The sequence below is a fragment of the Planktothrix sp. PCC 11201 genome (genome assembly GCF_900009135.1).
GTDB lineage: Bacteria > Cyanobacteriota > Cyanobacteriia > Cyanobacteriales > Microcoleaceae > Planktothrix.
Genome location: NZ_LT797701.1, coordinates 135275 through 216542, shown reverse-complemented (window position 1 = coordinate 216542; position 81268 = coordinate 135275). Strand labels below are relative to the sequence as shown.

The 81268-nt window shown below is 41.4% G+C and carries 62 protein-coding genes, 2 pseudogenes and 1 CRISPR repeat array; of the genes and pseudogenes, 28 read left to right on the top strand and 36 right to left on the bottom strand.

The window, feature by feature from the left end; all coding sequences use genetic code 11:
• Positions 1-66: 66 nt before the first annotated feature.
• Both PL11201_RS11240 and btpA read right to left on the bottom strand, forming a co-directional pair.
• A complete protein-coding gene (locus PL11201_RS11240) occupies positions 67-987 on the bottom strand; it encodes a vitamin K epoxide reductase family protein (protein ID WP_079678732.1) in 921 nt (306 codons plus the stop codon).
• Between the two features lie 86 nt (positions 988-1073).
• Positions 1074-1928: a photosystem I biogenesis protein BtpA gene (gene btpA / locus PL11201_RS11235; RefSeq protein ID WP_079678731.1), complete on the bottom strand. Its 855-nt coding sequence runs from the start codon at positions 1926-1928 to the stop codon at positions 1074-1076.
• Positions 1929-2261: 333 nt separating this feature from the next.
• On the opposite strand from btpA, the gene PL11201_RS11230 reads away from it, so the two are divergent.
• The 7 genes from PL11201_RS11230 (at position 2262) to PL11201_RS11200 (ending at position 12378) form a co-directional block, all read left to right on the top strand.
• Positions 2262-3203 (top strand): SGNH/GDSL hydrolase family protein, encoded by a 942-nt coding sequence (locus PL11201_RS11230; RefSeq protein WP_079678729.1) that lies wholly within the window; start codon positions 2262-2264, stop codon positions 3201-3203.
• A gap of 34 nt (positions 3204-3237) precedes the next feature.
• Positions 3238-3777 (top strand): thioredoxin family protein, encoded by a 540-nt coding sequence (locus PL11201_RS11225; RefSeq protein ID WP_079678727.1) that lies wholly within the window; start codon positions 3238-3240, stop codon positions 3775-3777.
• 226 nt (positions 3778-4003) lie between these two features.
• Entirely contained in the window at positions 4004-4732 is a 729-nt protein-coding gene (gene pyrH, locus PL11201_RS11220) for a UMP kinase (RefSeq protein ID WP_079678726.1), read from the top strand.
• A complete protein-coding gene (gene frr, locus PL11201_RS11215; RefSeq protein WP_079678724.1) occupies positions 4719-5267 on the top strand; it encodes a ribosome recycling factor in 549 nt (182 codons plus the stop codon). Before pyrH ends, frr begins: the two co-directional genes overlap by 14 nt.
• Before the next feature lie 189 nt (positions 5268-5456).
• Entirely contained in the window at positions 5457-6545 is a 1089-nt protein-coding gene (locus PL11201_RS11210; RefSeq protein ID WP_079679562.1) for a geranylgeranyl reductase family protein, read from the top strand.
• 197 nt (positions 6546-6742) lie between these two features.
• Positions 6743-9559, top strand: coding sequence for a GAF domain-containing sensor histidine kinase (locus tag PL11201_RS11205; protein WP_079678722.1), 2817 nt, complete (start codon positions 6743-6745; stop codon positions 9557-9559).
• 83 nt (positions 9560-9642) lie between these two features.
• Positions 9643-12378 carry a GAF domain-containing sensor histidine kinase gene (locus tag PL11201_RS11200; protein WP_079678720.1) on the top strand — a complete coding sequence of 912 codons (2736 nt, stop codon included), beginning with the start codon at positions 9643-9645 and terminating at the stop codon, positions 12376-12378.
• A 124-nt stretch (positions 12379-12502) separates the two neighbouring features.
• Here the strand turns inward: PL11201_RS11200 and PL11201_RS11195 are convergent, their stop codons facing one another.
• Positions 12503-14296, bottom strand: coding sequence for an N-acetylmuramoyl-L-alanine amidase (locus tag PL11201_RS11195; protein WP_079679561.1), 1794 nt, complete (start codon positions 14294-14296; stop codon positions 12503-12505).
• Between the two features lie 191 nt (positions 14297-14487).
• On the opposite strand from PL11201_RS11195, the gene PL11201_RS11190 reads away from it, so the two are divergent.
• Positions 14488-14940: a KGK domain-containing protein gene (locus PL11201_RS11190; RefSeq protein WP_079678719.1), complete on the top strand. Its 453-nt coding sequence runs from the start codon at positions 14488-14490 to the stop codon at positions 14938-14940.
• Between the two features lie 110 nt (positions 14941-15050).
• Here the strand turns inward: PL11201_RS11190 and PL11201_RS11185 are convergent, their stop codons facing one another.
• The 7 genes from PL11201_RS11185 to hetZ form a co-directional block, all read right to left on the bottom strand.
• On the bottom strand, positions 15051-15461 hold the full coding sequence (locus PL11201_RS11185; RefSeq protein WP_079678717.1) for an Npun_F0494 family protein: 411 nt from the start codon (positions 15459-15461) through the stop codon (positions 15051-15053).
• Positions 15462-15513: 52 nt separating this feature from the next.
• Entirely contained in the window at positions 15514-15747 is a 234-nt protein-coding gene (locus tag PL11201_RS11180) for a hypothetical protein (protein WP_079678715.1), read from the bottom strand.
• 817 nt (positions 15748-16564) lie between these two features.
• Positions 16565-18277, bottom strand: a complete 1713-nt coding sequence (nadB, locus tag PL11201_RS11165) for an L-aspartate oxidase (protein WP_079678712.1) — start codon at positions 18275-18277, stop codon at positions 16565-16567.
• Between the two features lie 231 nt (positions 18278-18508).
• Positions 18509-18940, bottom strand: coding sequence for a photosystem II complex extrinsic protein PsbU (gene psbU / locus PL11201_RS11160; RefSeq protein ID WP_079678711.1), 432 nt, complete (start codon positions 18938-18940; stop codon positions 18509-18511).
• Positions 18941-19539: 599 nt separating this feature from the next.
• On the bottom strand, positions 19540-21885 hold the full coding sequence (locus PL11201_RS11155) for a transglutaminase TgpA family protein (protein WP_079678709.1): 2346 nt from the start codon (positions 21883-21885) through the stop codon (positions 19540-19542).
• Positions 21886-21945: 60 nt separating this feature from the next.
• Positions 21946-22995 (bottom strand): hypothetical protein, encoded by a 1050-nt coding sequence (locus tag PL11201_RS11150; RefSeq protein WP_079678707.1) that lies wholly within the window; start codon positions 22993-22995, stop codon positions 21946-21948.
• Positions 22988-24148, bottom strand: a complete 1161-nt coding sequence (gene hetZ / locus PL11201_RS11145; RefSeq protein ID WP_079678705.1) for a heterocyst differentiation protein HetZ — start codon at positions 24146-24148, stop codon at positions 22988-22990. The genes PL11201_RS11150 and hetZ overlap by 8 nt, the downstream gene beginning before the upstream one ends.
• 170 nt (positions 24149-24318) lie before the next feature.
• Here hetZ and PL11201_RS11140 point away from each other — a divergent pair, with 170 nt between their 5' ends.
• On the top strand, positions 24319-24807 hold the full coding sequence (locus PL11201_RS11140; RefSeq protein ID WP_079678703.1) for a hypothetical protein: 489 nt from the start codon (positions 24319-24321) through the stop codon (positions 24805-24807).
• Positions 24808-24868: 61 nt separating this feature from the next.
• Positions 24869-30196: direct repeats of the CRISPR family, unit length 37 nt; unit sequence GTTTCAATCCCTGAAAGGGATTATAAGGCATTTCAAC.
• A gap of 262 nt (positions 30197-30458) precedes the next feature.
• Here the strand turns inward: PL11201_RS11140 and PL11201_RS11135 are convergent.
• Positions 30459-32381, bottom strand: coding sequence for a PP2C family protein-serine/threonine phosphatase (locus tag PL11201_RS11135; RefSeq protein ID WP_079678702.1), 1923 nt, complete (start codon positions 32379-32381; stop codon positions 30459-30461).
• 180 nt (positions 32382-32561) lie between these two features.
• Between PL11201_RS11135 and PL11201_RS11130 the strand changes: the two genes are divergently transcribed.
• On the top strand, positions 32562-33239 hold the full coding sequence (locus tag PL11201_RS11130; protein WP_079678700.1) for an SDR family oxidoreductase: 678 nt from the start codon (positions 32562-32564) through the stop codon (positions 33237-33239).
• A gap of 132 nt (positions 33240-33371) precedes the next feature.
• Here PL11201_RS11130 and PL11201_RS11125 read toward each other — a convergent pair whose 3' ends face one another.
• Genes PL11201_RS11125 through PL11201_RS27330 form a run of 4 tightly spaced genes read right to left on the bottom strand, consistent with a single transcriptional unit; the run spans position 33372 to position 34640 of the window.
• Entirely contained in the window at positions 33372-33620 is a 249-nt protein-coding gene (locus PL11201_RS11125; RefSeq protein WP_079678698.1) for a hypothetical protein, read from the bottom strand.
• A 48-nt stretch (positions 33621-33668) separates the two neighbouring features.
• On the bottom strand, positions 33669-34304 hold the full coding sequence (locus PL11201_RS11120; protein ID WP_079678696.1) for a hypothetical protein: 636 nt from the start codon (positions 34302-34304) through the stop codon (positions 33669-33671).
• Complete coding sequence (locus PL11201_RS11115; protein WP_079678695.1) at positions 34291-34539, bottom strand: TIGR02450 family Trp-rich protein; 249 nt, start codon at positions 34537-34539, stop codon at positions 34291-34293. The genes PL11201_RS11120 and PL11201_RS11115 overlap by 14 nt, the downstream gene beginning before the upstream one ends.
• Positions 34506-34640 carry a hypothetical protein gene (locus PL11201_RS27330; protein WP_255377616.1) on the bottom strand — a complete coding sequence of 45 codons (135 nt, stop codon included), beginning with the start codon at positions 34638-34640 and terminating at the stop codon, positions 34506-34508. Before PL11201_RS27330 ends, PL11201_RS11115 begins: the two co-directional genes overlap by 34 nt.
• A gap of 66 nt (positions 34641-34706) precedes the next feature.
• Between PL11201_RS27330 and petE the strand changes: the two genes are divergently transcribed.
• On the top strand, positions 34707-35111 hold the full coding sequence (petE, locus tag PL11201_RS11110; protein ID WP_255377615.1) for a plastocyanin: 405 nt from the start codon (positions 34707-34709) through the stop codon (positions 35109-35111).
• A 485-nt stretch (positions 35112-35596) separates the two neighbouring features.
• Here petE and psbV read toward each other — a convergent pair whose 3' ends face one another.
• The gene (psbV, locus tag PL11201_RS11105) at positions 35597-36088 is read right to left on the bottom strand and encodes a photosystem II cytochrome c-550 (protein WP_079678691.1); all 492 of its coding nucleotides are present in this window, start codon (positions 36086-36088) and stop codon (positions 35597-35599) included.
• A 208-nt stretch (positions 36089-36296) separates the two neighbouring features.
• A complete protein-coding gene (locus PL11201_RS11100; protein WP_079678689.1) occupies positions 36297-36485 on the bottom strand; it encodes a translation initiation factor IF-2 in 189 nt (62 codons plus the stop codon).
• Between the two features lie 129 nt (positions 36486-36614).
• Here PL11201_RS11100 and PL11201_RS11095 point away from each other — a divergent pair, with 129 nt between their 5' ends.
• Positions 36615-37850, top strand: coding sequence for an RNA-guided endonuclease InsQ/TnpB family protein (locus PL11201_RS11095; RefSeq protein ID WP_234996666.1), 1236 nt, complete (start codon positions 36615-36617; stop codon positions 37848-37850).
• A gap of 157 nt (positions 37851-38007) precedes the next feature.
• On the opposite strand, the gene accD is transcribed toward PL11201_RS11095, so the two are convergent.
• The 4 genes from accD to PL11201_RS11075 all read right to left on the bottom strand — a co-directional run bounded on the left by accD (position 38008) and on the right by PL11201_RS11075 (position 40429).
• The gene (gene accD, locus PL11201_RS11090; protein WP_079678687.1) at positions 38008-38970 is read right to left on the bottom strand and encodes an acetyl-CoA carboxylase, carboxyltransferase subunit beta; all 963 of its coding nucleotides are present in this window, start codon (positions 38968-38970) and stop codon (positions 38008-38010) included.
• A gap of 135 nt (positions 38971-39105) precedes the next feature.
• A complete protein-coding gene (locus PL11201_RS11085) occupies positions 39106-39327 on the bottom strand; it encodes a hypothetical protein (protein ID WP_079678686.1) in 222 nt (73 codons plus the stop codon).
• 6 nt (positions 39328-39333) lie between these two features.
• A complete protein-coding gene (locus PL11201_RS11080; protein WP_079678684.1) occupies positions 39334-40137 on the bottom strand; it encodes a prepilin peptidase in 804 nt (267 codons plus the stop codon).
• A 28-nt stretch (positions 40138-40165) separates the two neighbouring features.
• Positions 40166-40429, bottom strand: coding sequence for a hypothetical protein (locus tag PL11201_RS11075; protein WP_079678682.1), 264 nt, complete (start codon positions 40427-40429; stop codon positions 40166-40168).
• Positions 40430-40581: 152 nt separating this feature from the next.
• Here PL11201_RS11075 and PL11201_RS11070 point away from each other — a divergent pair, with 152 nt between their 5' ends.
• Entirely contained in the window at positions 40582-41373 is a 792-nt protein-coding gene (locus PL11201_RS11070) for an HAD family hydrolase (protein ID WP_079678680.1), read from the top strand.
• An 87-nt stretch (positions 41374-41460) separates the two neighbouring features.
• On the opposite strand, the gene PL11201_RS11065 is transcribed toward PL11201_RS11070, so the two are convergent.
• On the bottom strand, positions 41461-42285 hold the full coding sequence (locus PL11201_RS11065; protein WP_079679560.1) for a spherulation-specific family 4 protein: 825 nt from the start codon (positions 42283-42285) through the stop codon (positions 41461-41463).
• A 204-nt stretch (positions 42286-42489) separates the two neighbouring features.
• Between PL11201_RS11065 and PL11201_RS11060 the strand changes: the two genes are divergently transcribed.
• Positions 42490-42807, top strand: a complete 318-nt coding sequence (locus PL11201_RS11060; RefSeq protein ID WP_079678678.1) for a DMT family transporter — start codon at positions 42490-42492, stop codon at positions 42805-42807.
• Positions 42808-42818: 11 nt separating this feature from the next.
• On the opposite strand, the gene PL11201_RS11055 is transcribed toward PL11201_RS11060, so the two are convergent.
• A complete protein-coding gene (locus PL11201_RS11055) occupies positions 42819-44093 on the bottom strand; it encodes a pentapeptide repeat-containing protein (protein ID WP_079678677.1) in 1275 nt (424 codons plus the stop codon).
• 199 nt (positions 44094-44292) lie between these two features.
• Here PL11201_RS11055 and PL11201_RS11050 point away from each other — a divergent pair, with 199 nt between their 5' ends.
• Complete coding sequence (locus tag PL11201_RS11050; RefSeq protein WP_079678675.1) at positions 44293-46878, top strand: carbamoyltransferase HypF; 2586 nt, start codon at positions 44293-44295, stop codon at positions 46876-46878.
• Here the strand turns inward: PL11201_RS11050 and PL11201_RS11045 are convergent.
• Positions 46826-47389: a hypothetical protein gene (locus PL11201_RS11045; RefSeq protein ID WP_079678673.1), complete on the bottom strand. Its 564-nt coding sequence runs from the start codon at positions 47387-47389 to the stop codon at positions 46826-46828. The two genes, PL11201_RS11050 and PL11201_RS11045, sit on opposite strands and share 53 nt — an antisense overlap.
• A gap of 704 nt (positions 47390-48093) precedes the next feature.
• Between PL11201_RS11045 and PL11201_RS11040 the strand changes: the two genes are divergently transcribed.
• From PL11201_RS11040 to PL11201_RS11030, 3 genes are all read left to right on the top strand, one after another.
• The gene (locus tag PL11201_RS11040) at positions 48094-49209 is read left to right on the top strand and encodes an acyltransferase family protein (protein WP_079678672.1); all 1116 of its coding nucleotides are present in this window, start codon (positions 48094-48096) and stop codon (positions 49207-49209) included.
• Between the two features lie 50 nt (positions 49210-49259).
• On the top strand, positions 49260-49862 hold the full coding sequence (gene clpP, locus PL11201_RS11035) for an ATP-dependent Clp endopeptidase proteolytic subunit ClpP (protein ID WP_079678670.1): 603 nt from the start codon (positions 49260-49262) through the stop codon (positions 49860-49862).
• A gap of 278 nt (positions 49863-50140) precedes the next feature.
• Positions 50141-50803 (top strand): Uma2 family endonuclease, encoded by a 663-nt coding sequence (locus tag PL11201_RS11030; protein ID WP_079678668.1) that lies wholly within the window; start codon positions 50141-50143, stop codon positions 50801-50803.
• Between the two features lie 19 nt (positions 50804-50822).
• Here the strand turns inward: PL11201_RS11030 and PL11201_RS11025 are convergent, their stop codons facing one another.
• The 3 genes from PL11201_RS11025 to PL11201_RS11015 form a co-directional block, all read right to left on the bottom strand.
• Positions 50823-52328, bottom strand: a complete 1506-nt coding sequence (locus PL11201_RS11025) for a helicase C-terminal domain-containing protein (protein WP_079678667.1) — start codon at positions 52326-52328, stop codon at positions 50823-50825.
• 124 nt (positions 52329-52452) lie between these two features.
• On the bottom strand, positions 52453-54012 hold the full coding sequence (locus tag PL11201_RS11020; protein ID WP_079678665.1) for a pentapeptide repeat-containing protein: 1560 nt from the start codon (positions 54010-54012) through the stop codon (positions 52453-52455).
• Positions 54013-54225: 213 nt separating this feature from the next.
• Positions 54226-55776 (bottom strand): pentapeptide repeat-containing protein, encoded by a 1551-nt coding sequence (locus PL11201_RS11015; protein ID WP_079678663.1) that lies wholly within the window; start codon positions 55774-55776, stop codon positions 54226-54228.
• A 268-nt stretch (positions 55777-56044) separates the two neighbouring features.
• Between PL11201_RS11015 and PL11201_RS11010 the strand changes: the two genes are divergently transcribed.
• Positions 56045-56941, top strand: a complete 897-nt coding sequence (locus PL11201_RS11010) for a prephenate/arogenate dehydrogenase (RefSeq protein WP_079678662.1) — start codon at positions 56045-56047, stop codon at positions 56939-56941.
• Between the two features lie 38 nt (positions 56942-56979).
• Here the strand turns inward: PL11201_RS11010 and PL11201_RS11005 are convergent, their stop codons facing one another.
• The 7 genes and pseudogenes from PL11201_RS11005 to PL11201_RS10975 form a co-directional block, all read right to left on the bottom strand.
• Positions 56980-57201: a hypothetical protein gene (locus PL11201_RS11005; protein ID WP_339394360.1), complete on the bottom strand. Its 222-nt coding sequence runs from the start codon at positions 57199-57201 to the stop codon at positions 56980-56982.
• 476 nt (positions 57202-57677) lie between these two features.
• Positions 57678-58292 (bottom strand): annotated as a pseudogene (locus PL11201_RS11000) (formylglycine-generating enzyme family protein); the annotation flags it as partial.
• Positions 58293-58640: 348 nt separating this feature from the next.
• Positions 58641-59759, bottom strand: a pseudogene (locus PL11201_RS10995) (ISAs1 family transposase).
• Positions 59760-59777: 18 nt separating this feature from the next.
• Entirely contained in the window at positions 59778-60938 is a 1161-nt protein-coding gene (locus PL11201_RS10990) for a hypothetical protein (RefSeq protein WP_079678658.1), read from the bottom strand.
• Positions 60939-61247: 309 nt separating this feature from the next.
• Positions 61248-62249 (bottom strand): AAA family ATPase, encoded by a 1002-nt coding sequence (locus PL11201_RS10985; protein WP_079678656.1) that lies wholly within the window; start codon positions 62247-62249, stop codon positions 61248-61250.
• On the bottom strand, positions 62225-62599 hold the full coding sequence (locus PL11201_RS10980) for a hypothetical protein (RefSeq protein WP_079678655.1): 375 nt from the start codon (positions 62597-62599) through the stop codon (positions 62225-62227). Before PL11201_RS10980 ends, PL11201_RS10985 begins: the two co-directional genes overlap by 25 nt.
• A gap of 126 nt (positions 62600-62725) precedes the next feature.
• Positions 62726-63520 (bottom strand): hypothetical protein, encoded by a 795-nt coding sequence (locus PL11201_RS10975; protein ID WP_079678653.1) that lies wholly within the window; start codon positions 63518-63520, stop codon positions 62726-62728.
• A 356-nt stretch (positions 63521-63876) separates the two neighbouring features.
• Between PL11201_RS10975 and PL11201_RS10970 the strand changes: the two genes are divergently transcribed.
• From PL11201_RS10970 to PL11201_RS26440, 3 genes are all read left to right on the top strand, one after another.
• Complete coding sequence (locus PL11201_RS10970; RefSeq protein ID WP_234996665.1) at positions 63877-64248, top strand: cysteine dioxygenase; 372 nt, start codon at positions 63877-63879, stop codon at positions 64246-64248.
• 244 nt (positions 64249-64492) lie between these two features.
• On the top strand, positions 64493-65242 hold the full coding sequence (locus tag PL11201_RS10965; RefSeq protein ID WP_079678650.1) for a hypothetical protein: 750 nt from the start codon (positions 64493-64495) through the stop codon (positions 65240-65242).
• Between the two features lie 4 nt (positions 65243-65246).
• Positions 65247-65423: a hypothetical protein gene (locus PL11201_RS26440; RefSeq protein ID WP_159451530.1), complete on the top strand. Its 177-nt coding sequence runs from the start codon at positions 65247-65249 to the stop codon at positions 65421-65423.
• 35 nt (positions 65424-65458) lie between these two features.
• Here PL11201_RS26440 and PL11201_RS10960 read toward each other — a convergent pair whose 3' ends face one another.
• Entirely contained in the window at positions 65459-66679 is a 1221-nt protein-coding gene (locus tag PL11201_RS10960; RefSeq protein ID WP_079678648.1) for a DNA double-strand break repair nuclease NurA, read from the bottom strand.
• 92 nt (positions 66680-66771) lie between these two features.
• A complete protein-coding gene (locus tag PL11201_RS10955) occupies positions 66772-68565 on the bottom strand; it encodes a hypothetical protein (RefSeq protein WP_079678646.1) in 1794 nt (597 codons plus the stop codon).
• A 336-nt stretch (positions 68566-68901) separates the two neighbouring features.
• Here PL11201_RS10955 and galE point away from each other — a divergent pair, with 336 nt between their 5' ends.
• The 6 genes from galE to PL11201_RS10920 all read left to right on the top strand — a co-directional run bounded on the left by galE (position 68902) and on the right by PL11201_RS10920 (position 81044).
• Positions 68902-70128: a UDP-glucose 4-epimerase GalE gene (galE, locus tag PL11201_RS10950; RefSeq protein WP_079678644.1), complete on the top strand. Its 1227-nt coding sequence runs from the start codon at positions 68902-68904 to the stop codon at positions 70126-70128.
• A gap of 539 nt (positions 70129-70667) precedes the next feature.
• A complete protein-coding gene (locus tag PL11201_RS10940) occupies positions 70668-74621 on the top strand; it encodes a polysaccharide deacetylase family protein (protein WP_079678640.1) in 3954 nt (1317 codons plus the stop codon).
• Between the two features lie 162 nt (positions 74622-74783).
• Positions 74784-76202: a phosphoglucosamine mutase gene (glmM, locus tag PL11201_RS10935; RefSeq protein WP_079678639.1), complete on the top strand. Its 1419-nt coding sequence runs from the start codon at positions 74784-74786 to the stop codon at positions 76200-76202.
• Positions 76203-76370: 168 nt separating this feature from the next.
• Entirely contained in the window at positions 76371-77909 is a 1539-nt protein-coding gene (locus PL11201_RS10930; protein WP_079678637.1) for an HlyD family secretion protein, read from the top strand.
• Positions 77910-77998: 89 nt separating this feature from the next.
• Positions 77999-79498, top strand: a complete 1500-nt coding sequence (pelF, locus tag PL11201_RS10925; protein ID WP_200816752.1) for a GT4 family glycosyltransferase PelF — start codon at positions 77999-78001, stop codon at positions 79496-79498.
• Positions 79499-79502: 4 nt separating this feature from the next.
• Positions 79503-81044: a hypothetical protein gene (locus tag PL11201_RS10920; RefSeq protein ID WP_079678633.1), complete on the top strand. Its 1542-nt coding sequence runs from the start codon at positions 79503-79505 to the stop codon at positions 81042-81044.
• Positions 81045-81268 lie beyond the last annotated feature (224 nt).

The window sequence follows — 81268 nt, the reverse complement described above, 5'->3', positions numbered from 1 at the left end:
CCCCTGCTCCCCCTGCTTCCCCTGCTTCCCCTGCCTCCCCTGCTTCCCCTGCTCCCCCTGCTCTCTTTACTTCCCCTGCTCCCGTTGCCCCTGATAGTCGGATAATTCAGCTAATTTTTCTAAAGGTTGGATTCCCGGGTATAATTTACCCCCTATTTCCCAAGTCGGGAAACCCTGAATACCAGCTTTTTTGCAAAGTTGGGTTTGAGAATTTTTGCCGTCAGTAGTGCACTCAATATAATTAATTATAGCAAACGCCTCTTTCCCAAAGAGTTGTTTTTGATCGTAACAGTGAGGACACCAATAGGCTCCATATTCCTTGGCTCCAATTTGGGTCAAGTGACGAGCTAAAGCGATTTCTGCTGGCCCGGATGTGGTAGTAATCGCTAACCCCGTGTTACCACCACTACTATCACTGAAAGAGTTGGGAGTATTGATGTCGCCAACGCTATTGTATAAACCCAGAGCTACAATTGCGGTAATCATCCCGACCCCAAGACCCGATAACCAAAGTTGACCCCGATCTTCCCAATGGGTGCCTATTAAAGTTATAACAAATAGACTCACACAGAAAAAAGCCGAGGCAATACAGTAGGGGCATATTGCCTGAATTCTGAAAAATAGCAGAAACATTAAGTAACTACTGAAACAGACCATGGCAGTAGTTACAAGAAATAGAAGAAACCTCGTCTGAGTTTCCACCGCTTGGCGACGGGCTTTTTGGGTCGTAGGGTTAAAAACCAAAGGAGCAATAGCTAACAGCAAAACCGTCGTATAGGCCAAAAACCCAAATAGAGTTAAGGGTAAACCCAAGACCGTCGCATAAGGACTATTGAGAACTTCTTCACAGCCAGAAGTGGGACAAACCGCCGTCCCACCCAGGAGTTTAATACTGGTTAAATAGACATTTTCGATCACACCGATTAGAGCGATCGCCACAATAATCGGCCGTGACCAGTGATGAATCCAAGGGGTAGAACGTCCCATAAATCAGTTATCGGTAAACAGTTATCAGTTATCAGTGTAAGAGTGAACAGTTAGGAGTCAAGACAATCAACTCGCTATTTCACTGATTATTTCTTGCTTTGACTAATCACCGATAACTGATGACTGATCACTGATAACTGATTCAAGTTCCGGCGGGTTGTTTCTACAAACTGACTGACCCGACTGGGATCAATCGGTTGATGAATCTGTCCATGGCGTTTTAGGGAACTGGACACAATCACCCCATCGGCTGCTTGGATTAAGGTTCCCACATTTTCCCAACTGGCACCACTGCCGATAAAGACAGGAGTTCCCATCGCCGCCGCCCGGGCTAGTTCTAAATCTTCTAAACTGGGGGGACTGCCCGTAGACCAACCGGACAGAATTACCCCATCGGCCAAGGCCCGCTCAATCGTTTCTTGGACAGCCGTTGTCAGGTTAGGAGATCCCAAGGGACGACCATGTTTGACCAAAACATCGGCTAGAATTTTGACATCACTGCCTAATTCTCGCCGATAGCGCAGGATCTCATGGGCGTGACCTTCGATAATCCCTTGATCTGTGGCCATAACGCCATTCAAGACATTAACGCGGATAAATTTAGCCCCCGTACAGGCGGCAATGGCTAAGGAACTGTGAGCGTCGTTACGCAGTACATTAATCCCAATTGGCAGTGTCACTAAGTTCATAATCCGCTGCACAATCAGGGTCATGGCGCTGACAACGGCCGGATCAACTTGATCCTTAGCAAAGGGAGCATCAAAAAAATTCTCGACGATGATGCCGTTGACCCCGCCCGAAGCCAGGGCTGTTGCCTCTTGTTCAGCGCGGTCAATAACCGTTTTGAGATTTCCTCCCCAACGGGGAGAAGTCGGTAGGGGCAACAGATGTACAACACCGATAATAGGATTGGGAGTTTTAAAGATTTGATCTAAGTCCACAGATTTACCTACGACCACCAAAGTTTTACAGCCTCACCTCTATGCCCAAGGCTAAGGCAGAGCATGGGTAGTCTGAAAATGAATAAAGACATTACATTATACAGTTATCAGTTATCAGTTATCAGTTATCAGTGCAAGAATTAACAGTCTTCTGTTGTACTGATTAGGTGTTTACTGATTAGGTGATAGACTATAATCAGCAGTCTATCATATTACCAGTTACCAGTAATCAGTTATCAGTTATCAGTAAAGAATTGAATAGTCGATTAACTTTTAACTCGTACAGACGCGCTCAGGTAAATCTCTACACTGATAACTGATCACTGATTACTGATGAAAATTGTTCTAGTCCTGTTGGAAATATTGCTCGTTGTTTTGATGGTGGTGGAGATTGGGTTGCGTCTGCGTTTTGGGCTGGGCTCTCCCGTCTTGTATTTGGGGGACTCGGACATCGGTTATTTATTAGCCCCAAACCAGAAAACCCGTCGTTATGGCAACCAGATTGAAATTAATCAATATTCAATGCGAAGTGCCTCTATTACTCCCCTTCCCATTTCTGGAACGCGGCGGGTGATGTTGTTAGGGGATTCTTTGGTGAATGGGGGATGGTGGACAGACCAATCTCAAACTCTGTCGGCGTTGATTGGCCAACAGCTAGGTCGTCAGGGGCAGGGGGAAGTCCTGAATGTGTCGGCTAATTCCTGGGGGCCACCGAACCAACTGGCCTATTTACAACGGTTTGGACTGTTTGGGTCAGAGGTGATTGTGTTATTGATCAATACCGATGATTTATTCACTGGGCCGCCGAATCCCGGCGTTGTAGGACGCGATCGCAACTACCCTAATACATCACCTCGTTTAGCGTTAGTGGAGGTGTTTAATCGCCGTTTAAAACCCTCTGAACCGATTCCGACCGCCCAACAACCCCAACCTTCTGACCCGGTGGGATATAATTTGGAGAAGATCCAAGGGATTGAAGCGATCGCTCGGCAAAATAATGCTAACTTTATATTAGCCATGACCCCCTTATTGCGAGAAGTCGGTGAACCCGGATCCCGGGATTATGAAATTAAAGCCCGTCAACGATTGACGGAATTCACCCAGGCTCAAAATTGGATTTATATTGATTTTTTGCCGATCTTTAAAGCCACTTCTCAACCCGAAACTCTGTATCGAGATCATATTCATTTGAGTCCCTCTGGGAATCAATTGGTCAGTGAAAAGATTAGTCAAAGGTTAGAAGAAGAATTGAGGGTTAAAAATAAAAATAAATGAAATAGACAGGTTGAATCAGGTGAAAATATTAACTATGCAAGGTACTTTAATTAATCGATATGCTCCAGATTTTGAATTACCAGGAATTGATGATGAAGTTCACCATTTGGCTCGTTATTTAGAAGAATATAGAGCCGTTGTCGTGATTTTTATGTGTAACCATTGTCCCTATGTTCATTCATACTTACATCGCCTGAAACAGTTACAACAAGACTATCAGGAACAGGGTGTAATTTTAGTTGGTATTAATGCCAATGATGCCACTCAATACCCCGATGATAGTTTTGAGAATATGAAAATCTTTGCTAGAGAACAGGGATTGAATTTTCCTTATATTCGAGATATTACCCAGGATGTAGCCCATTGTTTTGGGGCAACTAACACCCCGGAAACGTTTTTATTAGATCGGTCAGGAATTGTGCGCTATCAGGGCTTAATTGATGATAGTCCCCAACTGGCTGAAAATGTCACTGTTCCCTATTTAAAAAATGCGATCGCCCAACTCCTGAACCACGAACCGATTACGACCGAATGCACCGATGCGATCGGTTGCTCGATTAAATGGAGACATTGATAGCTCGGAAAACCATAGACAAATATCTCAGGTCTTAATTGGATCTAAATCCAAAAAACTGAAACAATAGAGGTAAATTTATAACTGATAATGCGGATACTTGATGACTGATGACTGAATATATCCTGATATGATAACCCCGAGGTCTAAGCGACGGGTAACGATAAACCTAATCCGTTCACGAAAATTGGCGATCTTGATGAATACAAAGGCTATGGGGGTATAGATGGGAACAGCGTACAAACGCATTTTACTCAAATTAAGTGGCGAAGCCCTGATGGGAGATTTGGGCTATGGCATTGATCCATCGGTGGTTCAAGAGATCGCTCAAGAAGTCGCCGAAGTGGTAAATCAAGGAGTACAAGTCGCCATTGTGGTCGGGGGCGGTAACATTTTTCGGGGGGTGAAGGCCGCCGCCGGGGGCATGGATCGAGCCACAGCCGATTATGTCGGTATGATTGCTACGGTGATGAATTCCATTACCTTACAAGATGCCTTAGAACAAATTGGGGTTCCAACCCGGGTACAAACGGCGATCGCCATGCAGGAAATCGCTGAACCCTATATTAGACGCAAAGCCATTCGCCACCTAGAACTCAATCGGGTGGTGATTTTTGGGGCGGGTTCGGGAAATCCTTTTTTCACCACGGACACCACCGCAGCGTTAAGGGCGGCGGAGATTGATGCGGAAGTGATTTTCAAAGCGACCAAGGTAGACGGCATCTATGATAGCGATCCGAAACATAACCCGGACGCCAAACGCTACCAAACATTGACATACAGCTACGTTCTCACCCATGATTTACGGGTGATGGATAGTACAGCGATCGCGCTGTGCAAAGAAAATAATATCCCGATTATTGTATTTGATCTCACTGTGCGGGGAAATATCAGCCGGGCGGTGAGTGGTGAACCTGTTGGAACCTTAGTTGGAGGTTTGTGTGAAGTTAGCTGAAGTTGAAGATCACATGGTTAAAGCATTGGAGGCGGCTCAGCGCTCCTTCAATACTATTCGGACTGGACGAGCAAATACCAGTTTATTAGATCGAATCATCGTGGAATATTACGGGAGTCAAATGCACTTAAAAGCATTGGCGAACATTAGCACCCCCGACTCCACCACCATTGCCATTCAGCCGTTTGATCGCAACACCCTGAATATTATTGAGAAAGCGATTTTGATGTCGGATATTGGGTTAACACCGAATAATGACGGTTCTGTGATCCGTCTGAATATCCCCCCTTTAACCAGCGATCGCCGAAAAGAATTAGTCAAACAAGTGGCTAAATTGGCCGAAGATGGCAAAGTCGCCGTCAGAAATATTCGTCGGGATGCAATTGATTCGATTCGGAAACAGGAAAAAAGTAGTGAATTCTCAAAAGATGAATCTGCTGATTTACAAGATTCCGTTCAGAAACTAACAGACAAGTACATCGCTAAAATCGATGAAGCCTTGGCGGTCAAAGAAAAAGACATCACCACTGTTTAACACCAGGGTGAGAGTTGAAGTTGGGGATTTGTTATTAACAGTTAATCCCCGCTTCATCCTTAAGCGAAAAAACCATCAAAAATAGGCAATAGTCAACAATTATCAGTACAAGAGTTCATAGGTGAATCAATACACTCTTGGCTGATAACTCTGATAACTGATAACTAATTAGTAGTTCTTATGACAACAATATTTGACTGTATTATTGTTGGTGCTGGCCCAGCCGGAGGAGCAGCAGCCTATCATTTAGCCAAACGCGGACGTTCGGTTTTAATTCTGGAAAGAGAAACTTTTCCCCGCTTAAAACCCTGTGGAGGGGGAGTTTCTCCGGCGATCGCCCAATGGTTTGATTTTGATTTTAGCCCGGCAATTTCGACAACGGTGGAACGAATTCGCTATACCTGGCAATTAAATGATGCGGTAGAATCCGATATTCCCGTTCCGATGTGGATGGTGCGACGGGATGTATTTGATCAATTTCTCATCCAACAGGCTAAGGGTCAGGGGGCGCAACTCCAGGACAATACAGAAGTTACCGGGATTGAATTTAAAAGCGATCGTTGGCAAGTGAATACCACCACTGAACCCCTAACCGCTAAATATTTAATTGGGGCTGATGGGGCTAAAGGTTCAATGGCAAAATGGTTAGGACTGAAACAGTCTAAACTGCGTCAAAGTCAATTTATGGAAGTGGTAACGGATCAACCGTTATTACCCAGTTTTGAATTTGGCATGGTAAAAAATGGTAGTATTTGGGGATTCCCCAAGGCCGATGGTTACTCCTTGAGTATTGCTACTTTTATCGGGGGAGAACCTAAAAATCTGAAGCAGGACTTACTGGATTATGCCAGTAAAGCGAGTTTAGGCAGTGCAACTATTTATGACCATCCTCTGTGTCTCTGGGATGGAGATAAAACTTTACATACCCAAAATGCTCTAATTGCCGGAGAAGCAGCCAGTTTAGTTGATCCATTATCAGCCGAGGGCATTCGTCCTTCAATCCTGAGTGGAGTTAAAGCCGCAGAGGCGATTGATCAAGCCTTAGGCGGTGTCGGTAATGCTTTAGAAGGCTACACCCAAGTCATGAAAGATGAATGGGGCGCAGATATGGTCTGGGCCGGACGTCTAGGCGGTGCATTCTATCGTTTTCCGAAAGTTGCTTATAAGGCTGGAGTAAAAATGCCCGCCGCCACAAAGATTATGAGTAAAATTTTCTGTGGTCAACTGCGCTACGGAGATATTGCCAGTAAAGCCATTAAACAATTAATGCCCTTTTAATCAGTTATCAGTTATCATTTATCAGTTATCATTTATCAGCTATTAGTCATTGGTTATCATTTATCAAAGAAGAAAATAAGTAGGGACGAGATCTCCTCCATCAGTGTCAACTTAACGCCAAAAGCTCGGAAATAAATTTCGGGCTAAGATAACTAATAACTGATAACTGATAACTAATAACTGATTAGGATATTATTATGAATCGGTTGGATAATACACAACAACTTCAATCTAAATTGGATCAACAGGTCTTACTACATCGGATGACGAACCGTATTCGTCAATCCCTGGAATTACCGGGAATTTTAACCGCCACCGTTGCCGAAATTCGTTCATTTTTGGGAACGGATCGGATTATGATTTATCAATTTAGTCCCGATGGTAGTGGGGAAGTGGTGGCCGAATCTCGCGATCGCGATCGCGATCGCCTTCCCTCCTTGTTGGGATTACATTTTCCCGTCGATGATATTCCCCCCCATGCTCGGGAAATGTTTTGTTCCCTGCGTCAACGCACCATTATCAATGTCGGTGAGGGAAAATTTGGGATTAGCAACGACTCGGGAGAAGCCCAAACCCCATCAGGGATAGACTATCGCAGCCTTGATCCTTGCCACCAAGCCTATTTAACCGCGATGGGGGTAGAGTCTTCCCTGGCGATTCCGATTTTGCTCAACTCCCCCAATAACCTAGTCGGTGAAACTCCGCTACTCTGGGGATTATTAGTTTCTCACCACGCCGAACCCCAAACCCTTGCTGAAACAGATATCCAAGTGATCCAGTTATTAGTGGATCAATTGGCAATTGCGATCACCCAGACTAATTTATTAAGCCAAACTCAACAAAAAGCCCAACAGGAAGCCACCATCAATAGTATTGCTTCTCTACTCCATGAACGCCCGACGATTGAACTACAAGAGGCATTAGAAGCCACCGTTAAAGCCCTGGCTGGAGTGGGGGGACGGCTCTATGTTCCGGCCTATTCCCTGAGTCCGGTGGAGGTGTTCACGGCGGGTAAACAGCCCCATGCTCCTATGGGTAGTGCTTCAGGTATTTTAGAGGAACATCCCCTGTGGCAACATTGGTTAAGTCAAGGTTATGAAACGCCCTCCCATCATTCAGGTATACCGAATCAATCCTTATCTCCTTGGGTGATCACCGATGTTTATAAGGAATATCAATGGCGGGTTTTAATCTCAGCCTTTCAGTCCACATTAATCCGAGGATTATTAGTTTTACCGATTCAATCTCGTCAGCAATTATTAGGGGTACTGACCATTTTTCGGGAAGAAATTGATACAGAAACTTTGTGGGCGGGAGAATTTGATCCGAGTATTAAACAGATGATGCCCCGGCAGTCTTTTGAAATTTGGCGAGAGTCTAAACAGGGACAAGCTCAACCTTGGACAGAAGAGGAGTTAACTTTAGCCACAGCATTAAGTCGTAAATTTGCGATGGCGATTCAACAATATCGATTATATCAAGAAGTTCAAATTTTAAATATTAATTTAGAGCAGCAAATTGCGGAAAGAACCTCTCAACTTCAACGCTCCTTAGATTTTGCTAAAACCCTAGAACGAATTACCGATCAAATTCGTCGGACGCTGGATTTAAACGCCACTTTATCTTGTTTAGTGCGGGAAGTTAGAGTTTTATTAGATACGGATCGGGTGGTGATTTATCAACTGATTAGTGGACAGGCGGGAGAAGTTGTATTTGAAGATCGACGGAAATCAATTGGCTCGATTTTGGGGATTAAAACACCCGATGATTGTTTTCCCAAGGAGATGGCGGATCTTTATCGAGAAGGAAGAATGCGGGCTATTTCCGATGTTTATAAGGAAAATTTAGCCCTTTGTCATCAAGAATTTTTAGAAAGTTTGTGCGTGAAGGCAAATTTAATTGTGCCGATTAATCAAGAGTCTAAATTGTGGGGATTATTAATTGCCCATGAATGTACCCAGACTCGCAATTGGGAAGTTGAGGAATTAGATATTTTACAACAATTAGCAGATCAAGCAGCGATCGCCATTTATCAAACGGAATTGTATCAACAAAGTCTAAAATCCGCCCAAAATGAACAGGCGAAAGCGGAACAACTCACCCAAACTTTAAATGAGTTACAAAAAACCCAAAGTCAACTAATTCAAACGGAAAAAATGTTAAGTTTGGGGCGGTTAGTCGCGGGAGTTGCCCATGAAATCAATAATCCGATTAATTTTATCTTTGGCAACTTAATCTATGCCAGTGAATATAGCCAAAATTTATTAACTCTAATTCAACTTTATCAACACCATTATCCCTGTCCTCAACCGGAAATTGTTAAATATATTAGCACCATTGAGTTGGATTTTATTACCCAAGATTTACCTAAAATTGTGGAATCGATGCAAAGTGGGGCCGATCGCATTCGTCAATTAGTTCTCTCTTTACGCAATTTTGCCCGACTAGATCAAGCGGATTTAAAATTTGTTGATATTCATGAAGGAATTGAAAGTACATTATTGCTGTTACAACATCGCCTGAATATTGATTCAGACACGACCTCTCCATCCATTCAAGTGAAACGACAGTATGGCGACCTTCCCCCCGTGGAATGTTACGCCAGCTTACTCAATCAAGTATTTATGAATCTTCTTAGTAATGCCCTAGATGCGTTAGGATTACAAGTGCAGGGAGCAAATCAGTCGCCGTCCTATCCAGAACAGACACAACCCTCTTTAGAAATCCGTACAGCCTTGAGGGATGAAATTACAGCAGCACCTAAAATTGTGATCTCGATCATTGACAATGGTACGGGTGTTCCTAATGCCTTACTTCCCCATATCTTTGATCCGTTTTTTACCACAAAACCTGTGGGTCAGGGGACGGGATTAGGGTTATCAATTAGTTATCAAATCATTGTTGAAAAACATCAGGGATCGCTCCAATGCCTCTCTCACTGGGGAATAGGAACGGAATTTAGAATAGAAATTCCTTTGAGACAATCTTTACCTGATGTGGCTCTCGATTCGTAAACGGTAAAATTCATATCCAAGATTATAAGTGATGTTTTATACTGTAGATAGGTTGGCAAACTGATAGTATTAGGCACTTGTATATGATCGTAAATCAGCATCAATGGGAGCAATTACGAAAATGCTGTCTAAATGACAGTACCTTTGCCCAATTGCAGGGAATTTTAAACCTGAAACTCTTACCTTATGAACTAGAATTATCTAGTTTGACGAGTTGGGAAGATTTACAGGATCTTGCTGACAATAGCGAGGATATTTTTGTCGAAGATGTTACCCATTTAAGGCAACTACAAGACACTTCAAATTCTCTCTTAATTCAAGCTCAATTGCAATCTCAGCGTTACAAATCCATATCAAAAATAATTGGGCAAATCAATCAATGTTTAGACCTGGAAACCCTGTTAAAAAATACGACGGAACAACTCCAGCAATATCTCAAAGTTGATCGGGTGGCAATTGTAAAATGGTATAGGGATACTGAAAATATCAAAGGAAAATATATTGCTGAAACAGTATTACCTGAGTTTAGATCCTTGTTGAATTTTGAGATCAAAACAGAAGAATTATTGGGTTTTAATCCCACCGCACAAAATCATCAACCCCTAGTAATCTCAGATATTTATTATAGCGGATTTAATCCCTTAATGTTCCAATGGATGAGGGATTATCAAGTTAGAGCAAAATTAGGGGTTTGTTTATATAAAAATCAACAATTATGGGGATGTTTATGGGTGTATGATTGTCACCAACGCCGAGATTGGCAACCCGATGAAATTGAATTTGTTACAGAAATTGCTCAACATCTAGGAACCGCAATTGGGCAACGGGAGTTAGGTCAAGCAATATCCCAAGAATTAGAACAACGAAAAACATTAACCAGGGTGATTAGTCGAATTCGAGAAACATTAAATCTTAATCAGCTTTTTCAAGCTACTGTAACAGAGGTTAGACAGCTTTTAAATGCGGATCGAGTAGGTGTTTTTCGCTTTAATCCCAATTCGGGATATGGGGAAGGAGAATTTATCTCCGAAGATGTAGTTGCGGGATTTAATTCGGCTTTAGCTCAAAAAGTAGAAGATCATTGTTTTTCGGATCAGTTTTATAATCTGTATCAACAGGGTAAAATTAATGCGATTCCTGACATTTATCAGGCTAATTTACAAGAGTGTCATCATCAAATTTTAGCCCAGTTTCAAATTCGAGCTAACTTAGTTGTTCCTCTGCTTAAATCCCAAAATCTTTGGGGTTTACTGTGTATTCATCAATGTGATTATCCTCGCCATTGGCAACCCGAAGAAATAGAATTTGTCAGTCAAATTGCTCAAAATTTAGAAGTTGCTTTACAACAAATTGATTATATTGAACAGGTACAAGAACAGGCAAAAACAGTAGCGCAGTTAACTGAAAGACAAAAAGCCAATGAACAGCAAAAATTGTTATATCAAGTTATTGAAAAAATTAGAAATTCTTTAGATATTTCTACTGTTTTTAATACTACTGCCGCCGAAGTTAGAGCGTTTTTAAATGCCGAGCGAGTTGTGGTTTATCGCTTTAGTTCCGATTGGTCGGGTTATTTTGTGGCTGAGTCTGTGACGGAAGGATGGAACTCGTTACTAGATACGGTTCCCATGATTCAAGATACCTATTTACAAGAAACTTTAGGAGGACGGTATCGAGATAATAAAACCTATGCCGTTGATGATATTTATACCGCCGGACATAATCCTTGTCATATTCAATTACTTGAACAATTACAGGCTAGATCCTATATCATTGTTCCAATTTTACAAGGACAATCCCTTTGGGGATTACTCGCAGCTTATCAAAATTCCTATCCCCGTCATTGGCAAGAGGAAGAAATTAAGTTACTAGCTCAAATTGGGACTCAATTCGGAGTCGCTTTACTCCAAGCAGAACTCTATGCAGGGATTCAAAAAAAAGCGGAGGAATTAGCTCAAGATTTACAACAAACCCAAAGTCAGTTGGTACAAAGTGAAAAGATGTCGAGTTTAGGGCAGCTAGTGGCTGGAGTCGCGCATGAAATTAATAACCCTGTTAATTTTATTTATGGAAATCTGAGTTATGCTACGGACTACACCAGAGATTTATTAGAGTTAGTTCAATTATATCAAAAACAGTATCCTGATATTTCTGAGGAGATTGAAGATAAAATTGAAGAAATAGAATTTGAGTTTATTCAAGAGGATCTCCCCAAGATTTTATCTTCGATGAAAGTTGGTGCTGACCGGATTCGGCAGTTAGTTTTATCTTTAAGAAATTTCTCCCGTTTAGATGAGTCTGAGGTGAAAGCGGTTGATATTCATGAGGGGATTGATAGCACCCTATTAATTCTACAACATCGCTTAAAATCTAAACCCGATCGTCCGACGATTGAGATTATTAAGAAATATGGGAAACTTCCTAAAGTGGAGTGCTATGCAGCCCAATTGAATCAAGTGTTTATGAATATTATTAGTAATGCTATTGATGAATTGGAATCCTTGTCTAAGGAGTCTTTAGACACTAGATATTTAGCCATTTCAATTCAAACCCAGTTAGTGCCACCGAGCCAAGAACAACCGATAGAAAGGGTTAGAATTATTATTCAAGATAATGGTCATGGCATTCCTGAATCAGTTAAAAATCGGGTTTTTGACCCATTTTTTACCACTAAACCTGCGGGTAAAGGCACGGGATTAGGGTTATCGATCAGTTATCAAATTGTAGTGGAAAAACATAAGGGAATGATTGAATGTCAGCCTTTACCCGAAGAAGGGACAGAATTTATTGTGGAAATTCCGGTTCATCAAATCGGATAAATTACGTTCCAAATCTCACCCCAATAGAGTAAAGTTTCTTTGCACCCACCTACTACCCATTCCCCATTCCCCATTCCCCATTCCCCATTCCCCATTCCCCATTCCCCATTCCCCATTCCCTATTCTATTGAGTTTTACTAACCCATTCTACGATGCCATCGGCTAAGGTTATTGCTAGTTTTTGTTGTTCTTGGGGATTAACAATCCATTCAAATTCTTCGGGATTAATCATAAATCCCAATTCTAATAACAAAGATGGGGCAACCGTAGGACGAGTCAATGCCAAATTATTCCAAAATACGCCATAGGAAGGACGGTTAAGTTTATTCACTAAATATTCATGTAAAAAGACGGCTAAATCGTGGGCTTGAGGGTTATACCAAAAGGTACTTACTCCTTTGGTTTTGATGGCATCTCCATTATCGGGTAAGGCATTATAATGAATAGAAAGGGATAAATCCGGTTCCTGTTGATTAATCATTTTTACCCGATCTTGAGGGTACAAATCTTCATCGCCGTTGCGGGTCATAAATACCGATGCACCGCGTTTAATTAGTTCGGTTTCTAATAGTTTAGAAACTACTAAATTGACATCTTTTTCAGGATATCCTGTCGGCCCTTTTGACCCTAAATCATTGGGGCTGCCATGACCGGGATCAATTAAAATTTTTAACCCCGATAAGGGTAAATTTGATTGGAGGTGTGGGGGATTTTTCAGAGATAAAACTAAAGTTGTGCCATCATAACGGAGTTTATAACCCCATTGTTGTTTGGTTTTAAAATGAAATGTATATTGCACCGCATTTTGTGATTCTCCCAGGGGAGATAAAATCGGTTGCCAATCCATACGCGAAATTAAAGGATTATCATTAAACCGAATCGTATCGGTTTTTGCCGTTGTGTTATGGAGGGTTAAGGTTAAACTCTGATCTTCTTGTTTAACGGTGATGGGAACTGCCACTTGTAGAGGAAAAGAAACCTCTAACCAATCCCCAACTTGACGAGAACTAGCACTTCTAATTAAGGAATTCGGCGGGACTGACTCGGTGGTTATCCGGGTTTCATTGGCTTTAATCCAGCCCCCATAATCAAGACGTAAATAATCTCCTTGTCGTCCGATAATGGTGGCACGGGTTCCCTTGGGTAAAGGAGTTAAACGGGAATGATCGCTACTCGGGCCAGTGCGGGCTACGCCTTCATCGACGATGACTTCAGCCACTTCAAATTGAGTCGGAGAGAGAATAGAAATTTTCCCCGTTGCCCGTTGGGTAATGGTTTGATTATTCAGGGTTAATTGATATTTTGCTTGACCTAAATCTAAGGATTTTTGGGGATCGGAAAATGGCAAATTCTCGGCGATTTTCCCACATCCTTGATATTTTACTGTATCAGATTTTATCGGTTGATTGGTTCCAGTTAAAACCGCTTTGTTATCGGGTAATTCTAAGCTCTGGGACTGGGGGGATAAAGATAGGATTTGTCCGGCTAATTCAACAGAAACCGTTGATTTTTCTGGGGCGATCGCACTAAAACAAATTAACTCCCCGGGGAGGATAGCCAGATTCTCAGAGGGAGTCAATGAATCCTTTAAAAAGCTGACATTATTCCCAGGGCTCGCTTCAGTGGAAATTCGAGTAATATTAAGTTTGATTTTTTGATCTTTGTAGCGTAAAATGAAATTGTTTTCCCCAAGTTGCAATGGAAATGTGGGTGCAAAGTGACCAGCTTGGCTTCGGGGAACCACTTGACCATTAATCGAAACTTCTCCATCGGGTGTTGCTGTTCCAATCAAAAAAATACGGTCAGAGGTGGTTTTGTGATCTGGCGGCGGATAGGCAACATATAAAGGTTGTTCGGCCGATGTTGAGGATACCAAGACCATACTGATTAGCGTTGTTAGTCCCAGAATTCGTTTCATGAGTGTCATTTGAATTGGTGTTAAACCCATTGTATCGATTTAGGGAGTATGGGTATTACCCCCCATGTTTTCCGGGTTTTAGCTACGATTAATTTTTATTGCCATTAGACAATAGGAATTGATTGCCACTGAGTTTTTGAATTAGGGTATTAGGGTGCAGCCAGTACCAATAGCCACAAGGAATCCATACTATGAACCGTGAGTTTTTTAGCTTAACCGAAAATGATTATATTGTTAAGTTAGGTAAAGATGCCTTCACCATTTCACGATTAAAAGAATTAATTGCCCTACAGTTGGAGGAGCATATCATTAATTATGGAGACTTTTTTAATTTGACTTTTTCTCCTGCTAAACATAATGATTTTTGCTTTGATATGCGTAGTGTTCAATTAATGTTTCCCTTCGAGGGGATGAGCGGTTATTTACTTCCCCTGGGTTCTAAGGATTGGATTCCGGGTCAGGTTAGAATTCAAGCCAATTTAAAACTAGATCCTGAAACTTTGGAACAAAGTTTTTCCGTTGATATTCAGTTTGCTACGGATGAACCTCGATTAATGGATATTTTTCACTATCCCAGCAATTTTAAGGAAGATCAAATTACTAATCACGGGCTTTCTTCCTGCCATTTGCTCCATCAATCTTAAATTTTGATCAATTTAGAGGCTCTAATTTTTGGACACCCCACAGTCAGATAGGATTCACTTCTATCTGACTGTGGAGTGCTGTTTTAAAGCATACCCCGGTTTTTGTTTTTTTAAAAGGCAAATCGCAACCAACGATTGAGGGTATTGATAGAGCGATCGCACACAGAAGGTTGGGGTATGCCCTGATTTTGACTTTCCCATTGGTCGATTAATTGTCGCCCCAGGGGAGTGAGGCGAAAACTATCCGTAATCCCCTGACCATCAACTTCTCGACGCAGTACCCCCACCTGAATCAGCCATAACAGGGTATTTTCTGCGGCTAGTTCCGTTAGAGCCACACGGGTATAGGCACAACTGACCCCAGACTCCCCTGCAATTACAGTCAGACTGACACTGTTAAACCGGATCGTTTGGAACAGTAGCAGTTGAAAGGGAGAACACCGGATTGCCCGTTCTGCCCGTTTTAAAGTGCGTTCAGAATATTGAATTGAAGACTTACCGGGAGATTCCAAAACGGTCATAACGCTCTTAATGGGATAACGTTCTTTTTTGTACTGTATCCCAGATCAAGGGTTAAGAGCGAAAGAATTGATGGCAATATAATACCATCTCACCGTGGTCAGGAACCCAAGCCACCCACTCATCCTCAGTCACTTGGCATAGGAGCAACGCTTGATCATGGCTATAGGGATTGGGTTTTTCCCGCATCTGTACCCAGGTAGAGGGATTAAATTCCGAGGTATACCCAACAATAGGTTGCCATTGGGGTTGAATCCCTGTATCCGCTTGTTTGAGATTAAGTTTCATAATTTTTTGTCCCTTGTCAACCGTTGATGCTCAAGTTCTAGGAGTCTGAACCTGATCAATAAAATTATTTCTGTATTCAGAGTTACATAATTATCAATACAATCCAAGATTCTGTTGCAGAACTTAACGGTTGCGATGTATTATCAGGGCTGAATTTAACAACATGAACGCCGAGGATTCCAATATCGGGATGAAACTTCCCCAAGTTGACGGGCTAACTTTCTTTAGCAAACACAAAAAACAATCAATTTGTTATCCCGAAAGTTGCTCAATCAAAGAAAACGGCGTAAAACTTCCCAAGCTAGGGGTTGTTAAAGCCAGAATCCTAAAAACAATTAGCAGTAAAATTAAATCTGTTACTGGTGCGGGTCTTCTGACTCCCACTTTTGATAAAAATATTTTTTCCAAAACATAACGATTATTAATTATAGACCAGACTGCAAGTCATCAAGAGGATCAGAGAAGTTGTCAATAATTTTTCCTGAGAACTCAGTGTAATTACGGAATATAGTTGATATACTTGAACTACAAAGGCAGTTTTGTTATCGTTGGCTGCCCTGGTTGAAGAATTCGAGGTTTAATTAGGGGGTAAAACGATTATGGTTTCTAGCCTAACATTAAAAAAAACAATCCCATGGGTCAACTGTTTGCCCTTAAGTATAGCCCTAATTTTCACCTTGGGGGTAAGGTTCGAGGCAGCTGTCCAGGTCAGTTTCACTCAGCTGTATAAACAGCTTGACACCTCGCATTTAATCTGTGAATATGTTCCTCCCGACACGGGAAAACCCCCGGCTGGAGACGGTTCAGGTTCTCGAACCTAATCTAAAACAGGCGGAGATTTCCAGATGCGGTTTTCTTGAATTAAGGTATGAACTTGCCAGTTTGGGTCTGACTGTGGGTAGTCTTGTCGAAAATGCCCCCCACGACTTTCGAGACGAAACGCTGCACTCTTCAAAATCAACTCCCCAATACTCAGTAAGTTATGGGTTTCTCCCCACTGTTTCAAGTCGCTGTGGGCGATTTTTTGTATTTCCAGTTCAGCCGAAAAATTGGGATGTAGAGTCGATAAAAATTGGCTGATAGGTAGGGCTAAAAATTCTTCAGACCATGCTCTTACTTGCATTAATCCCTCCTGCAAATGATCGGACTGGCGACAGATACCCGCACTACGCCAAAGAACATCGGGTAACTGTGATCGAATTGTTTTAATGGTAGCATATTGTTCTTCCCATTGGGTGGCGGGTGATACTGAGTTAGGTACGGGAGCAGACCCCACCCCACCCGATTCAGTTTCAGTAAAACCGAGATCTTCAATCGATGCCATTTGGGCGCCGAATACTAAACATTCTAGCAAAGAATTACTCGCTAAACGGTTTGCCCCGTGAACTCCCGTACTTGCAGTTTCACCGACGGCATAAAGTCCAGGGATAGACGTTTGACTTTGGGTATTGGTAACAATACCTCCCATCCAATAATGGGCGGCGGGAGTGACAGGAATGGGCTCATGGAGAATATCAACCCCCCATTGTTGGCAAACCTGAATAATATTCGGAAACCGATACTGGATTTTCTCGGCTGGAATTGAGCGTAAATCTAACCAAACCCGTTCACTATTGGCTCCTGCAATTTGCCGTAATTTTTGTAAATGGCTAAAAATCGCCCGACTTACAATATCTCTGGGGGCTAATTCTCCCCGCTCGTCATAATCAAATACAAATCTGTGTCCCTGGGAATCAATTAGGTGGGCTCCTTCTCCTCGCACCGCCTCACTAATTAAAAATCGAGGAGCCCCGGGTTGGGTTAGGGCCGTGGGGTGAAATTGGAAAAACTCTAAATCTCGGAGTAATGCTCCCGCTCTCCAAGCCATCGCCACCCCGTCCCCCGTACTCACACCGGGGTTGGTCGTGTGAGCAAAGACTTGACCTCCTCCCCCCGTTGCCAGGACAACGGCCTTGGCTTTCACCCAACAAATATGGCTGTTATGAATTAGGCTGACTCCCTGACACCGTTGACCCGAGGCATCCATCCATAAATCCAGGGCAAAGGCGGGGGAAATAATTTTAATATTCGGTCTTTCTAAAACTCGTTCTGTCAGGGTTGTGATCACTGCCCGTCCGGTTGTGTCGGCGGCGTGTAGAACGCGGTGACGGGAGTGGGCGGCTTCTAAGGTTAGGGCTAACTGGCTTTGATGGCGGTCAAAGGCCACGCCTAATTCTACTAAACGCTGAATACACTCGGGGGCGTGATTAACCAAAAATTCTACCGCCGACCGTTCACATAATCCGGCTCCCGCTTTTAAGGTATCTTCCAAATGCAGACTGGGAGAGTCATCGGTTGAAATCGCTGCCGCAATGCCTCCCTGGGCCCAATCACTCGCGGACAGGGGCAAAACATCTTTACTGACTAAGCCAATGCTCAAATGTTCGGGTAAACAAAGGGCGGTATATAATCCAGCGGCTCCGGTTCCCACTACCAATACATCAAAGGTTAGGGGAAACTCGGACGGGAGGGAAAGATCAATGGAGGTCATGGGTCAGTGCCAGAATCAAGGGTTGGTTTCAAGTCCAGACGGATTTCAACAGATTAGACTAACTTTAAGGATTATGTTAGATTTTTAAGTCTATTGGCATAATCCTAGCATTCTGACCTGAGAATCAAAGGATGCAAGCCCTAAATTCATTCATGGGGCAGGGACGCGCCAATCGCCTAAGGGCATCGCTTCGCACTTGGCACGTCTCTACACTAAATCCCACCAAATGGTCTAGTCGTAAGCCCCAACATTTAACCGTTGGTCGCCTTCAATAAATACGGATTCTGGAGGCGTTACGGTAAAGTTATCTAAATTCTTTTGCAGAATTTCCTTTTGTTTTTCTGTCAAACCAGAAATTTTCAATACATCTTCCACGGAATTATAGGGAGCATTCTTAATAATGACTGACCCTAATTTCGGAAACATTCCTTTATATTGACGAAAATCTCGCAGGTCGCTATTATTTAAGTCCAATTTATTGCGAACGGTGGCCATTTTCTCGTCAACCCGATTTTTCCGAGGGGCTTCCGTTGCTAAGATCGGGGAAATCAACCCATACTGCATTACATTGACGTTTGCAGCTAAAACATTTTGATCTCCAGTCCATGCGAAGCAACCGACTATCAAAACCAACAAAGCCAACAGGCGACTTAATCGTTTCATCAACGCTTTTCTCCCAACTGACATAAACAGCATTTACAAGAATTTGATATTTTCAGGCGAATCGACTAGCAGACTGTATTTTACCATCTTAAGAACTTCTACTTCAGTCCCCTAGCTCAATGGAAAAACGGGCTACTCCCCTAGCCAAAAACCCCAGATTTGCAATCACAGTTCAGTTTATGCTGTTGTCAACCTTTTCCGATTTAATGTAAATTTTCTTAAAATTTGTTAACAGTTGGGGGGCGCAATTAAAATTCAGCCGTCCATCTCTACAAAATAGCTAATTATAAGTTTAAATTATCCTTAATTGGTTATAGTTTTAAATTTTAAAATTAAAATCATTTTTTTCGGCTAATTTTGTCAAGAGGTTATTGACTTCCATTCGCAACTATTGACGAAATTCCGGGGTTTGGTGCTATAATACAAAAAAAATAGTCTGGGGAAGTTTGGCTTATTCAAAAAATAGGGGTGAAAAAACCCTATCTTTCGTGTAATCCTAATACTACAGCCCTGAATCTTACCCAATCTGTTGTACAAATTTTTCAGAGGCTAGATCCAGAACCCCAGAGTCGAGCTTGACAAAAATACAGTTTTGTGTATTATGTCCATTTTCGCTGTTTCAAGCGTTTCCAATGGGATGATTTTAAATTGATTAATAATTGTCGCATTTGTTTGAGATTCACCGACTTTCCGCCATAGCGCCAACTGATATAAGCCTGGGAGATTTCATCAATTACTTCAACTTCGGAAATCGAGTGATATTGGTGTAACCAAGACACATATTCTAAAGGGGTTTGGGTAGGAGATTTGGGGTATCCTTTACTCGCTAAAACCTGTAAAAGTTGTTGATAGAGACTTTCTTCCGGGGGTAACTTGGCTAACCAGCGACGATAGCGCCAACCTCGCCAAATATCCCAACTTAACCAGCCGAAAAATGCCATAATTGTTGTGACAATTAATCCGCTAAAAATCCCTAACCATCCTTGGGTAAAGAGACTAAAAAACCAGCGAATTACTTGGAATATCCCTAAAATTAAACGGCCTAAAATCGCTTGTAATCCATTGGCAAGTGGAGAAGGGAGCCAACCCGCCACCCAATCCCAAAAGGCTTTTAAGGCACTAAAGGTTTGATCTTCTTCCACTGAGGGAGGAATTAAATCCATCCCCGGAATGGGGTTAAAGGCAAACCAGCCATATTCGGGAAAATATACCTCCGTCATCGCAAAAGCATCGGTATTTTTAACCACATATAATCCTGTAAAGGGATTAAATTCCCCGGGGTTAAACCCGGCCACCAGACGGGCCGGAATCCCAATTGAACGTAACATCATAGTTAAAACCGTAGAAAAATGATCGGGGTAGCCTCCGGTAATTTTTTTTCCGGCGGGACTGTCTTGATACCCAAAGAGAAAGGCTTCTACTAAGTCTTCATTTTTTCTTAAAAACGGCGGTTCTTCTTGTAGTTTATAATTGGGGTTTTGTTTGAGATACTGGGCTAAATATAAGGCTTTTTCATAATCGGAATCTAAGGGTTTTTTGTTCTGGGCGACCTGATGCACACTGGCAAGAATTTCTTCGGTTTTTTTTCTGACTTTTTCTTGAATTTGATCGGGAACTTGTAAATAGTATTTTTTGATTCCTTCAGGATAGTTTTTAGAAGCGGCTTGTAACTGCGCCCGATTGCGCAGGGGAACTTGAGAAACCACCGTATAGGTCATCCCCTCTCGTAATTCTAAAGGCGATCGCAAATTCCCATCGGGATCAATAGCAATTTCCTCCGTCGGGAAATAGACTTCTTTCGGTTTATTCATCGCCGGAATTAAACTCGGAAGTTGTTGAAGTACGGTATAACTTTGAATCACTTCCTGAGTTTTTGCATTAGTGATGGGCGGAAAAAGATTAAATTCATACGACCAACGGGGACGTCTTAAAGTCATGGTTCTATTATTTCGAGAAATTTCCCATCCCTGTCCGGTATATTGGTCAAAAGCTACCACCCGCCAAAATCCCCTGGCTTGCGATCGCACCCTTAATACTTCTTGGGGTTTTAAATTTCCCCGTAAATTCTGATTAATTTTGGTATTAAATCCATAATAGAAGGTATCATTGAGAGTCCCTGCCCCCGTTTCCTGATTTAATCCGGTGCCACCTGCACCCGAATTATTATTATTATTATTTCCCGAAGACACATAACCCGGATTTAAAATTCGTTGTCCATCAAATTGTCCGGGGGGCATATCAATCGGAGAACTGACCGGAAAAGTTCTTAACTGATAGCTGGGAAACCGAGGGAGAACCATAAAAATAGTTAATCCCAACCCAACAACCACTAAAAAAATAATTCCTAAAGACTTAAAATTGACCCCGCTTCCTGGAGCTTGGGGCGTTTTTTTGGCGTTAAATTGAATCTCCCCCAATCCCAAACGAGAGCGATAATCTAAAATTAATGTTGGTAAAGCTAAAGCCAAAAATACTAAAACCACAGGCCCAAAAGCCAGGGTTTGACTGAGAGTTCCCGCTACTCCCATCAAAATTAATCCAATCACCATCGAATAGCCTAAATCTTTCCGCCGGGGTAAATCAAAACTGTGTAAAACCTGTAATTCTATTAATAATCTCGCTAACGCCAACCGTGTATCATTCATTTCCCCAAACAGTCGCCCAAAAAATGCAGCGAGGGCAACTAACATCCCAATAGCAATACAAAATTTAACAGGCACATTGCGATGGTAACGACGAAACCAACTCCAAGTTGCGCCAACCATGCTGACCGGAATTGCCCATAAATTCAGGGGTTCTTCAATAGCAACGTCCGTGGCAATAATCCCGGCAATCACTAATAACTGTACCAATACCCGCAACCCAAGGGAATCTTCTGGTATGGGCTTGGGCATGGCTTCAATCCGTCGCCATAATTGACTAATCACAGGGATTGAATTTGTCATCGTTTCGGCTTGCTCGGCTAGGGGGGTTCAAAGTTCCACCCTACTCTAACTCAATCTAACCTAAACTTCCAACCCAACCCGCGGTTGGGGACAAATAGCAAAACAGAGGGGATTCTGCTCCTCACTATCCAATAAAACGTGAAGTTGATAAATCTGGTTCGGTTCAGGGTTAATCAATTCCAGGGGTAAACATCCGGGGGAATTACGTTTTTTCGTTACTGATCTGTCATTTCCTAAGAGTTGTAACCGTCCGCCATCGGGAAGTCTGCCCCAGATTTTTAAGATTGTACCAGACTCAGTTTCCACATAGTCTACATCAACGGTAAATGGCCCTAAAGTTGTTAACCATTCCTGATGAACCGTCGATTGATTCAAATGACAATTGAGGGTTAAAGTATGCAGAAGTTCCTGAGTGGCTAACAATAACAACACCATTTGTTGTTCGAGGGTAGCCGTTTCATAACGGGGTTGGGACTCCCTTAAATCTAAAGATCCCCTTAAAGATCCTCGAATTACTAAACCCGCTAATTCATTTAAGGGTTGGGACTCGTTGGGAAATAAAGTTTCCACCGCCTGAACTAATTTAGCTCCTTCTTGTAGGCCAGATTTTAGCAGGGTAAATACAGGAGCCAGTAACTGGGCAAAAACCTGATCGGGTAGGGGCATCGACCATCTCAATTGTTGTCGGTGAGCCATCCACAAATGAGTAGCAGGAACCTGTTCTTCTCTAAATACGTCGGGGTACTCATTCAGTAAGTCAGTGCCGATCGGTTCCCACGGAAACAGGGGTGGGTTCATTTCAATCCTGGCTCTAAGTTTTTCTCTTAACACGGTCTCAAATCGGTTTTTCACAATTTCTATCTCTCCTACGGGTGAATATTGAATTTCCGGGCGGAAAACCTGCTCCTGGGGAGCGAGGGGAGCGAATTCATCCCATTCTAGGTTTTCCACCTCAGAAATCTGATCGGGCTGTGTATGGGGGTTTAATCCCTCCTCAGCCGAATCAGAGGTATGGACGGGGGTGTCCCGCCCATACCAGTGTTGTTGTAACAACCTGTCAAAAAATCGGCGTTCAAACCCTTGCTCGTCTTGGTTTGTTTCGTTATTCATCACTAGATGCCCCTGCTCCGGATACCGAATGATTCCTGATTTCCCAAGCCAATTCTAACAACTTAAACCAGCGTTTTTGAATCTGAGCAGTTTTGCAATTTAAAATCTTAGCAATTTCGACCTCGGGTAATCCCTGCTGTTTTAAACTTAATAAACGCTGCTGATTTGCACCGATTTGATTTAAGAATTCTTGCCATTGATGGGGTAATAACCCTAAATCCCGTTCTAAATCTGCTTCTAACCATTGGTGAACTAATTCCCAACGGTGGCTTAAAGCAAATCGCAGTAGATGGTACTTAAATCGTTGCTGTAAATAATCGCGCTGACGAGGCGTTAATCCGAGAATTTCCTCAATTTCACGGGTTGGTAAATCCTGTAACCGCAAGACAAAATAGTCAGCACAATCTTTTTGTTTGTGTTCTTCTAAATAAGCAATCAGTTCTCCTACTACAGTTTCCCTGAGAGAGTCGGACTCTGATTCGTTGGACTCGATGACCATAGCAGCCCGAACTTGTCCGAGGGAGGAATCATGATTACTCGTGTCTGATTCACTCCCTCCGCCCTGGGCGGCTAATTCTAAATCGACAAAACTTTCTTTAGGCTGTTGTTGAGAGAAGGTTTGCGCTCTTAAAATAATCAATTGTTGACTCCGACCTCGGGCTAAAGGAATTCGCCGTTTACCGTAGCGTTCCGTAAATGCCAGATATTCCGCTAGTTCTAACAGGGTTCGAGGACGGTAAGTCGCAGGTAACTGTGCTTCTTTGCGAAAGGCATTGAGGGTTTCTAAATAAAAGGCTTGTAAAAAATCCCTGATTAATTCCAATCGAGCTTGATAACTGGATTGGACTTGAGGAGGAGTAATATATCGATAAACAATCGCGCTCAAGGTACTATGTAATTCTAAAGACCCTTGTTTTGACCCTAGCTGATAATATTGAATACATTGCTGTAAACGATGTTGGGCTAGTGTCATTGCCCAGGTTTCTACATCCCCGGAATCTTGAATCCGTTTGCTTTCTGTACAAATGCGGGTGGCTTCTTCGGTAATTCGTTCGGCGACATCCCGACAATTTTGTTCAGATGCACGGGTGGATAGACTCAGTTCTCTCAATAGCTTTTGGAAAATGGTTTCGCCCCAGCAGATTTCCCCCATGATGTCTAGTTACTACAATGACCCTAACACAGTGATTCTGTGAGTTAGCTTGGATTTCCGGATCATTTTTTGTAGGGGCGGGTTCATCGAGATTGAGGTGATTCACAAAGATCTAAAAGAACCCGCCCGTACCCCTGTTAATATTCTTGATATTTATTTTTTTTAAACCTATGAATTTAGACCCACAAATTCAGTCTTTAATTGATCACGCGCCTCAAGATGGAACCACTCCTCAAATTGTGGAAGCGATCGCTCCAGCGTTAAAATTATTAGCGGAACAATTAGAACATCCCGAATATTATATTTTACAAACTTTAGACCAAAGTTGGGTGGTGCAACCGTTTATTAATGTAGATCAACCGCAGATTAAAAAACGAGTGATTTATGCTTTTTCTACCTTAGAAGATGCTTTGAGTTATACGAATCCTGATGCGGATTCTCGGGTTTTAGCGATTCCTTTACCTGTGACCCATATTTTATTTCAAATGGTTGTTTTAGAAATGCCGGATAGTTTATGCTTTTTTGAAACGCCGAATAATTTTCAGTCGGCTACGGAAATTAAACGTAGTGAAATCCAAGAGTTAATTCAGGTTTATTTACAGGACTATCAACAACGGCGTCAGTTAAAATCGCGTAAAATTCCGCCTAATATTGCTTAAGGAGGGAACAGGGAACAGGGCACAGGGGTAATACTTCTGGCTGTTTCCTAAACCTGGAAATGTTTCAATCCCTGAAAGGGATTATAAGGCATTTCAACACCCACGCCCCCGGCTGGGAATGGGAAGTTAATTGCGATTATGTTTCAATCCCTGAAAGGGATTATAAGGCATTTCAACCATTAATGACTATATTACTACAAAAGAATACTGCTCGTTTCAATCCCTGAAAGGGATTATAAGGCATTTCAACGTCTTATTGTATGTTCAATATTCAACAAATGGAGTTTCAATCCCTGAAAGGGATTATAAGGCATTTCAACAATCACTTCCTGATTAGCGGGCAGGGTGGTATCTACCGTTTCAATCCCTGAAAGGGATTATAAGGCATTTCAACCTCCAAAAGGTCGATCATCGCCATAATCATCCTGTTTCAATCCCTGAAAGGGATTATAAGGCATTTCAACTCCTGCTGTATTTCGGCATTGATGCCAGTCAAATCGAGGTTTCAATCCCTGAAAGGGATTATAAGGCATTTCAACACCAGTTCAGCCACGTTTGTAAATCAATTTCCGCCTACGTTTCAATCCCTGAAAGGGATTATAAGGCATTTCAACGATTTTTTCAGGAATCGAATTATTATCCCAATTCGTTTCAATCCCTGAAAGGGATTATAAGGCATTTCAACTCAATTAACAACAATTAGGAGACAAATCAAATGTGTTTCAATCCCTGAAAGGGATTATAAGGCATTTCAACCATTCGTTGTTGACGGATTTTGACGCACTTTTTCATTGTTTCAATCCCTGAAAGGGATTATAAGGCATTTCAACATCCTAGACCACAATTTGATCCCTCTAAAAATGGGTTTCAATCCCTGAAAGGGATTATAAGGCATTTCAACTAGAACAGTTCAGATCGTCTTACCGCTTAAGATGGTTTCAATCCCTGAAAGGGATTATAAGGCATTTCAACATATTTTTCTCTACAGGGGATTTATCAAATTGAATGTTTCAATCCCTGAAAGGGATTATAAGGCATTTCAACGAAGGGAAACTCGTAGATCCCAATACTGGAGATTTATTGCGTTTCAATCCCTGAAAGGGATTATAAGGCATTTCAACAAGGAATTGGGAAAAAACGCAGTTATGGCTATGGAGTTTCAATCCCTGAAAGGGATTATAAGGCATTTCAACCATCGTTTGTGGCGATCGCTCCCTTGAAAAGCCCAGTTTCAATCCCTGAAAGGGATTATAAGGCATTTCAACATCAGGATGTTGTTGCTTAGAGAATCTAGTTTTGCGTTGTTTCAATCCCTGAAAGGGATTATAAGGCATTTCAACCTCTTGATATTCTTCAAGACATCTATAATATTCTTGTTTCAATCCCTGAAAGGGATTATAAGGCATTTCAACACAATATAGGAAACTTCCATCGGGAGTAGGTTTATAGTTTCAATCCCTGAAAGGGATTATAAGGCATTTCAACGGGATTACCGTTGGCATCTTTCTTGGTTGAAAAGAATGTTTCAATCCCTGAAAGGGATTATAAGGCATTTCAACGATAAGCGGTTCGTTTTTCCATCCTGGATTTTTTCGTTTCAATCCCTGAAAGGGATTATAAGGCATTTCAACCTGTTTGTGTCATCTTGATTAATAAGTTGTTAATGTTTCAATCCCTGAAAGGGATTATAAGGCATTTCAACGAAGATATTTTAGCGGGAATTATTGAGAGTTCGTTTCAATCCCTGAAAGGGATTATAAGGCATTTCAACCTATTTGAAGGGGCTGATTCAAAATCTTCTAGGATGTTTCAATCCCTGAAAGGGATTATAAGGCATTTCAACAATCTTATCACCTTGAGGTCTGACAGGCTTGCATCTAGTTTCAATCCCTGAAAGGGATTATAAGGCATTTCAACTAATAGTTTTTGAAGGAATTGATCGCAGTGGGAAGTTTCAATCCCTGAAAGGGATTATAAGGCATTTCAACAAATCCGAGGGGGTGAAAATCCCCCTCAAGATAACTGTTTCAATCCCTGAAAGGGATTATAAGGCATTTCAACACACAGGCACTATAAAGTTTGATGTCAGGAAGATGGTTTCAATCCCTGAAAGGGATTATAAGGCATTTCAACTCATAGCTTTTGGAAGTAATCAAGGAGAAAATAATGTTTCAATCCCTGAAAGGGATTATAAGGCATTTCAACGACAATATCAATCAAGAATCCTTTTGCCTACACCCGTTTCAATCCCTGAAAGGGATTATAAGGCATTTCAACGAAACTGTGAGTTCATTGAAGTAAGCCTCTTCGCTTAATGTTGGTTTCAATCCCTGAAAGGGATTATAAGGCATTTCAACCAAACAAACAGCATTAAAACAAATTTAATCAAGTGTTTCAATCCCTGAAAGGGATTATAAGGCATTTCAACGCAGAGTTCTTCCTTTAGCTGATCGTCAGGAGGTGTTTCAATCCCTGAAAGGGATTATAAGGCATTTCAACACATATTCCTTGGCTAAAGATTCGTGAACTGAGAGCCGTTTCAATCCCTGAAAGGGATTATAAGGCATTTCAACCGTTGCTGTTCAGGGTTTTTTCTATTATGACCATGTTTCAATCCCTGAAAGGGATTATAAGGCATTTCAACAAATGACAGCAGAAGCGGTTGATGAATTTTTTGCCGATGAGTTTCAATCCCTGAAAGGGATTATAAGGCATTTCAACGAGAACTCCAAGCCGCCCTCAAACCCTACAAACAAGTTTCAATCCCTGAAAGGGATTATAAGGCATTTCAACAAACCAGTAAAAAGAGAATGGTTTATGGACTTAAACGTTTCAATCCCTGAAAGGGATTATAAGGCATTTCAACAAGCCCCGACAATTCCTGTTCTAATCCAAAGTCCGTTTCAATCCCTGAAAGGGATTATAAGGCATTTCAACCCTTGCGAGTGGATATTGATATAAGATTGTTAATGTTTCAATCCCTGAAAGGGATTATAAGGCATTTCAACCAGAAAACCGGGCGGGGTGATTTGGCTCCGCAATTATGGCAAGTTTCAATCCCTGAAAGGGATTATAAGGCATTTCAACAGTTCAGGATTTGAGTTTTGCTTCTGTTAAAGAGGTTTCAATCCCTGAAAGGGATTATAAGGCATTTCAACCCTGTTCGGGTTTGGCTCGAAAACTCCAAAGCACGTTTCAATCCCTGAAAGGGATTATAAGGCATTTCAACAATTTGATTAGCTTGTTCACAGCTAAAAGGATCTGTTTCAATCCCTGAAAGGGATTATAAGGCATTTCAACAAAGAGCAAATCAAAGCGATGGGCTGCAAATGGGTTTCAATCCCTGAAAGGGATTATAAGGCATTTCAACAGTTACCTGTTACCTCACCGGGGCAGTGGCCGGTTTCAATCCCTGAAAGGGATTATAAGGCATTTCAACTCCGAAATGAAGAAAAAGGCTCAAAAATTGCAAGCCGGTTTCAATCCCTGAAAGGGATTATAAGGCATTTCAACCTAAATCAGTAAGCTGGACAGTTTGGGGTATTGGTTTCAATCCCTGAAAGGGATTATAAGGCATTTCAACCTGTATAAGGAAAGGAACGCGATCCACCCCCCTGGGGTTTCAATCCCTGAAAGGGATTATAAGGCATTTCAACTCCAATTAATTTTGTCGGCTGAACTCGGATTTTTTTGGTTTCAATCCCTGAAAGGGATTATAAGGCATTTCAACAAGATAAGTTATTTTCTCCCCTAAATCGTACTGATTAGTTTCAATCCCTGAAAGGGATTATAAGGCATTTCAACGTTTTGATGGTAGCGCTAATGTTTCGGCTGCAATGTTTCAATCCCTGAAAGGGATTATAAGGCATTTCAACTAGATATCCTATCATTGCAGCTATGGTATGCAGCAATGTTTCAATCCCTGAAAGGGATTATAAGGCATTTCAACTCACGATTACAAGGTTCTCTGGTGATATAAAACCCGTTTCAATCCCTGAAAGGGATTATAAGGCATTTCAACGGAACAAGCCAGACAGGAATTTGAATTAGTAACGTTTCAATCCCTGAAAGGGATTATAAGGCATTTCAACTACTCCAATCACAGCGATCACATATTTTGTCAGATGTTTCAATCCCTGAAAGGGATTATAAGGCATTTCAACCTCATAATTGATATATTCATTTGTTGCATAAAGTAGTTTCAATCCCTGAAAGGGATTATAAGGCATTTCAACTTTTGGGATCTTGGCATTTGAATCCAAGGTAGCGTTTCAATCCCTGAAAGGGATTATAAGGCATTTCAACCAAAAAGGCGATCGCCAAATGATTATTGGGGAGTGTTTCAATCCCTGAAAGGGATTATAAGGCATTTCAACTGAGTTATTAGAATATACTTCCCCTGTTCGTTCATGGCGTTTCAATCCCTGAAAGGGATTATAAGGCATTTCAACCCCTGATTCTTTTCGGGAACTTTGTCACCAAACTGAATGTTTCAATCCCTGAAAGGGATTATAAGGCATTTCAACGTCCGGTCTTTAATCCGGAAGTGGGGTTTTGAGCTGTTTCAATCCCTGAAAGGGATTATAAGGCATTTCAACCAGAAATTCTGACCAGTTATTGCGGGGATTGGTTGTTTCAATCCCTGAAAGGGATTATAAGGCATTTCAACCTAAATCCCTTCCCTGCTGTGAAGGTTGGGACTCTGTTTCAATCCCTGAAAGGGATTATAAGGCATTTCAACCTCTGAACCCGACCATTTTGCCTTGCGCTTTCCCCGTTTCAATCCCTGAAAGGGATTATAAGGCATTTCAACGCCAATCAAGGAATCCAAACTCACTTCGGTTGGCACGTTTCAATCCCTGAAAGGGATTATAAGGCATTTCAACTAAGGAGAGGGTTTGTAATCTGACTGAATTTGCTGGTTTCAATCCCTGAAAGGGATTATAAGGCATTTCAACTTTATATTCCCTGTATGTTAGTTGTCTGCATTCCGTTTCAATCCCTGAAAGGGATTATAAGGCATTTCAACAATGCAGCAATGCTTGGATCTTCTTTGAGATTAAGTTTCAATCCCTGAAAGGGATTATAAGGCATTTCAACAGATATAGCAGTTCCCTTACCTGGTAGCCAAGGGGTGTTTCAATCCCTGAAAGGGATTATAAGGCATTTCAACTTTTTGCCAAATTTCCCGCCATCTATAATGTTGGTTTCAATCCCTGAAAGGGATTATAAGGCATTTCAACCGGATTCTGGAAGGAGTTGGAGGCGATCGCAGCTGTTTCAATCCCTGAAAGGGATTATAAGGCATTTCAACTTTAATTTCTGCTTATCATTTACCCCCGTCTGTATTTGGTTTCAATCCCTGAAAGGGATTATAAGGCATTTCAACAGCGGGCTTCTGGAACCCTTGATATATTTAGTTTTCGAGGTACGATTCCGACAACCTGAATCGAATATATCATTTCAGCCATCAACTTGTCAACGGGCAAAAACAAAAAAAGGCTGAAACCCTCTTCCCATAAAGCATTCAGGAATTCTGACAACCTCCTTACCGCCTTAAGACATCTCAAACCCATAACAGATAAACCTTTCAGACCCAAAATTTCCCCTTCTATTTTGAACAGCTATAGGTTGTCGGAAATTGGGCCCCATCAGCGTGTCTGAGTGGGTTGACTGGGAATGGATTGCAGTTGAGACTGACGAATTTGCCACCAAATCGCAAAACCCCCGGCAATAAATATCACAAATAAACTCAAAATAAAAACTACCTCCTTCCACTTAGACATTGACTTGGAGGGGGGCTGAACCTCTGGCTCAGGAATAGATTCATCATATAATAAAACCTTAGATGCTGCCGTAGGTTCAGACTCCAAAGATTCCATTTTTGTCGGTAGATGAGGCGTTTCTAGTAATACTAATTTTTGCGGAGATACCCCACAATAGGTGAGTACAACCGAGATATTATCATGACCATTCTTATCATTGGCAATGTCAATCCATCCCTGTACCGCCGATTCTAAAGATTGTTCTCCATTTAACACTGAAGCCGAAAAATCTTGCCAACATTGTTCCACCCGTTGATTATCACTTAATCCGTCGGAACATAATAATAATAATCCATCTTCCTCAATAATAAATCGTTGTACCGTTGGTCGTAAAAACTCCGCTTCCCGGGTTCCTAAAGCCTGGGTTAAAGCTCCCGAACCTGACCGTTGAGCAGCATCCCAATATAAGCTCCGACCGTGACAAACCTCCCGATTTGCCACATCATCATCAACAGTTAATTGTTGACAGGAATTCTGAGTAATCCAATAGGCGCGACTATCCCCCACATTCACCAGATATAATTCATGGCAATTGGTTAACTCAATACCTTCGGGGGTTTTTACTTTCTGAGGTAACTGTAAAGCCATGACTAAGGTTGTTCCCATCCGTTGTCTAAATTCTCGCCTCTGCTCATTATTTTGGGCAGCAATAACGTTATTAACAACTCGGGTAATTTCTTGCAGTTGTTCAATAATTAATTCCGGTGGGGCTAACTCCTCTTGCTGGGAAATTTCTGCCATCAAACTATGAATTAAAGGCTTTAAAGACTGTACTGCTAATTGACTCGCCACCTCACCACCATCATGACCGCCCACCCCATCACAAACAATGCTTAAATGGGGAATTAATTTATCATTTGGATAAAGATGAAAATTCCGCACATCAGAAATAGTTGGATAACAACTATCCTCATTCTCTGAACGTCTGACCCCCACATCCGTTAGTCCCGTTACCGCCAAATGTAAGGGGAGTTGAGCCGCCTGTTCCATCAATAATTGATTCAGTTGACTCGCCACCTCTTTTAAGCAGTCCTCCTGGCGACGCATTAATTGGTGAATAGTTTGTAAACGATACTGTATAGTCGGATGGGCTGTTTCTATCAATGCCACCCAAGATTCTGCTAAATCTCGTTGGGTCGGTTGCACCTTGCCCTGATGTAATTCTCGCAACCGCACCCGCCAACCGTCCACCCGCAGGTTCTCCTTGACAAACAAACTATAAGCCGCCCCCTGTTCGGTTAAGGGTATCCACAGTTGCAGCATTTGCCATAACCAATAGACCTGACGCACGGCGGAGGATTTCGGCCAAACTTCCACCAAAGTCGGAAGGAGTTGACCCCGACTATCGACGGGAATGTTATCTAATAGTAGGGTTTCCGTCGCTTCTGGGGGAATACCCAAGGGATAAACCCCAAACACCCCAGGAATATGCAAATGATGGGGATATAAATATAAATAGGATAATATCGATTCTGAAAGAATATCGGGCAAAATCGGTGGGGCACCAGGTTTAGTATCTAACCAAACCTGGGGGAAAGTAACATAATAGCGATTTCCCACTAACTGACCGGGTTGAATTTGACTCGCCCCCGAACCTGTCGCCCACAAATATCGATAGGTGAGGGGGGTTTGGCAAGTTTCACAAATTCGATGCCCCAAGGAGTTAGGCGGTTGGGGACAGGCGGGGTTAGTGCAATGAATCGGCGGCGGCGCCGAGGTGCTAATTTGAAATAATTTTTCTAAGGACACGGCTAAGACAGTTAATAGGGGACTTAATCGTAGAAAGGTTAATAATATAAGGGGATTGTAGCTTTTATGGATTTATAGAAATAAACGGGAAGACTTAAAATTCACTATCTTCAAAAAGTGAGAACGGCAACAAAGTTTTATAATACATAGAAAGTACCAATTATTAAAACCTTAACATTGATGAACACAGAATCTTATATTTTTGTTGCGGGTGCAAGTCGCGGTGTCGGGCGAGAAGTGGTCAAATTCCTCCGCCACCAACAGATAAACGTCAAAGCCCTATTGAGAACACCGGATACTCGCCCAGAATTGGAGGCCCTGGGGGTGCGGGTGGTGATGGGGGATGCCCTGGATATAACTGCCGTTGAACAGGCTATATTCGGCCCAGAACCAATTTCGGCGGTGATTAGTACCATTGGCGGTTTACCCAAAGATGGGGAGCGGGCGGACTATTTAGGGAATCTACATTTAATTGACGCGGCGGTGAAAGCTGGCGTCGGGAAGTTTATTCTTGTATCTTCGATTGGCAGTGGAGAAAGTGTGGTAGCCCTGCCTCCCCAAGCCCTAGAAACCTTAAAATCGGTTTTGGTGGAAAAGGAAAAAGCAGAACAGCATTTAATTAATAGTGGGCTGAATTACACGATTATTCGTCCGGGGGGGCTGAAGTCTGAACCCGCCACCGGAAACGGCGTATTAACGGAAAATTACCGGATAGCGGGAACAATTCATCGGGCTGATGTGGCTCAATTGGTCTGTGATTGTTTATGTTCAGAGGTAGCCAATCATAGGATTCTCTCAGCTATTGACCGGAATATGACCTACGGACAATCGGATTTTGAAATTTTGAATTTGAGTTAAATCTAAATTCAGTAATTCTAAGTGTTATGGTAACTACCATAATTTAATACCAAATTTAGATTTAGGCGGTAAAATTTGTAAGTCTGTCATTGCGGGTGAAACGAAGCAATCACAGGGTTTTTGAGAAGTTTATTAGTTTTTTAAATCTAAATTAACCTGGATTCTCGTTTCATCCCAACTATTTTTAACTTGCCAATTTGAATCTTGATTATTTTCCAAATTGGCATTAATATTTTCCGCAACTTGATCGAGTTTATCCTGAGATAAACTTTCGGAATTAGAAGTTTTTGCTTGCAGTTCATCGATACTAATACTAACAATTTCTAAACCATCTCCAGACTGAGCGGAATTGGAGGGATTTTTAGGGTCGGACTTAGACATCTTCACTCTTTTATAAATCAGGATATAGCTCTATTATAACCTGAATTCTTAAAAAGGCAAATCATCTTCAAAATCTGGATTGTTTTCTAAAGGTTGTACTTGAGGCGCAATCATTTTTTCAGCTTGTTTAATTCTTTCAAATAAAGAAGAACGAGATTGTTGGCGTTTTTGAATCAGGTGATCAATATGATATTTAGCTTTTAATTCTTCTTTTTTATCTGGGGGTAAAGGTTGATAATCGGGTAAAAAATCCGCCGCCGTCACAACAGGAACCCTAGGGCCTAATTTTTCGATGGGAATTTGGGGAAGACGGGCTAGAAAATAGTCTTTTCTGTTTCTAATTTGTTCCGATTTATTATTAATTTCGGTGATAATTCCGATAATTTGACTCAAATGATGGTTAGACAAAGCCCTCTGAATATCCAGACTTTCCCAGGGAATTTCTAAACTTTCTATTTGTTTTAAAATCTCGGGAGGAATATGATCTAAATTCGGGGGATTGTCCGTTGTTTTTAAGCTAATTAATGCCTGATTTAATTGACTTTCAATCTGGTTAATCACCTCATGGTGATGGTCTTGGGAAACCGGGTTTTGTAACAGGTCTTGCAGGTTTTGGGTCGCTTGTTGCAAAAGCTCAAGGGTCGCCTGAAGTTGGGGGGAAGGGGTGGATTTAAAGTGATTCAAGGTCTTCTAATTCCTGGGTAGACTGCCATCCGGGTTGCCATAAAGCCCGGTCTTGAAGTTGTTGGGCATTTAACCAAAATCTCACCTTGGGGTCACAGGATGCCACCATTTCGGCAAATACCCATTTGCCTTGATTTTTGCGGTTTGCGACTTGGAAATGCCTCCAACCCCAGGTTTTTTGATTTGCTGTCCATTTAGACCCTAATAGATAGGGGAATTTTTGCTTTTTTGCCATTGTTGAGATTGGGGCACGGGACGATAACAGTAATTGTTAAAGATTGTGACAGATTTTTTGCCCACTTGCCAAGGTTGTTTTTCAATACGACAGGTTGTCATAGTTTATGGTAGGATGTTCCTTAACGCTTAGAAAGTTATATTTTTTAGAGGCAAGTTATGAATCAGATGGTTTCAGTGTCCAAGCGGGTCGCCCTAGTTTTGTCTGTGGCCTTTTTAATGATTAGCACCTTTGTTTTTGGTGTGGGTCAAGCCTCCGCAGAAACCTTTACTGTTAAAATGGGTGCTGATTCGGGGATGTTAAAATTTGATCCGAGCAAAGTAGAAGTCAAACCGGGTGATGTTGTTAAATTTGTCAATAACAAACTCCCTCCCCATAATGCAGTTTTTGATAAATCCAAATCTCCCGATGCAGATGTGGCGGTGAAACTTTCCCATAAAGCATTACTTCAAAAACCGGGTGAGTCCTTTGAAGTTGCCTTCACCGATGATATGCCTGCTGGTGTCTATTCCTACTACTGTGAACCCCACCGTGGCGCGGGTATGACCGGTGAAATTGTTCTGAAAAAATAATTAGAGTCCAGTTACTTTAATTCTTGAATTAATCATTAATTTTGGGTGGTTTTTTGTTAGTAATCAAACTAACAAGAGACTGCCCAAATGTCTTTATATTTTTGTAGGGGCGCGGGTTCGCCTAAATCTCAATGCACCTAACCAAAACATCTATAAACCCGCCCAATTTTACCAAAATTTAACTGTGGGGTTGGGCGGGTTTATTTCGGTTAATTGTTATTGGCTAAAATTTAGGTGAACCCGCCCCTACAGTTTTTTTTATATATAGCACCGGAATGGGGAGGAAAACAAAAAACTTCAAGTTTTTTTCCTACAGGCGGTGCACGGGATTTCTATAGTTATAGTCCCTTAAAACTTTAGACTTTAGATTTTAAATTTAAGATAATTTTGCTTGAGTTGCGCCACCTGTTATAGAGATAGCTAAAACCTTAAAATCATCCCTAACCTAAAACCTAAAGTCTAAAACTGTCAACGATTAACTGATGTTAGCGCAGGTATTTACCACCACCCCATTGTTCAGGACGAACTTTGGGTTCTAATAATAGATATCCAGCCAGATTATATAAATCATCTTCCGTCAGATTTCGCATGACAACGAAAATATCTGAACTCTTGGTACTGGGGTGGGTTTCAGAAATTTCTTCCAGCCCATCATAGGTCGTGGGATTTTTGATAAAGTCGATCAGGGCGACAATATTATCGCGGGAAGGGGATGCCCCGGCTAAGGTTGCAGGACTGAGGTTAATATCAGGATTGGTTTTGGTCATCCCTAAAGCGTGACAGGAAGCGCAGGCCTTATTAAATAGGTTTTTGCCCTTCTTCAGTTGTTTTTCACTTAGAACAACGGTTTGGCCCTGGTCATTTAGGGGCAAAGTCCGAAGTTCTTGGGTCAAGTCTACCGCATTGGCATTAGTGACAAACAGTTGAAAGGTGAAAAATACAGTGGCTATTGCCAGCCAAAAGTATCTTTTTAGCATAGTTCTCCTTATGACTAAGTTAGTGATTAAAAGCTAAATCCAGTCTTGGCTTGATCCGCGAACAGAAGTTAGTTTAGTTTTGGTTCAGGTATTGAATGTCCCTGAACCCAGTGATTAGCTGATCGGCATTTGTCAATCGTCTATTGTTATTTACCACTTTTCACCGTTTCCGAAATATAATTTCACAGAGGGTTAACCGGTGATTGAACTATTGGGACTCTGGGGACTGACGTTGGGCTGTGATTTTAGACATCAAAGCCTTGGCATCCTCCAGGGCTAAACGGGTTTGAGAATGTTGATAGTCAATTCCCAATTGGTCACACAGTTGGAGTACAGCCTCAACGGGGAGATTGTAGTCCTCTGCTATTTCTGTGATGGACAGGTCGGCAAAACCCATAGGTCTGTTTAAACAATAGGTCTTGATCAAAAATTATCAGAAAAATGGGTTTAAAACCCCGTCTTTCTACGACGGCTTTTTATTCTATTTTAGAGTATACTAAAGAAGTGATCGTGAGCAACAAAAACAATGAAAGTCAGGTATCGGTACAGAATCTACCCAACTGACCAACAAAAGGGCCTGATATCCCAATTGTTCGGTTGCTGTCGGGTGGTTTTTAACGATGCCTTAGCATATTGCCAACAAGAGTATCAAAACGGAAACAAAAAACCTTCTAGTAATGAACTTTCTAAAAGACTTACAGAACTCAAGAAAACCGAGGAAAAGCAATGGTTAACAGAAGTTTCCTCTATTCCCTTGCAGCAGTCTTTAAGAGATTTAGAGCAGGCTTATTCAAATTTTTTTAAATCCTGTAAAGGGCAAAGAAAAGGTAAAAAAGTTAAACCTCCTAAATTCAAGAAACGTAAATCTAAGCAATCAGCTAGATTTATGGATAACGGTTTTAAACTCTATCCTAATTCTGATTACATTCACCTAGCTAAAATAGGTGATATCAAAGTGATTTGGAGTAGAGAATTACCCGCAGCCCCTTCTAGTTCTACCCTAATTAAAGATAGTGCTGATCGATACTTTGTTAGCTTTGTAGTTGAGTTTAATCCTCAACAATTACCTGAAAATCAAAATTCCGTAGGAATTGATTTAGGAATCACTGATTTTGCTACACTAAGTAACGGTAAAAAAGTTAAATCACCTAAACCTTTAAAAAAACAGTTAAAGCGTTTAAGGAGATTACAGCGTAATTTGTCAAGGAAACAGAAGGCCTGTACTGAGCGGAGTCGAAGTAGCAGTAAAAGGAGGGAAGTTGCTAGAAAGAAACTAGCTAAACTTCATGCTAAAATTTCTGATACCAGGAATGATTTTTTACATAAACTGTCAACTAAGATTATTCGTGAAAATCAAACAATAGTCTTAGAAGATTTGAATGTGTCAGGGATGATTAAGAACCGAAAACTATCCCGTGCTATTAGCGATTTAGGTTGGCGTAGTTTTAGAACTATGTTAGAAGCTAAATCAGTCATGTACGGGCGGGATTTTCGAGTGATTGATAGATGGATTCCTACTTCTCAAACTTGCTCTTGTTGTGGTTTTAAAGGTGGCAAAAAAGAGCTAAATGTTAGAGAGTGGATTTGTTTGAATTGCGGCACTTTTCATGATCGAGATATTAACGCTGCAATTAATATTTTAGTCGCCGGAGGGATGCACGGAGACTCTAAACGGACGTGGAGAGAAGGTAAGACTTTCTGCAAAGAAAGCACATCTCGGCGAAGCGTCAACCCGTCCAGAATTTCAGCAGTTGTCTCCTGAGCCGTGAGCCAGTCGAACGGTCGAAGGGTTGATTTGTTGAAATAGATGGAATCCCCGCCTGTTTTACGGCGGGGTGGATGTCAAAGGAACCTTTGGTATCTTATGAAAACCAACAATTTGATCGCGATCGCCACGGAACACCGATCAACAGTTGCCGCTAGACAGACTTAGAGGGTGAGACACCCTGAGATAAATCTACGGGTGCATGACCCGAAGTTAGGGGGATAACTTCAGCCGTATGGGATAAAGGCCCAGACGTTTGGGGAAGACGATGCAGACGAATCAATTGGGCCAGGGTTTTTTTGAGTTGGGTACGGGGAACAATAGCGTCCACAAACCCATAATTCAATAGGTATTCTGAGGTTTGGAAGTCATCGGGTAACTTCTCTCTTAGGGTTTGTTCAATGACCCGTCTTCCGGCAAAACCAATAGTTGCTTTCGGCTCGGCTAAAATCATATCCCCTAACATGGCAAAACTAGCGGTCACCCCGCCGGTGGTGGGATGGGTGAGGACGGGAATATACAGCAGTCGGGATTTGCGGTGGCGGTGCAAGGCGGCGGAGATTTTCGCCATCTGCATCAGACTTAACATTCCCTCCTGCATCCTCGCGCCTCCAGAGGCACAAATAATCACCACAGGGTAGTTTTCATTAGTGCCATGTTCAATCAGTCGGGTGAGTTTTTCCCCAACCACTGAACCCATACTGCCGCCCATAAACCGGAAGTCCATGACTCCCAGGGCTACGGGTTCACCTTCGAGTAACCCAATTCCAGTTTGTACCGCATCGGATAATCCGGTTTTTTCCCGGGTTTCTCGCAGTCGGTCACTGTAGGATTTGCGATCGCGGAATTTTAGGGGATCAACCGCATACATTTCGGCATCTAAGGCCATCCAGGTATTCGGATCAATCAATTGCCCAATTCGCTCGTCGCTATTGACCATGAAATGATGACCGCATTCTAAACAAACCTTATTATTGGCTTGTAGGTCTTTGGCATAAGTTAAAGCATTGCACTTTTCGCACTTAACCCATAGCCCATCAGCAATTTCCCGTTCCTGGGGTTCAGGATTGCTCGGTAATAATTTGCGCCGATTTGCGAACCAATCAAATAGGGACATTAAAAATTGTTTTGACTTTTGCTGTTTCTAATTTTAAGACTGCGAGGCCTTGGGAAATTGGGGGATTTCCGTTCGCCCCAGGATTAAATTCAAAATCTATACCATGATAGAACGATAGATAGCAAGTCTTAACGTTTAATCTACGGATTCTAATTCTTCATCGATGGGACTTAATAGGAGTAATGCCTCCCATCGATGGGCTAGGGGGACTTGTAGCCCTACCGGGCTGCCCATCCCCAGGGAAGAACATACCCCTAAGCCAATCACCCGGGTGGGAATATCCTGGGCTTCTAGGACTTGCTGCATTAATTCGGCTTCCCATCGCAGAGCCGTTGTTTGAATGGTGATCCAAGACATGGTATTTCAATTGACAAGGGGAAAAAATAGACCCAGATAGGTGGAGAGGATTTGAGGCCCCCAGAGGGCCGTAATAGTCGCACCCAGGGCGAGAAAGGGGCCGAAGGGGATGGGTTGACGGCGACTGATCAAACCGAATGCGATCGCTCCTCCTCCCACCACAGCCCCGAATAAGCAGGCTATAAATCCGGCTACGAGTAAATATTTCCACCCTAGCCAAGCCCCCATCATCGCTGCTAGTTTACTATCTCCGGCTCCCATGGCCGTTTGTCCTATGACCAGGGTTGCCACAAAGGATATGATGTCAAATAACCATAAACCCAGAACCGCCCCAATGATCCCCGTGATTAACCCGTAACTGGGGGATGGGGACTGGCTGAGTTGAAATCCCAAACCCAGGACTAACCCCGACTGGGTGAGAACATTCGGCAGGGTATAGGTATCTAAGTCAATCAGGGATAGGGCAATTAACCAACTGAATAATACCCAATACCCAAAGATCTGGGGAAGGGTGGAAAAGCTCAAAAATATGACTAAAAATAAAAGTCCCGTAGTCGCTTCTACAATCGGATAGCGGCTCGAAATCGGTGCATGGCAATGTTTACAACGTCCCCGTAACCATAGCCAACCGAAAACGGGAATATTTTCTGAGGGGCTCAACCGGGTTAAACAGTGGGGACAGCGAGAGGGGGGATGCAGTATGGATAAACCCGCCGGAATTCGATAAATCACGACGTTGAGAAAACTGCCTATCGATGCTCCCAGGGCAAACACAATTAAATAGGCAGGTAAACTCAGTATGATATTCATGCTTGATCTTGATTTCTGACTTGGGTGGTTAAAACAAATCGGCTTCAATCTGTTCAAAGGGGATAAAATATTCCCCGGGGAGCAAAATCGGTTGACCGGAAAATAATAAGCAACTACGATGATTGCTAGGATTGATGGCTACCCCCGATGGCCGCCGCATTCGTTGGGCGTGGACTTCTACATAGGCATGATAGATCTGTTTAGCCACCCTAATTAAGTCGGCATTAAGCTGAGGGGAGAGGGTTTGAGGGTTAGCCAGAAATTCGGTTTGGAGTTGTAAGGCTTGTACCATGGTAGACCCTCAATTACAAATTTTAGAGGAAAAAAACGGTGTTAATTTATTTGTAGGGGCGGGTTCATTAAGGTTTAGGTGATTAACAAAAATCTCACCGAACCTGCCCTTACAGGTTAATTCCCAAATTGTCAATTTTAAATTAAAGTTTTATGATAAACGATCAACCGACTTTACTGGCACTAGATTTTGATGGGGTTCTTTGTGACGGACTGCTGGAATATTTTCAAACCGCCTGGCGAACCTATTGTCAACTTTGGTCGATTCCGACCGGGGTTTCACCGGAAGAATTAGCTCCTTTATTCTATCGAACCCGTCCGGTGATTGAAATTGGTTGGGAAATGCCTGTTTTAATTCGGGCTTTGGTTTTGGGAATTTCGGAAACTGAAATTTTACAGAATTGGTCACAAATTGCTCACAATATTATTCAGGAAGAACAATTAAAAGCGGAAATAATTGGCCCCCATTTAGATAGGGTTCGGGATGAATGGATTAATACGGATTTATCTGGTTGGTTGGGATTACATCGGTTTTATCCGGGTGTGATTGAACGGATTAAACCTTTAATTAAAGATGGTTTTCCTGTTTATATTATTACTACAAAAGAGGAAAGATTTGTGCGATCGCTTCTCCAAGAACAAGGAATTACTATTCCTGAAAACCAAATTTTTGGCAAAGGCTATAAACGCCCTAAATATGAAATTATACGGGAATTATTAGCAAGTATTGAACCGACTCCGCATATTTGGTTTATTGAAGATCGCTTACAAACCTTATTATCGGTGACACAAAAACCGGATTTAAACAACGTTCAATTATTTTTAGCAAATTGGGGTTATAATATCCAAAAAGAACGGGATTTAGCTTCGGAATCTTCAACTATTCATTTATTATCTTTGTCTAAATTTAGCCAGGAATTTTCAGCCTGGTTGACTGTTGAATAGAGCAATCCTAAATAGGTTGTAACATTTTAATACAGACATGAAATAGCCAGAAGTATTACCCCAGATAAGGCGTTCCCTGTTCCCTTTTTACCTTTGATTTAAGGATTGAATATAATTGACTTCTTCTTGCCAATAAGAGGGTAGGCTATTCCAGGGGTCTTTGTCTGGACTATCGGGGCTATCATCTGTGATATAAATATATTGGATATTCCTTTCCACTGCTTTGTCAATATGGCTTTTCATCGTGGCTGCATCGGGTACGGTATGAATTAAGCCCGAAAAACGTTTAGGATCATAATTACTGACATAGGGAGAAGGTTGATAGTTCGGCCATTCTTTAGAATAATTCTCAAAAATTATAGCAATATCTGCGGCGGGTTTACTTAGATAACCTTCGTCTGGATGAGTTCCTTGATTCAGTACCACGGTATCTAAATTGGGTTTAGCTTTAGTATAGTTATATATCTCTTGATAGTAGTCTAATTTATCCGCTCCACTCGCAGCTTCATCGAAGAAAATACCCTGAAGATCGTAGTATTTACTATAGACATCAATATCGTTTTTGACTTGCTGAATATCACGCTTACCATAGTTAGTCGCAACATATCCTAGGATCGTAATATTATCTTGACGCAGATCCTTTAGACCTTTGGTATAGTCCTGATTGGGCGGACTTCCACCGGGGCCATTATTCGGATTAATTACTGCTGTAATGGGTACTTTTTCGGCTGCTTTGACAACTTCTGGCCAAAAATAAGTCTGGGAATTATACCAAGTGGGATAGGAATATAAGGGGATTAGCACTTGCATTTGAGTGGAATGTTCGGGTTGTTTTGCTGAACAGACTGTTAATAAAGATGACAACAAAAATATCACAGTCAAGGTACCAATTTTGGCGTTGAAATTAGGCATTTTGGGGAAAATATTTGGGGAAACTGTTTTTCGACGCTCTCTAACCACGCTTTCATAATTATAGAACAAGTTGGGCGAAATTTTCAACTCCATATTCCGCAGATTTTAGCATTACCTATTCTAAGATTGCCTGATGTACGATATAATTTTAACTATGTTAAGGGGATGAACATAGATAGCCCTACTTCGTTTAGTTTTAAAAAAATGGGTTGGATTTATTTAATTTTAGCCGGATTATTTGAATTGGGATTTTCCAGTTTTCTGAAACTCTCAGAAGGACTAACAAAACTCCCTGCAATTTTGGCGTTTATTGGCTTTGGGGCGTTAAGTTTTTGGTTCTTAAGCAAAGCTATGGAAACCATTCCTATCGGCACTGCTTACGCTGTTTGGACAGGAATTGGAGCATTAGGAACGATAATTGTTGGAATTATTTTTTTTAAAGATCCCGTTAGTTTAGGACGGTTATTTTTTGTGGGTTTATTAGTAGTTTCTTTAATTGGTTTAAAAGCAACTTCTTCCTAATTTAATTCATATTATTTTTCCTCGTCAACATACATCTTTCCATTGGGCATTGTTGCCCCTTTAAACTGTGCATCGCGTAGATTTGTTCCCTCTAAATCTGCCCCTTTTAAATTAGCACCGCGTAAATTTGCCCCTTGTAAATAGGCATTTTTTAGGTTGGCTTTACTTAAATTTGCTCCTCGTAAATCTGCCCCGGCTAAGTTGGCTTCCTGTAAATTAGCCCGTTCTAAATAAGCTCCTAATAAATTAGCCCGTTCCAATTTTGCACCTTTTAAATTTGCCTTTTGCAAATCCGTATCTTCTAAACTGGCTCCTTCTAATACGGCATCAATTAATTGAGCTTGATTCAAGTTAGCTTGATTCAGTTTAGCATAGCCTAACTTAGCTTTTCCTAAATTAGCTTTTTCTAAATTAGCTTTTTCTAGTTTTGCTAACCATAACACTGCTTCTGATAGGTTAGCATTTGTTAAATTAGCCCCATTTAAAATAGCATTTCCCAAATTAGCTTCGGTTAAATTAGCTTCGGTTAAAATTGCATTTTGTAAATTAGCTTCTGCTAAATTAGCATTTTCTAAATTGGCCCCATTCAGATTAGCATTTCCTAATTTTGCTTGTTTCAGATTCGCTCCGGTTAAATTAGCAGTCAAGAAATTAGCCGATTCTAAATTAGCCGATTCTAAATTGGCTTGACGTAAATCAGCCTGTATAAATACAGTATTATTGAGTTGAGCATTTTTTAAGTTAGCTTGCCATAAATTAACCCGTTGTAAATCAGCATTATTTAGGTTCGCTCCGGTTAAATTAGCATATCCTAAATTAGCACTTGCCAGTTGACTATCGCGTAAATCAGCCATGGTTAAGGTCGCACCGCGTAAATCAGCTAACTCTAAATTTGCATCATTCAAATCGGCATTTTCTAAGTTAGCTTTCCACAAATAGGCTTCTCTTAAATTAGCCTTTTTCAAATTAGCTCTACTCAAATTACAATCAGGGCATTTCTTTGTTTTTAGCAGAGTTTCTTGGGGATTTTGAGGTTGATTTTTTGATGATGATGAGCTTAAACGAGATTGTTCTGTTTGTAAACGTTGACTCAGGCGACTATTTTCTACCCAAATCCAAATCGCTATTAATGTACTCAAAATCGCTACAACTGGCAAAATGATATTAGCAATCGTTTTCCTCGGTAATCGGGTTAAAGGGTCTGATTTTGTACCTAAATCCGGTGATTCTAAACTGGACAAGGGGTTGGGAGAATCAAAGTGTTCTTTTTGGTTCGGTTCTAGCATTTTTTCTAATCATTCTACCCTGGTGGGTCTAGTAGATGACAATTATGTTGTACCTTTCATACCACAATTTTCTACCGATGAGGAGGGGGTTAAATCTCCAAACCGAGATAATTTTTTTCATAATTTTATCCTAAATTAATATAGTTTGTGCAATCTCTTGCCAATATAGCTATAATAGAATAGTTCTGATTCTGAGTCTATGTCACAATGTGAGTCTAATCTTAATTCCCAACAACATCGCCTCCAACTAATCATTCAAGGAATAGTCCAAGGCGTTGGATTTCGTCCGTTTATTTATCGCCTCGCAACGGAGTTAAACTTGACGGGATGGGTGAATAATTCGGTTCGGGGCGTCTTAATTGAAGTTGAAGGTTTCCGTCAGAATTTAGAACAATTTCAATACCGGATTTTAAAGGAAAAACCTCCTCAATCTGAAATTGAAACCTTAGATGCGGTTTGGTTAACCCCGGTGGGTTATTCTGAATTTGAAATACAGGTTTCTGAATCCACAACCCATCCTCAAAAAACCGCTATTGTTTTACCCGATTTATCAACCTGTTCTGACTGTTTACAGGATATTTTTGATCCTAAAAATCGCCGTTATCAATACCCTTTTACTAACTGTACCAACTGTGGGCCGCGTTATTCGATTATTCGGGATTTACCCTATGATCGAAATCAGACCACCATGGCAACATTTACAATGTGTTCCGATTGTCAAAATGAATATAATTATCCTTTAAATCGTCGATTTCACGCCCAACCTAATGCTTGTCCTGTTTGTGGGCCACAATTAGAATTATGGGATAAAAACGGTAATGTTATTGCTAGTTTAAATCAAGCTCTAAAACAGGCGACAAATATTATTCGTTCTGGAAAAATTTTAGCGTTAAAAGGGTTAGGAGGATTTCATTTAATCGTTGATGCTAGAAATGAAACCGCCGTACAAAATTTACGTCAACGCAAACGCCGCCCCGCCAAACCTTTGGCGGTAATGTATCCTAATTTAGAACAGGTCAAACAGGATTGTTACGTTTCAAAATTGGAAGAAAAGTTATTATCTTCTCCTGCTGCTCCCATTGTTTTATTACGAAAGTATGACCCCCCCCATCCCCCCTTACTAATGGGGGGACAAGAAAACCCTCAAACATTTCCCCCCATTACCAAGGGGGGGTTAGGGGGGGTAATTTCCCCAGAAAATCCCTATTTAGGGGTGATGTTACCCTATACCCCTATCCATCATTTATTATTAGCAAACTTGAACTTTCCTATCGTCACAACCAGTGGAAATTTTGCGAGTGAACCGATTTGTATTGATGAAGCGGAAGTGGTGACTCGTCTGAATACCATCGCGGATTTTTTCTTAGTTCATAACCGCCCCATTCTTAGACCTATTGATGATTCAATTGTGAGAATTATTGCAGATCAAGAAATGGTGTTGCGTCGGGCTAGGGGTTACGCGCCGTTACCAATTTCTCTACCTGACCCTGTAGGCGCAAACAGATCCCCATTCTATCAAACTAACTTTAGTTTACCACAATCTTCGGATTTGTCAATAGAAAAGCCAATAAAAATTTTAGCATTGGGTGGTCATTTAAAGAGTACAATTGCAATCGCATTTAATCAAAAAGCCTTCTTAAGTCAACATATTGGGGACTTAGAAAACCCCCTGGCTTTAGCCACATTTCAGGAAGTGATTAATAGTCTGAGTAATATCTATGATTTTCAACCGAATATAATTGTTTGTGACGCCCATCCCGACTATTATTCCACCCAATTTGCAGAAAAACTATCCCAACAGAATCAATATCCGATAGTCCGAGTTCAACATCATGTCGCCCATGTTTTTGCGGTTATTGCTGAACATAATTTACACCCTCCCCTACTAGGAATTGCTTGGGATGGAACCGGATATGGACTCGATGGCACTATTTGGGGTGGAGAGTTTTTTCAAGTCACAGAAACCCAAATTCAACGTATTGCTTCTTTTCGCCCTTTTCCCCTTCCAGGGGGAGATAAAGCGGTATCTGAACCTCGACGAATTGCTTTAGGATTACTCTATGAATTGTGGGGAAATGATCTATTTAATTCTGGGATAAATTTAGAATTGATGGCATCTTTTAAACCTCAAGAATTAAAAATTATCCAAACGATGTTAAACCGTAACTTAAATACTCCTTTAACGTCTAGTGTGGGACGGTTATTTGATGGAGTGGCGGGTTTATTAGGAATCTGTCAAAAGGTTAGTTTTGAAGGAGAAGCGGCTATGGCTTTAGAATTTGCCATTGATGATTTAGAAACCGATGAATATTATCCGTTTGAATGGTTTGATTCTTCCCAACCCCCTTTGGAAAAGGGGGAGAATAGAAGGAATTTTGATCCCCCCCAACCCCCCTTAGAAAAGGGGGAGAATATGGATAATAGGAGTTATAATTGTAGGTATTACCTTAATTGGGAACTGATTATTAAAGGTATATTAGAGGATAAAATTAACGAAAAACCGATTAATTTAATTTCAGCTAAATTTCATAATAGTTTAGTGGAAGCAATAATAGAAATTAGTAAGAAATTAGGCGAAAAAACCATAACTTTAAGTGGGGGATGTTTTCAGAATAAATATTTAATTGAACGCACAATATCCCGGCTTTGTCAAGAAGAATTTAGGGTTTATTGGTCACAAAAAAATCCTCCTAATGATGGAGGACTGGCTTTAGGACAAACTGCATTTTTAATTAATCATCAACGATTTGCGCCCAATCAGGGAAAGATGGGGGAAAGTAGTTGATTTCATAACTGGAATCTTCCCATTCCTTCACCCAGAGGGGAATTTTTCCCGGTTCAGGAGTACGCGCAAATTGTCTTTCCTTCACCTCAATAATCCGAAAAATTTGCTTGAGGGTGTCTCCTTTATCCAAAGCCTCACAAAGCAGATCATCGAGTTCCGGGTCTACTCGTTTAACCCGGGTTTTTTCATCTTCAACCCACAATAGTTTTAAAGACTCTAAATTGCGGGGACTTAACTTACTTTTAAAATAGACTCGTTTGAGGGTAGCAACCGGGTCTAAACTGCGTTCAACGCGACGAATTTGTTGTAAACGAAGGTAATGCCATTCTGCTAATCGTAACCGTTCTTCAGGACTAATTAACTGTTTGCTTGTGGCGTGTCTCAACCCATATTTCGCTTGAGAACAGCCTAAATTTGCTAACAGATGAATTAACTCTCGTTCTTTCGGTGTTGCCTGTCGTCGAACGATCGTATTAGTTGCTGCCCGTTGCCTTTTGGTTTCCGTTTCCATTTGTCTACCAGCCCATTACAAGAGATAAAATTTCAACTCGACTCAGATCGTCCTAGATGATTTTTGATGTGTAAGCACCATTTTCCGTGAATCACGGGCTACAAGCATCCTCAGACTCACGGATGGGGTTGTAGACAAACGGTATGGACTTGATGATATTCAAACTCAATGGGGTGAGGGTGTCAAGTCGAATGGGAATCTATTGCAGCCAATACCCGGTTTATTTGAGAGAGAATTTGAGTTAACACGCAGCAAAGATCAATCTAAAGGCAGCTTAACCTAAAACTTGAAACTGTTCTTGAATTTGCTATCAATTCAGTTATATTCAGGAAAAGTGGGTGATTGCAAAAGACCTCTTGAAATCTTTAAAATCTGCCTGCCATAATTAACATAGACTCGCATATCTCGATTGATCAATAACTCAGACGTGACTTGTCCGTAGTGTCCATGTTTGTCCAACTAACCCATCAGGGGTTCACACGAAAGCCATCAGGGGGGTTGATCAGTCAGGGAATTTTGCCATCAGGTGTATCTTTTATTTTCCTCAATAGACTACTACTATTTTTAATCATAGCCTATCGGGTTAGTCCTTTTTTCGCCCTAGTTGATACTTTGTAAAAGTTGATATTTAGGATAGAGGGATAATTGACCCGAATTTTTATTGATTTCATGAAATAATAAATTCCAAGGTTGAGGATGCACTTATGCGGCTACAGGCTTTGGATGTATTTCGGGGAATTGCGATCGCCAGTATGATATTAGTCAATAATCCGGGTAGCTGGGATTATGTCTATCCTTGGCTGGATCATGCTCAATGGAATGGTTGTACTCCGACGGATTTGGTATTTCCGTTTTTTCTATTTATTGTCGGGGTAGCCATGGCTTTTTCTTTGTCTAAATATACCGAAGAATATCGAGCACCGGAAACCATTCTTCCTAAATCGATTTATCTACAAATTGCTCAACGGTCTGGGATATTATTTTTATTAGGATTACTGCTGAATGGCTTCCCCAGTTATAACCTCGCCGAAATTAGAATTATGGGGGTTTTACAAAGGATTGGGATAGCTTATTTTTTAGCAGCGATCGCCATTTTTAACCTCTCCAGAAAAGGATTATGGCTACTAGCTGGCGGTATTTTATTAGGCTATTATCTCCTAATGCAATTTGTTTTTGTTCCGGGTTATGGAATCGGAAACCTCAGCCCGGAAGGAAATTTTGCCGCCTATATGGATCGCCTAATTTTAGGTCAATCCCATTTGTGGAAAGGGGGATTTTATGATCCCGAAGGACTTTTTAGTACCTTCCCCGCCGTTGTTTCGGTTTTAGGTGGATATTTAACCGGAAATTGGATTAGAAAACAACCGATTAGAACCGATACCAGTGCCAGTTTAGTCGTATTTGGAATTAGTTGTTTTGTGATTGGTTATTTATGGGCGGAATTGTTTCCCCTGAATAAGTCCCTGTGGACAAGTTCCTTTGTAATTGTTACCGCTGGTTGGTCATTACTTTTGTTAGCTTTCTGTTATGAAACCATCGAAGTCCGAGGCTGGACAAAATGGGGATTTCCCTTTAAAGTTATGGGATTAAACGCCCTAACCATATTTGTGGCTTCTGGTTTTGTGGCAAGAATTCTGAATTTAATTAAAATTGGCAATTCTCCACAAGCCCCCAGCGCTAAAACTTGGTTGTATGAAACCCTATTCCAGTCGGGGTTCGGCGCGATGAATGGATCTCTAGCCTTTGCGATCACCACCCTGTTATTTTGGTGGCTGGTATCCTATGTGATGTATCGCCAGGAATGGTTTGTGAAAGTTTGAAACCCGAAATCGCTACAATGACAGAGAATGACCATTAGCAGCAGAGTGTTATGATCCCAACCGTTATTGAACAATCGGGTCGTGGCGAAAGAGCCTTTGATATCTATTCTCGGCTATTACGCGATCGCATTATCTTTCTCGGACAACAGGTAACCGCCGATTTAGCCAACTTAATTGTGGCCCAGATGCTGTTCCTTGATGCTGAAGACCCAGAAAAAGATATCTACCTTTACATCAACTCCCCAGGAGGTTCGGTGTCGGCGGGTTTAGGGATTTTTGACACCATGAACCACATCCGCCCCGATGTTTCTACCATTTGTCTGGGTTTAGCCGCCAGTATGGGGGCGTTTCTGTTGAGTGCGGGGGCTAAGGGTAAACGGATGAGTCTTCCCCATTCGCGGATTATGATTCACCAACCGTTAGGGGGAGCTCAGGGACAGGCGACGGATATTGAGATTCAGGCCAGGGAAATTTTATATCTGAAAAAACGCCTGAATCAACATTTAGCTGACCACACCGGTCAACCCCTATCACGGATTGAGGATGACACCGAACGGGATTTCTTCATGTCGGCGGAAGAATCCATGCACTACGGTTTAATTGACCAAGTAATTAACCGTCGTCCCTCGGTTTCTAATCCAGTTGTGAGTTAATTAATTTTAAAGTTGTCCTCCCATCTGGGAGCATCGGTGTCAACTTAACCCACGTTAGCCCTGAAATAAATTTCGGGCTAAAAGCGATCGTCATCTGAAGATGACTAAAATCATTCTTCATCAACCCGTTTTAACGGGTTTTAGCTTTGAGCCTGAAATTGATTTCAAGGCTTTTAGACTTAAGTTGACACCGATGATCTGGGAGGCACTTTCAATGGTGAGAATTTTTTCAAATAACGGATTCCCAAAACTGATTAATTCCAGGGAAAAATCCTATTATGATCCAACAACAACTATTCCAAACCCCGATTATTTATTCGGATAGTGACGGTCAACCGATGGCTGATAATACCCAGCAATTTCAATGGATTGTTACCATCAAAGAAAATTTAGACCTGTTATTTGCTGACAATTCTAATGTGTTTGTAGCGGGGGATTTGCTCTGGTATCCCATGGAAGGAAATAATACAATTCGTCGCGCCCCGGATGTGATGGTGGTTTTTGGTCGTCCCAAGGGTTATCGGGGTTCCTATCAACAATGGCAAGAAGATAATATCCCACCCCAAGTGGTATTTGAGATTCTTTCCCCCGGAAATACAATTAAAGAAATGGCGGCTAAACTACAATTTTATCAACGGTATGGCGTGGAGGAATATTATCTCTATGATCCTGAAAACGTAGATTTTGCCGGATGGCAAATCATTGATGGACAATTAACAATTATTGAAGAAATTCAAGGTTGGGTCAGTCCCCGTCTAGGAGTTCGTTTTGAGATGGCGGAAGAATTACAAATTTTTACCCCCACGGGAGAACGGTTTTTAACGTTTGTAGAATTAGGGCAAAAATTACAACAGGAAAGGCAACGGGCGGAACTAGCAGAAGCTCGATTAAAAGCCTTAGAAGAACGGTTGAAAAGCTTAGGAGTTGATCCAAATCTTTGAATCAGGACAAGGGGTGTAGCTACTGGACTAACCACAACGTATCTAAATAATTAATGCGGGCGGAGGGACTCAAGGCGGTTAAGACCTGTTCTCCGTAACTGCGATGTAAGACCCGACTATCAAATAGGGCGACAACCCCCTGACTATCCCGCACCGTGGCAACGGCCCGTTGGAGTTCACTTAATGCTTTTGGTAATAAATAAAACCGGAACCAATCTCGATGTTGTTGTTTATAGTAGGCGACCTGTCCAGCCACTAAAGGATCTTCTAAAGAAGGAATAGGTAAGGTGGCGATCGCTAATAAATGAGGTGAAGGTAAACGGCCCTGATGTTCTCGCCAAAACTCCCAACCTGTAACTAAAACTGCATTTTCCGGTAAATCCGTGGTTTCTACCCGCACCCGAGAACCAAATTCCGCCGCCATCGCCGTACTTACTTGGGCTTTTAACGGAACATCTCCCACTAATAAAACACTGAATCCTTGGACTGACAAACTCATATATAAAATAGTGTGAAGCTCTTTAGTCAAAGCTATTTGATACTGGGGAGTATTGGGTAAAGGAAAACCCGATGGGATATAAAGTTGGATCAGTTGGCTTTGTCGATCAGGGGTAAATTTTACCCCCGTAATTTCTCCGAGTCCCACCGCTTGGCGATAAATCGGAGCCTGTTTATCTAAATCTAAGGCTCCTCCAATCAAAACCACGGGCTGTTGGGGCCAAAGGTGACTTAACTCCGATGCCACATCCACCGGGCCACAAAACAGAGAAAAGGTTCCCAATATCCGATCCACTACGGCCCATTTTAGCTGTCCCGGCCGTTGCCAACGTTGCCAAAAACTCTGCCATTCAGATAACTGAGGATCAACCCGTGCATACAGTTGCTCAACTATTTTCTGTTCTGGACTGTCTAAAACATAACATTGATAGGGATTGGGGGGATGTTGGAACAAAATCCGAGTCAGGTGTATGCGGGTGTCTCGAATGGTTTCCCCCTGGTGGGGTTGCTGCTGCATCAAATCATTCCAGTCCTGGGGATGTAAACTAACCGTTAGGGTTTGGCGTGTCCAGGTTTCCAAATCATCAACCCCATCAATCACCGTCAGAATTTGCTGAGGAAAGCGGTGATCCTCCCGGAAGCGACTGGATAACCAGGCTGAAGGGGTTGTTAATAAGACCCCCGAAAAGCTATCATTGGGCCAGAAATCCCCTCGGAGAATGGGTTTATTGACAATTAGGTCAGGATTAATCCAGGGTTGTAAATTCAGTCTTTGGAGTTCGTCCAAAATCCCATCGGGCGCCACCACAATTACTGGTTGATGCCAGACTAATAATGGTATCCAATAACTCAACCGATAGGAATGATGATAGTGGCTGGGGGGAATCCCCGTTTGAATTAAAGCATCCCGTCCCAAACGTAACGCCCGAGCCACTAGGCGGGCCATGGTCAGATGATGGGGCCACAGGGCTTCGGTTTGGGACTTGAGCAGGTTTCGCAGTAAGTTATGGACTTCAACTTCTATCAAATTCGTTCAAAAACATAGCGGGGAATAGGGAGCAGGGGAAGTAGGGGGAGCAGGGGGAGCAGGGGGAGCAGGGGAAGTAGGGGGAGCAAACTATTGCCTATTGCCTATTCCCTATTCCCTATTCCTAATGACTAAGATAATCAAAACTTTCGATAAAATCAATCATCTCTTTAAAATCCGGTAGATTAGATTGACGGGAATTGAGGGTTAAATCGGCATCGGTTTGACGACTAGAGAGATCAGCAAAGCGTTTGCCAAAATTAGCATTATTATGAACCATTAAACTTTGTTGACTGCTATTTTTTAATAGGGTTTGAGTGGCGGATTTAAAAAATACAGACCGAGAATCACCTTGATTTTCTTTGACTAATAGTTTAAAGTCATTGGCTTTAATAATGACTTGATTCATGGCGGTTAAAATTTGAATTTTTCGATTTTTTCCTAAATTTTCTTCTTTAATTTTTTTCATCAAACTAATAATATTTTTTTGTGTAGGGGAAGAATCATCAAAGGGAAAAATAATCATACAAGCTAGGGGAAATAAATGTTCTTCCCGTTCGACAATAAAGGTTAAAGTTGTGCGTCGATAATCCACCTCAATACTCGGTGGACGATTCATCACCGGATAGACTTGAGCTAATTTATGATAGATGGTCATTAAAATTAAATTAGATTCAAAATCCAACGGAGCATCCACAAAAATTTGCACCAGGGGAAGACTTTGATTAAAAAATTTTTTCAGGGTTTCAGGATTAAAATGTACAACATGACTATGATCTCCATTGGGGCTTAAATCAATCCATTCACATTTGAGATCTTCGGCTTTTAAACTAAATCTATGCACATCATAAAGTTTAGCTCCGGTTAAGGTGGCTCCCGATAAATCCGCCCCCACCCAGTCCGATTGAATTAAATTAGCTTGGGTTAAATCCGCATGAACAAAACTGGCTTTCACTAAATTAGTATTACTTAAATTAGCACCACTCAAATTTGCCCCGCTCAAGTTAGCTTCGCTCAAATTTGCCCCGCCTAAATTCGCGCCCCGCAAATCCGCCCAGCGTAAATTGGCTCCCCCTAAATCCGCCCCACTTAAATTAGCATGGGTCAGGTTTACTTGTCGCATTTCTGCATAGTTAAAATCCGCTTTGGGTAAATCCGCTTTAGTTAAATTGGCTCCCCTTAAATCTGCTCTCCTAAAGCAAGCTCCTACCCCAAAAATAGCGCGTAAATTCGCCCCACTTAAATTAGCATAGGTAAAATCGGTTTGTTCAACTTTGGCTTCCCTTAAATCCGCCCCATTTAAGTTGGCTTGAATTAATTTCGCTTTACTCAATAATGCTTGAATTAATTCCCCGCGAATCAGTAGACTTTCAATTAGAGAGGCTTCGCTTAAATCGGCTCGCACTAAATTGCTAACATTGAGGGTGGCTCGATCTAAAATGGCGTTACTCAAATTGGCATTACTTAGTCGAGCAACATTAAAATTAGCTCCGGTTAAGTTACAGCCACTTAAATTAGCAGAGGTTAAATTAGCGACCATGAAAGAAGCCCCACTTAAATTGGCTTGACTCAATTTAATCCGGCTTAAATTATTTTCATTCAAGTTAATTCCACTAAAATCCCGCTCCCCTTCCTGATATCTTTTAACAATTTGGTAGACTTTTACTAATTCACTTTCAATCATAATGGTGATCCTTTAACCCTGATTAAATGAATAATTATTGATTCTCTATAGCAATCCTATTTGAGTTGTGTTCAAAATTCCTGATCAAAAGGGAACAGGGAACGCCGGATCTGGGAACAGGGGTAATACTTCTGACTGTTTCATATCAGTATTGAAATGTTACAACCTATTTGGGATTGCTATAGTTATGGCTTAAGCCTTGATCAAAAAGCCCTAAAATCCTTTAATAAAATTTAGGATAGTTTCTGTGTCAAGGGGTTTGGGGTTTAAATAGGGATTGTTCAGGGATTCTGAACTTTCTGATGATTCAGAATAACAGCCTAAACTTCTGCCAAAATAAGCATGGCTATGGAGGATTAAACTTTGATGGCTAGAACTTCTGAGAATGGTTCTTGTGGGATTTAAAAAGAAAGGCGTTGAGGTTTCAATTTCTGCTTGCCAAGATTGGGGAAGTTTAATATCGGTCAACAAACGGATCTGTTGAGCGATTTCCACTCCTAATTGTACAATTCGATTAGATAACTGTACTGGAAAATGACCGCAATTGTCAGGAGTTAACTGTTTAATTGCGGTTTCGATCGCTTTTTGGGTAACATCGGCATCCCTAAAGGGTAAAATGGCAATATAAGCAACATTAAAGAGTTGTTCATTGGATTCAATTTTGAATGAAATTACTGTGCGTCGGGAATTAACTTCCAAGGTGGGCGGCTGACTCAGTAGGGAGGATTGTTGTTGCAGATAATGATAAATTTTAGCTAAAATTGTATGGGCTTCAAATCCTAATCGGGTATCAACACTAATTTCTACCGTCGGAAAGGTAGCATTAAAAAATTTATTCGCTTCTTTAGGACTAAAGGTTTGAATCTGATTACTGTCTCCTAGGGGACTTAAATCAATCCAATCACAGGTAATTTCTTCTGCTTTTAAGTCAAAACGAGATACTCCATATAATTTAGCTCCGGTTAAAGATGAACCAGTTAAATCCGCCCCAGTACAATCGGAATTAATTAAATTAGCTTGGGTTAAATCCGCATGAATTAAAACCGCATTCATTAGGTTAGCCCCACTCAAATTGGCTCCACACAAACTCGCCCCACTTAATCGAGCTTGTTCTAAATTTGCCCCACTTAAATTAGCGCCATTCAAATCGGCCCAACGGAGATTTGCACCGCGCAGATCAGCCCCACTCAGATTAGCTTTAGACAGATTTACCTGTCGCAATTCACTATTGCTTAAATTAGCACCTCTTAAATCTCCTTTGGTAACACAAGCTCGATGTAAACTAGCTCGTTCTAAATTAGAACCAATTAAGATAGCATCGGTTAAATTTGCCCCATTCAAATTGACTTGTTCTAGGTTAGCTTGGCGCAGGGTCGCTTCTCGCAAATCGGCTTCGCTGAGATTGGCCCCTATTAATAAAGCATTACTCAAATCGCAACGCATGAGTTCAGCCCGAATTAAAGAAGCATTAATTAAAGACGCTTCTCTGAGGTCGGCGCGAATTAGATTGGCAACATTGAGCACCGCATCATCGAGTCTAGCGCCAGTTAAATTCGCACCACTCAAGCGGGCAACATTGAGTTTAGCTTGACTGAAATTGACTTCAGAAAGATTGGCACCACTGAGATTCGTAATGCTCAAAATGGCTTGGCTGAGATTGGCTTGGCTGAGATTGGCTCGACTGAGATTGGCTTCACAAAGCAAAATACCTGTAAAGTCCCTTGTCCCTGATTGATATTTGAGCAGAAGTTCATCGGCATCCATGCCTTCTAACTCTCCAAATTAGTGAGGTTGATTATAGAAAATTATAGCAAAATATGGTAAAATTTATCTACCTATAAAAAGGGTAAAATTGCTCTAATAATATTAGTTTAAACCTGAAACAATCGTTTTTCAATTCAACTTAATGCTAAATTATTTAATAACCCATTAAATAGCTTTAAATTAACTTGATAAAATGATTGTAAAATTGATCTTTAAGTGATAGATTTAATAACGCTTTTCCCTAATAATTTAAGTGGAGTCTTTATTGATGAATATTGGCATTATCGGACTGGGTTTAATTGGCGGATCACTCGGTTTAGATTTATTCACCCATCGACAACAAACCCAAACCCAAATTTACCTATCCGATTCTCCTGTGTCTCTACCCCTATCCTATCGCATTTTGGGGATCAGTCGGAAACCGGAAACTTGCGAGGTTGCCGTCGCCCGGGGGGTTGTGGATGAGGCTAGTGTGGATTTATCTTTGATGGGTCAAGCTGATATTATTTTTATTTGTACGCCTATTGCTGCGATCGCTCCCACTATTATAGAACTAATTCCCTATTTACAACCCCATACTATTTTAACCGATGTGGGTTCTGTGAAAAAACCAATCGTGGACAGTTGTTCGGAATTATGGCCGAATTTTGTCGGGGGACATCCGATGGCGGGGAATACGGAAACCGGAATTGACGCGGCACAACATGATTTATTTATTAATAAACCCTATGTGATTACACCGACTAGCAACACACCCCCAGAATCAATTAGAATTGTAGAATCTATTGTGAATTTATTGCAAGCTAAAATCTACCATTGTCAACCGGAAGAACATGATCGAGCGGTGGCTTGGATTTCCCATTTACCTGTAATTATTAGTGGGAGTTTAATTGCGGCTTTAAGATTAGAAGATAATCCCGATGTTGATTTATTAGCTCACTATTTTGCCAGTTCGGGATTTAGGGATACCAGTCGGGTTGGGGGGGGAAATCCAGAATTAGGATTAATGATGGCAAAATATAATCGAGAAGCCCTATTGCGATCGCTCAAATCCTACAAACAAACCCTAGATCAAATCACCAATTATATTGAACAAGAGGACTGGGAAACCCTAGATAAACAGTTAAATCAAAACCATTGCGATCGACTAAAATTCCACTTCTAACCCGTAGTGAGTCCTTCAGGACTCTCTTATTATATTTATTATAAACGACGATTAACAACCAAATCCCATAACCTTTGCGGTAACTGAATCAAATGGTCTAATAATTCCTGGGGCCCAATTCCAAATACCAGTTGTAAAACTAATACAATAACTGCGATCGCAATTGCTGTACTAACACTCGCTTTCAACACCTGAACTGCCCAGGTAAAAACCAACCAAGCTACCAATAAAGAGGCTAATAAAATAATTAATTCAACCATGATAAATTAAAGGGGTGAGAAACCGGGTTTTTCTAGGGATTTTGATATTTAGTATTAGGTTAACGCAAAAACCCGGTTTCTGAGAGTTGGCTGTTAACCCGTAGGGGCGGGTTCCGTCACAATATTTGATATTAACAAATAACCTCAATAAACCCGCCCAAACCTAGAAGATCCCCCCTAGCCCCCCTTAAAAAGGGGGGGACAAGATGTGACTTAAAAGGGGGGGACAAGATGTGACTTAATAAGGGGGGGACAAGATGTTCTTAANAAAAAGAGGGACTTGGGGGGATCTTCCGGGGTCGGGGGGGGTTTAGGCGGTTTTGGGGTGGGAATTTTAGATTAACGCGAACCCGCCCCTACGGTTTCCTAACAGATTTTGCTAAAAAAAAATAAAAATCCTCGCTTCGCTCGGACACAAGGGAAGAAGGGAAAAGAAAAAAGAAGGGTAAAGGGCAAAAGGGCTAAAGGGTAAAGGGCTAAAGAGTCCACGCAGACGGGAGGGAAACAACACGAAATCCGCAGACGCAGATCCGACCGCCCGGCCCGTCCCAGAGACGAACGGCACCGCGGCAAAGCCCGGGATCGAAGGACCACGAACCACCGCGAAGCAACCGGTTTTGATTGCTGCTTAATAATTTGGTTAAATTTTCAACATCATAGATTTGATAACGATTATCATTCTTATTCTGCTCATCCCAAACTTCTCCTTGCGTTGGTGCTCCTTCATAGTTTTCATGCCAAGGGTCGGCGCACCATTCCCAGACATTGCCATGGAGATCATACAGTCCAAAGGTGTTGGGAGGGAATTGACCAACGGGGGTGGTTTGTTGCCGATACTCACCAGGAGATTCATCAGCATAAGTTCCCTTATATAAAGTTTCTCCTATTTTTTCATCTTGTGCCTGATAATTGGCTAAATTACTGGTTAGGGTTTCCCCAAAGTAAAAGGGGGTTTGAGTTCGGGCACGACAAGCATATTCCCATTGAGCTTCTGAGGGTAAATGGTAGGGGCGTCCGGTGCGTTGGAGCAGTCGGGCACAGAATTCGACGGCATCGTACCAGGAAACGTTTTCTACGGGTCGGTGAGATCCCCCCCTAGCCCCCCCTTGGGAAAGGGGGGAACCGGAAGTTCCTGAAGCCCCCTTTTCTAAGGGGGTTTGGGGGGGATCTTCTTCGCTTGTTAAAGGGGTTTGGGGGGAAACTCCTAAAGCCCCCCCTTGATAAGCAGGGCTGTTTCATTTTAGAAAATTGGGGAGTCAAATTGAGTCCCCAATTTTCACGCCTTGAGGCGAAAAAACTGAGTAATTCTAACTGAATTGTCTGGAATGTTGCTCAGGGGATAATCTTTCTGATTTTTGAGTAGCAAAAACTTCTCTACAGGTTTCGTAGAGAGAATTTACATCTATTTTATTGGGATTTTTACCGATGGAGAAACTCGATTATCTTGAGAATTTTAGGGGAAAAAGTTCCGAAAGAATGAAAATCTTGTGCCAGTGCTCAGTTAACCACCGTTGTCCTTCTGTTATTGACACAAAACCCAAACTTCTGAAAAGATTGATCACCAGAGTTCTTAGAGTTGAGAAGTTGGTAGCCGCTTGAAAGTTACGAATTCGGCTTTTATCTTCTTGAAAAATTACATCTTTTACCCAATGGCATTGATTCTCAATCCCCCAATGTCCTTTAATGATTTGAGCCAAGGTTTGAGCCTCGTTAACAGCACTACTGATATAATATACTTTTTCTTGGTAGGGTTTTTTTCCTCTGTTGCCACTTCTTTCTATCTGAATCACAAATTTCAGATGTTTCCAGCCTTTGTGGAAGTTTCTATTCACTTGATAAATCGAAACTTTTCGAGTAACTTTTCTGCCATGGCTGTGTTCATGGGTTACATCTACACTCAAAAGATTTTCACTTTTTATTACGGTTTCCACTTGCTCATATAACTTTTTTTGATTTTTCTTTAAAGCCATTATATAATCATTTCCACTCTCAATTACTAGGGCAGCAGTCTTCTGATTACAATGCAACGCATCAAAGGTTATTACCTTTCCTTTTAACTGGCAATCCCTTACTATCTATTGGGCTTGGCTGATTTCTGATTCTTTTTTGTTCTCTAACTTTTTCAGGTTTAATACACATCCCGTTCTTTGACTAAACAATGAAACAATCATCACAAAATTTTGGGATTTATTTCCATAATCTATGAGAGTGCTTCTGAGACTTTTTCCATCTACTGCCAACCAATCTAGTTCTTCTTGATATGGATAATTATCACTAGCCCACTCATTAAATATCTCGATTAAATTTGACCAATCTACTCCTTCTATTGCTCTTCTTATTGTTGAGTATGATGGCAGTTTTTCCCGCTTTATTTTTAAAACTTGACGAAGTTCTTTTTGATTGATTTTGGCAAAATTTTCCAGTTCTCTGTACCCTAAATTTCTCGACATTAGCCCCAAAATGACTATTAATAATACTACCCAGAGCGGATGCCTTATTCCCTGGGCTTTCCGGTAATCCTTGACTTTTTTCAGTTTTTCTATTAGAGTTGTTAGCATCTTTATTTTTGTAAAAAACTAGCGATCGCTCTTGATTTTACCAGGTAGCGATCGCTCTTTCTTTACTCTTTTCCACCCGACTTTGAAACAGCCCTGCTTGGTAATGGGGGAGTTAGAGAAAGAGTCACCCCAACGTAACCAACGCAGCATTTTTTGATATTCTGCGGGGTTGAGGGCAAACATCGGGACTTGTTTGGGGTATATTTTGGCGATATCCTCCGCAGTCGTATCTAACCAACGGTGACGGGGGAGAGGGTTTAACCAAGCGACACGGGAAACGGTATCGGTGAGGAGGTTGAGAAATTCTACGGTTTCGTCCCAACGGTCAGGGACTGAACGTTGTTTTGCCGCCCCGGCATCACTAATAATTAAAGCAACGGTATTCTTAGGGGAAAATTCACTTAAAATTTCGATATCTTCCCCTTGTCGCAGTTGCGGGTCACGATATAAGCTATCGGTTGGGCAGTTATGGAAATAGTAAACCGTCGCGCCTGACCACAGGTTAACCCAATGGCGACAAAGGGGATGAAAGGGGGCCATTGAGCCTTTTTGGTCGAGGAGTAATAGGACTTTTGGGGGTATTTCTAGGGTCTGGGTGGGGGCGAAAACAGGTTTAATGAAAAAACCATCTTTGGTAATTTGTTCAACGGTAGCGGGAATATCTATTTCCTTGAAAAAGGTTTTTGGACGTTGCGGTTTAAAGGTTTCCCATCCTTCCCGTAGTTGTTGACGAGTTACGGGGAAATAACACCTTTCTTGCCAATTTACAGAAATAGCAGTTCCCACTTGCAGGTTTTGGGTTTCAATTGTTAAGTATTCTTCCGGTTCTCCATCGCCCTCCTTTTCAATGGGGGTTGGGGGGGTATCATCGGGATTTTCTGGAGTATATTTATCTAAATTGCCCCCCTTTTCAATAGGGGTTGGGGGGGTCTTATCGGGGTTTTTTGAACTTAAAATTAACTCTTGCCAACAGGTATCAAACTGATGCTGTTCTTCGGGAGATTTAACCCAAACGGCTTGACAAAGGTATTTTATTTTATCAAAATTAGTCGGATCAAAACCATCCTCAATAGACTGGGTTAAGGCTTCCACTGCAAAATTATACTGGTCAATTCCTAGGGGAAAATCAGCTTTTTTGAGTTGCTCAAATAATTTTAGCAGAGGTAAAGCGGTTGTCATTTTTGAGGTTAGGTTTTACATTGTTATAGAGTTTAGTTGGGAAATTAGGAAGATCATTTTAAGTTAATGCCCTGAACTAAAGTTCGGGCTAATAGCTGAAGTCATCTAAAGATGACTGAATAATGATCTTGATTAACCCGTTTCAACGGGTTTTAGCTTTTAGCCTGAAATTGATTTCAAGGCTTAAACTATCAGAATATAACACAATTGCTACGAGATTGGGGATTTTAGGTTAAATAAGCTGTTAATTATCTAAATTTTCGAGACGATCCAAGCCAGTAAGGGGTTTCAGCCTCTAAAATATACAGTTTAAATGCTCAACAGCTTATCCTGATAACTATTAGAACTCTTATGATCTTTGAGTAACGTACTTGGTAGAGGAATTCCTGGTTTTTCGAGCATTGCCTTAATTTCCCCCGTAGGATAGTCATAAAGGGCTTTAAACCAATCAATTAATTCACTGGTACTAACTTGTTTAGGGAGTTCATCTTCTTCCATTGCCTCTCGCAGTTTCATAAATTTATCTAAAGCCTCTTTAACTATTATAGCCGGAGGATTCTTAAACCGACTATTAATAATTTCGGTTAACCGTATCCTATCAGGAAATTCAACATAATGATATAAACACCGTCGCAAAAAGGCACTGGGAAGTTCCTGTTCTCGGTTAGAGGTAATAATAATAATCGGTGGTGCAGCTTTATTAGCACGTTCCCAACGGGGTTCGCCATTTTCTTCTCGGAGTTCTTTAACCAGGAATTTCTGTTGGTCAATAGCTAATAATAAATCATTGGGTAAGTCTTTATCCGCTTTATCAATTTCATCAATTAAAACAATAGTCCGACAGTCCTGTTCTCGAAAGGCATATCCTAATGGCCCCCAGTTAATAAAATTTTCTGGGTCACGGGGGTTTATGTTGTCATCTTGTACCTTTTCTTTGTCTAATTGTGCGGCTTGAAGTCTTCCCACATAATCATAGGTATAAAAGCCATCCTGGGCTTTACTGGTAGATTGAATATTCCAGAGTCTATATTTCCATTGAATATCAGGATAACGTTTATTCAGTTGATAAGCAACCGCCGCCGCTAACTGACTTTTACCACATCCGGGCTCTCCTTCTAACAGTAAAGGACGGTTGAGACGAATGGCTAAATTAACCGCTTCTACTAACCCATCACTGGGATAATAGGGGTAAATTTGTTGGTCAACTAAATCATTCCATTCTCCCCCTTTAGGGGGTGGAAATTCTCCAGTTTCATCTTTTGTATATTGAATTTTGGTGTTAGGGTTTATTGGTGTGGGTAGGTTTGCCATTGTCGCATTAAGTCCTCAGTTTTACAGTCGAATTGTCGATATAAAGCCCGAATTATTTTTTCTGTTCCTCCTTGACCTTTTTCTAGGATACTTTGAGAAAGAGTAGCTGGATCTTCTTTAAGCGTTATCTCAAATTCAAAAGCAATTCTAGGGAGAATTTCAATTAAATCTTTTGCTTTAAAAGGATTAGCTGGAGTGAGTTCTGCGATCGCATCTTTTAACATATCACAATTTTTCCATTCCGTTTGCCAATTATTTTCTTTGCCACTAGAGATCATAAACATTAAAATCTTACCAGATTTTTCTGGATTTACCCTAGCCAAAATCGGTTTCCAAAATTCGTTAATCAAGTTTTTAAAGTCATTAAAATCATACTTATCAACATTAATAATCAGAAAAATATATTTGCTTTTTAAGTCTTCATTAAGTAATTGATCAGGATATTTTTGCTTGAATATTGATGTTAAATCTTCGATTTAAGGAGAGGTGTGTTGAGATTGACTCAAAAAATCTTCTGGTTTTACTTCTACTTCTTTTTTGCCAAAAGTTTTAATTTCATATGCAATTCTTCGCAACATCCAAGTCCGACTAAAGGAACAAGAATTAATCACTAAAAAGGCTTTAGGTGAATGACTTAAAGCTAAATTACTACAAACTAAATCTTTTTGCTCTTGATGATTAAATGTATTTAAAACTTCTACTAATAAGGTTGCTTTTGTACTATCTTTTTTGTGTTTAAACGGTGTTTTCTGATCTATAACCTTCTGCCAAGATACCCCTAAAACTTCGCAAAAGGCAATAAAAATATCTTTATCAATTAGCTTCTTACCTGATAAAAAATAACGCCAATTTATATCAGTGATTCGATCTGTTCTTAATTTATGTTTATCAAAAAAGTTGTAGAAATCATTCAAACGTAACTGAGTACGATCATCGGCAATTAAATTATTGATGATTGTTAAAACTTTTTCTTGAGAATCATCGGTAAAAATAGTTAATGTGACTCTTGAATATTCATTAATGGGTGGCTTAATACAATTTTTATCAATAATTGCTTTTAACTTTTTCAAGTTAAGAGTTGGGTTGGGATTATCCTTATTAACAGAAATTCCTAAAGCTGGAAGAATTACATTTTGCAATTGATACAAACTCGCATCTGTTAAGGCTTGGTGAGATTTGTCGGATGCCCATCCTGTCCCCCGTCCTTTCTTTGCGCGTGCTGTCTCAATTATTTTTTGTCCCTCTGGTGAAGCCTTAACTTTGTTAGTCATCCCTAATCGTTACGCGGTGAAGTCCTGATCCTGATCAAAACCTGATCAGAATTTGGGTTTACTGAGTCTGGTGTGAGATCGTGTCCACAGCTTGAGAAAACAAGGGTTTTACGACCCTAGACTATCAAGCCTGAACCTTGACAACTGCATAGCAACCTTTCGGTTGACATGAAAGGCCATCGATTCAGTTATCTGTTCAGACAAGTAAATCAACGGCTCGAAAACTAATGATTAGTCAGATTGTACAGCAGAACGGTGTTTCCTCGCCTGACAGGGTTAATTATCCGTTTGAGAAGTTCCTGGTCGCAATTAAGGTGATCCCGTCTCATACGTTGACTCTGGAGAAACTGAAAGATTTGGTCACTCGGTTGCATTTACCGAAGGAATGTTGGGAGGCTTTCGTTTTATTTCTTCCTGATCGCTATGGCCATCAAATCCTGTGTCGGAATGATTCTGTTGAGGTGCTGGTGATGTGTTGGGGGCCAGGTCAACTCTCTGGCGTTCACCCCCACAAACAGGCCGCGTTGAATGTGACTAAAGTCCTTCAGGGCTCGATCACTCAACAGCGCTATATTGCCGACGAAAAACGGAAATTATTCTGTTGGAAAAAAGAAACCGTAAGTGCGGGGGAAATTACCTGGACTGACCGTTATGAATACCACCAGTTAGTTAATAACAGTGATGAAGATTGTGTGACATTGCACGTTTATTCGCCTGTCAGAGACTAGGGATTATAGGACTCAATAGAAACCGGGTTTCTCTGAGAGAAAATGCTTTCTTGATAAAAACAAGACAAGAAACCCGGTTTCTCATTCCTTTTATGTCAATTCTGATTTTTCCCTCTGGTGAAACCTTAACTTTGTTAGTCATTCCTAATCGTTACGCGATGAAATCCTGATCAAAACCTGATCAGGATTTTGGGTTACTGAGTCGAGTGTGAGATCGTATCAACAGCTAAGGAGGTTTTATTTTATGGATTGTTTGAGAGATCATAAACAAGGGCGTAGAAAGTGTGACTTAGTACAACTCCCCAATACAACCAAAGAGTTCATGTGTACTGAATGCAAAAATCAGTTTATTAAAAAAGGTGAGAGTAGCGATTTTGATGGGGTCTGGATACTGTTGATTGTGTGTCTTCTGTTCTTTGTTTTTCTGTTGAGTGGGTGCAGTAAACAATCCAAGTTACTGTTAATCAGAATCGCGGATAGTAGTGCTTCAGCCCTCAATGATCCTCAACAACTCAAAGCATCTAAAGATACTTGTTTTGGTCTGGCAGATGCTTCTAAAACAGGGGATAAACAGGCCTTAATTGAAGTGAGTCAAGAGGTAATTGCCACCGATCCAGCGATGATCAAAGACTCCAATGATAGCTATTCTCTCTGTCATCAAAAAACTGAATCTAAAGGCCAAGGAACCTATGTCTGTCCGGCTTTAGATTTGGCTCTTGAAATGAGCGATCGCCACCCTGAAACCCCAATTATTGTACTGCAAATTCAAGCCAACGAAGGAGAAGAATTTTGTCCCGATACCTTAAAAAACCTCGCCAATAAAGTCTCGTCCCGACAAGGAAAACTATTAATTATTGGCAGTACCAACGATGGCAATACTGGATTTAATACTAATCTTTGGAGCAGCCTCAAAGATTTACCTAACACCCAATTTTGCAATCAGAATATCCGAAGCTGTGTAAAAGAGTCAATCCAACAAATCAGGAGTAAGTAAAACTATGCTTTCTAAATTCGATGAAGATGTGATTTTACAGGAGTTTATCGCCGAAAAATTATTACCCAATCAACTCCCAGATATCTACAAAATCTACCCGCGTTTGGCTAAAAATCTAACCATTCTTGCGCCTTTAAAGTATGCCTTGGAGATGAAAAGAAAGTATAGCAATCCTAATTGAGCAAAGAGGGTTGGGAGACCCAACCCCTACGATTTTCACGCAATACTACCCCGTTTTCTTGCTTCCTTATAGGAAATTCCCACATTTCTTAGTCCCGCTTTAATCATTTGTTGCTCCAACATCGTAAAAAATCGAGTGCGATCGCCTCCTTTCACCACCGCTTGATTATGGGCTTCTGCTAACACCACCGGATAGCCATATCCCTTTTGAACTTGCGCCATCACCATTCCCAATGCTAACTCTAATTGGTCAGAATTTTCCACTACCCAAGCCGGAACTTCTAAACGAGCAATTTCACTACCCATATTCACATAACAAAAATAGATTTGATGATGTTCATATAAATCCAAAATTGATGAATTAGAACGCCAGAAAGGACTGCGTTGACCGGGTTTTAATTGGGATTCCCATAATACCGTATCCCGCAGGGGTTCAAACACTTGACAAGGGGCTTTTTTCTCCGCTCCCGTTGAAATTATACCTCCTATCCCCGGACAATGTTGTAAACAATTGGGTTGATCAAAGGGACAAGCCTGTAATCTTAAAAAGGATAAACTTTCACTACTGCGAGAAGCACTTACATATCCAAATAAAGGAATACCCGCTAATCTTAACTGTTCCCAAGATTCTAAAATTGGTAATAAAATTAAATCTCTAGCTTCTGAGGGTAATTGTTCTAAAAACCAATAGATTAAAGAACCATCAACTAAAGCTAAAGTGGGAACATTTAACTGTTGATTTGGGGAAATTTCGAGTAATTGATTTCCCGATTCTGCTAAAATAATCGCTTCCGATACCGCCCGACGATATCCCATCCATTCTTCGGTTTTAATTCCCCATTGCCGGGATAAATATAAATCTTCCGGGCGATAATAAATTTCAGGAATACTATCTAAAATCGGATGACGACTTTGACCATAATGTAAAATCACCCGCCCGACATTAATTAAATAACAATAGGCAATTTCATGGGCACTGGGCGCAATTTGGGAACCATCCGTGGCAAAAACCGTATGGGCGGAAGGTGGCGCATTAATATCAGGACAATAACTTAAAGGTTCTAAGGGAGTAGCTGGTTTAAAAATCATTCTCGGTTTAAATTCTGCATAGTTTCGCATTAACTGATCATCATTTAATTTCGCTTGTTCGATTAAATTTAAAGCGATTTCAATGCGTTTGCGGGATGCTTCAGCTTCTCGATTAATATGTTGGCTCATGCCTTGCATTTGTTGAGCCAATTTTGTTAGATCTAACATAAGTTATTTGAGGAATTATAGTAACTAAACCAACTGTTGAGCGATCGCCTCACTTGAGACAAATCAATTCTACCCTGAATGGAGTTCCATAATCAGAGTTCAAAATGACAAATTTTGAGTTGATCATCTTCATAATAGATAGAAGCACCAGCATGATGTTTTTGGTAAAGTTCACATAACTTTAAAGCTTCAAATTCTAAACTGGTGCGTCCCGCTAAAGAACGATAATAGTGATAGGTTGGGTCTAATAAAATGGAGTTAGAAATTGCTAAATGTAAGTTCAAAGGATAAATAGCCAGAGGTTGTTTTTCCACAAATACAAATAAATCTGGGACTTCGTAGGGAAATTGAAAATCATCAAACTTTACCTCCGTTAAATATTGTTTGACAAATTCGGCTAAATCTTCATGCCAACCCGCCCGATAATTTTGAGCTAGTTGTTCCGGTGGGGCGACAATAATCCAACGTTTGAGCGGAAATGTTGTGCGAATTTCTAGGCTTTTACGAGCAGCAACTTCATATTCCAAATAATTAATTTTAGCCGGGGGTGGCAGCAGGAAATTACAGGCAAAACAAAATAGTAAAATCAAACAAGCTATTTCTGAATTTCGTCTCAATATTGGGAATAAAAGCCAACTGATAAATAAAAATACTAAGGCAATGAGCAAACTGAGTCCCACAGGTAACGTAATTAGAAATACCCGAAAAAAGTCAAATTTTTCTGGAGAAAAAGCAAATAATAAAGCCAACAATAACCAGGAGATCGCAACCGAAGCCAATCCTAAAATCCGGCTCCCCATCACTCCTACTATTCCGATCAAGGCAAGAATCAGTAATACAGGTGCCGCCATCGCCACCATTGCTAAACAGCAACAGGTATCAAGTACCGCAGTTGGGCGCAATTTTCTGATATGAACCCTGGTAAAACAAGCCAGAGAAAGAACTAAAAACATAGCTGCAATTTCTTCATCACCCACAGCCCACTGTCGAACCAGGGAAAAGTTCAAGCTGCCGATCACAGTTCCTAAAACTTGCTGACCCCACAGGGGTAACTGTTTAGAAATTTCTGGAGACCAGGTAAACAGATAGGCTCCCAAACTGAACATTCCCACCCAAGCAACCGTACCCTTTTGAGTCAAAGTTTGCAGACTGTAACCCACACTCAACACCAGCAAAAACCCAAACAGAGGTTGAAGGAACCTTATAACTTGTGCGCTATCAACCGAAGCCAGCAGCGACATCACAGCAGTCAGAACTGAGAAGACAGGTAAATATTGAACTTGATGTTGAATTTTATCCCAATCTCCCGTTAAAAATTGCTGAGTTAGCAGTAAGTTCTGGTAACTATCGGGAGTTGCTAGGCGCATTTCTAGCAGGGGATGTTCAAAACGCAGTAATAAAGTGAAGCTCAAGATGACGGTTAATACTAGGATTTTGAGGGTTTTTTGAGGACTGTTAATGGTTTGAACACCGATGATCATTAACAATCTTTTTTGATATTGCTGATAAATGAGGGAGAAACTCTTGAAAATCTGTTCCGTAGGGAGTCCTTGGTCAAGTATGTCCAGGAATAAAAACAATAACCCCTGAACAAATATAGTTAGTTTTTCCCTGGCTGTTTTCCGTTGGCGATAATACCAAACAATCAGTAACAATATCGTGTAAAATAGCACCAAGGTTAACCAACTGAACAGATGGAAAGCAGTGAGCGCAAAAACTCCAACTGTTACCACCAATGAGGTTCGGGCGAAGGCACTCACAATTTTGCTGTGCCAATGATGATGATAAGAGCTAGAAAAACTTTTATAAGGCAACCCCAAAAATAAAATAGCCCACAGGGTATACAGCCAAATCGCTGAGATCAAGTCCAGAGCCAATATTTTCATAATTAAAAAAACACGCGAGATTATACCACACTAACACTTGTTAAATCAAGTCGAATTTTGATTTTTCATGAAACATTCATATAAGAACCCTTAATTCTTATTTTTCTTAAAGAATCGGTAAAGTTCGGCTCGGACTATTGCAAGATTCTGGTCGTATGAACCATCATTAGCTTAAGTAAATACACTGATCCGAACAAGTAGTCGGTTTAACTTAAGGTTAACGGTGAAAACTAGGAAAAAGTAAAGATATGTAAACACCTTTACAGTTCTTTACATAGCTGGGTTTATTCGTTTCCGACTACTTAACCACTTTTAAAAGTAGAGGAGGTATCTGTGATGCAAAGAAGTAAAAAGATATTAGTGACTGGAGGCGCTGGTTATATTGGCTCCCATGTCGTCAAACAACTCGGGAAAGAAACAGATTACGAAATCGTAGTCTATGATAACCTCTCTACCGGATCACCCAAAGCAGTGCTTTATGGGGAATTAGTCGTAGGAGATTTAGCAGACTCGCAAAAATTAGCTCAGGTGTTTGCCGAACATCAATTTGATGCGATTCTGCACTTTGCCGCCAGCATTTCAGTCCCCGAATCCACAGCCAATCCCCTGGCTTACTACGGAAACAATACCCGTAACACATTAAACCTGCTGCAATGCTGTGAAAAATACGGAGTCAAAAAGCTAGTTTTTTCCAGTACCGCCGCCGTTTATGGAGAAACCGCAGAAAACCCGGTGCGGGAGTCAACCCCCACCGCACCCATCAATCCCTACGGTTACTCCAAACTGATGAGCGAACAGATGATTCAAGACTACAGTCGAGCATCGGGATTAAAGTATGTGATTCTACGGTACTTTAACGTCGCCGGAGCCGACTCCAGTGGGCGCATTGGTCAAACCAACAAAAAAGCCAGTCATCTGATTAAAGTCGCTTTAGATGCCGCCTTAAACCGACGGGAATCCGTGAGTATCTTCGGCACAGACTTTCCCACCCCCGATGGCACAGGTATTCGTGACTATATCCATGTCGAGGATTTAGCCGCCGCCCATATTGACGCCCTGCGTTATCTGCAAGACGAAAATGACAGCCATATTCTCAACTGTGGTTATGGTCAGGGGTACAGTGTCAAGGAAGTCTTAGCAAAAGTCACAGAAATGTCGGGACGACAATTCCCGGTGGTTGAGATTGAACGACGAGCCGGAGACCCCGCTTGTGTGATTGCTTGTTCCGATAAAATTCGTCAGATTTTGGGTTGGAAACCTCAATTCAATAATCTGGAGACAATTGTGGGTAGCGCCCTAGCTTGGGAGTTGCAGTTAATGTATCCCGAAGAACCAGTAAAAAAGATGCCCAAAACGCCCGCAGCTTTTGCTCTGGGTACAATCCTACTCCAAAAGCAATTTATTTCTCGGAATCAATTGCAAGTCGCCTTGCAAGAACAAACTAATACAGGCAAAAAACTGGGGGAAATTCTGTTGCGGAAGTCTCTGATTTCTCATCAAACTCTGCAAAACTGTTTGCAAGAACAATTCTATTTAAGACAACGTAATTTATTAGCCAGTTAATCAGAGCAGTTTAGACAAAAAAAACCCTTTTTAAAAAAACCAGAGTCAAATTCCAATTATTTGTCAATTAACCAGAGCAGTTTAGACAAAACCCTTTTTAAAAAACCAGAGTCGAATTCCAATTATTTGCCAGCTAACCAGAGTAGTTTAGACAAAACCCTTTTTAAAAAACCAGAGTCGAATTCCAATTATTTGCCAGCTAACCAGAGCAGTTTAGACAAAACCCTTTTTAAAAAACCAGAGTCGAATTCAAAAATTTTAGCCAAAACTTCAAGTAGTATCATTTCCTGTCCGATCCCTCTTTTTTGGATAGACGGGACAATCGGGGCTTTTAATCGGTTCAAAGGGCGTAAATTGTCTCAAATCGCCAAACTGACAAAAGAGGGCTGATACCATTTCTCTTTCACGGTGCAACTTATTCCCCCCTTTTTTAATGAAATCGGGGGGCGAGTGCCCTGCAACTTCACTCCAGATTAATATGACTAATCTTTGATTAGTCACTCATTGAGTACCCATTTTTTATCAAAAATATAGGAGTCATGATGACAAACCAATACGAAAACATTAACGTTGACGGAAAGCTGACGGATTGGACACAGAATGAGCGCTTAGATTCCGTCTCCGGGACAGGAAAAGCCGGATATGAAATTTACGGCAAATATGCCGCAGATGCTTATGTTTTTGCCTTCAAAGCCGATAGTACGACCATTGGTGCTAATACCACTTTATGGCTGAATACAGATCGGAATACCAAAACGGGTTATACATTATGGGGGTCAACTTCAACAGTTGGAGCCGAATATAACGTCAATTTTGATAGTAATGGTATCCCGGCTCTGTACACTGGGGCTGAGGGCGCAACTAAAGTTTCCGACCTTGATTATACCTTTGATCCCGACAAGAAAATCGTAGAATTTGCCGTTCCCGTGAGCCAATTACAGGGAACACCCAAAGCTGTCGATGCCTACATTGACATTAACAATACTGACTTTTTACCCGGGGATTATGGCAGTCAAAAATATACGGTTTCAGCACCAAAAGTTTTAATCCCAAGAACAGATCTGAGTAAAAAAATAGGTATCGTCTATTCAGACACCACCGCAGCCAAATTCTTCGATAAAAAAGCCTATACCCAGCTATTTCTGTCCGCCCAATCCCAAGCCATGCAGGCTGGAATTCCGTTTGATATTTTAAACGAGGATGATCTAACGGATATTACAAAACTGGTCAATTATGACAGCTTAGTCTTTCCTTCCTTCCGCAACGTTCCCACCAGTAAACTGCAAGCCATTGAAAACACCTTATCAGATGCCGTTTATGACTATAAAATTGGGATTGTTACAGCCGGAGATTTCCTGACCAACGACGAAAATGGTAATGCTTTGCCCGGAGATTCCTATAGCCGGATGCGCAAACTCCTAGACCTGACAAGGGTTGATGGGGGCGGGCCAGTGAATGGGACTCTCACAGCCAAAGATGTAACTAATCCAGTCATGAAAGGGTACGCCGCTAATGAGGCGATTCTTAACTATAGCAACATATCCTATAACACTTATGGCGACGGTGTAACAGACAATAATCAACCCAAGGTTGTCGCAGATTTAGTTGCCAATGGCAAAAATAGCGAGGCGGTGATTACCACCCAAACCGGAGGCCGAAATGTTCACTTTGCCACGGAAGGATTTTTAGCCGATAGTAACTTGCTTTGGCAGGCGCTACAATGGTCTGCGGAAGGGACTGAACCCACAGTACGACTGAATATGAGCCGGGATCAGGGAATCTTTGTTTCTCGGAATGACATGGATCAGTCTCAGGAAACCTATGACGTTAATAATGGAATTTACGATAAACTGCTGCCGATTTTAGACAAATGGAACAAGGACTACAATTTTGTCGGTTCCTACTATATCAATGTAGGTGATAATCCCCCAGACCAAACCACGGATTGGAACAAGTCTGGCCCCTACTACCAGCAGATGTTGGCCCAGGGGAACGAAATTGGTACCCACTCCCTGACCCACCCAGAAGATACCAATGTTCTCACCCCCACCCAACTAGAAAAGGAATTTAATCAGTCCCAATTGGTGATTGAAAAAAATTTAGGAATTAATGTGACTGGTGCAGCCATACCAGGGGCTCCCGAAGGATTCCAAGTCAGTCAAGAACTGAAAAAATACCTCGATTATGTCAGTGGGGGATATTCAGGAGTGGGAGCCGGGTATCCGAATGCGTTTGGCTTACCCTTTAAAGGAGAAGACTATGTTTATTTAGCTCCGAACATGAAGTTTGACTTCTCTTTAATTGAGTTTGAGAAAAAAACGGTACCCGAAGCAGAAGCCGTATGGAATCAAGAATATAACGACATTGCCAGTCACGCCGCCATGCCCATCTTCCATTTTCCTTGGCATGATTATGCCCCAACAACCGCCCCGGGCGCGGCACCCGGTTATACCGAGCAGATGTTTACCAACTTGATCGCTAAGGCTTATAACGCCGGGGCAGAATTTGTCACCGCAGCCGATTTAAGCAATCGGATTAAAACATTTGAAAAAGCCAAAATATCCACATCAAGTACAGGAAATACGATTACGGCTAAAGTTGAAGCCGCTACTAATACCAGCGTCGGTGACTTTGGTTTAAATGTGGAAAAAGGTCAGCAAATCCAAAGTGTGAATAACTGGTATGCCTATGACGCAGACACGGTATTTTTGCCGAAAACCGGGGGCGAATTTACCATTAACCTAGGGACAACTCCCCAAGATGTGACTCGGATTATTGACCTACCGATGCGCTCAACATTGGAAAGTGTTACGGGTGACGGTCAGAATTTAGACTATACCTTTACCGGGGCGGGAACTGTCAAACTTGATTTGAAGATTCCCCAAGGTCAAGAACCGGTGATCACAGGCGCGGATAGCACCACCCTGAACGGCGATATTTTGGAGATGGTCTTTAAAAATGGAGGCTCCCATACTGCCAAGGTCACCTTTGGTACTGTAGATAAACCCCCCACGGTGGCTAGTCCCATTACTGATGTTACCGCCACCGAAGATGATCCAAGCCAGACCATCGACTTAAGCAGTGTCTTTGATGATGTTGATAACGATAAAAACCTGATTGTCAAAACCATTAAAACTAACAGTAACGAGGCATTAGTTACTTCTAGTATTAGTGGAAATACTCTCACCTTAAACTATCTAAAAGATAAATCAGGTACGGCAGACATTACTGTAGAAGCGACATCCAATGGTCAAACAGTAACTGACATTTTTACAGTCAATGTCGCCCCTGTCGATGATGCCCCCACGGTGGCTAGTGCCATTGCTGATGTGACTGCCGCTAAAAATGCGCCGCAGTCTACGATTGATTTAGCCAATGTCTTTGATGATGTTGACAACGATAAAACAGCCATTACTAAGACCGTATTAACTAATAGTAATACTGGATTAGTTACTCCGAGTATTAATGGAAATACGCTGACCTTGAACTATTTGAACAATCAATTCGGTACAGCAAATATTACAGTTCGAGGTACATCTAATGGCAAAACCGTAGATGATACTTTTGTTGTCAAGGTCAATGATTCCCAGGTTACCACCCCCACTGACCCCGTAATTACCAACCCCAATACACCTTTCAATGTTATTAACGTCACCAGTGCCAATAACAATAATGTTAAAGGAACTGCTGCTAACGATCAAATTAACGGTCTTGCTGGGGATGAGACCCTGGCAGGACAAAAAGGGAATGACATCATCAATGCTGGGGACGGGAATGACATCCTCAAAGGCGGGGACGGGAATGACACCCTCAATGGTGATGGCGGGAATGACCAACTAGCAGGTCAATTAGGCGATGACGGATTAAATGGGGGTGCAGGTAACGATATCCTCAGTGGGGGTGGAGGTAACGATTCACTCAGTGGCGGTGCAGGTAACGATAAACTCAATGGGGACGCAGGTAACGACCTCCTGAACGGGGATGCAGGTAATGATTCACTGAATGGGGGTGGAGGTAACGATTCACTCAGTGGCGGTGCAGATAACGATAAACTCAATGGGGAAGCGGGTAACGACCTCCTGAAAGGGGACGCAGGTAACGATACCATCTTTGCCGGAGACGGCGATGATACCCTGATTGGTGTCGATAGTACAACATTTGGAAAAGGCGAAATTGATGCTCTCACCGGGGGTCAGAACAAAGATCGCTTTGTATTAGGAGATTCAAGTCAAGCCTATTACAATGACGGCGATAATACCAACAAGGGATTAAATGATTATGCCCTAATCTCTGACTTCAAACTGGCTGATGATATCATTCAACTGTACGGAAGTGCCTCAAATTATCGCTTACAGTCCCGATATAGTCTCAGTGGTAATACGGGTACCGCTATTTGGTTAAAAACTTCAGGCACGTCGGAGGAATTGATTGCTATTGTTAAAGCGGATCAAACCCTCGCTTTAACTAATAGTAATACTTTCAGTTTCGTTTAGCAGCAACTGGATGAAACCATCCTAACTCAATGTCTAGCGGGCAATCTTCTTGCCCGCAGGACAAACTTTTTTCTCCTCAACCTCCACATTAAAACCTTTTTTGATCACTTTTTGCTCACTTTAAATCCAACAAAACCCCAATATTAACAAAGGATAAAAGTCATGTTTATCTCTACAATTCACAATATTATTGACCGTTTTCCCCTAAATTTACCCAAAACCCCCCTATTCGGAACCGATGGGATTCGGGGAAAAGTCGGAGACGTTCTCACCCCATCCCTGGCTCAACAAGTCGGATTTTGGACAGGGAAAATCCTACAAGCGGAGAATCAGAAAAAAGGGCCGGTAATTATTGGCCAGGATTCTCGTAACTCCAGCAATCTGTTAGCCTCATCATTATCTGCGGGTTTAAGAGCCACCGGATTAGAGGTTTGGTATCTGGGTTTATGCCCCACTCCCACCGTTGCTTATCTAACTCACATTTCTGAAGCAATTGGTGGGGTAATGATTTCCGCCAGCCATAATCCCCCGGAAGATAATGGAATTAAAATATTTGGAGCCGATGGTACAAAGTTAACCACCGCCCTACAAAAACAGATCGAAACTGGCATCCGAGGAGCCGGGGGAAAAATAGCCTACGAACCCGAACAGCCAGTAAAGTATGGATATCAACACGCTCGACCCGAATTATTAAATCAATATCTTCAGTCTTTACAAAACTCCCTACTCCCAACCTCCGATTTGTCGGGTCTACGGATTGTTTTAGATTTAGCCTGGGGAGCCGCCGTTAATTTAGCACCCCAAGCCTTCGCTCAAATGGGAGCCGAAGTCATTTGTCTGCATGATCAAGCCGCTGGCGATCGGATTAATGTTAACTGTGGCTCAACCCATCTCGCCCCCCTACAAGCCGCCGTGCAGGAAAATCAGGCGGATTTAGGTTTCGCCTTTGATGGAGATGCTGACCGAGTGATCGCCGTCGATGGTCAAGGTCGAGTAATTGATGGTGATTATATTCTCTACTTCTGGGGCAAAATGCTGCAACAACAGCAACAGTTACCCGGAAATACGATTGTTTCAACGGTGATGGCTAATCTGGGTTTTGAAATGGCCTGGAAACAGTTGGGCGGGAAGTTGATCCGAACTGCGGTGGGCGATCAATACGTTCATACAGAAATGATGCAAACTGGTGCAATGTTAGGGGGCGAACAGTCCGGTCATATTCTCTGTCGTCATTACGGTATTTCTGGAGATGGTTTGCTCACCGCATTGCATTTAACTGCCTTAGTACAACGTTCTGGCTGTTCCATGAGTCAACTGCGGGAACAAAGTTTTTCCACCTATCCTCAACTGTTAAAAAATCTGCGAGTAGAAGACCGGGAGCGACGTTGTAACTGGCAACAATGTGAACCTTTACAAAAGGCGATCGCTAAGGCCGAAACAGCCATGGGAAATCAAGGTCGGATTTTAGTTCGGGCGTCTGGAACTGAACCCCTAATTCGGGTGATGGTGGAGGCGATTAATGCTGACCTGGCCAATTATTGGTCTGACAATTTAGTTTCAGCCGTTCAGCAATATTTGTAAAAGCAGGTAATAGGGAACAGGTAGGAAAGACTGGATCAGTCTTAATCCTAACTGTTCTGGCAACTGCGATCACCCTCTTAAAATTTCCTGAATTTATGCAATTTTTGTTCATCAATTAATCCGCTTTTTTAAAACCTACTTCCAAAAAAACTCTAAAACTATAAAGCTATGGACGCCAGAATCCCTAATCAACGTTCTTCTCTTGATCCCCAAGGAAAAGCTTCCTTATTTAAGACCGAAGCAATTTCTGGTTTAAACAGCAACTCTCCGTTTACCAGCCTACCCAGCTTTTTAAATAAACCCTATCCTAAATCGGAAGTCGGTTTTGTCAATGAGGGGATTAATGGCGATAAATCCTGGCAACAATTGTTGGTTTTATTTATCATGGCGTTCAGCGTCACCGCCGGAATTTATTTCGTGCGTTATCGCCTGCGGGAACCTCTGCCGATTTTAACTAAATTAGAACAAAATAACCAAATTGGTAAAACAAAATTTACGGGAAAAATTCAACCTGCGAAAACCTTTGCGATCGCTTCCTATTATTCATCCATCGTTGAAGATATCAAAGTAGAAATCGGCGATCATATTCAAGTGGGACAACCGTTGTTAGTCTTAAAAAATATTGAGGCTGAACGGGAACTCAAACAAGCCAAAAAAGAACAACAAACCCTACTCCGAGAAAGAAAAGTTGCCCGACAACAACAGCAAGCCTTGAAACAACAGCAGAAAATCGCTCAACAGCAGCAGTTAGCGGCTTTAAAGCAAAAAGACATGGATTTGCAAGAACAACAAATGGGTCAACAGCAAGAAATCCTCAAGTTGGAACAAAAGATCCAATATTTTGATCAAAACAGCGCCCCCCTACGGGCGAATGTTGCAGAGGCGGAGTCTGAACTCAAAACCGCCCAAAACCAGATGCAGCAAGTCCCCTTACCTCAACGGCAAGATTCTGTGGAACGGGCTGAGGCTCTGTATCAGAAGGCTGAATCTTCCTATCAGCGTTACCTAGAATTGCGGGAACAAGGGGCGGTCTCTGAGGAAAAACTCGAAGAAATCGCAGCCGAAATGAAGGTAGCCCAGGCGGATCTTGACAGTGCGAAAGCGGCGATTGTAGCTTCAGAAACCTTTACCCAAGCACAGACAAAACAATCTCAATTGCAAAGTCAACTGGTGGTTGATCAACAGCAACAAGAACTGACGGACATGAAGGCGAAGTTAAAATTGGCTCAGTTACAATACCAACAATTGACGGAACAACGTCAGATGGTTCAACAACAGTTGGCGGAATTAAGAGCTATAGAACTTCCCTATGAATCGATAGAAACTAACTCCTCAGACCCAGAAGAACTGTTGACGGAAATTAAAACGACAGAAGTAATTACAGCGACTCGCTCTGGAGTTATAGTGGATTTACCAGTGGCGGTGGGGAATCAAATTTTTGCCGGGACGAAGGTGGTCGATCTGGCGGAAATAGAAAACCTGAATGTGGAAATTCCTGTGAGTTCCCGTTTAATTAATGCTTTACATCTGGGTCAAAAGGCGATGGTCGAAATCGGCGGGGGAGACAAAACCCAGGAATTTGAAGCTAAGGTTGTGAGAATTAATCCTTTACCCTCAGAAGACCTTAACCATCAAGTCATTTTACAGTTTAAAAATGTTAAAAATGACTTGCTGGCAGGTCAGTTAGCCACGGTTTATTTCTGGTGAGCAGCAAAACCTAGGGGGGATCTAAATTATAATGACTATAACCTAAAAAATTCATCCCCTCAATGAGCCCAAACCGCCCCTCTGTACTCTTGACAACTGAAGGTACTTATCCCTTCCACAAAGGCGGGGTGAGTACCTGGTGTCATGTATTAACCCAAGAACTTCCAGAAGTTGATTTTAAACTGTTTGCCATTGTTGCCAACCCTTACCTCCCCCTACGGTATAACTTATCAACCAATGTTAAACAAGTTGTAAAATTGCCTCTATGGGGAATTGATGACCCGGTTGAATATTCTTGGCAATCGCCTTTTTCTAACGCCATTAGAAGTAAATTTCAGACGACCAAAAAAGTTGTCGCTACTCAATTTTTACCTCGATTTGAGAAATTTATACGCGCTATTCTTTTTGAAGATTTAGACATCGATCAATTGGGCGAACTGCTGTTAGACATTCATAAATACTTTCTACATTATGACTACCATATAACCATGATGTCCGACTCGGTTTGGTCAGTTTATCAAGATTTAGCCTGTAGCAACTGGCAAATTGAATCGGAGCGCCTTGAACCCACCATTAATGAATTAGCTGAAGCTATCCGTTTACTCTATCGTTTTTTGCTGGCGATTAATATTCCAGTTCCCCACACAGATATCACCCATTCCTCAGCAGCGGCATTTTGTGGTTTACCCTGCGTGATTGCCAAATTGGAACGGGGAACTCCCTATCTGTTAACTGAACATGGGATTAATATTCGTGAACAATATCTTAATCTTAACCGTAGTATTCCTTCAGTGTTTGTGCGCCGATTTCTCTATAAAGTTGTGGAAGCTGTGGTCAGGCTTAACTATCATTTTGCCGATCAAGTTTCACCAGTTTGTGAATATAATGCTCGTTGGGAAAAATGGTGGGGAGTGCCTCCTGAAAACATAAAAGTAATCTACAATGGTGCAGATCCAGAACAATTTCATCCAACGCCCCCGGTGCAAAAAGAACGCCCCCAGGTGATGAATATGGGTTTAATTTTTCCCTTAAAAGGTCAGTTAGATTTAATTGAAGCGGCTGCAATTGTCCGAGATAAAATTCCCGATGTGGAGTTTCGTTTTTATGGCAAAGCATCCGATGAGGGATATTATGCCGAATGTTTAAGAAGGGTAGAAAAATACGGGATTGAAAAAAATATCAACTTTGCGGGTTTTACCAGCGAACCCTGGCGTGCTTATAGTGAAGCTGATGTGGTAGCCATGTCCAGTATTTCGGAAGGGTTTCCCTATGCTGTGATTGAGGCTATGTTATCGGGTGCTACGATTGTTTCTACCGACGTCGGGGGAGTCAGTGAAGCCCTGGGAGATACGGGGTTAATGGTCAAAGCCGGTCGCCCCCCAGAGTTAGCCGCCGCCATTCTCAAGTTATTAGAATTACCGGAAACTGAACGTCGCCAATTTGGTCAACGGGCTTGCGATCGCGCCTTGGATTTATTTACTCAAAGACGTTTTTTAGATTTACATTTAGAGAGTTATTATCGACTGATGAATAAACCTTTTTCGGATGTTGAAAACCAGCTACAGGAAGTGGAAGTTCTGAAACAATAAAATTATGATTAATCTCGATGAAAAGCTCCAAGAATTAATCCAGGCTGTCCAAGAAATTAGTCCTCATTTAGCAAACTATTGGCAAGCCACTGCTATTATTGAATCCCTTGGTTATACAGACAGAATTATCAGAGCAGAATTTGGTTTTGATAATGCTCGGGATTTGGGTCAGTATGTTTATGAATATTTGAACAATGCACCCGTTTCTCCAAAACAAACAAAAAAAGATGATGTTTGGAAAACAATATCCTATGAAATTTTAACTTTTATTAATGAATTTTCTCAAAGTTTTGTTTATGCCCTGCCGTTGATTATGATGTTAGGGATGGAGTATCTCGGGATCGGAGATAAAAAGCAGGTAATCTCACCGGAATTAGCGTCACTTTTTACAATAGTAACCATGGCCAGTCTCACCACCGCCGGTGGATTCGTACAAATGATTAGTCGCCGAGGTCTATTCTACATGACATTAGGCGAAATTCGTCAAGCACAACGAGTTTCTACTTCCCTATTATCCCTGGGAATTATTACGACTATTTTCCTGGGATTCTTGGGCTTATGGTTTGGATTTTATCGAGGCTTATTTGCCGATCATTATATCATTATTGCTGTATTTTACTATCTGTTACTCAGCATTTTGTGGATGTTTTTAGCCGTTCTTTCTATTCTATCACGCTGGAGCGGGCCATTGGTTTTAATTGGGTTAAGTGGATTGTTTCTGTTTTTAAGATTACAGTTGGGTTTAGGCACATTAATTGCACAAATATGGGCCATGTTTATTGGCTTATTAGTGGTTGTTGGATTGGTTTTATTTTGGTTTATTAAACACAAAGATACTGATACAGGTTCTCCCGTTCAATTACCTCGCCTCAGTGCCGTTGTCTATTTAATGTCTCCTTATTTTGGCTATGGATTAGCCTATTTTAGTTTTATTTTTGCTGACCGTATTGTGGCGGGTTTAACCATTAATCCTGCTTCTGGTCTACTATTTGCGATCGATCTTAAATATCAAAAAAGCATGGATTTAGCCTTACTAAACTTCTTAATATTAGTGCCATTATTGCAATATTTAGGATATATATTTATTCGTTATTGGTATAGTAAATCTAAAATTTTAACAATTCATAATTTAGCTAATTTTTCTTCTAGGTTATTTTTCTTTTATTGGTCAGCAATTATCATGGCAATAATATTTTTAGGGTTATCAGTTTTTCTAACTGTAGGTATCCTTAGACCGGATAATTGGACACAACCGGAAACAATGCAAGCATTATGGGGCTGTTTAGGTTATTTTTTCTTTGTTTTGGGTTTATTTAATGGATTAATTTTGTTTAGTTTAAATCAATCCACTACGATTTTTAAAATGTTAGTTATTGCTTTGATTGTGAATATTACAGTCGGGTATATTTTAGCCCATACAATTTCTGTCTTTTTTACCGTTTTCGGTTTAATAGCAGGTGGATTTGTATTTATGATTTTATCGAGTAAAAAGGTCTTTAAAGCTCTGAAAAAACCCGATTATGCTTATTATCTGGGTGGTTATTAAGTGTTAGGTAATGGGGATCGCGGATTTAAGAGGATTTCACGGATTTCACGGATTTTAATTTGTCCCCCAATCAAGTCGAGGGCAGGGTTAATCTGCGTAATCCGCTTAAATCCGTGATCGGTAATTACTAATTACGAATTACTAATTACTAATTACGAATGGGTAATAGGGAATAGAGAATATAAAGAGTTTACCTCCCCTGCTCCCCCTGCTCCCCCTGCTCC

What these genes read in the sequence shown, in the direction of transcription:
- PL11201_RS10975 (WP_079678653.1), bottom strand. Translation starts at nt 63,520, where the DNA reads ATGACTAACAAAGTTAAGGCTTCACCAGAGGGACAAAAAATAATTGAG.
- PL11201_RS11225 (WP_079678727.1), top strand. Translation starts at nt 3,238, where the DNA reads ATGCAAGGTACTTTAATTAATCGATATGCTCCAGATTTTGAATTACCA.
- PL11201_RS11095 (WP_234996666.1), top strand. Translation starts at nt 36,615, where the DNA reads ATGAAAGTCAGGTATCGGTACAGAATCTACCCAACTGACCAACAAAAG.
- glmM (WP_079678639.1), top strand. Translation starts at nt 74,784, where the DNA reads ATGTTTATCTCTACAATTCACAATATTATTGACCGTTTTCCCCTAAAT.
- psbV (WP_079678691.1), bottom strand. Translation starts at nt 36,088, where the DNA reads ATGCTAAAAAGATACTTTTGGCTGGCAATAGCCACTGTATTTTTCACC.
- PL11201_RS10960 (WP_079678648.1), bottom strand. Translation starts at nt 66,679, where the DNA reads ATGTTAGATCTAACAAAATTGGCTCAACAAATGCAAGGCATGAGCCAA.
- PL11201_RS11020 (WP_079678665.1), bottom strand. Translation starts at nt 54,012, where the DNA reads ATGATTGAAAGTGAATTAGTAAAAGTCTACCAAATTGTTAAAAGATAT.
- PL11201_RS10990 (WP_079678658.1), bottom strand. Translation starts at nt 60,938, where the DNA reads ATGACAACCGCTTTACCTCTGCTAAAATTATTTGAGCAACTCAAAAAA.
- PL11201_RS11230 (WP_079678729.1), top strand. Translation starts at nt 2,262, where the DNA reads ATGAAAATTGTTCTAGTCCTGTTGGAAATATTGCTCGTTGTTTTGATG.
- PL11201_RS11030 (WP_079678668.1), top strand. Translation starts at nt 50,141, where the DNA reads ATGATCCAACAACAACTATTCCAAACCCCGATTATTTATTCGGATAGT.
- PL11201_RS11125 (WP_079678698.1), bottom strand. Translation starts at nt 33,620, where the DNA reads ATGTCTAAGTCCGACCCTAAAAATCCCTCCAATTCCGCTCAGTCTGGA.
- PL11201_RS11190 (WP_079678719.1), top strand. Translation starts at nt 14,488, where the DNA reads ATGAACCGTGAGTTTTTTAGCTTAACCGAAAATGATTATATTGTTAAG.
- PL11201_RS11005 (WP_339394360.1), bottom strand. Translation starts at nt 57,201, where the DNA reads ATGGTTGAATTAATTATTTTATTAGCCTCTTTATTGGTAGCTTGGTTG.
- pyrH (WP_079678726.1), top strand. Translation starts at nt 4,004, where the DNA reads ATGGGAACAGCGTACAAACGCATTTTACTCAAATTAAGTGGCGAAGCC.
- PL11201_RS27330 (WP_255377616.1), bottom strand. Translation starts at nt 34,640, where the DNA reads ATGACAACCTGTCGTATTGAAAAACAACCTTGGCAAGTGGGCAAAAAA.
- PL11201_RS26440 (WP_159451530.1), top strand. Translation starts at nt 65,247, where the DNA reads ATGCTTTCTAAATTCGATGAAGATGTGATTTTACAGGAGTTTATCGCC.
- PL11201_RS10940 (WP_079678640.1), top strand. Translation starts at nt 70,668, where the DNA reads ATGATGACAAACCAATACGAAAACATTAACGTTGACGGAAAGCTGACG.
- psbU (WP_079678711.1), bottom strand. Translation starts at nt 18,940, where the DNA reads ATGAAACGATTAAGTCGCCTGTTGGCTTTGTTGGTTTTGATAGTCGGT.
- PL11201_RS11195 (WP_079679561.1), bottom strand. Translation starts at nt 14,296, where the DNA reads ATGAAACGAATTCTGGGACTAACAACGCTAATCAGTATGGTCTTGGTA.
- PL11201_RS11015 (WP_079678663.1), bottom strand. Translation starts at nt 55,776, where the DNA reads ATGGATGCCGATGAACTTCTGCTCAAATATCAATCAGGGACAAGGGAC.
- PL11201_RS10955 (WP_079678646.1), bottom strand. Translation starts at nt 68,565, where the DNA reads ATGAAAATATTGGCTCTGGACTTGATCTCAGCGATTTGGCTGTATACC.
- galE (WP_079678644.1), top strand. Translation starts at nt 68,902, where the DNA reads ATGCAAAGAAGTAAAAAGATATTAGTGACTGGAGGCGCTGGTTATATT.
- PL11201_RS11080 (WP_079678684.1), bottom strand. Translation starts at nt 40,137, where the DNA reads ATGAATATCATACTGAGTTTACCTGCCTATTTAATTGTGTTTGCCCTG.
- PL11201_RS11180 (WP_079678715.1), bottom strand. Translation starts at nt 15,747, where the DNA reads ATGAAACTTAATCTCAAACAAGCGGATACAGGGATTCAACCCCAATGG.
- PL11201_RS11240 (WP_079678732.1), bottom strand. Translation starts at nt 987, where the DNA reads ATGGGACGTTCTACCCCTTGGATTCATCACTGGTCACGGCCGATTATT.
- clpP (WP_079678670.1), top strand. Translation starts at nt 49,260, where the DNA reads ATGATCCCAACCGTTATTGAACAATCGGGTCGTGGCGAAAGAGCCTTT.
- PL11201_RS11055 (WP_079678677.1), bottom strand. Translation starts at nt 44,093, where the DNA reads ATGCTAGAACCGAACCAAAAAGAACACTTTGATTCTCCCAACCCCTTG.
- PL11201_RS11200 (WP_079678720.1), top strand. Translation starts at nt 9,643, where the DNA reads ATGATCGTAAATCAGCATCAATGGGAGCAATTACGAAAATGCTGTCTA.
- PL11201_RS11070 (WP_079678680.1), top strand. Translation starts at nt 40,582, where the DNA reads ATGATAAACGATCAACCGACTTTACTGGCACTAGATTTTGATGGGGTT.
- PL11201_RS11085 (WP_079678686.1), bottom strand. Translation starts at nt 39,327, where the DNA reads ATGTCTTGGATCACCATTCAAACAACGGCTCTGCGATGGGAAGCCGAA.
- nadB (WP_079678712.1), bottom strand. Translation starts at nt 18,277, where the DNA reads ATGACCTCCATTGATCTTTCCCTCCCGTCCGAGTTTCCCCTAACCTTT.
- PL11201_RS11010 (WP_079678662.1), top strand. Translation starts at nt 56,045, where the DNA reads ATGAATATTGGCATTATCGGACTGGGTTTAATTGGCGGATCACTCGGT.
- PL11201_RS10920 (WP_079678633.1), top strand. Translation starts at nt 79,503, where the DNA reads ATGATTAATCTCGATGAAAAGCTCCAAGAATTAATCCAGGCTGTCCAA.
- PL11201_RS11050 (WP_079678675.1), top strand. Translation starts at nt 44,293, where the DNA reads ATGTCACAATGTGAGTCTAATCTTAATTCCCAACAACATCGCCTCCAA.
- PL11201_RS10930 (WP_079678637.1), top strand. Translation starts at nt 76,371, where the DNA reads ATGGACGCCAGAATCCCTAATCAACGTTCTTCTCTTGATCCCCAAGGA.
- hetZ (WP_079678705.1), bottom strand. Translation starts at nt 24,148, where the DNA reads ATGGGGGAAATCTGCTGGGGCGAAACCATTTTCCAAAAGCTATTGAGA.
- PL11201_RS11060 (WP_079678678.1), top strand. Translation starts at nt 42,490, where the DNA reads ATGGGTTGGATTTATTTAATTTTAGCCGGATTATTTGAATTGGGATTT.
- accD (WP_079678687.1), bottom strand. Translation starts at nt 38,970, where the DNA reads ATGTCCCTATTTGATTGGTTCGCAAATCGGCGCAAATTATTACCGAGC.
- PL11201_RS11115 (WP_079678695.1), bottom strand. Translation starts at nt 34,539, where the DNA reads ATGGCAAAAAAGCAAAAATTCCCCTATCTATTAGGGTCTAAATGGACA.
- PL11201_RS11100 (WP_079678689.1), bottom strand. Translation starts at nt 36,485, where the DNA reads ATGGGTTTTGCCGACCTGTCCATCACAGAAATAGCAGAGGACTACAAT.
- PL11201_RS11040 (WP_079678672.1), top strand. Translation starts at nt 48,094, where the DNA reads ATGCGGCTACAGGCTTTGGATGTATTTCGGGGAATTGCGATCGCCAGT.
- PL11201_RS10965 (WP_079678650.1), top strand. Translation starts at nt 64,493, where the DNA reads ATGGATTGTTTGAGAGATCATAAACAAGGGCGTAGAAAGTGTGACTTA.
- PL11201_RS11155 (WP_079678709.1), bottom strand. Translation starts at nt 21,885, where the DNA reads ATGACAAATTCAATCCCTGTGATTAGTCAATTATGGCGACGGATTGAA.
- PL11201_RS11150 (WP_079678707.1), bottom strand. Translation starts at nt 22,995, where the DNA reads ATGAATAACGAAACAAACCAAGACGAGCAAGGGTTTGAACGCCGATTT.
- PL11201_RS11185 (WP_079678717.1), bottom strand. Translation starts at nt 15,461, where the DNA reads ATGACCGTTTTGGAATCTCCCGGTAAGTCTTCAATTCAATATTCTGAA.
- PL11201_RS11140 (WP_079678703.1), top strand. Translation starts at nt 24,319, where the DNA reads ATGAATTTAGACCCACAAATTCAGTCTTTAATTGATCACGCGCCTCAA.
- PL11201_RS10985 (WP_079678656.1), bottom strand. Translation starts at nt 62,249, where the DNA reads ATGGCAAACCTACCCACACCAATAAACCCTAACACCAAAATTCAATAT.
- PL11201_RS11075 (WP_079678682.1), bottom strand. Translation starts at nt 40,429, where the DNA reads ATGGTACAAGCCTTACAACTCCAAACCGAATTTCTGGCTAACCCTCAA.
- petE (WP_255377615.1), top strand. Translation starts at nt 34,707, where the DNA reads ATGGTTTCAGTGTCCAAGCGGGTCGCCCTAGTTTTGTCTGTGGCCTTT.
- PL11201_RS11045 (WP_079678673.1), bottom strand. Translation starts at nt 47,389, where the DNA reads ATGGAAACGGAAACCAAAAGGCAACGGGCAGCAACTAATACGATCGTT.
- PL11201_RS11130 (WP_079678700.1), top strand. Translation starts at nt 32,562, where the DNA reads ATGAACACAGAATCTTATATTTTTGTTGCGGGTGCAAGTCGCGGTGTC.
- PL11201_RS11205 (WP_079678722.1), top strand. Translation starts at nt 6,743, where the DNA reads ATGAATCGGTTGGATAATACACAACAACTTCAATCTAAATTGGATCAA.
- PL11201_RS11065 (WP_079679560.1), bottom strand. Translation starts at nt 42,285, where the DNA reads ATGCCTAATTTCAACGCCAAAATTGGTACCTTGACTGTGATATTTTTG.